Source organism: Dryocola clanedunensis subsp. sulfonylureivorans (assembly GCF_016756775.1).
GTDB classification, from domain to species: domain Bacteria; phylum Pseudomonadota; class Gammaproteobacteria; order Enterobacterales; family Enterobacteriaceae; genus Dryocola; species Dryocola clanedunensis.
The window spans coordinates 113792-194773 of the sequence record NZ_JAERMU010000010.1 but is presented as its reverse complement, the minus strand read 5'-3'; the positions used below and the strand labels follow the sequence as shown (position 1 = coordinate 194773).

At 54.2% G+C, this 80982-nt stretch carries 72 protein-coding genes, 6 tRNA genes and 1 other RNA gene (1 of these 79 running past the window's edge); 38 read left to right on the top strand and 41 right to left on the bottom strand.

Features of this window, described 5'->3' with window-relative positions; all coding sequences use genetic code 11:
- The first annotated feature begins 242 nt into the window (after positions 1-242).
- On the top strand, positions 243-1952 hold the full coding sequence (locus HYQ67_RS12780; protein WP_202304056.1) for a LytS/YhcK type 5TM receptor domain-containing protein: 1710 nt from the start codon (positions 243-245) through the stop codon (positions 1950-1952).
- On the top strand, positions 1949-2680 hold the full coding sequence (locus HYQ67_RS12775) for a LytTR family transcriptional regulator DNA-binding domain-containing protein (RefSeq protein ID WP_202304055.1): 732 nt from the start codon (positions 1949-1951) through the stop codon (positions 2678-2680). The genes HYQ67_RS12780 and HYQ67_RS12775 overlap by 4 nt, the downstream gene beginning before the upstream one ends.
- Before the next feature lie 123 nt (positions 2681-2803).
- On the opposite strand, the gene glk is transcribed toward HYQ67_RS12775, so the two are convergent.
- Entirely contained in the window at positions 2804-3769 is a 966-nt protein-coding gene (gene glk, locus HYQ67_RS12770; RefSeq protein WP_202304054.1) for a glucokinase, read from the bottom strand.
- Between the two features lie 222 nt (positions 3770-3991).
- On the opposite strand from glk, the gene HYQ67_RS12765 reads away from it, so the two are divergent.
- Complete coding sequence (locus tag HYQ67_RS12765; RefSeq protein ID WP_202304053.1) at positions 3992-5224, top strand: ion channel protein; 1233 nt, start codon at positions 3992-3994, stop codon at positions 5222-5224.
- On the opposite strand, the gene HYQ67_RS12760 is transcribed toward HYQ67_RS12765, so the two are convergent.
- Entirely contained in the window at positions 5221-6879 is a 1659-nt protein-coding gene (locus HYQ67_RS12760; RefSeq protein ID WP_202304052.1) for an alpha-keto acid decarboxylase family protein, read from the bottom strand. The genes HYQ67_RS12765 and HYQ67_RS12760 overlap by 4 nt on opposite strands.
- Before the next feature lie 181 nt (positions 6880-7060).
- On the opposite strand from HYQ67_RS12760, the gene mgrA reads away from it, so the two are divergent.
- Entirely contained in the window at positions 7061-8050 is a 990-nt protein-coding gene (mgrA, locus tag HYQ67_RS12755) for an L-glyceraldehyde 3-phosphate reductase (protein ID WP_202304051.1), read from the top strand.
- Between the two features lie 153 nt (positions 8051-8203).
- Positions 8204-8536 (top strand): DUF2502 domain-containing protein, encoded by a 333-nt coding sequence (locus HYQ67_RS12750; RefSeq protein ID WP_202304050.1) that lies wholly within the window; start codon positions 8204-8206, stop codon positions 8534-8536.
- A 36-nt stretch (positions 8537-8572) separates the two neighbouring features.
- Here the strand turns inward: HYQ67_RS12750 and HYQ67_RS12745 are convergent, their stop codons facing one another.
- On the bottom strand, positions 8573-9829 hold the full coding sequence (locus tag HYQ67_RS12745) for an Nramp family divalent metal transporter (protein WP_348519213.1): 1257 nt from the start codon (positions 9827-9829) through the stop codon (positions 8573-8575).
- 337 nt (positions 9830-10166) lie between these two features.
- Here HYQ67_RS12745 and HYQ67_RS12740 point away from each other — a divergent pair, with 337 nt between their 5' ends.
- Positions 10167-11354, top strand: coding sequence for a NupC/NupG family nucleoside CNT transporter (locus HYQ67_RS12740; protein ID WP_202304048.1), 1188 nt, complete (start codon positions 10167-10169; stop codon positions 11352-11354).
- A 127-nt stretch (positions 11355-11481) separates the two neighbouring features.
- Here the strand turns inward: HYQ67_RS12740 and HYQ67_RS12735 are convergent, their stop codons facing one another.
- From HYQ67_RS12735 to HYQ67_RS12720, 4 genes are all read right to left on the bottom strand, one after another.
- Positions 11482-13116, bottom strand: coding sequence for a diguanylate cyclase (locus tag HYQ67_RS12735; RefSeq protein WP_202304047.1), 1635 nt, complete (start codon positions 13114-13116; stop codon positions 11482-11484).
- A 41-nt stretch (positions 13117-13157) separates the two neighbouring features.
- A complete protein-coding gene (locus HYQ67_RS12730) occupies positions 13158-15359 on the bottom strand; it encodes a sensor domain-containing phosphodiesterase (protein WP_202304046.1) in 2202 nt (733 codons plus the stop codon).
- Between the two features lie 285 nt (positions 15360-15644).
- A tRNA-Ala gene (locus HYQ67_RS12725) sits at positions 15645-15720 on the bottom strand.
- A 43-nt stretch (positions 15721-15763) separates the two neighbouring features.
- A tRNA-Ala gene (locus tag HYQ67_RS12720) sits at positions 15764-15839 on the bottom strand.
- A 222-nt stretch (positions 15840-16061) separates the two neighbouring features.
- Between HYQ67_RS12720 and HYQ67_RS12715 the strand changes: the two genes are divergently transcribed.
- Positions 16062-16418, top strand: coding sequence for a YfeC-like transcriptional regulator (locus HYQ67_RS12715; protein ID WP_202304045.1), 357 nt, complete (start codon positions 16062-16064; stop codon positions 16416-16418).
- A gap of 205 nt (positions 16419-16623) precedes the next feature.
- Here the strand turns inward: HYQ67_RS12715 and gltX are convergent, their stop codons facing one another.
- Complete coding sequence (gene gltX, locus HYQ67_RS12710; RefSeq protein WP_202304044.1) at positions 16624-18039, bottom strand: glutamate--tRNA ligase; 1416 nt, start codon at positions 18037-18039, stop codon at positions 16624-16626.
- Positions 18040-18299: 260 nt separating this feature from the next.
- On the opposite strand from gltX, the gene HYQ67_RS12705 reads away from it, so the two are divergent.
- The 5 genes from HYQ67_RS12705 (at position 18300) to HYQ67_RS12685 (ending at position 18829) form a co-directional block, all read left to right on the top strand.
- Positions 18300-18375: transfer RNA gene (locus HYQ67_RS12705), tRNA-Val, on the top strand.
- A gap of 45 nt (positions 18376-18420) precedes the next feature.
- Positions 18421-18496 (top strand) — tRNA-Val (locus tag HYQ67_RS12700).
- A 33-nt stretch (positions 18497-18529) separates the two neighbouring features.
- Positions 18530-18605: transfer RNA gene (locus HYQ67_RS12695), tRNA-Val, on the top strand.
- A gap of 3 nt (positions 18606-18608) precedes the next feature.
- Positions 18609-18684 (top strand) — tRNA-Lys (locus HYQ67_RS12690).
- Between the two features lie 31 nt (positions 18685-18715).
- A non-coding RNA gene (locus tag HYQ67_RS12685) (RtT sRNA) lies at positions 18716-18829 on the top strand.
- Between the two features lie 121 nt (positions 18830-18950).
- On the opposite strand, the gene HYQ67_RS12680 is transcribed toward HYQ67_RS12685, so the two are convergent.
- Entirely contained in the window at positions 18951-19898 is a 948-nt protein-coding gene (locus HYQ67_RS12680; RefSeq protein ID WP_202304043.1) for a LysR family transcriptional regulator, read from the bottom strand.
- A 90-nt stretch (positions 19899-19988) separates the two neighbouring features.
- On the opposite strand from HYQ67_RS12680, the gene HYQ67_RS12675 reads away from it, so the two are divergent.
- Positions 19989-20984 carry a bile acid:sodium symporter family protein gene (locus HYQ67_RS12675; protein WP_202304042.1) on the top strand — a complete coding sequence of 332 codons (996 nt, stop codon included), beginning with the start codon at positions 19989-19991 and terminating at the stop codon, positions 20982-20984.
- Here the strand turns inward: HYQ67_RS12675 and HYQ67_RS12670 are convergent.
- The 3 genes from HYQ67_RS12670 to zipA form a co-directional block, all read right to left on the bottom strand.
- Positions 20981-21196 carry a DUF3820 family protein gene (locus HYQ67_RS12670; RefSeq protein WP_202304041.1) on the bottom strand — a complete coding sequence of 72 codons (216 nt, stop codon included), beginning with the start codon at positions 21194-21196 and terminating at the stop codon, positions 20981-20983. The two genes, HYQ67_RS12675 and HYQ67_RS12670, sit on opposite strands and share 4 nt — an antisense overlap.
- A 1-nt stretch (position 21197) precedes the next feature.
- The gene (gene ligA / locus HYQ67_RS12665; protein WP_202304040.1) at positions 21198-23216 is read right to left on the bottom strand and encodes an NAD-dependent DNA ligase LigA; all 2019 of its coding nucleotides are present in this window, start codon (positions 23214-23216) and stop codon (positions 21198-21200) included.
- A 67-nt stretch (positions 23217-23283) separates the two neighbouring features.
- A complete protein-coding gene (gene zipA, locus HYQ67_RS12660; RefSeq protein WP_202304039.1) occupies positions 23284-24258 on the bottom strand; it encodes a cell division protein ZipA in 975 nt (324 codons plus the stop codon).
- Between the two features lie 231 nt (positions 24259-24489).
- Here zipA and cysZ point away from each other — a divergent pair, with 231 nt between their 5' ends.
- The 5 genes from cysZ (at position 24490) to crr (ending at position 29344) form a co-directional block, all read left to right on the top strand.
- A complete protein-coding gene (gene cysZ / locus HYQ67_RS12655; protein ID WP_202304038.1) occupies positions 24490-25251 on the top strand; it encodes a sulfate transporter CysZ in 762 nt (253 codons plus the stop codon).
- A gap of 153 nt (positions 25252-25404) precedes the next feature.
- Positions 25405-26376, top strand: a complete 972-nt coding sequence (gene cysK / locus HYQ67_RS12650; RefSeq protein ID WP_202304037.1) for a cysteine synthase A — start codon at positions 25405-25407, stop codon at positions 26374-26376.
- Positions 26377-26764: 388 nt separating this feature from the next.
- On the top strand, positions 26765-27022 hold the full coding sequence (ptsH, locus tag HYQ67_RS12645; protein WP_034459025.1) for a phosphocarrier protein Hpr: 258 nt from the start codon (positions 26765-26767) through the stop codon (positions 27020-27022).
- Between the two features lie 44 nt (positions 27023-27066).
- Complete coding sequence (gene ptsI / locus HYQ67_RS12640) at positions 27067-28794, top strand: phosphoenolpyruvate-protein phosphotransferase PtsI (protein ID WP_202304036.1); 1728 nt, start codon at positions 27067-27069, stop codon at positions 28792-28794.
- A 40-nt stretch (positions 28795-28834) separates the two neighbouring features.
- Entirely contained in the window at positions 28835-29344 is a 510-nt protein-coding gene (gene crr, locus HYQ67_RS12635) for a PTS glucose transporter subunit IIA (protein WP_202304035.1), read from the top strand.
- A 207-nt stretch (positions 29345-29551) separates the two neighbouring features.
- On the opposite strand, the gene pdxK is transcribed toward crr, so the two are convergent.
- The 9 genes from pdxK to HYQ67_RS12590 form a co-directional block, all read right to left on the bottom strand.
- Complete coding sequence (gene pdxK, locus HYQ67_RS12630; protein WP_202304034.1) at positions 29552-30403, bottom strand: pyridoxine/pyridoxal/pyridoxamine kinase; 852 nt, start codon at positions 30401-30403, stop codon at positions 29552-29554.
- Positions 30404-30455: 52 nt separating this feature from the next.
- Positions 30456-31367 (bottom strand): cysteine synthase CysM, encoded by a 912-nt coding sequence (gene cysM, locus HYQ67_RS12625; RefSeq protein WP_202304033.1) that lies wholly within the window; start codon positions 31365-31367, stop codon positions 30456-30458.
- Between the two features lie 70 nt (positions 31368-31437).
- Positions 31438-32523: a sulfate/thiosulfate ABC transporter ATP-binding protein CysA gene (cysA, locus tag HYQ67_RS12620; protein ID WP_202304032.1), complete on the bottom strand. Its 1086-nt coding sequence runs from the start codon at positions 32521-32523 to the stop codon at positions 31438-31440.
- A complete protein-coding gene (gene cysW / locus HYQ67_RS12615) occupies positions 32513-33388 on the bottom strand; it encodes a sulfate/thiosulfate ABC transporter permease CysW (protein ID WP_202304031.1) in 876 nt (291 codons plus the stop codon). The genes cysA and cysW overlap by 11 nt, the downstream gene beginning before the upstream one ends.
- Positions 33388-34221 carry a sulfate/thiosulfate ABC transporter permease CysT gene (cysT, locus tag HYQ67_RS12610; RefSeq protein WP_202304030.1) on the bottom strand — a complete coding sequence of 278 codons (834 nt, stop codon included), beginning with the start codon at positions 34219-34221 and terminating at the stop codon, positions 33388-33390. Before cysT ends, cysW begins: the two co-directional genes overlap by 1 nt.
- Positions 34221-35237: a sulfate ABC transporter substrate-binding protein gene (locus HYQ67_RS12605; protein ID WP_202304029.1), complete on the bottom strand. Its 1017-nt coding sequence runs from the start codon at positions 35235-35237 to the stop codon at positions 34221-34223. The genes cysT and HYQ67_RS12605 overlap by 1 nt, the downstream gene beginning before the upstream one ends.
- 189 nt (positions 35238-35426) lie before the next feature.
- The gene (locus tag HYQ67_RS12600; RefSeq protein ID WP_202304028.1) at positions 35427-36326 is read right to left on the bottom strand and encodes a Dyp-type peroxidase; all 900 of its coding nucleotides are present in this window, start codon (positions 36324-36326) and stop codon (positions 35427-35429) included.
- Positions 36327-36429: 103 nt separating this feature from the next.
- Positions 36430-37005, bottom strand: coding sequence for an RpoE-regulated lipoprotein (locus HYQ67_RS12595; RefSeq protein WP_202304027.1), 576 nt, complete (start codon positions 37003-37005; stop codon positions 36430-36432).
- Positions 37006-37070: 65 nt separating this feature from the next.
- Entirely contained in the window at positions 37071-37508 is a 438-nt protein-coding gene (locus HYQ67_RS12590; RefSeq protein ID WP_202304026.1) for a DUF2919 domain-containing protein, read from the bottom strand.
- A gap of 484 nt (positions 37509-37992) precedes the next feature.
- Between HYQ67_RS12590 and HYQ67_RS12585 the strand changes: the two genes are divergently transcribed.
- Together HYQ67_RS12585 and HYQ67_RS12580 are read left to right on the top strand one after the other, a co-directional pair.
- A complete protein-coding gene (locus HYQ67_RS12585) occupies positions 37993-38259 on the top strand; it encodes a YdgH/BhsA/McbA family protein (protein ID WP_202304025.1) in 267 nt (88 codons plus the stop codon).
- Positions 38260-38485: 226 nt separating this feature from the next.
- Entirely contained in the window at positions 38486-38809 is a 324-nt protein-coding gene (locus tag HYQ67_RS12580) for a cupin domain-containing protein (protein WP_202304024.1), read from the top strand.
- Positions 38810-38857: 48 nt separating this feature from the next.
- Here HYQ67_RS12580 and HYQ67_RS12575 read toward each other — a convergent pair whose 3' ends face one another.
- Positions 38858-39283: a GNAT family acetyltransferase gene (locus HYQ67_RS12575; RefSeq protein ID WP_202304023.1), complete on the bottom strand. Its 426-nt coding sequence runs from the start codon at positions 39281-39283 to the stop codon at positions 38858-38860.
- Between the two features lie 215 nt (positions 39284-39498).
- On the opposite strand from HYQ67_RS12575, the gene amiA reads away from it, so the two are divergent.
- Together amiA and hemF are read left to right on the top strand one after the other, a co-directional pair.
- Positions 39499-40359 (top strand): N-acetylmuramoyl-L-alanine amidase AmiA, encoded by an 861-nt coding sequence (amiA, locus tag HYQ67_RS12570; protein WP_202304022.1) that lies wholly within the window; start codon positions 39499-39501, stop codon positions 40357-40359.
- 5 nt (positions 40360-40364) lie between these two features.
- Entirely contained in the window at positions 40365-41270 is a 906-nt protein-coding gene (gene hemF, locus HYQ67_RS12565; RefSeq protein WP_202304021.1) for an oxygen-dependent coproporphyrinogen oxidase, read from the top strand.
- An 89-nt stretch (positions 41271-41359) separates the two neighbouring features.
- Here hemF and maeB read toward each other — a convergent pair whose 3' ends face one another.
- The gene (gene maeB / locus HYQ67_RS12560) at positions 41360-43639 is read right to left on the bottom strand and encodes an NADP-dependent oxaloacetate-decarboxylating malate dehydrogenase (RefSeq protein ID WP_202304020.1); all 2280 of its coding nucleotides are present in this window, start codon (positions 43637-43639) and stop codon (positions 41360-41362) included.
- A 260-nt stretch (positions 43640-43899) separates the two neighbouring features.
- On the opposite strand from maeB, the gene tal reads away from it, so the two are divergent.
- Positions 43900-44850, top strand: a complete 951-nt coding sequence (gene tal, locus HYQ67_RS12555; protein ID WP_202304019.1) for a transaldolase — start codon at positions 43900-43902, stop codon at positions 44848-44850.
- Positions 44851-44869: 19 nt separating this feature from the next.
- Positions 44870-46867, top strand: coding sequence for a transketolase (tkt, locus tag HYQ67_RS12550; RefSeq protein WP_202304018.1), 1998 nt, complete (start codon positions 44870-44872; stop codon positions 46865-46867).
- A gap of 82 nt (positions 46868-46949) precedes the next feature.
- Here the strand turns inward: tkt and HYQ67_RS12545 are convergent, their stop codons facing one another.
- The 7 genes from HYQ67_RS12545 to napF form a co-directional block, all read right to left on the bottom strand.
- Complete coding sequence (locus HYQ67_RS12545) at positions 46950-47993, bottom strand: DUF1176 domain-containing protein (RefSeq protein ID WP_202304017.1); 1044 nt, start codon at positions 47991-47993, stop codon at positions 46950-46952.
- Positions 47994-48139: 146 nt separating this feature from the next.
- Positions 48140-48715, bottom strand: coding sequence for a GDP-mannose pyrophosphatase NudK (gene nudK / locus HYQ67_RS12540; protein ID WP_202304016.1), 576 nt, complete (start codon positions 48713-48715; stop codon positions 48140-48142).
- 115 nt (positions 48716-48830) lie between these two features.
- On the bottom strand, positions 48831-49433 hold the full coding sequence (gene napC, locus HYQ67_RS12535; RefSeq protein WP_202304015.1) for a cytochrome c-type protein NapC: 603 nt from the start codon (positions 49431-49433) through the stop codon (positions 48831-48833).
- An 8-nt stretch (positions 49434-49441) separates the two neighbouring features.
- The gene (gene napB / locus HYQ67_RS12530) at positions 49442-49879 is read right to left on the bottom strand and encodes a nitrate reductase cytochrome c-type subunit (protein ID WP_202304014.1); all 438 of its coding nucleotides are present in this window, start codon (positions 49877-49879) and stop codon (positions 49442-49444) included.
- Between the two features lie 9 nt (positions 49880-49888).
- Positions 49889-52375, bottom strand: a complete 2487-nt coding sequence (napA, locus tag HYQ67_RS12525; RefSeq protein WP_202304013.1) for a nitrate reductase catalytic subunit NapA — start codon at positions 52373-52375, stop codon at positions 49889-49891.
- Positions 52372-52635 (bottom strand): chaperone NapD, encoded by a 264-nt coding sequence (gene napD, locus HYQ67_RS12520; RefSeq protein ID WP_202304012.1) that lies wholly within the window; start codon positions 52633-52635, stop codon positions 52372-52374. Before napD ends, napA begins: the two co-directional genes overlap by 4 nt.
- Complete coding sequence (gene napF, locus HYQ67_RS12515; protein ID WP_202304011.1) at positions 52625-53116, bottom strand: ferredoxin-type protein NapF; 492 nt, start codon at positions 53114-53116, stop codon at positions 52625-52627. Before napF ends, napD begins: the two co-directional genes overlap by 11 nt.
- A 388-nt stretch (positions 53117-53504) precedes the next feature.
- On the opposite strand from napF, the gene narQ reads away from it, so the two are divergent.
- The 3 genes from narQ (at position 53505) to acrD (ending at position 59124) form a co-directional block, all read left to right on the top strand.
- On the top strand, positions 53505-55217 hold the full coding sequence (gene narQ / locus HYQ67_RS12510) for a nitrate/nitrite two-component system sensor histidine kinase NarQ (RefSeq protein ID WP_237391232.1): 1713 nt from the start codon (positions 53505-53507) through the stop codon (positions 55215-55217).
- Positions 55214-55858: a nitrate/nitrite response regulator protein NarP gene (narP, locus tag HYQ67_RS12505; RefSeq protein ID WP_202304009.1), complete on the top strand. Its 645-nt coding sequence runs from the start codon at positions 55214-55216 to the stop codon at positions 55856-55858. Before narQ ends, narP begins: the two co-directional genes overlap by 4 nt.
- 149 nt (positions 55859-56007) lie before the next feature.
- Positions 56008-59124 carry a multidrug efflux RND transporter permease AcrD gene (gene acrD / locus HYQ67_RS12500; protein WP_202304008.1) on the top strand — a complete coding sequence of 1039 codons (3117 nt, stop codon included), beginning with the start codon at positions 56008-56010 and terminating at the stop codon, positions 59122-59124.
- Positions 59125-59257: 133 nt separating this feature from the next.
- Here the strand turns inward: acrD and ypfM are convergent, their stop codons facing one another.
- Positions 59258-59317: a protein YpfM gene (gene ypfM / locus HYQ67_RS12495; RefSeq protein ID WP_087867655.1), complete on the bottom strand. Its 60-nt coding sequence runs from the start codon at positions 59315-59317 to the stop codon at positions 59258-59260.
- A 495-nt stretch (positions 59318-59812) separates the two neighbouring features.
- Between ypfM and HYQ67_RS12490 the strand changes: the two genes are divergently transcribed.
- The 3 genes from HYQ67_RS12490 to HYQ67_RS12480 are packed head-to-tail and all read left to right on the top strand — an operon-like array spanning position 59813 to position 61526.
- On the top strand, positions 59813-60169 hold the full coding sequence (locus HYQ67_RS12490) for an ArsC family reductase (protein ID WP_202304007.1): 357 nt from the start codon (positions 59813-59815) through the stop codon (positions 60167-60169).
- 4 nt (positions 60170-60173) lie between these two features.
- Complete coding sequence (dapE, locus tag HYQ67_RS12485) at positions 60174-61301, top strand: succinyl-diaminopimelate desuccinylase (protein WP_202304006.1); 1128 nt, start codon at positions 60174-60176, stop codon at positions 61299-61301.
- A gap of 33 nt (positions 61302-61334) precedes the next feature.
- On the top strand, positions 61335-61526 hold the full coding sequence (locus tag HYQ67_RS12480; RefSeq protein WP_034459091.1) for a YpfN family protein: 192 nt from the start codon (positions 61335-61337) through the stop codon (positions 61524-61526).
- 42 nt (positions 61527-61568) lie between these two features.
- Here the strand turns inward: HYQ67_RS12480 and HYQ67_RS12475 are convergent, their stop codons facing one another.
- From HYQ67_RS12475 to dapA, 5 genes are all read right to left on the bottom strand, one after another.
- A complete protein-coding gene (locus HYQ67_RS12475) occupies positions 61569-63563 on the bottom strand; it encodes a tRNA(Met) cytidine acetyltransferase TmcA (RefSeq protein ID WP_202304005.1) in 1995 nt (664 codons plus the stop codon).
- Between the two features lie 23 nt (positions 63564-63586).
- Positions 63587-64456, bottom strand: a complete 870-nt coding sequence (gene ypfJ, locus HYQ67_RS12470) for a KPN_02809 family neutral zinc metallopeptidase (RefSeq protein WP_202304004.1) — start codon at positions 64454-64456, stop codon at positions 63587-63589.
- Positions 64457-64588: 132 nt separating this feature from the next.
- Entirely contained in the window at positions 64589-65302 is a 714-nt protein-coding gene (gene purC, locus HYQ67_RS12465; protein WP_202304003.1) for a phosphoribosylaminoimidazolesuccinocarboxamide synthase, read from the bottom strand.
- A gap of 106 nt (positions 65303-65408) precedes the next feature.
- Positions 65409-66443, bottom strand: a complete 1035-nt coding sequence (gene bamC, locus HYQ67_RS12460) for an outer membrane protein assembly factor BamC (RefSeq protein ID WP_202304002.1) — start codon at positions 66441-66443, stop codon at positions 65409-65411.
- Between the two features lie 16 nt (positions 66444-66459).
- Positions 66460-67338, bottom strand: coding sequence for a 4-hydroxy-tetrahydrodipicolinate synthase (dapA, locus tag HYQ67_RS12455; RefSeq protein WP_202304001.1), 879 nt, complete (start codon positions 67336-67338; stop codon positions 66460-66462).
- Between the two features lie 145 nt (positions 67339-67483).
- Here dapA and HYQ67_RS12450 point away from each other — a divergent pair, with 145 nt between their 5' ends.
- Both HYQ67_RS12450 and bcp read left to right on the top strand, forming a co-directional pair.
- Complete coding sequence (locus HYQ67_RS12450) at positions 67484-68038, top strand: glycine cleavage system transcriptional repressor (protein WP_202304000.1); 555 nt, start codon at positions 67484-67486, stop codon at positions 68036-68038.
- Positions 68039-68053: 15 nt separating this feature from the next.
- Positions 68054-68524 (top strand): thioredoxin-dependent thiol peroxidase, encoded by a 471-nt coding sequence (bcp, locus tag HYQ67_RS12445; RefSeq protein ID WP_202303999.1) that lies wholly within the window; start codon positions 68054-68056, stop codon positions 68522-68524.
- A 194-nt stretch (positions 68525-68718) separates the two neighbouring features.
- Here bcp and HYQ67_RS12440 read toward each other — a convergent pair whose 3' ends face one another.
- On the bottom strand, positions 68719-69789 hold the full coding sequence (locus HYQ67_RS12440) for an AI-2E family transporter (protein ID WP_202303998.1): 1071 nt from the start codon (positions 69787-69789) through the stop codon (positions 68719-68721).
- A gap of 221 nt (positions 69790-70010) precedes the next feature.
- On the opposite strand from HYQ67_RS12440, the gene bepA reads away from it, so the two are divergent.
- Together bepA and arsC are read left to right on the top strand one after the other, a co-directional pair.
- The gene (gene bepA, locus HYQ67_RS12435; RefSeq protein WP_202303997.1) at positions 70011-71474 is read left to right on the top strand and encodes a beta-barrel assembly-enhancing protease; all 1464 of its coding nucleotides are present in this window, start codon (positions 70011-70013) and stop codon (positions 71472-71474) included.
- 11 nt (positions 71475-71485) lie between these two features.
- A complete protein-coding gene (arsC, locus tag HYQ67_RS12430) occupies positions 71486-71842 on the top strand; it encodes an arsenate reductase (glutaredoxin) (protein ID WP_202303996.1) in 357 nt (118 codons plus the stop codon).
- Between the two features lie 57 nt (positions 71843-71899).
- On the opposite strand, the gene HYQ67_RS12425 is transcribed toward arsC, so the two are convergent.
- The 3 genes from HYQ67_RS12425 to upp all read right to left on the bottom strand — a co-directional run bounded on the left by HYQ67_RS12425 (position 71900) and on the right by upp (position 74696).
- Positions 71900-72601, bottom strand: coding sequence for a DnaA inactivator Hda (locus tag HYQ67_RS12425; protein ID WP_237391231.1), 702 nt, complete (start codon positions 72599-72601; stop codon positions 71900-71902).
- A 100-nt stretch (positions 72602-72701) separates the two neighbouring features.
- On the bottom strand, positions 72702-73988 hold the full coding sequence (uraA, locus tag HYQ67_RS12420; protein ID WP_202303994.1) for a uracil permease: 1287 nt from the start codon (positions 73986-73988) through the stop codon (positions 72702-72704).
- A gap of 81 nt (positions 73989-74069) precedes the next feature.
- Complete coding sequence (gene upp / locus HYQ67_RS12415; protein WP_202303993.1) at positions 74070-74696, bottom strand: uracil phosphoribosyltransferase; 627 nt, start codon at positions 74694-74696, stop codon at positions 74070-74072.
- Between the two features lie 221 nt (positions 74697-74917).
- Between upp and purM the strand changes: the two genes are divergently transcribed.
- The 4 genes from purM (at position 74918) to ppx (ending at position 80358) form a co-directional block, all read left to right on the top strand.
- The gene (purM, locus tag HYQ67_RS12410) at positions 74918-75955 is read left to right on the top strand and encodes a phosphoribosylformylglycinamidine cyclo-ligase (protein WP_202303992.1); all 1038 of its coding nucleotides are present in this window, start codon (positions 74918-74920) and stop codon (positions 75953-75955) included.
- The gene (gene purN, locus HYQ67_RS12405) at positions 75955-76596 is read left to right on the top strand and encodes a phosphoribosylglycinamide formyltransferase (RefSeq protein ID WP_202303991.1); all 642 of its coding nucleotides are present in this window, start codon (positions 75955-75957) and stop codon (positions 76594-76596) included. The genes purM and purN overlap by 1 nt, the downstream gene beginning before the upstream one ends.
- A gap of 155 nt (positions 76597-76751) precedes the next feature.
- Positions 76752-78812, top strand: a complete 2061-nt coding sequence (gene ppk1 / locus HYQ67_RS12400) for a polyphosphate kinase 1 (RefSeq protein WP_202303990.1) — start codon at positions 76752-76754, stop codon at positions 78810-78812.
- Positions 78813-78816: 4 nt separating this feature from the next.
- On the top strand, positions 78817-80358 hold the full coding sequence (gene ppx / locus HYQ67_RS12395; RefSeq protein WP_202304064.1) for an exopolyphosphatase: 1542 nt from the start codon (positions 78817-78819) through the stop codon (positions 80356-80358).
- 50 nt (positions 80359-80408) lie between these two features.
- On the opposite strand, the gene HYQ67_RS12390 is transcribed toward ppx, so the two are convergent.
- Positions 80409-80982, bottom strand: the end of a protein-coding gene (locus HYQ67_RS12390) for a sensor domain-containing phosphodiesterase (RefSeq protein ID WP_202303989.1). 1664 nt of this gene lie beyond the right edge of the window; only the last 574 of its 2238 coding nucleotides appear in the window; its start codon lies beyond the right edge, outside the window; it ends in the stop codon at positions 80409-80411.

Below are 80982 nucleotides of genomic sequence, written 5' to 3'. Positions count from 1 at the left end.
GGCGGCGCTGGGTGCAGTAATGCGCAAGCTGGTGCACATGTGCTTCGGGGTGCTTAAAACACGCCTGCCATGGGATGAAAATTATGCAGCTACCGCTTGACGTTCAAGACGGTAGCTACGATCCGGGAATTGTAGGGTGGATAAACAAAGTGCCATCCACCACGTGTTCGGTATGGGGGTTCTGGCTTCCCCGTCAGAATTTCCTTATCATGGCCCCTTCCCCCAAGGCATGCGAGTAACCCGTGCACGAAATTTTTAATATGCTGCTGGCGGTGTTTGACCGGGCGGCGCTGATGCTTATTTGTCTCTTCTTCCTGATCCGCATTCGTCTGTTCCGCGAGCTGCTGCACAAAAGCGCCCACACGCCTAAAGAGCTGCTGGCCGTCACCGCTATTTTCTCGATGTTCGCCCTCTTCAGCACCTGGTCCGGCGTGCACGTTGAAGGCTCGCTGGTCAACGTGCGGATTATCGCCGTTATGGCGGGCGGCATTCTGTTTGGCCCATGGGTTGGCATTATTACCGGAGTGATTGCCGGGACTCACCGCTACCTGATTGATATCGGTGGCGTCACCGCCGTGCCGTGCTTTATTACCAGTATTACCGCGGGCTTTATCTCCGGGTGGATCAACCGCAAAGTGCCGAAAGAGCAGCACTGGCGCATCGGCATCATCGCCGGCATGCTGTGCGAAACGATGACCATGACGCTGGTCGTGCTCTGGGCACCTTCCATTGAGCTTGGCTGGGATATCGTGTCGAAAATTGGCGCGCCGATGATTCTGGGCTCGGTTTCCATCGGTTTTATCGTGCTGCTGGTGCAGAGCGTTGAAGGGGAAAAGGAGGCCAGCGCGGCTCGCCAGGCGAAGCTGGCGCTGGATATTGCCAACAAAACCCTGCCGCTGTTTCGCAACGTGAACAGCGAATCCCTGCGCAAGGTCTGCGATATTATTCGTCAGGACATCAGCGCCGACGCGGTTGCCATCACGGACAACGATAAGGTGCTGGCCTACGTTGGCGTCGGTGAGAAGAACTATAAGCAGAACGATCTGGGGATCAGTCCGCGCACCAGGCTGGCGCTGCGCGAAGGCAAAATCATTATCCGTAATGACGACGAAGCCTACCGCACGCCGGAGATTCACTCACTGATAATCATCCCGCTGTGGGAAAAAGGTGTAGTGACCGGCACGCTGAAGATCTATTACCGTCATGCGCACCAGATAACATCTACTTTGCAGGAAATGGCTGTCGGACTGTCGCAGATTATCTCGACCCAACTCGAAGTTTCCCGCGCGGAACAGCTGCGTGAGATGGCGAATAAGGCGGAGCTACGGGCGCTGCAAAGCAAGATCAATCCGCATTTCCTGTTTAACGCCCTGAACGCCATTTCCTCTTCAATTCGCATGAATCCGGACACCGCACGCCAACTGATTTTTAATCTGTCGCGCTATCTGCGCTACAACATAGAGCTGAAAGACGATGAGCAAATCGATATCAAACGGGAGCTCTATCAGATTAAAGATTACATCGCCATTGAGCAGGCCCGCTTCGGGGATAAGCTGACGGTGATTTATCATATTGATGAAGAAGTGACGTGCAAGATCCCGAGCCTGCTCATCCAGCCGCTGGTTGAAAACGCTATCGTGCATGGCATTCAACCGTGTAAGGGGAAAGGCGTAGTGACCATCAGCGTCGAGGAGAGTGGTAACCGGGTGCGAATTAGCGTCCGTGATACGGGCAACGGTATCGATCCAAAAGTCATTGAGCGCGTAGAAGCCAACGAGATGCCGGGGAATAAAATTGGCCTGCTGAACGTTCATCATCGCGTGAAGCTGCTTTATGGTGAAGGGCTGGTCATTCGCCGTCTGACGCCGGGCACGGAGATTGCGTTTTATGTCCCGAAAACCGTCGCCAGCCTGCCGCCGGGGCTACTGCCGCTGCAAGGAGAGAAAGTGTGAAGGTCATCATTGTAGAAGATGAAGTGCTGGCCCAGCAGGAGCTGAACTGGCTGATAAAAAACCATTCGCAGATGGATATCGTCGCCACTTTTGATGACGGCATGGACGTGCTGAAATACCTTCAGCATCATGAAGTGGACGCCATTTTCCTCGATATCAATATTCCGTCGCTGGACGGCGTGCTGCTGGCGCAAAACATCAGCAAGTTCGCCCATAAGCCCTTTATCGTGTTTATCACCGCCTGGAAAGAGCACGCGGTGGAGGCCTTTGAGCTGGAGGCCTTCGACTACATTCTGAAGCCCTATGAAGAGTCGCGGATTATTGGCATGCTGCAAAAGCTGGAGGCCGCGCACCACCAGCAGACCGCGCCGCAGGCTCACGCCAGCAGCAGCCGCGAAAATCTCACCATCAATCTGGTGAAGGACGAACGCATTATCGTCACGGATATCAACGATATCTATTACGCCGAAGCGCACGAAAAAATGACGTTTGTCTATACGCGCCGCGAGGCCTACGTGATGCCGATGAATATCACCGAGTTTTGCAGCCGCCTGCCGGAGAACCACTTCTTCCGCTGTCACCGCTCTTACTGCGTGAACTTAAGCAAGATCCGCGAGATAGAACCCTGGTTTAACAACACCTATATTTTGCGCTTAAGGGATTTAGATTTTCAGGTGCCGGTGAGCCGCAGCAAGGTTAAAGAGTTTCGCCAGCTGATGCGGCTTTAATGCGGGGAAGGCTGTGAAATTGTCGGATGGCGCTTGCGCTTATCCGACCTACAAGATTAAATAAATCATCTTGTTACGTAGGGTGGATAAGCGCAGGCGTCATCCACCACTATTTCGTGCAGATTAAAGGATTTGCCCCAGCGTCTGACGCAGATGCGCCCCCGCCCCCAGCAGCCCCGGCTGATCGTGGACGATCAGATAGACAGGGATATCTTTGACGTAATCTTTGAAGCGCCCTTTATCTTCAAACCCGCCGCGGAAGCCGGAGGCCTTGAAGAACTCAAGGAAGCGCGGCACGATGCCACCCGCGATATAAACCCCACCGAAGCAGCCCAGCGTTAGCGCAAGGTTACCCCCGAAGCGGCCCATCACTACGCAGAACAGGGAAAGTGCACGCTTACAGTCCGTGCAGCTGTCGTTCAGGGCGCGTTCGGTGATGTCTTTTGGTTCATAGCGCTCCGGTTCACGGCCGTCAGATTTAACAATCGCGCGATAGAAGTTCACCAGCCCCGGGCCCGAGAGCACGCGCTCCGCCGAAACGTGACCGATTTCAGCGCGCAGCTCCTCGAGGATAATGCCCTCTTCTTCACTGTTCGGCGCAAAATCAACGTGGCCGCCTTCGCCCGGCAGGCTTACCCAGCGTTTATCAACGTGGACAAGATGCGCCACGCCAAGCCCGGTGCCCGCGCCGTAGACCGCAACCGGCTTGCCTTCTACCGGTTCGCCGCCACCAAACTTGATGAGATGTTCGTCTTTGATCATCGGGATAGCCATTGAAACGGCAGTAAAATCGTTAATAATTTCCAGATGTTCGAAGCCGAGGTTCTTTTTCATTTCGGCGATGGAAAATTCCCAGGTGTGGTTGGTCATCGCCACCCAGTCGCCGGTTATCGGGCAGGCGATAGCGATGCAGCCATCCGTCACGCTTGCGTTGTGCTCTTTGAGATAATGCACCACCACCGCTTCCAGGCTTGGGAAATCCAGGCCGGAGTAGGTTTTTGACTGCGTGATATCACCATTTTCAACGTTACACAGTGCCAGACGCGCGTTGGTGCCGCCCACATCTCCCACCAATGCATATTTTGTCATTCTTCAACTGCTCCGCTAAAGTCAGAATAGGTCCTGGCCACACTGTAAAATTAGCCAGCCAAAACAACAACGCCCCGCTGAGTTATCTCCCGGGATTATAGATCTGCATCACAGATTAGCCTGAACGTTTCAGCCACTTTTGCGCAATCATGGGTGAGCGTTCTCTGGCAGACTATATAAAGTGACAACTTGCGCTAAAAATAGCAAAAATAAGGAAGGATTATGCTCCATCCGCGGGCCAGAACCATGCTGGTTCTTTCTGTTCCGGCTTTAATCATCGGCGTCTTTTCCAGTCTGATATTGATTGTGGTGATGAAAGTTGCCTCGCTGCTGCAGAATTATCTCTGGATTACGCTTCCTGCCCGCTTTGATATGGACATAAATTCGCCGGTCTGGATCCTGCTGATACTCACCTTGACAGGCGTTGCCGTAGGTATGGTGATCCGCTATGTGCCAGGCCATGCGGGGCCAGATCCGGCTACTGAGCCGTTAATTGGCGCACCTGTGCCGGTGATGGCGCTACCGGGTCTGATTCTGGCGCTGATCCTTGGTCTCTCCGGCGGGGTTAGCCTCGGTCCGGAACACCCCATCATGTCCGTCAATATTGCGCTGGCCGTGGCAATTGGCGCCCGTATCCTGCCTAAAGTGGGCGCGCTGGACTGGACGATTCTTGCGGCTGCGGGCACCATCGGCGCGTTATTCGGCACTCCCGTGGCGGCAGCGCTGATCTTCTCACAGATGCTCAATAGCAGTAACGATGTGCCAATGTGGGACAGATTGTTCGCCCCCCTGATGGCCGCAGCGGCTGGCGCGCTAACGACTGGTTTCTTTTTCAATCCGGACTTCTCTTTGCCGCTGGCGCAATATACCGACCTGCATCTGGTGGATATCTTCAGCGGTGCGGTTGTGGCTGCCATCGCCATCGCGCTGGGCATGGTTGCCGTCTGGTGCCTGCCGCGCGCCCATGACCTGATGCACAAGCTAAAGCATCCGGTGCTGGTGCTGGGTGCCGGTGGCTTTGTGCTTGGCTTACTGGGCCTGATTGGCGGCGAAGTGACGCTATTCAAAGGCCTTGATGAGATGCGCCAGCTCGGCACGGCGAACTACGCCGTTGGCACGCTGCTGATGTTCGCCGTGGTGAAACTCGCGGCGCTGGTCGTAGCCTCCGCCTGCGGGTTCCGCGGTGGGCGCATTTTCCCGGTGGTTTTCGTGGGCGTGGCGCTGGGAATGATGCTTCACCAGCACGTTGAGGCGGTACCGGCGGCCATCACCATCTCCTGCGCCATCCTTGGCCTGGTGCTCGTCGTCACCCGCGACGGCTGGCTGAGCCTGTTTATGGCGATGGCCGTGGTGCCGGATATCAAACTGCTGCCGCTGCTGTGTATCGTCATGCTGCCGGCCTGGCTGCTGTTGGCAGGCAAGCCGGTGATGATGGTCGATAAACACAAAGGCTAGTTTTCACAGGCGTTACGGCGGGCTAAAGACGCCGTAACGGCCTGCAGCAGTTCAGGCACATCCTGTTTTGGCAGCACAACTTCGATAAACGAAAGCCGCTGCGCTTTTGCCACCTGAGCCATGACCTCTTCCAGCCGTGCCGTTTCGGTTACCCGCCAGCACTGCGCTTCACACTCCAGATGCATCGCCTGCGGCAGCGCCGTCCAGTTCCATGGCGCGATGTCGTTGTAGCGCTGCTCCGCCCCGTGTATCGCCCGCTCGACCGTATAGCCGTCGTTGTTCAGCAGGAAAATAACCGGCGTCTGTTTATCCCGCTGCATTGACCCCAGCTCCTGAATGGTAAGCTGCGCCGAACCATCGCCCACCAGCAGGACGACGCGCCGGTTAGGGCAGGCCGTTTGCGCGCCAAACGCAGCGGGCAGCGTGTAGCCGATCGATCCCCACAGTGGCTGGGCAATAAACGTTGTGCCCGCCGGCAAAGTAAGCGTTGCCGCCCCAAACGCCGCGGTTCCCTGGTCGGCAAGAATGATATCGCCGGGCTGCAGGAATTTTTGTATCGACTGCCAGAAAGCATGCTGATCCAGCCTGCCGCTTTCGCACGCCGGCAGCGACGGCGGTTTCTGGTCTGGTACAGGCCAGTGGGCAACCTGACGCTTGCAGAGCTGGTGCAGAACCTCCACCGCCTGCGCCATCGGCAACCCGCTGAACCAGCGCTCGCCAATGCGCGTGGCGTTGGGCTGGATATCTATCGTTTGCTGCGGCGTCAGCTGCTGAGTGAAGCCTGCCGTGATGGTGTCGGTGAATTTTACCCCCACACAAACCACCAGCTCCGCCTCTTCGATAGCGGCCCGGATCCCCTTCTCGCTCGCCGCCCCGCTGTAGGTTCCAATAAACCCCTGCTGTCCCTCATCGAACAGGCCTTTGCCCATCAGCAGCGTGGCGTGCGGCAGCGGCGTGTCATCCATCCATTGCTGCATCTCTTTTTGCAGCCCGTAACGCAGCGCCAGGAAATCCGCCAGCAGAGCAACGCTGCGGCTTTCAGACAGCCTGGCCTGGGCTGCACGTCGGAACTCATCAAGAACGGCAGATTCGGCGCAGGAAGGAAAAATATCAAGAGGATGGTCAGGCGGGGTGGCAGGAACGGTAGCCACATCACTCGGCAGCAGTAAATATCCCGGGCGGCGGTGGCTTAGCGCCTCTTTCAACACCCGATCGATTTCGTAGCAGGCATTTTCCGGGGTCAGAGCAGCCTGCGAAACGGTGACTTCACGGGCCATGCGGGCGAAATGGTTAAAATCCCCGTCCCCCAGAGTGTGGTGCATCAGCTCGCCTCGCTGCTGGGCAGCCAGACGCGGTGATCCAACAACGTGAATGACGGGCAAATATTCAGCGTAGCTGCCCGCAATACCATTGATGGCGCTAAGCTCGCCCACGCCGAAGGTTGTCAGCAGCGCCGCAGCACCGCTACAGCGGGCATAGCCATCCGCGGCGTAAGCAGCGTTTAGCTCATTGGCGCAGCCAACCCAGGCAACGGAGTCATGGGCAATGACGTTATCGAGAAACTGCAGGTTGTAGTCACCGGGGACGCCGAACAAATGGGCAATTCCGCATTCCGTAAACCGGTCGAGAAGATAGTCCGCAACACAGTAGCGCATGGCATATTCCTTCCAGCAGGGGTCTGCTGTGAGTATTGGACATCAGCGATCGCTGTCGAGGATATAGCTCATTTAGAGAGTGGAAAGAAGGGTTTACAGTTAAACGAGGGGTTGTCTGCTGGTCGCGAGTTTTGTGTAACCGTATACACTAGGTTGAGCATTCACTGACAAGGGTAACAACATGGTCTACCAGGCAAATCCTTCCCGTTATGAATCAATGCAATATCGCCGCTGTGGCCGCAGCGGCCTGAAGCTTCCGGCTATTTCGCTGGGGCTGTGGCACAATTTCGGTGATACCACCCTGCTCAATACCAGCCGCCAGCTGCTGCGCCGAGCCTTTGATGTTGGCATCACGCATCTGGACCTGGCCAATAACTACGGGCCGCCGCCGGGCTCTGCGGAAGAGAACTTTGGCCGTATTCTGCGGGAAGATTTTCTGCCGTACCGCGACGAGCTGATTATCTCTTCGAAAGCGGGTTATACCATGTGGGACGGCCCATACGGCGACTGGGGTTCCCGCAAGTACCTGATTTCCAGCCTCGATCAGAGCCTCAGGCGCATGGGCCTTGAGTACGTTGATATCTTCTATCACCACCGCCCGGACCCGGAAACGCCGCTGGAAGAGACTATGCGCGCGCTGGATCATGTCGTGCGCCAGGGCAAGGCGCTGTACGTTGGCATCTCTAACTATCCGGCAGACCTTGCGCGCCAGGCGATTGATATCCTGAACGATCTGGGTACGCCGTGCCTTATCCACCAGCCCAAATATTCTATGTTCGAGCGTTGGGTGGAGGGTGGTTTGCTGGAGGTACTTCAGGAGAAGGGCGTGGGCAGCATTGCATTCTCGCCTCTGGCTGGCGGACAGCTGACTGACCGCTACCTGAACGGCATCCCGGCTGATTCTCGCGCCGCCAGCGGCAGCATCTTCCTGAAGGCGGACCAGCTGACCGAGGAGAAGCTGGCTAAGGTACGCAAGCTGAATGCCATAGCCGAACGCCGCGGACAGAAACTGTCGCAGATGGCGCTGGCGTGGGTGCTGCGCGGGGATAAAGTGACTTCGGTGCTGATCGGTGCCAGCAAAATCAGCCAGATTGATGACGCGGTGGGCATGCTCAACAACCGCCATTTCAGCGCGGCTGAAGAAGCAGAGATCGAAGCTATCCTGGTGTAAACGCTTACCCGAGCCGATGAAACATTCGGCTCTTTTAGCAAAAAATGCTGTAAAAAGTGATTTAAGAGTTGTGGCGATGAAACACTCGTTTACCTCCTATTAATATTGCGTTAACAGGCCGCCCCGGCGGCTACCGTGAGTGAAGGAGAGAGTATGTTCAGGTCACTGATTCTTGCAGTTGCATTGCTGGCGTCCGCACCGCTGGTCGCGAATGCGGGCGAAATCACCCTGTTACCGTCGGTGAAGTTAAACATCGGCGATCAGGATTATCGCGGTAATTACTGGGATGGTCGTGACTGGCGTGACCGTGATTACTGGCACCGTAACTATGAATGGCGCGATCGTGGCTGGCACCACCACCGCGGTTGGGATCGCGGCCGTAACAGTTATGAGAAAGGGTATCGCGCGGGCTGGAACGACCGTGACGACCACCGCGGACGCGGAAGGGGCCATGGGCGCGGACACGGCCACGGACATCATCATTAAAAGTTTATAAACCTCTCCCCCTCGGGGAGAGGTTTTTTACAGCCCCAGCAAAGTCCCGACGATAAGCCACAGATTCAGCGCCACAACAACCACCACGATTGCCCATCCCGCCTGCTTCACGATTCTGGTATTCACCAGTTCGCCCATCAGCTGTTTATTGCTGGTAAAGATCAGCAGCGGCACCAGCGCCAGCGCAATCCCGAAGCTCAGCAGCACCTGGCTCATCACCAGAATGCGGGTCGGGTCCAGCCCCATCAGGATGACGATAAATGATGGTGCCATGGTAATTGCCCGGCGTACCCACAGTGGAATGTAAAACCGCACGAATCCCTGCATCACCACCTGCCCCGCCAGCGTTCCCACAACCGTAGACGACAGGCCCGCCGCGACCAGGCTCAGACCGAAGATAGTGGCTGCCGCATGGCTGAGCAGCGGTTCCAGCGTCAGATAGGCCTGGTCAAGATCCGCAACGCCGGTATGGCCCGAGAAGTGAAACGCCGCCGCAGCCGTTGCCATCATCGCCAGATTCACAAAGCCTGCGATGGTCATGGCAATGGCGACGTCCCATTTGGTTGCTGAATACTTTTCAGCCCGGTTTCCCTCATGAAGGTGCTGGGTCAGCGAGGAGTGCAGATAGATAACGTGCGGCATGATCGTTGCCCCCAGCACCCCGGCGGCCAGAAATACAGCCTCGCTGGTTGGCAGGCTTGGGATCAGCATGCCTTTGCCCAGCTCGATAAATTTCGGCTGCGAGAAGATAAGCTCAACGATGTAGGCGGCGGCCACAAACAGCAATAGCCCGCCGATAACCTTCTCGAGCGGCTTCTGGCCCCGCTGCTGGAGCATGAGGATCAGGAAGGTAGCAATGCCGGTCAGCACCGCCCCCTGCAGCAGGGAGACGCCCAGAATGAGCTTGAAACCGATGGCCGCACCGATGAACTCTGCCAGATCCGTCGCCATCGCGATAATTTCTGCCTGGATCCAGTACAGCCAGACAACGGGGCGCGGGTAGTGGTCACGAATATGTTCGGCGAGATTTTTACCGGTGGCGATGCCGAGCTTAGCGGAGAGTACCTGGATCAGCATCGCCATCAGGTTTGCCCATACCACAACCCACAGCAGCTTATAGCCGAAACTGGCCCCTGCCTGAATGTTGGTGGCGAAGTTGCCCGGATCGATGTAGCCAATGGCGGCAATGAACGCCGGCCCCATCAGCGCCAGTCGCAGCCTGCGGGCAGTTTTTCCACTGCTGGTATCAATACGACTGTTGGTCATCTTCTGCCTCTGAGATATAGCCTTTGCTATGTTTCATGCTATCAAAATGAGAATGATTATCAAGTTCATCGGTAAAGTTTGTCTGGATTGCTCTGATAGCTGAAAACAATGGCGGGAAGTTTTGGGTTCTGCATAGCTGTTAACGAAAATCGCGGCGGCACCCTGATATGTTAGCGTAATGTGCGCTGACGCAACTTTTAGCTTCTTTACTTAACATAGCAGAAATGTATGGTTGATCACTAATTTTGCTATCCGTCACATGTCATCACTATAGTGTGCGATTAGTCTCGTTTTCTTATTGCTTGTTTCATAGAATGTGCAACGAAATTAAACCTGCCTCATATTTGGAGCAAATATGTCCCGCGTTCTGCACTTTGTTTTAGCGCTTGCAGTGGTTGCGCTGCTTGCTTTGCTGGTTAGCCCTAACCGCAAGCAAATTCGTATTCGCTTTGTTATTCAATTATTAGTGATTGAAATGATTCTGGCGTGGTTCTTCCTTAACTCCTCAATCGGCCTTGGCTTCGTGCAAGGGTTCTCTGAGATGTTTGAGAAGCTGCTGGCCTTCGCTAATGAAGGGACAAACTTTGTATTCGGTAAGATGAATGACGAAGGACTCGCCTTCTTCTTCCTGAAAGTACTCTGCCCTATCGTCTTTATCTCCGCGCTGATCGGGATTTTGCAGCATATCCGTATTCTGCCGATCGTCATCCGCTTCATCGGTACCCTGCTGTCGAAAGTCAACGGCATGGGCAAGCTGGAATCCTTTAACGCCGTAAGCTCGCTGATTCTGGGACAGTCAGAGAACTTCATCGCTTATAAGGATATTCTTGGCAAGATGTCCCGCAACCGCATGTACACCATGTCGGCAACCGCGATGTCTACCGTCTCCATGTCCATCGTCGGCGCGTACATGACCATGCTTGACCCTAAGTATGTCGTTGCGGCGCTGGTACTGAACATGTTCAGCACCTTTATCGTCCTGTCGCTTATCAACCCTTACCGCGTTGATGAGAGCGAAGAAAACCTGCAGATGTCTAACCTGCACGAAGGGCAAAGCTTCTTCGAAATGCTGGGTGAATACATTCTGGCAGGCTTCAAAGTGGCGATTATCGTTGCGGCAATGCTGATTGGCTTCATCGCGCTGATTTCCGCACTGAACGCGCTGTTTGCGGCCGTTCTGGGTATCTCCTTCCAGGGGATTCTGGGCTACATCTTCTACCCGATTGCCTGGGTAATGGGCGTGCCGGCTCACGAAGCGCTGCAGGTTGGCTCTATTATGGCAACCAAGCTGGTGTCTAACGAATTCGTGGCGATGATGGATCTGCAGAAGCTTGCCAGCACCATGTCTCCACGTGCGGAAGGTATCCTGTCCGTGTTCCTGGTCTCCTTCGCGAACTTCTCTTCCATCGGCATCATCGCCGGTGCGATTAAAGGTCTGAACGAAGAGCAGGGTAACGTGGTTTCCCGCTTTGGTCTGAAGCTGGTTTATGGCTCTACGCTGGTGAGCATCCTGTCTGCATCGATTGCGGCGCTGTTCCTGTAAGAGCCGTAAATTTGTAGGGTGGAGAAGCGTAAGCGTTATCCACCTGTGACGGTAGCTATGCCGGATGACGCTACGCTTATCCGGCCTACGAAAAGAGTTGTAACCGGAGTTTTATGCTCCGGTTTTTTTATGCCTGCGATTCGTCTTCGCCATCCGCACAGACCTGATTTCGCCCTCTCTGCTTGGCACGATAAAGCCGCGCATCGGCAAGCGACTGGATTTGCTCCAGAGTGTAGTCGTCGTGTTCTCCGTGGGCAGCCACGCCCAGAGATGCGGTGAGGGTAATTTGCATTCCGTTGCTTAACGTCAACGGTGAGAATTCGAGATGTTTTTTGATGCGCAGCGCCACCGCTTCACCAGCGTCAAGCTGAGTATCCGGCAGGAAGACACAGAACTCCTCTCCGCCAAGCCGCCCCAACACGTCTTTGCCGCGAATAGCTCGTTGTATGCACTGTGTCGCGTGCTGTAGCACATTATCACCAGCCTGATGCCCATAGCGATCGTTCACTCTCTTGAAGTAATCAAGATCGATTTGCACCAGCGCATAGTTTTTGTATTGAGGATTTTGCTGGGCCGTCTTCTCAAAGAACCCACGGCGATTCAGCGCGCCGGTAAGTTCATCATGGTAGGCATGCCAGTGCATCTCTCGCTGCAACCCACCCATATTGCGCACCAGCCGGCAAATAACGCGGTGTGAGGCCCAGAGCAGCAGTACAAAGGTGACCCACATCACCAGCAGGAGCAGGCTGAATCGCCCAAAATCTTCATGCAGCCCCTGCCGTAAGGTCTGGGTGCTTATCAATACGCTTTGCGTGGCACCAACAACCCCAAAGGTGGCATAGACTTGTCCAAAGCGTATTGTCCCCCGCCGGGAGTGCTCCAGCTGCTTACCAATTAATCGCAGCTGTTCGGGTGTCAGGTGAACCTTGTTCAGTGCGCCTGCCGATGCGGTCAACGTATTAAGACGATCGTCAAAAAGCTGATAATCGCTTTGCGTATTTTCCGGCAGCGAATCGTTAAGCAGCTTTTTGATACTTTCATCCGATATCGCTACGCCCAAAAGCCCAACCCATTCACCACGAAAATCTACCGGTACCGCGCCGTTAACCAGCGTATCGTGTGTCCCGGCAATGTTCTGCCGTGTCCAGAACGCCTTGCGCTGCGGATTTAACATCGGTGACGCCATGATAAACGTCCCCTCTTTCCTGCGCGGGTTGTAGCTGCGAATGAGCTGCATGTTGATCTCGTCGGAAAGAGAGGCGATAAACTCCCCTTTACGGGAGATGTAATAGATGTCCTCCCGCATTTCTCCGGCATCGCTGGCAAGCGGGAAAAGATCCTGAATTTTACGCAGCGCGTAAAGCTCATGTTTGATTTGCATCGCATTCTCATCACCCTGCTCACCGGTCATGGTGTGGCTCTCGGGCAGCGGCAAATTACTGATCAGCAGCGAAGCATTCCCTTTCTCGCCGGTTATTTCTGTCGGGATCCGAACCCTACCGGGGAAGAGAGGATCGTCCATCGCCTCGATAAAGATCCGTTGCAGGTAGCGCAAATTGTCGATTTTGTATTTTGCACGACTTTCCAGGCGCGCAATGACGCTTTCGAGATGGCTCAGCTGGCTCGTACGGTAACCATGGTTAAAAAGCTCGCCCTGCTGCCAGAAGAGAAAGGTGGTGAGCAGAAAAACGAAAATGAAACACAAGTGAATGACACGAAGCGTTTTTACCAGAGGTAAACGGAGACGATTCGCTGCTGGCATGCTGACTACCTACCCTTTAATAATCCTGCGCCGCCCGGTGGCTATGTGCGGGAATGAAGGCCAACAAGAGGCTCTGGTTTGCCCAGCAAATACCCTTGCAGGTACTGAACCCCAAGATCCAACAATATTGTCCGCTGCTCGCTGGTTTCAACAAATTCGGCCACTACGCTTAACCCTTTAGCATGGGCCAGATCGCTGATTGATTTCACAATCATGATATCCAGCGAGTCCGAGGCGATATCCTTGATGAAACAACCGTCAATTTTAATGATATCGGCCTGCAGCTTTTTGAGCCGCTCGTAGTTAGCATAGCCTGTGCCGAAATCATCGATGGCAATTTTGAAGCCATTTTCGCGCAGCAGGGTAATGTTCTGAATGGATGTTTCGGAGTTGGAAAACGCCTGTTCTTCCGTGGCTTCAATGATCACTGCGCTGGTTGGCACCCCATTGGTGGCAAACAAGCTAACGATTTGCTGAGCGATGTCTTTTTGCATTAGCGTAAAGGGCATCAGATTCACCGAGAACTGAGCCTGCGTAGTCCCGCCGACCTGCTCACGCAGATGGGTGATAAGTTTACTCATCACTAACATGTCAAAGCGAACGCTAAGGTTAAACTCCGCAATGATGGGGATAAATTTATCTGGCGTGATCATCTCATCTTTAAAGAACATGCGGGTCAGAATTTCTTTATAACCATGACCGTGCTGGTCAACAATAGGCTGCGCGTAGAGCTGAAGCGACTGTTCATCGTCTGCATTAAGTGCATGTTTGACTTTATGCAGCAGCAGCACGCGCTCCGTTGTCTCATCCGAAACGGCCTCAACCTGGGTATTAAGACTCAATACCTTATTCTCAGAACAGGCCTGCTCCGCCAGATAGCTTAACTGTCCAAGGGTACGGTGCAGCTCGTTAAAATCACCATCGGACAGGCAATAAGAGGCACCATATTCGATTTCCAGCATGCTGTTGTGCCAGTGGATTTTTTTATTATTTAGCAAATCGACCATGTGATTTAGCCGCGCCTGCGACTCGGCCCCCTGCAGGAATATCAGCAGCTCACAGCCTGGGAGCTGAAAAATTTGCTCCCCCTCATTCAGCCACGGTTTAAGCAGCTGAGTGATCTCGCGCTTACAGTGTATACGCATCATTAAACCGTAATGACGGCTCAGGAACTCAAGGTTCGACATTCTCAGGCAGCACAGCACGCCGGTCGGGAAACATTTGAAATGCTCTTCAAGCGCACGCAGGTTGGGCAGCTGGGTTAACGGGTCAGTCATCGCCTGAAGATGGTAAACCCGTTTCATCCATTCATTCTTGTGGAAAATCATCGTCATGTAGAGGATACAGACGGTGAATGAAATAATCACGGAAAGGGTAAATGCCAGCGAAAACTCAGTATTTACGCCCTGCAAAAAGCCTTTGTTGTAGGTCAACAGGAGCCAGGCCGAAATCCCCCACAATAAAGCAATGAGCCGTGGCCCCATATGCCGGATGCCAAGCGTAAACAGAACAAAAATCAACGGTACGAGATAACCGGCGATAAGCGTCGACTTGTATGAACTGCATAACAGCACCAGAAAGGCCGCCCAGGTACCGCCCCAGCAAACAGAAGAGACCCGACGCGCAGGCGTGAGATATCGCATGATACACCGACGCCAGAAGGCGAGCGCATAGTGCGGGTTTAGCGCCATGCGCAACGGATAGTAGATCAGCATGGTAAAAATCAGCGAAGCGGCAATAAGGTTTTGCAGGTCGATGACGCTGTATATTTTACTGCTTTCGCCAAAGAAGGGTGAAAGCGCGGGAGGATAATTGATAAAACGCCCAACCACATACATCGTTAATTTAATTACGAACGGGCAGAAAAATCCCAACCAGAATATTCTTACCCCCATCCCTTTATTTGTTATAGAAAAACGCCAACGCGAACCAAGATAATAACGGGCGATGCCACAAGATAAAAACAAGGGAAGGAGTAAACAACAGACAAACACAATCAGCTGAACGGGGTTGAGATCAAGGATGTACGAGAACGTCATCGTTGAGCCAATCAACAATGGCAGGATTGCCGCGCGACCAAAAATAAAAAGCAGCGAAATCATCACGCTAAAAGGCAGATAAGCAAGATAAATCTTACTTCCACCCAGAATGGTCTCAGGCGAGATATAGCGGGCAAATGGCGTAAGCAGTAAACATAACACCAATGAAATAACAGATTTTCTAACCACTTTGTGAAAACTCATAGGTAGGGATGTTAGTGTTATGTGTTTTTTTTCATTATATAGAGGAGAAGAATACGTCTATATATTACACAAATCAAGTGTCATCCCTCCACCTTAAGAATTAACTGACGCCTTCCTCCTATAATTAAACAAAATAGACATACTTCCCTTTATTAATCTTTAAACGAATATCATTCGCCAAAAAAGCAAATTTAAGAATCTTTAATAGTTTAATCCGCTGAATGGACTCATTTTTGGGGTATCAGAAAGCAAAAACCCCCGCCATAAGGCGAGGGTTTTAAATTTTGGTGGAGCTAAGCGGGATCGAACCGCTGACCTCTTGCATGCCATGCAAGCGCTCTCCCAGCTGAGCTATAGCCCCACGAAGGGTTGTTTAAACGGTGCAAATCTTGCTGGTAAAGATTTGGTGGAGCTAAGCGGGATCGAACCGCTGACCTCTTGCATGCCATGCAAGCGCTCTCCCAGCTGAGCTATAGCCCCGAACCGTAAAAACGTGTCGTGTTGACGGGCGGCATCATATGAAACCCATCAAACAGTGTCAACGGCAAATTCTTCATCTGCGATCAATCGCCGAAAAAGCAAACAACTCAGTGAGATCCAGATTGCATCTCAGCCCTGCGTAGTTAATCCTGTCACAGTTTCCTGTAAAAGGATCGCATAATATGAACCACTAATAACCACTCTTCACCTAAGGATAGCATTGTGCTCAAGGGACGAATGACACCTGAAGAATTGGCCATACTGACCGGCTACAGCCGCCAGACCATCAACAAATGGGTGCGCAAAGAGAACTGGACGACGAGCAAAAAACCGGGCGTTCAGGGCGGAAAAGCGCGCCTCATCCACATCGATGAACGAGTCCAGGATTTTATCAACAGCGCGAAGCGGGCTTACGACCGTCAGGGGACTTATACCGTTAATGATTCCTCGCTCGAGGGGTTGCTAGTAAATTCGGTGAAGCAGATGTCGGATGCCGAACAGCAGAAACTCTCAGCGCTGATCGTGCGTGAAGGAATTGCCGGCGTGCTGATGCGGTTGAATATCCGCGATAACGAATAAAAAAACCGGCACCCAAGGGTGCCGGTAGATTGCTGACAAAGAAGGAAAAAACGTGGTTTTTCCTTCTTTGTGGTTAGCAGCCGAAAATCAATGACTTGATTTTCCTGGTTATTTATTTGGTGAGATCTTTTCGAATTTCATTCGGTATGAGTTTGTCATCAGTCTGACGGCACCCAAGGGTGCCGGTTTTTTAGCTAACGGTGGCTTACTGCTGTGCTTCGCGCTCGGCAATAAAGCCCAGCGCCTGATTGATGCGCGCAACGGAGCGCTGTTTACCAATCGCATGCACGGTGACATCCAGTGCAGGAGACTGGCCAGCACCGGTGACCGCCACTCGTAGCGGCATGCCAACTTTCCCCATGCCAACTTCCAGTTCGTCTGCTGTCGCCTGGATAGCGTTATGGACATTTTCCGCCGTCCAGACCGTCAGCGCGTCCAGTTTGTCACGAACAACTTCCAGCGGCTGGCGGGCAACCGGGCGCAGGTGCTTCTTCGCGGCATCAGCATCAAATTCGCTAAAGTCTTCGTAGAAGTAGCGGCAGGTTTCGGCCATCTCTTTAAGCGTCTTGCAGCGTTCACCAAGCAGTTTCACCAGATCAGCCAGCTCCGGGCCGTTGCGGGTATCAATGTTCTGCTGCTCAATATGCCATTGCAGCTGGGTTGCTACGTATTCAGGCGCAAGATGGTTAATGTAGTGATGGTTCAGCCACTGCAGCTTCTCAGTGTTGAATGCGCTGGCGGATTTACTGACGGTTTTCAAATCGAACAGCTCGATCATCTCTTCACGGGTGAAGATCTCCTGATCGCCATGCGCCCATCCCAGACGCACCAGGTAGTTCAGCAGCGCTTCCGGCAGGTAGCCGTCGTCGCGGTACTGCATGACGCTGACCGCACCGTGACGTTTAGACAGTTTTTTACCGTCGTCACCGTTGATCATCGACACGTGACCGTACAAAGGAACCGGCGCATTCAGCGCTTTAAGAATGTTGATCTGGCGTGGAGTGTTGTTGATATGGTCTTCACCACGAATGACGTGGGTGATTTCCATATCCCAGTCGTCCACCACGACGCAGAAGTTGTAGGTGGGTGAACCGTCGGTGCGACGGATAATCAGGTCGTCCAGCTCCTGGTTGCTGAATTCGATTGGGCCACGAATCTGGTCATCAAAAATAACCGAACCTTCCTGCGGGTTAGCAAAACGCACCACGCATGGCTCACCAGCTTCATGCTGTTCATGACCGTGACGGCAGCGGCCGTCGTAGCGCGGCTTCTCGCCCTTTTCCATTTGCTCTTCACGCAGCGCATCAAGACGTTCTTTAGAGCAGTAGCACTTATAGGCTGTCCCTGCTTCCAGCATTTCATCAATGACGCTGTTATAGCGGTCAAAGCGCCTGGTCTGGAAGTACGGGCCTTCATCCCACTCCAGGCTCAACCAATTCATACCATCCATAATTGCTTCGATGGCTTCCGGGGTGGAGCGTTCGAGATCGGTATCTTCAATACGCAGCACAAACTCGCCGCCGTGGTTACGAGCAAAAAGCCAGGAATAAAGAGCAGTACGGGCGCCGCCGACGTGCAGATAGCCCGTTGGGCTTGGCGCAAAGCGAGTTTTGATTTTCATTGAACGGCCTTAATTACGCAAAATTGCCGGAAAACCGGCTGATGCCAGGGAAAATTGGAGTCGCAACATTCTACCACTGTGGGCTGATTCCTCAATGTTGATGCTTTTACTTCCCTGTAAAGGACACATTCTGATGAGAAATCAAACGCCAATGGGTAAATCGCGATCGCTTTGCCTAATTTTAAGACGAACAAACAAAATCTTTAGAAAAGGCGTTGACTCATTTTCAACTCTCCCTATAATGCGACTCCACACAGCGGGGGTGATTAGCTCAGTTGGTAGAGCACCTCCTTTACACGGAGGGGGTCGGCGGTTCGAGCCCGTCATCACCCACCATTCATTAGTGAGTGAGCCCGCAGTGTGGTAAGAGAATTTAGCGTTGGGTGATTAGCTCAGTTGGTAGAGCACCTCCTTTACACGGAGGGGGTCGGCGGTTCGAGCCCGTCATCACCCACCATCTCTCTTAACGAATAAAGCAGTACCGAAGTTTGGGTGATTAGCTCAGTTGGTAGAGCACCTCCTTTACACGGAGGGGGTCGGCGGTTCGAGCCCGTCATCACCCACCATTCGGGGCGTTAGCTCAGTTGGTAGAGCAGTTGACTTTTAATCAATTGGTCGCAGGTTCGAATCCTGCACGCCCCACCAATGTAAAAAGGCGCCCTAAAGGCGCCTTTTTGCTATGCGCGATTCGTGTAGGATTTGAACCTGCCGCAGGTTCGAGTGGAGCGCAGCGACACAGCGTTGCTTCAGCAACGACCCGAAGGGCGAAGTCATCCTGCACGCCCCACCAATGTAGAAAGGCGCCCTAAAGGCGCCTTTTTGCTATGCGCGATTCGTGTAGTCGTAGGGTGGATAAGCGCTAGCGTCATCCACCATTTACCTGAATGACGTTTATCGCTATCTCCCCTGCATCAATCCTTGCTCTCCTCTTCCGGGTCGCTAAACAAAGTATCGCCTTTGCGGGCTTCCGTTAGCCGCTGCGCCTGCTGCTGAATCACCTGCCAGATTGCCTCCGCCGCGCTTGAAAGCGAGCGGTTTTTCCGTCGTACCAGCATCAGCTGGCGATCAACAACTGGCGTTAGCCGCCTGACCGTTAACAAACTCCCTTCGGGTAAAGGCAACGCCAGCGCTGGCAATACGCTTAACCCGATGCCCGCCTCCACCATCGGAAACAGCGTTGTCGGATGCCCAATCTGCTGAACGATGTTTGCCTCGATCCCCTGCCTTTTCAGCGCATCGTCAATTAATGGCCGACTCCCCGAAGCATAATCCTGCAGTACAAGGTTTTCCCCTTGCAGCGCTTGCCAGGGGACGCAGCTTTCCGCAGCCAGAGGATGGTCGGTACGGCACAAAAGCAAAAATGGTTCCGAAAGCACGGCTTCGCAGTCCAGATCGCCTGGCTGGATGGGATCAATAACAATGCCAAAATCCACCTCCCCCTGGCGAATGCTTTGCAATACCCACTGCTGCGGCCGGTCGTGCAGGATAAAACGAATCGAAGGATAAATTTCGCTAGCCGCAGCGATACATTGAGGTATCAGATGGGCAGAAATTGTCTGACTGGCAGCTACACGAACCGTCCCGCTGAGCAGATGCCCAACGCTGCGCGCATCCAGCAGCGTTGACGTCAGCTCTTCAAGCAATCGCTCAAGACGTCCTGCCAGCTGTTGCCCGGCATCGGTAAGAATCACTTCCCGCGTCGTCCTGTCCAGCAGCTTCACACCTACTTCATTTTCCAGCTCTTTGACGCTGTGGCTCACCGCAGACTGGCTAAGACCAATGCGTTCCCCGGCGCGGCTAAAACTTCCCGCCTGCGCTACTGCTACAAAAATTTTTAACTGACGCAGCGAATAATTCATATATTTTATTCATCAATGCATTTAATAAATCAATTTTATTTCTTAAAGCGCTAAAAGCACAATAGCGGGACTCCAGTTTGAGGAATAACAATGAAACTCTTTCGCGTACTCGACCCGTTTACATTGATACTGATTGGCACCGTTCTGCTGGCCTCTTTCTTTCCCGCCCGGGGAAGTTTTGTCGGCTTCTTCGAAGGGCTGACCACGGCCGCTATCGCCCTGCTGTTCTTTATGCATGGCGCAAAATTGTCCCGTGAAGCTATCGTTGCCGGCAGCAGCCACTGGCGGCTGCATCTGTGGGTGATGTGCAGCACCTTCGTGGTATTCCCGGTTCTTGGCGTCCTGTTTGCCTGGTGGGCCCCCGTTAACGTCAGCCCTGAGATATATACCGGCTTTCTCTATCTGTGCATTCTTCCCGCCACTGTCCAGTCAGCGATTGCTTTTACCTCAATTGCGGGTGGAAACGTCGCTGCGGCCGTCTGTTCAGCCTCTGCATCCAGCCTGCTTGGCATCTTCCTTTCCCCGCTGCTGGTTGGCCTGGTGATGAATGTGCATGGTGCCAGCGGTAGCCTGCAACAGGTTGGCACGATTATGCTGCAGTTGCTGGTGCCGTTTATCCTGGGCCACCTTTCCCGTCCCTGGATTGGTGCCTGGGTTGCGCGAAATAAGAAGTGGATTGGTAAGACCGATCAGACATCGATTTTACTGGTGGTCTACTCCGCCTTTAGCGAAGCGGTGACCCACGGTATCTGGCATAAAGTCGGTGCGGGGTCTTTGCTGTTTATCGTGGTGGTGAGTATGGTGCTGCTGGGGATTGTTATCGCGATCAATACGATTGTGGCAAGGCGTCTTGGCTTTAATAAGGCCGATGAGATTACCATTGTCTTCTGCGGTTCCAAAAAGAGCCTCGCCAACGGTATTCCAATGGCCAACATTCTCTTCCCGGTTGCTACCGTGGGGATGATGGTGCTGCCGCTGATGATCTTCCATCAGATCCAGCTGATGGTCTGTGCCTTCATGGCGCGTCGTTACCAGAGCCAGACGGCGAAAGCGGCAGCCGAAAAGGCGGCCACCGCCCACGGTTAAACTCTTTTGAGGGGCTTCACCAGCCCCTCCAGTCCTTCCGTTTTGATAAGCAACGTCAGCTTCATCAGTTCCCCAAGATGCCCCTGCGGAAATTCATCTTTACGGGCAAACCACAGAAAATACTCCTCAGGCACATCTATCAGTACCCGGCCTTTGTATTTGCCGAAGGGCATTTCCGTGTTGGCTATCTCGATAAGCTGTTCTTTATCCATTTCACTCACCCAGTAAGCGAATCATTTCCGCTTCATCGATGACAGTAATACCCAGCTCCTGGGCTTTTAGCAGCTTAGAGCCTGCCGCTTCACCGGCAATCACCAGGTCCGTTTTTTTCGACACGCTGCCCGCCACCTTCGCGCCCAGCGCAACAAGACGTGCTTTGGCATCGTCACGAGCCATGATGCTCAGAGAGCCGGTCAGAACAACGGTTTTGCCTGCAAACGGACTGTCGATCTCTTCAGCTTTGATAACGACTGGCGCAGGCCAGTGAACGCCTGCCTCTTCTGTCAGCTGGCGGATAACCTCCCGGTTGCTCTCTTCGGCAAAGAAGTTAAAGACGTGGGTGGCGACGACAATACCCACGTCCGGCACTTTTTGCAGCTCTTCGATAGAGGCTGCTGCCAGCGCGTCTAAAGAACCGAAATACGCGGCCAGACCGGCGGCCGTTGCTTCACCTACTTCGCGAATGCCCAGGGCATAGAGGAAGCGGGCAAAGGTGGTTTGTTTTGCTTTCGCCAATGCATCAACGACGTTTTGCGCCGACTTTGGCCCCATGCGATCCAGACCGGTGAGCTTGCCTGCCGTCAGACGGAACAAATCCGCCGGCGTGTGGACATACTCTTTCTCTACCAGCTGATCGATGATTTTGTCGCCCATACCGTCAACGTCCAGCGCGCGGCGGGAAACGAAGTGCTTAAGGGATTCTTTGCGCTGCGCGCCGCAAATCAGACCGCCTGTACAGCGCGCTACGGCCTCACCTTCCACACGCTCCACGTCAGAGCCACAGACAGGGCAATGCGTCGGGAAAACGATCTCCGTGGTGTTTTCCGGGCGTTCTGACTCCACCACGCCAACCACCTGCGGGATAACATCCCCCGCACGACGGATCACAACGCGATCGCCAATGCGCAGGCCCAGACGGTCAATTTCATCGGCGTTATGCAAGGTCGCGTTGCTGACCAACACACCAGCAACCTGCACAGGTTCAAGACGTGCGACTGGAGTAATAGCGCCTGTACGCCCGACCTGGAACTCCACGTCGCGCACGAAAGTCATCTGTTCCTGCGCGGGGAATTTGAAAGCCACCGCCCAGCGAGGTGCCCGCGCCACGAAACCAAGCGTCTCCTGCAAGGCAAGAGAATCCAATTTAATCACCACGCCATCGATGTCGAAACCAAGCGTCGGCCGGTCTGCTTCTACCTGACGGTAAAACGCCAGCACTTCTTCCGGCGTGCTGCACAGGCGAATACGGTCGCTCACCGGCAGTCCCCAGGCCTTAAACTGTTGCAGACGTGCCATATGGCTGGCAGGCAGCTCACCGCCTTCCAGCAGTCCAACGCCGTAGCAGAAGAAGGTCAAAGGACGTTTAGCGGTGATACGCGGATCGAGCTGACGTAACGATCCCGCAGCAGCGTTGCGCGGATTAGCAAAGATCTTCCCACCTGTACGGCGAGCATCTTCGTTGATCTTTTCAAAGCCCGCCTGTGGGAGAAATACCTCACCGCGAACTTCGACGCGGCGCGGTATATGTTCACCGTGCAGTTTTAGAGGAATGGCACGGATGGTGCGCACGTTTGCGGTAATATTTTCACCCGTCGTTCCGTCACCGCGCGTGGCGGCGCGAACAAGCACGCCGTCTTCATAGAGCAGGCTGACCGCCAGGCCATCAAGTTTTAGCTCGCAGCAGAACGTCAGGGCATCGGTGCTTTTCAGCCTGTCCTGCACACGCTTGTTGAAGGCCAGATAGCTCGCTTCATCAAAGACGTTATCAAGGGATAGCATCGGTACTTCGTGGCGCACCTGAGTAAACACGCTAAGCGGCGCAGCACCCACACGCTGGGTTGGTGAGTCCGGGGTAATTAACTCTGGATGCGCCGCTTCCAGCGCCCGCAGCTCGCCCATCAGGCGGTCATATTCGGCATCCGCAATTTCGGGGCTATCCTGCACATGATAAAGATATTCATGATGGCGAAGCGTGGTTCGCAGTTCAGTGAGTTGTTGTTCGAGAGAGTCCATATCGCACCATCAATATAAAAAACCCCCGACAGGCGGGGGTTTAGGGGGAAACTTTCCGGCGAAGCAATCAGGCGTTAGCTTCCACGACCTCGCGGATTCTGTCCTGATACTCGCGCATTTTTTGCGGTGTCATCATACGGCGCTGGTCGTCAAGCACCACGCCACCGACTTCATCTGCAATGTGCTGCGCGGATTGCAGCATCAGCTTGAAGTTTTGATGCGGGTCGCCATAGGAAGGCACCTGCATAAAGATTGTCACGCCGGGCGTTGCGAAGCTGGCCATGTTCTCTGGATCGAATGAACCCGGCTTCACCATATTTGCAAGGCTAAAGAGCACTCGGCCGCTACCGTCCGGGCTGAGATGGCGATGGAAAATATTCATCTCGCCAAAGATAAACCCGGCCTGCTGGATGCTGTTAAGCAGCACATCGCCATTGATGGTGCTACCCGCATGCGCGGAGACGTTCATCACGATCACCGTCTCTTTCGGTGCCTGTCTTACCGGCGCAGCTACGGGCTCTGGCGCAGGTTCCTGCATTGCCGGAGCTGGCTCTGGTTGCTGAACCGGCTGCACGTGTACAGGCTGCGGCTCTGGCTGATGAATCGGCTCAGGTTGACGCACGGGTTCAACAGGTTGTGTCGGCGCAGGCTGCACAACTGGCTGCTGGCGCGGCATCTCAGACACAGGCTGTTGCTGTGGCTGCTGAACTGGCGCAGCACGGCGTGGTTCAGCCGAAGCATAAGGCGGTTCATACTGATGTTGAGGCGCTTGCGGCTGGCGAGGCGTTTCCGGCTCACGAGTCACAGGTTCCGGCACAGGGGCGACCCTACGCACGCGCACTTCGCCCACTCCTTCATCTTCTTCATCGTCGGCTTCGTCTTCTGCATCGTAATCGTCACGCTTCGACTTCATACGTTTCAACGGGCGATCGCGAAAAACGGAAGAACGCTCCTTACGGCTGGTCCAAAGGCCATGAACCAGTAAGGCGATTATGGCGATCGCGCCAACAATGATTAATATCAGACGCAAATCCTGCATCATTATATTCTCTGTTGTTCTAACACCTTGCCAACGCGGCAAACATTTACTCACTAAGAGTATTTGCCCATCCGCATAAGTGCAAGTACGCACACAGTTTTCTCAGCATAAAGATGGGCCTAAAATGATTTTTTGCTGATTTTTCGACCATTTCTTAATAAGTTTTTCCAGGCGAGCTCGGTTATGATGGCCGCGCATGTCACTGCACTGACGTAAAAGGAGTCTGCTAAGTCTATGGTTTCAACTTCGGCAACCGCCCCAAAAAGCGGTGTTTACTATTTTTCCCAGGGCTGGAAGCTGGTGCGTGAACCCGGCATCAAGCGCTATGTTGTCTTACCCTTGTTGGTCAATATTGTATTGATGGGAGGCGCATTCTGGTGGCTCTTCACCCGTCTTGACGAGTGGATCCCGGCAATGCTTTCCTATGTTCCCGACTGGCTCCAGTGGCTAAGCTATCTGATTTGGCCTTTGGCCGTGGTCTCGGTGCTGCTGGTGTTCGGCTACTTCTTCTCAACCCTTGCAAACTGGATAGCGGCCCCCTTCAACGGATTACTGGCTGAGCAGCTGGAAGCGCGTTTAACTGGCGTGATTCCGCCCGATACCGGCATGTTTGGTGTGATGAAAGATGTCCCCCGCATCATGAAGCGAGAATGGCAAAAGCTGGCCTGGTACCTGCCTCGCGCTATCATGCTGCTCATTCTCTATTTTATTCCGGGTATCGGGCAGACCGTTGCTCCGGTGCTTTGGTTCTTGTTCAGCGCCTGGATGCTGGCCATTCAGTACTGCGATTATCCTTTCGATAACCACAAAGTGCCGTTTCGCGACATGCGTGTCGCCCTGCGCGCAAAGAAAGTGACCAACATGCAGTTTGGCTCACTGGTTAGCTTATTTACCCTCATCCCCTTCCTGAACCTGGTCATCATGCCGGTGGCGGTCTGCGGAGCAACGGCAATGTGGGTAGATTGTTACCGTCCAAAACACGCCATGTGGAAGTAACGCATTAAGGAGCGGCATATGTCGCTCCTTATTCCTTCTTGCAATCCCTTATTTCCCTTCTACATATAGATATACGATTTCTTTACTTCCCCATAACGCCGGAGAAGGTATGCTGGTGCCGTTTCCCAAATTTCATACAGTTAAGGACGGGCTATGAGTAAGATCTACGAAGACAACTCTCTGACAATCGGTCATACGCCGCTGGTTCGACTGAACCGCATCGGTAATGGACGCATCCTGGCAAAGGTCGAGTCCCGCAACCCAAGCTTCAGCGTCAAATGCCGTATCGGTGCCAATATGATTTGGGATGCCGAAAAACGTGGTGTGCTCAAACCAGGTATTGAGCTGGTTGAGCCGACAAGCGGAAACACCGGCATTGCGCTGGCTTACGTTGCTGCCGCGCGCGGCTACAAACTGACGCTCACCATGCCTGAAACCATGAGCGTAGAGCGCCGTAAGCTGCTCAAAGCACTGGGCGCAAATCTGGTGCTGACCGAAGGCGCTAAAGGTATGAAAGGCGCAATCCAGAAAGCCGAAGAGATTGTAGCAAGCGACCCTAACAAGTTCCTGCTGCTGCAGCAGTTCAGTAACCCGGCAAACCCGGAAATTCACGAGAAAACCACCGGCCCGGAAATCTGGGAAGACACGGATGGTGAAGTTGACGTCTTCATCGCGGGTGTGGGTACCGGCGGTACCCTGACCGGCGTAAGCCGCTACATTAAAAACACGAAGGGTAAAACCGGCCTCATCAGCGTTGCCGTTGAACCCACCGACTCTCCGGTCATCGCCCAGGCGCTGGCGGGGGAAGAGATCAAACCGGGTCCTCATAAAATTCAGGGTATCGGCGCAGGTTTCATCCCAGGTAACCTGGATCTGAAGCTGATTGATAAGGTAATTGCCATCACCAACGAAGAAGCGATTTCTACCGCGCGTCGTTTGATGGAAGAAGAAGGCATTCTGGCCGGAATCTCTTCCGGTGCGGCCGTTGCCGCTGCCTTAAAACTTCAGGAAGATGAAGCCTTTACCAATAAGAATATTGTGGTTATCCTACCTTCTTCCGGGGAACGGTATCTCAGTACGGCGTTGTTTGCGGATCTTTTCACTGAAAAAGAACTGCAACAGTGATGCCAGCTTGTTAAAACTGACGAAAAAAGCACCCATTTGGGTGCTTTTTTGTGGCATTCGTCAAAGTTTTACCCACCTCAGGATTGCTTCGCCCCGGCAGAACTGATATTTAACCTGCAAATTATTTCGATGCGCGAAATTAATCACATTGTGAGATCCCTTTGCTGAATCGATTTTACGATTTGGTTTAACCCCGGATTTCACTGCATAATGGTTAAGGACGAGCGAGACGCGAACCGCCTGGTATTTATCCAGAGCACTTTTCGTGATTCTTAATGCATCCTGTGTCGCATAGAGTTAACGCCGACGCTAACTATACAGGCTAAAGTTAAGCCACCAGGCTAGACTTTAGTTCCACAACACTAAACCTATAAGTTGGGGAAATACAATGTTCCAGCAAGAAGTTACCATTACCGCTCCGAACGGTCTGCACACCCGCCCTGCTGCTCAGTTTGTTAAAGAAGCTAAAGGCTTCACTTCTGAGATCACTGTGACCTCCAACGGCAAAAGCGCAAGTGCGAAGAGCCTGTTTAAACTGCAAACGCTGGGCCTGACTCAGGGTACTGTTGTGACCATCTCTGCTGAAGGCGAAGATGATCAGAAAGCGGTTGAGCATTTAGTAAAACTGATGGCTGAGCTCGAGTAAGTTCTGGGTTCTTCGTAAAAATCAGTCACAAGTAAGGTAGGGTTATGATTTCAGGCATTTTAGCATCCCCGGGTATCGCTTTCGGCAAGGCACTTTTGCTGAAGGAAGATGAAATAGTCATCGACCGGAAGAAAATTTCTGCCGACAAAGTCGAGCAGGAAGTTGAACGTTTTCTGAGCGGGCGAGCGAAAGCCTCTGCACAGTTAGAAGCGATCAAAATTAAAGCTGGCGAGACCTTCGGTGAAGAAAAGGAAGCCATCTTCGAAGGCCACATTATGTTGCTGGAGGATGAAGAGCTTGAGCAGGAAATCATAGCCCTGATCAAAGATAAGTTAGTCACTGCCGACGCAGCGGCTCACGAAATCATTGAAGGTCAGGCCACCGCTCTGGAAGAGCTGGATGATGAATACCTGAAAGAGCGTGCGGCAGACGTACGTGATATCGGTAAGCGTCTCCTGCAGAACATCCTCGGTCTGGCTATCGTCGACCTGAGCGCTATTCAGGACGAAGTTATCCTGGTCGCAAAAGATCTGACGCCATCTGAAACCGCACAGCTGAACCTGCAGAAGGTTCTGGGCTTCATCACCGACATCGGTGGCCGCACCTCCCACACTTCTATCATGGCTCGTTCTCTGGAACTGCCTGCGATTGTGGGCACCGGTAGCGTCACTAATGAAGTGAAAAACAACGACTATCTGATTCTCGATGCGGTTAACAACAAAGTTTACGTTAACCCAACTAACGAAGAGATCGAGTCCCTGCGCGCTGTACAGCAGCAGGTTGCTTCCGAGAAAGCTGAACTGGCAAAACTGAAAGACCTGCCGGCTATCACACTCGACGGCCATCAGGTAGAAGTTTGCGCCAACATCGGTACCGTTCGTGACATCGACGGTGCAGAGCGCAACGGCGCTGAAGGTGTTGGTCTGTACCGTACCGAATTCCTGTTCATGGACCGCGACTCTCTGCCGACTGAAGAAGAGCAGTTCGCCGCGTACAAAGCTGTTGCTGAAGCCTGTGGCTCGCAAGCGGTTATCGTACGTACCATGGACATCGGCGGCGACAAAGAGCTGCCGTACATGAACTTCCCGAAAGAAGAGAACCCGTTCCTGGGCTGGCGTGCAGTACGTATCGCCATGGATCGTAAAGAGATCCTGCACGCTCAGGTTCGCGCTATCCTGCGTGCTTCCGCTTTCGGTAAATTGCGTATCATGTTCCCAATGATCATCTCCGTTGAAGAAGTGCGTGCACTGAAAGCAGAGATCGAAATCATGAAGGCGCAGCTGCGTGAAGAAGGCAAAGCGTTTGACGAGACTATCGAAATCGGCGTGATGGTTGAGACCCCGGCTGCAGCGACTATCGCTCGCCATCTGGCCAAAGAAGTCGACTTCTTTAGTATCGGTACCAATGATTTAACGCAGTACACCCTGGCCGTTGACCGTGGTAATGATATGATCTCGCATCTGTATCAGCCAATGTCGCCGTCCGTACTGACTCTGATTAAGCAAGTTATTGATGCTTCTCATGCTGAAGGTAAATGGACCGGAATGTGTGGTGAGCTTGCAGGCGACGAACGTGCTACACTTCTGTTGCTGGGGATGGGTCTGGACGAATTCAGTATGAGCGCCATCTCAATCCCGCGCATTAAGAAGATTATCCGTAACACGAACTTCGAAGATGCGAAGGTGTTAGCAGAGCAGGCTCTTGCTCAACCGACAACGGACGAGTTAATGACGCTGGTTAACAAGTTCATTGAAGAAAAAACAATCTGCTAATCCACCGGATGCGGCCCAATTTACTGCTTAGGAGAAGATCATGGGTTTGTTTGATAAACTGAAATCTCTGGTTTCTGATGATAAAAAAGACACCGGAACCATTGAGATTGTTGCCCCGCTGTCTGGCGAAATCGTCAATATTGAAGATGTGCCAGATGTGGTGTTTGCAGAGAAGATCGTAGGCGATGGCATCGCGATTAAACCGACCGGCAACAAAATGGTTGCTCCGGTTGATGGCACCATCGGCAAAATCTTTGAAACCAACCATGCCTTCTCTATCGAATCCGATAGCGGCATCGAGCTGTTCGTTCATTTCGGTATTGATACCGTTGAACTGAAAGGCGAAGGTTTCAAGCGCATCGCCGAAGAAGGCCAGCGTGTTAAGAAAGGCGACGTGGTTATCGAATTTGATCTGCCACTGCTGGAAGAGAAGGCCAAGTCTACCCTGACGCCGGTTGTTATCTCCAACATGGACGAAATCAAAGAGCTGATCAAACTGACTGGTAGCGTGACCGTGGGTGAAACCCCGGTGATCCGCATCAAGAAGTAAGTTGACTGCTTAAATAAAAAAGGCACCCGATGGGTGCCTTTAAATTGCTGACAAAGAAGGAAAAAGCGTGGTTTTTCCTTCTTTGTGATAAGCAGGCGAAAATCAATGAATTGATTTTCCTTGTTATTTATTCGGTGAGATCTTTGCGAAGTACATGCGCTTTAGGTTTGTCATCAGTCTGAAGGCACCCGGTGGGTGCCTTTTTTGTTACTGAGGAAGAACCAGTTCGTCGTAATGATGTTCCTGAGTCCAGGACATCACCTCCAATACGCGCCTCGCGGCATCCCCGGCAGCATTAGCCACCGCCTGCCCTTCCAGAATGCGGCTCACCAACTCTGCACAGAACAAATCACCAGTACCTTTTAAATCGGTTACTACGCGTGCATGGTCGGTAATCTCCACTGATTCAGCACTAACCGTCACCACCGAAATAGCCTGTGGATCTTCGCCAGGCGCACTGGTAATCACTACCCAGTTAAGCGTATCAGATAGCAAACTTTTGGCCGCCTGCACCGCTTCATCCAGCGTTCCGCACGGCATCCCCGTGAGCGTCCTCAGTTCGAACAAATTCGGCGTAATAACATTCGCCAGCGGCAGAAGCTCAGCGCGATAGGCTTCGGGAATGCCAGCCTTCACATAGACGCCGCTGTCGATATCACCAATGACAGGATCGACGAGAATACAGACCTCTGGATGCGTCACCCGGATTTCACGCAGCCACTGCGCAAGAAGCGCTATCTGGCCCGGCGTGCCCATATAACCGGTAGTCACCGCTTTGAGTTCTCGTAACGCGCTGCGCTCTTCCAGCGCCCGCAGATAACCGCTGAACCACTCTTCCGGAATCGTGCCGCCATACCAGGTATCATAATGTGGGGTGTTGCTGAACAAAACCGTAGGAACCGCCATCACTCGCCAGCCGTGCTGTTTGATAGCCGGCACGGCAATGCTGTTTCCTACGCTGCCGTACACTACCTGTGATTGTACGGCGACGATATCAGCCTGCTGCGCCCTTTTTCGATCATGAAAAAGAACCGACTGAATATCATTTTCCTGACCCATTTACTGCCTCCAGTCTTGCCTGAACGAAGGCGCTGCGCACAGCGCCGCAGGCTCAAATACCCGCGCCCTGGGAATAGCTTTCTTCACCAAACACGCCGGTTGATAAATAGCGGTCGCCACGGTCACAAATAATTGCAACGACCACGCTCCCCGGGTTTGCCTGCGCCATCCGAAGCGCCCCTGCAACCGCACCGCCTGAGCTGACGCCACAGAAAATCCCCTCACTAATGGCCAGCCGACGCATCGTCTGCTCGGCCTCGGTCTGGGACATATCGATAACCTCGTCCACCAGTTGAGGGTTGAAGATCTTCGGCAGCCACTCCTCGGGCCAGCGGCGAATGCCGGGAATACTACTCCCCTCTTCCGGCTGCAGGCCAACAATTGTGACTTTCTTTTCCAGCTCGCGCATAAAACGGCTAACCCCGGTGATGGTGCCGGTGGTGCCCATACTGGAAACAAAATGGGTAATGCGCCCCTGGGTCTGCTGCCAGATTTCAGGGCCGGTCGTCAAATAATGTGCGTAAGGGTTATCAGGGTTGTTGAACTGATCGAGCACTTTGCCCTCTCCGCGTTCGCCCATCAGACGCGCCAGCTCGCGGGCGCCTTCCATACCTTGCTCTTTGGTCACCAGAAGCAGTTCCGCCCCGTACGCCTGCATGGCAGCCTTACGTTCCATGCTCATGTTGTCGGGCATCAGCAGCTTCATGCGGTAACCCTTAAGGGCCGCAATCATCGCGAGGGCAATACCGGTGTTACCGCTGGTTGCTTCGATTAGCGTGCCGCCTGGCGTTATCTCTCCGCGCTTTTCAGCTTCGACGATCATCGACAGCGCGGCCCGGTCTTTCACCGATCCCGCCGGGTTATTGCCTTCGAGCTTTACCCAAATTTCGCTGCCGTTTGTAAGCCCGGTACGCTGGAGTTTCACCAGCGGCGTATTGCCGATTGTGCTTTCTAAGGTTGTCACAAGCTATCCAGAAGATAAAAAAAGCGGCCACATGGGCCGCTATAGCGATTCGTGTAGTGCCGTAAACTTATCAGGCGGACTGCGCGAGGTCTACACCCTGAATACGGTTGTTGCCGTCGTAGAGACGTGCGTGCTGCAGGCCCACGAACAGACGCTCGCCGCGTACCGGTACATGGTTCTCTCGCAGCACAACGGTCAGCGGTTCGTCATACCAACCCAGCGGCTGGACAACCAGCTGCATATAGTGACCGCGAGGGCTGATTTCCAGCACCTGGACGGGCAGCGGGGAATCCAGATTCGTGCGGCGGCTGACGTCCACTTCCCACGGACGCAGGAACAGATCGACTGGCCCCTGGTAAGCAGGCGTGAAGCCCAGCGGCCAGCGGTGTGCACCAACGTGGAACTGGCTGCCGCGAATAGTGCCTTTCATACGGTTAACTTCGCCGAGGAATTCCAGCACGAAGCGGGTAGCTGGTTCGCGCCACACGGCTTCCGGGGTATCCACCTGCTCGATATTCCCCTGGCTCATCACCACCACCCGGTCGGCAACTTCCATCGCTTCTTCCTGGTCGTGGGTGACGAAGACGCTGGTGAACTTTAGCTCTTCATGCAGCTGACGCAGCCAGCGGCGCAGCTCTTTACGAACCTGGGCATCCAGCGCGCCGAACGGCTCATCCAGCAGCAGGATTTGTGGCTCCACGGCCAGCGCACGGGCCAGCGCCACGCGCTGCTTCTGCCCGCCGGAAAGCTGTGCCGGATAGCGGTCCGCCAGATGGGACAGCTGTACCATCTCCAGCAGACGGGTCACTTTTTGTTTAATTTCCGCAGACGACGGACGTTCGCGTCGCGGCAGCACGGTCAGGCCAAAGGCGATATTGTCGAACACGCTCATATGGCGGAACAGCGCGTAGTGCTGGAACACAAAACCAACCTTACGGTCACGGGCGTGGATACGGCTCACGTCCGTGCCGTGGAAGCTGATGCGCCCGCTGTTCTGATGCTCAAGCCCGGCGATAATTCGCAGCAGCGTGGTTTTCCCGGAGCCGGACGGCCCCAGCAGCGCAACCATCTGACCAGAAGGGATATCAAGAGAGATATCGTTCAGCACCTGGGTGCGACCAAAAGATTTCTTAATATTGGTAATATCAATGCTCATGATTTGCCTCCTGCTGCAGACGTTTTTCCTGATTATTCAGACGCCACTGCAGCGCACTCTTTAAGAACAGGGTCACTATAGCCATCAGGGTCAACAGCGCGGCGGCGGTAAACGAGCCGACGGTGTTGTAATCCTGCTGGAGTAATTCGATCTGTAACGGCAGCGAGAAGGTCTCACCGCGGATAGAACCAGATACCACCGACACGGCACCAAACTCGCCAATCGCGCGGGCGTTGGTCAGCACCACGCCGTACAGCAAAGCCCAGCGAATGTTTGGCAGCGTCACGCGCTTAAACATCTGCCAGCCCGATGCGCCCAGCAAAATAGCCGCTTCATCTTCCTGGCTGCCCTGGCTTAGCATCACCGGCACCAGTTCACGCACTACGAATGGACAGGTAACAAAGATCGTCACCAGCACCATGCCCGGCCAGGCGAACATTACCTGAATATTATGTTCATCCATAAAGCCTGCCAGCGGGCCGTTAGAGCCGTAAAACAGCAGATAGACCAGACCGGCAACCACCGGCGACACGGCAAACGGGATATCCAGCAGCGTCAGCAGCAGCTGGCGGCCAGGGAAGTTAAAGCGCGTCACCAGCCAGGCCAGCAGGATCCCGAACACCAGGTTAACCGGCACGGTAATCAGGGCAATCATCACCGTCAGCCAGATGGCGTGCAGCATGTCCGGGTCAGCAATGTTTTGCAGCGCGGGCATCAGCCCTTTCGAGAAGGCCTGAGCGAAAATCGACGCCACCGGCACCACCAGCAGCAGAAACGAAATCAGCATGCCGATGCTAATCAGCGCCCATTTGCCCCAGTTAAACCCGGAGCGGCGATAGCTTTTCAATTCAGTTACGTCCGTCATCAGTGACCTACCACGCGCCGACCAAAGCGACTTTGCAGCGTATTAATGGTAAACAGCAGCAGCAGCGACGCGGCCAGAATCACCGAGGCGATGGCGCTTGCCGCCGGGTAGTCGAACTCCTGGAGGCGCACGAAAATCATCAGCGAGGTCACTTCCGTTTTCCAGGCGATGTTCCCGGCGATAAAAATAACCGCGCCAAACTCGCCGAGGCTGCGGGTAAAAGAGAGTGCTACACCAGCCATTAAGGCCGGGGACAGCTCCGGTAAAATCACACGGCGGAAGCTCTGCCAACGAGTAGCACCCAGCGTCTCCGCCGCCTCTTCATACTCTGGCCCAAGCTCTTCCAGCACGGGCTGGATAGTACGCACCACAAAGGGGATGCTGGTAAACGCCATCGCCACCGCGATGCCGAGCCAGGTGTAAGTGACTTTAATGCCAAACTGCGCCAGCCACTCGCCGTACCAGCCGTTTACCGAGAACAGGCCGGCCAGGGTCAGACCCGCCACCGCAGTAGGCAGTGCGAACGGCAAATCCATCAGCGCGTCCAGCAGGCTACGGCCGGGGAACTGATAGCGCGTTAAAATCCATGCCATCAGCATGCCGAACACGCCGTTGAAGATGGAAGCAACGCCCGCCGACAGCAGCGTAACTTTGTAAGCCGCCACCACCTGCGGGTTGGAGATAACTTCCCAATACTGCGCCAGCGTCATTTCAGATAACTGCATGACCAGCGCACTGAGCGGCAGAAGCAAAATCAGGCAAACAAACAGCAAACTGGTGCCGAGGCTTAAGGTAAAGCCAGGCAGCACTCGTTTAGTAGAAACAGCAAACATTACTTATGCCCCGCCGCAACCAGCTTGTCGAACTCCCCGCCGGAGGCAAAATGCGTTTTCATCGCTTCAGGCCAGCCGCCGAACTCATCTTCCACGCGGAACAGCTCGGTCTGCGGGAATTTGTCTTTCAGCTTGTCCATCACTTCCGGGCTGTTCACACGGTAGTAATAGTCGGTGATGATGGTCTGCGCCTGCGGGCTGTACAGGAAGTTCAGGTAATCTTTGGCCGCTTTTTCCGTACCGTTGGCCTTCACGTTTTTATCCACCCAGGCTACCGGGAACTCCGCCAGAATGTTCACTTTAGGCACAACAACTTCGTAGCCGTCTTTTTCGTACTGCTTACGAATGTTGTTCACTTCAGATTCGAAGGTGATCAGCACATCCCCAAGGTTACGCTCTACAAACGTTGTGGTTGCCCCACGGCCACCGGTGTCGAACACCTCGACGTTTTTCAGGAACTGGGTCATCAACTTTTCAGTTTTGGCTTTGTCGCCGCCGTCGGCTTTGTTAAACGCCCCCCACGCGGCCAGGTAGGTGTAACGAGCGTTACCGGAAGTTTTCGGATTCGGGAAAATCAGTTTTACATCCGGGCGCACCAGATCGTTCCAGTCGTGGATATTTTTTGGGTTGCCCTTACGCACCAGGAAAGCCATGGTGGAATAAAACGGCGAGCTGTTGTTTGGCAAACGGCTCTGCCAGTCCGCCGGGATCAGGTTGCCTTTGTCGTGCAGGATCTGCACGTCCGTCACCTGGTTATAAGTTACAACGTCAGCTTTTAAGCCCTGTAATATCGCCAGCGCCTGTTTTGATGACCCGGCATGAGATTGTTTTATCGTCAGCTTGTCGCCGTTGTTCTCCTGCGCCCACTTCTGCTGGAAAGCGGGATTGAGAGCGGCAAAAAGCTCGCGAGACACATCATAAGAGCTGTTGAGCAGCTCTGTGGCGTGGGCAGATCCCGCCAGCAGCGCCGAAACTACCAGCGCACTCCAAACCTTTTTAACTGAGCCGATCGCCATTGTGCACCCTTATAAATGTGTCATTTTCAGGCAACCAGTGTATTTATAACGGACGGCAAAGCTGTAACGGTTTTATATACCGTTTGGTGATTTACAATAAGAAAGGGATATAAGACAAAAGAACGGCGCAGCGGGCGCTACGCCGTGTTTGTAGGGTGGATAAGCGCCAGCGCCATCCACCATTCAGTTCTACAGGCTTAACAGTTTGTCCAGTGACGGCGCAAAGTAATAACCGCCGGTCACCGGCTTTGTGAAGCGCAGCATGCCGTCGCGTTTACCGTCGGTCTCGCCAAACATGCTCAGCAGCTGCTGCTCGATGTTATGCAGACGGGCGCAATAGGCGATGAAGTACAGGCCGTGCGTGCCGCTGGCGGTGCCATACGGTAGGCTCTGGCGGACAATCTTCAGCCCTTTGCCGTCTTCTTTCAGATCGACACGTGAAAGATGGGAGGTATCCGGGCGTTCGTCGCCGTCGATTTCTTCGTTGGCATCTTTGGTGCGGCCGATGATCATCTCCTGATCGCCCACGCTCATGCGGTTAAGCTGCTTGAGATTATGCTCCCAGCGCTGCACGAATACGTAGCTGCCACCTGCATCCACGCCTTCGTTGATCACCGCCACTTCACGGCGCGTATCTTCGCCCTGCGGGTTTTCAGTGCCGTCGATAAAGCCGCTCAGATCGCGCTCTTCCACCCAGCGGAAACCGTGAACTTCCTCTTCAATCTTCAGTGCATCACCAAAGGCTGCAAGTGCCGCCTGAGCGATGGAAAAGTTCACATCATGACGAAGGGAAAGGATATGGATCAGGACGTCATGCTGGGTAGCTGGTGCCAGCCCTTTGCCCAATGGCGCAAAGCTCTTCAGCTCTTCGGCACCCACGCCGCCGCTCAGATCGCGCCACAGATCGTGACCAAATGCCACGACGGCCCCCAGATTAGCATCCGGGAATTTAGCCTGAAATGTGGAGAGCGATTGATTAAAGGTTTTGCAGCCCTGGCGAATAGCGTCAAAATCGCCTTGAATAGTCGCTTCCAGCCAGACGGCGGCACGACAATGTTCTGGCAAAATGCCAGTTTGTACCCGAGACATGTATCCTCCTGAAAAAACAGACGCCACTTTGCGTGGCGTTTATCGTCCTATGATACCCCATTCTCGCTGCGCCTTCTTGAGAAGGCGCAAACCTACTGCCGAATTATTGACGCCAGATAATTTTGCTGACGGTCCATTTTTTTAGCACATCGTCGGCAGGCATTAACCCTTCCGGCCCGTGCCATTCGCCGCTGAACAGATAGCTGACGTGTTGGCTGTCAGGGGCTTTACACTCCACGCTTTCGGCGTCATCGCCGGTGGCTTTCGCACAGGCACCAAACGCCTTGCTGTAGAGATCGCTAAACGGGGTGCCAATCTCAACGCCGCTGTCGGTTTTCACTTCTTTATCCATCACATCGACGCGGCTGACCGTTCCCTTCTCGCCGTTGACTACCACCATTAAGGTTTTATCATCCAGCGCTTCAAAATAACGTACTACCGTGCCGTTGTCGGTTTTCATACCGCTACGCAGACGGTAGTTATTGTTAAGCCCTTCGCTGACGGCTTCTTCATTTAAAGGCGTACTGGCGTTAAGCCCACCGACGCCCTGCTCGCTAACCTCAAGTGAGGAACCAAACCAGCTCATCGGGGAGAGGCTTGACCAGTGCATATTAGAGAGCGTGGAACAGCCGCTCAGCAGAAGCGGAACTCCTAACAGCATCAGGCGCAATGTTTTCATCAATTCATCCTTTGTTTTGGCGTGATTACGGGCATTGGAGTACAAACTTACTCAAAAGTGCCCGGCTATTCACTTTGTAGCGCAAAGTAATCTTTTAGACGGCGGCTGGTCAATAGCCACCACAGGGCGTAAACGTCGCCCACCAGCAAAGCGAGGCTTACCCCGGTCAGATCTTCTCCCTGGCCCAGCAGCATGAGCTGCCAGGCGAGTACCGCGATTTGTGCGACAATCAGCACCCAGCGCCAGGCCTGCCACAAGCGTGGCCAGAGATGCCGCCGCCCGCTAATCACAAAGGCCAGCGCGGCGGGAATGCCGGGCAGCAGCCCCAGCCAGAAATTATCCCGGTCGGGATAGAACAGGCCAAGCAGTGCATCACCCTGCTGCCGGGAAGCCGCCGCCAGCACCAACAGAAACCAGGTCCGCGCCTGGAAAAGCAGAATCAACCAGAAAATAACCGGCGCTCTGAGGTGGCCCCGGTTATCAAACTCATTATGCAAATACATTGTGCCAATCAAACCACGCTGAACGAAGTGTGAATATTATGGCATCCACCCCATTACATGACAAAACTTTACTTTCAGGAGAAGTATGCTGCCTCTGTCACATTTATAAGAAAAAGACATCCAGACGCTTTCATTTTAATTATAGCGATGCATTTTCTTCACTATTTCATTTACAGAATCATGATTTCACGGAAAATAACCAGCCGCCTCGTAACACATTCTAAAATACAATAATATTAAAAAATGATTTAAACAAATTAGCACCACCCGTATACGAGGGGTGTTTTAGTTAATAAAACCATTATAGCCACACCAGACGCACCCCAGCAGAACAAATAACCACAAACACACCCTCCTGTAGAGCTAACAATTAATTAACAACACCTTTCTACTATATTGCACATTGTAGAAGGTTAACGTAAGTTCAGTTTACCCTTCGGCATGAAGGTCATTAATAAACAATGAAACTAAAAGGATCGTTAATATGAATAAGATCATCCCTACTGTATTACTGATGATGCTCAGCACCAGCGTGTTTGCTGCCAAAGAAATTCGTACTTCTGAAATGACCAGCATGAAGGATAAAGTCGGTGAGATCAGTGTAAGCCTCAGGAACAGTACGCTGGATGAGGCGACTGCTGCCCTGTCCAAAAAAGCCGACGAGAAAGGCGCTGGTTTTTATCATATTACCTCTATTGAAATGCCGGGCATGGGTTCAGATGTAAGAGCAACGGCTGAAATTTATAAATAACAGTTGAAATGACAAGCACTCACTTAATAAGGCAGCTAATGATACAGCGGCTGTCTTATTAAGCACAATCACCACGTCAATTTTTTCCCAGCAAATATAGCTGCTGAATAAAAATGAAGATGTGTCGTTATGCAATGTCTCTGGTGAGAATCAAAACGTCCCTCCTACACAATCAGAAAAGTTTCTCTTACCAGCCATGCTATAAAACTATTCAAAGAGGTAAGCAATGGAATATCAAAAAGTTAAGCTGAACGATGCCGTCACCATGCAGGTTATTTCATACAGCGAACAATTGATGACGGCAAAATTTTGGTTTAGCGGCCCTGGCTTTGCCGGTACGCATCATCACGATCATGAAGAGGTGAATATCGTGGTGAGCGGCGAATTTGAAGCAACCAATGGCGAACAGAAGTACCGAGTCAAAGCTGGTGAAACCGCCACTATCAGCTCTGGTGTAGAACACGATATGAAGTGTGTCAGTGGAGAAGCTGTGATGATCAGCGTCTGGACACCTGCGCGGAAAGATTTACTGAAGCTGGCCGGTCTTTAAACTGATGCTGAATCGCGGAGAGTACCGAAACCCTCTCCGCGGAATGACTTAATACTCCTGATCTTCTATCAGGCGCTTGCCTAACATAACCACGTCCTGCTGCTCATACTCCAGCTTCTCGTACATGCCAATCACCAGGTCGTTTTCTTCGCGCACCATAATGTGGATTTTCGGGCAACCTCGAGCAATAAGCTTCTTCTCCAGGCGGCTGAGTAGCGCGTTAGCGATACCACGCCCCCGGAATTCCGGATGCACGCCCAGATAATAGGCAGACCCGCGATGACCATCATAGCCGCCCATCAGGGAAGCAACGATTTCGCCGCCGACCTCTGCCACCAGGAACAGATCTGCATCGTGCTGGAGCTTACGTTCAATATCCATTTCAGGATCGTTCCACGGGCGCAGGAGATCGCAGCGCTCCCAAAGGGTGATGACCTCTTCGAAATCTTCCTGACGAAAAACGCGTATTTCCATGGTATTAGCCGTTGTTAGCTTCAAAAACCTGATTATGGCGTTTCCTGTGGATTAAGCCAATATCTGCCGCAAAAGCAACGAAAAAATGGCATACTTGCGGCATATTCATGGATTGAAATGAAATGATAAACATTTCGCTCAAACGCCTGTCGTTAACACTTTGGCAATAAGCTATAAATGCCAGTCGAACATTCATAAGATAAATAACTAGCCGCATGAGTAAAATTAAATCGCTAACGCAACTCGCTACACGCCGCCAGGTGCTGCTCACTGGTCTGGCGGCGCTGACCTTAACTGGCGCAACTAAGGCGCTGGCCAGCCAGACGCTCAAAACCACCACCAATCATAGTAAACCTGCAAAGAAATCAAGCAGTCGCCGCGTGGTAATGTTAGATCCTGGTCATGGCGGTATTGATACCGGAGCAATTGGTCACAACGGTTCTAAAGAGAAACACGTTGTGCTGGCCATTGCCAAAAACGTGCGCAGTATCCTAAGACGCAACGGTATCGAAGCAAAGCTTACCCGCAGCAGCGACGAGTTTATCCCTTTGTACGATCGCGTTGAAATCGCCCACCAGCACGGTGCCGATCTGTTTATGTCCATCCACGCAGATGGCTTTACCAGCCCGTCAGCAGCAGGTGCGTCGGTCTTTGCCCTTTCCAATCGCGGCGCAAGTAGCGCCATGGCAAAGTACCTTTCCGATAAAGAAAACGCCGCCGATGACGTCGCGGGCAGCCGGGTGAAAAACAAAGATCATTATCTTCAGCAGGTGCTGTTCGATCTGGTGCAAACGGATACCATCAAAAACAGCCTGACGCTGGGTTCACATATCCTCAAGCAAATAAAGCCGGTGCATAAGCTGCACAGTCGCCACACGGAGCAGGCTGCATTTGTAGTATTGAAATCACCGTCAATTCCCTCTGTACTGGTAGAGACGTCGTTTATTACTAACCCGGGGGAAGAGAAGCTGCTGGGTACGACGGCGTTCCGACAGAAAATCGCCCACGCCATTGCTTCCGGGATAATCAGTTACTTCAACTGGTTCGATAATCAGAAAGCTCACACTAAGCGCTAACCACTATGAATAAGCCCGATAGCCACGCCGTTAAACAATTCCTGATGCAGCTACAGGACACTATCTGCCAGCAGCTCGCCGCCATTGACGGCGCCGCGTTTGAAGAAGAGAGCTGGCAAAGGGAAGGCGGAGGTGGCGGACGTAGCCGGGTGCTACGGGGTGGCAATATCTTCGAACAGGCGGGCGTTAACTTCTCCCACGTGTATGGCGATGCGATGCCGGCGTCGGCCACTGCGCATCGTCCTGAGCTTGCCGGGCGCAGCTTTGAGGCGATGGGCGTTTCCCTCGTCGTGCATCCGCTAAACCCTTATGTGCCAACCAGCCACGCCAACGTGCGCTTTTTCATTGCCGAAAAAGAAGGCTGTGAACCCGTCTGGTGGTTCGGCGGTGGTTTTGACCTGACGCCGTTCTACGGCTTCGAGGAAGATGCCGTTCACTGGCACAAAACCGCCCGGGATATCTGCCTGCCGTTTGGTGAGGAGGTCTTCCCGCGTTACAAAAAGTGGTGCGACGACTATTTCTTCATCAGGCACCGCAGCGAGCAGCGCGGCATAGGCGGCCTGTTCTTTGACGATCTGAACACCCCGGATTTTGACCACTGCTTTAGCTTTATGCAGGCGGTAGGCAATGGGTATCTGGATGCGTATCTGCCCATCGTTGAGCGTCGTAAAGCTTTGCCGTGGGGCGAGCGTGAAAGAGATTTCCAACTCTACCGCCGCGGGCGCTATGTGGAATTTAATCTGGTGTGGGACAGAGGAACGCTGTTCGGTTTGCAAACCGGAGGACGTACGGAGTCGATTTTAATGTCGATGCCGCCGCTGGTACGTTGGGAGTATAACTACCAGCCGGAAGAAGGCAGCCCGGAGGCTGCCTTATATCGTGATTTCTTACCTGTCAGAGAGTGGGTATAGCTTTGTTGGTCGGATGACGTGTCGCTTATCCGACCTGCGAAACCTTGTCCGGTAGGGTGGATAAGCGCAAGCGCCATCCACCACAATCCTTAAAGCGGAACGGTCTGCGCCTCAACAACCGCCAGCGCCACCATGTTAACGATACGGCGCACGGAAGCGATCGGCGTTAAGACATGCACCGGTTTCGCCACGCCCATCAGTACCGGCCCAACGGTCACCCCTTCAGAACTGGAAACGCGCAGCAGGTTGTAGCTGATGCGCGCGGCTTCCACGTTCGGCATGATCAGGATGTTCGCGGAGCCTTTAAGCGGGCTGTCCGGCATACGTTCGTTGCGGATGCTTTCTACCAGCGCGGCGTCACCGTGCATCTCACCGTCAATTTCTAGCTCCGGCGCGCGGGCGCGGACCATCTCAAGCGTTGCGCGCATTTTGCAAGCCGCTTTCGAGTTGGAAGAGCCGTAGTTAGAGTGCGACAGCAGCGCAACTTTCGGTTCGATACCAAAGCGGCGCACCGTTTCCGCCGCCAGCAGCGTGATTTCCGTCAGCTCTTCCGGCGTCGGGTCGTCGTTGACGTAGGTGTCAGCAATAAAGGTGTTGCCGCTTGGCAGCAGCAGCGCGTTCATTGCGCCAGCCGCCTTCACGCCTTCGCGGTAGCCAAACAGTTTTTCCAGCACTTCGAAATGCTCGTGGTATTCACCGATGGTGCCGCAGATCATCGCGTCCGCTTCGCCGCGATGTACCATGATCGCCCCGATAACGGTAGTGTTGCTGATCACCGCACGCTGCGCCTGCTCCTGGGTAATGCCGCGGCGCTTCATGATGTTGTAGTACTCGTTCCAGTACTCTTTGAAGCGCGGATCGGATTCGTTATTCACGATCTCAAAATCTTTGCCGGCACGCATCTGCAGGCCAAGCTTCTTCAGACGCATTTCGATAACTGAAGGACGGCCAATCAGAATTGGCTTCGCCAGGCCCAGGGTAATCAGCTCCTGAGTCGCATGCAGCACGCGGGCCTCTTCACCCTCTGCCAGAACCACGCGTTTTGGATCTTTACGCGCCTGGGAGAAGATCGGCTTCATAAACAGATTAGTTTTGTAGACGAACTCGGTGAGCTTCTCTTTATAAGCTTCGAAATCCTGAATCGGGCGGGTTGCCACGCCGGTATCCATCGCCGCTTTCGCAACAGCAGGCGCGATCTGTACGATCAGTCGCGGGTCGAACGGTTTCGGGATCAGGTATTCCGGGCCAAAGGTCAGCTCTTCTTCGCCGTAGGCGGAAGCAACCACGTCGCTCTGCTCTGCATGAGCAAGCTCGGCGATGGCATGTACCGCAGCCAGCTTCATCTCTTCGTTAATGGCCGTAGCGCCTACGTCCAGCGCACCGCGGAAGATGAACGGGAAGCACAGCACGTTGTTCACCTGGTTCGGGAAGTCAGAACGGCCGGTGCAGATGATGGCGTCCGGGCGCACTTCTTTAGCCAGCGGCGGCAGGATTTCAGGTTCCGGGTTTGCCAGCGCCAGAATCAGCGGCGCGCGGGCCATTTTCTTAACCATCTCCTGGCTCATCGCTTTCGGGCCGGAGCAGCCGAGGAAGATATCAGCCCCTTCAATGACTTCGTCCAGCGTCCGCTTGCCGTTATCTTCCACCGCGTAAGCCGCTTTGGTTTCAGCCATGTTCTCTTCACGGCCTTTGTAGATGACGCCTTTGGAGTCACAGACCACGATATTGTGTTTCTGCACGCCCAGCTGCACCAGCAGGTTCATACAGGCGATGGCCGATGCGCCCGCACCGGAAACGACCAGGCGCACATCAGAAATATTCTTCTCAACGACGCGCAGGCCGTTCAGTACGGCTGCGGTACAGATGATGGCAGTACCGTGCTGATCGTCATGGAACACAGGAATGTTCATGCGTTCACGCAGCTTTTTCTCGATGTAGAAACATTCCGGCGCTTTGATATCTTCTAAGTTGATGCCGCCAAAAGTAGGCTCGAGCGCCGCAATAACGTCGATCAGTTTATCCGGGTCCATCTCATCCACTTCGATATCGAACACATCGATACCGGCAAATTTCTTGAACAGCACGCCCTTGCCTTCCATGACCGGCTTGCCCGCCAGCGCGCCAATGTTTCCCAGCCCCAGCACGGCGGTCCCGTTGGAAACCACGCCAACCAGGTTGCCGCGCGCGGTGTATTTGTAAGCTGCAAGAGGGTCTTTTTCAATCTCAAGACAAGGTGCCGCGACGCCCGGCGAATAGGCCAGTGCTAAATCACGCTGGGTCGCCAGCGGTTTAGTCGGTGAGACCTGAATTTTGCCAGGGATAGGGAATTCGTGAAAATCGAGGGCACTTTGCTTTAACTGTTCGTCCATTAGGTCGTTCCTTTTCTGCTCATTCTCAAGGGTCGTTAAGGTCACGTAGTATCACGCCTGCGCGCTCACTAAACTTTGAACATGACCATACTATCAACATCCGGGGTCAAAAATGTTAGGGAATTATAGTGACTATGTTACTGGCAATCGGCGGCAACACCATGCCCGTCTGCTATGCTTTTTAGTTATGTATTGAATAAATTCCCGTCTGGGGTGATACGGAGCACCCCAATAAGACATTGCATTTCAAGGAGATATGTATGAACCAGCTAGAGGCCATTAAACAATTCACCACCGTGGTTGCCGACAGCGGAGACATTGAGTCAATCCGCCACTACCAGCCCATTGATGCCACTACCAACCCCTCGTTATTACTGAAAGCCGCAGGCCTTGAGCATTATCAGTCACTTATAGACGATGCGCTAGCCTATGGCAAAAAGCGCGGCGGCACCAGGGAAGCTCAGGTTATGGAGGCCAGCGACAAACTGGCGGTGAATTTTGGTGCAGAAATTCTGAAAAGTATTCCTGGCCGCGTCTCCACAGAAGTCGATGCCCGCCTCTCCTACGATAAAGAGAAGAGCATCGCCAAAGCCCGCCGTCTGGTCGAACTCTATGCCGATCAGGGCATAGATAAATCACGTATTCTCATCAAACTTGCCGCCACGTGGGAAGGCATCAAAGCCGCCGAAGAGCTGCAAAAAGAAGGGATTGACTGCAACCTGACGCTGCTGTTCTCGCAGGCGCAGGCCCGCGCCTGCGCCGAAGCAGGCGTGTTCCTGATCTCGCCTTTCGTGGGCCGTATCTACGACTGGTATCAGGAGCGCAAACCGATGGACCCGTACGTGGTGGAAGAAGACCCCGGCGTCAAATCAGTGCGCAATATCTACGATTACTTCAAGCAGCATAACTACACCACCGTGGTGATGGGCGCGAGCTTCCGCCGTACCGAGCAGATCCTGGCGCTGGCGGGTTGCGACCGTCTGACCATTGCGCCGAATCTGTTGCAGCAGCTCCAGGAAAGTGAAGAGCCAGTAATCCGCAAACTGGTCCCGTCCTCGCAGGGCTTCCGCCGTCCAGAGCCGTTAACCGAAGCCGACTTCCGCTGGGAACATAATCAGGACGCCATGGCCATCGACAAACTGTCCGAAGGGATCCGTCTGTTCGCTATCGATCAACGCAAACTGGAAGATTTACTCGCCGCCAGACTTTAACAACACATGGGAGTGAAACATGTCATCTCGTAAAGAGCTTGCCAACGCCATTCGTGCCCTGAGTATGGACGCGGTACAAAAAGCAAATTCGGGCCACCCCGGCGCGCCAATGGGCATGGCGGATATCGCTGAAGTGCTATGGAACGACTTTCTGAAACACAACCCGACCGACCCCGCCTGGGCCGATCGGGATCGCTTTATTTTGTCGAACGGACACGCGTCGATGCTGCTTTACAGCCTGCTGCATCTGAGCGGCTACGATCTGCCGATGGAGGAGTTAAAAAACTTCCGTCAGCTTCACTCCAAAACCCCCGGCCACCCGGAAAAAGGGTACACGCCGGGTGTTGAAACCACCACCGGCCCGCTGGGCCAGGGGCTGGCAAATGCGGTGGGCCTGGCGATTGCCGAGCGCACCCTGGGCGCACAGTTCAACCGGCCTGACCATGAGATTGTCGATCACCACACCTATGTCTTTATGGGGGACGGCTGCCTGATGGAAGGCATCTCCCATGAGGTCTGCTCGCTGGCGGGAACGCTGGGGCTGGGCAAACTTATCGGCTTCTACGACCATAACGGCATCTCCATCGACGGAGAAACGGAAGGCTGGTTCACCGACGACACGGCCAAACGCTTCGAGGCCTATCACTGGCACGTGGTGCATGAAATCGACGGTCACGATCCTGAAGCCGTAAAAAAAGCGATTCAGGAAGCGCAGAGCGTGAAGGACAAACCTTCGCTGATTATCTGCCGCACGGTGATTGGCTTCGGCTCGCCAAATAAAGCAGGTAAGGAAGAGGCGCACGGCGCCGCGCTGGGTGAAGAAGAAGTGGCGCTGGCCCGTCAACAGCTGGGCTGGAAATACCCTGCCTTTGAGATCCCTAAAGAAATTTATCACGCGTGGGATGCAAAAGAAGAAGGCGAGAAAGCCGAAGCGGCCTGGAAGGATAAGTTCGCCGCTTACGCCAAAGCCCATCCGGAGCTGGCAGCCGAATTTAAACGCCGCATGGATGGCGAGCTGCCGGACAGCTGGCAGGAAACCACCTACAAACTCATTGAAGACCTGCAGGCCAAACCGGCGAAAATCGCCACCCGTAAGGCCTCACAAAATACGCTTAACGTGATTGGTCCGATTCTGCCGGAACTCCTCGGCGGCTCTGCGGACCTTGCGCCAAGTAACCTGACCATCTGGTCAGACTCCAAATCCATCAAAGAGGATATCGCGGGCAACTACATTCACTACGGCGTACGCGAATTTGGTATGACGGCGATTGCCAACGGGATTGCCCATCACGGCGGCTTTGTTCCCTATACCGCAACCTTCCTGATGTTTGTGGAGTACGCACGAAACGCAGCCCGTATGGCGGCGCTGATGAAGGCCCGCCAGATAATGGTCTACACCCATGACTCCATTGGTCTGGGAGAAGATGGCCCAACGCACCAGGCGGTAGAACAGCTTGCCAGCCTGCGCCTGACGCCAAACTTCAGCACCTGGCGACCTTGTGACCAGGTAGAAGCGGCGGTGGCATGGAAAGCGGCGGTTGAAAGACACAATGGCCCGACGGCGCTGATTCTTTCTCGTCAGAACCTGGCGCAGATGGAGCGCAACCCGGAGCAGTTGAAAGCCGTGGCTCGCGGCGGCTACATCCTTAAGGACAGCGGCGGACAACCAGATATCATCCTGATAGCTACCGGCTCCGAAGTGGAAATCACAATGCTGGCGGCGGACAAGCTCACCGCTGAGGGTCACAAAGTCCGCGTGGTATCGCTACCTTCTACGGACGTGTTCGATGCGCAGGATGAAAGCTACCGGGAATCCGTACTGCCGTCCGATGTCAGCGCACGCGTAGCGGTAGAAGCGGGTATTGCGGATTACTGGTACAAGTACGTGGGCCTGAAAGGCCAGATTGTCGGCATGACCAGCTACGGCGAGTCAGCCCCGGCCGACAAGCTCTTCCCGTTCTTTGGCTTCACCGTTGAGAACGTGGTAAGCAAGGCTAAGAAGGCGCTGGGGAAATAGTACGGCCCGGCGGATGACGCTGGCGCTTATCCGACATCAGAGCAAACCGTAGGTCAGATAAGCGCAGCGTCATCCGACAATATTACTTGGTCACCCAAAGCGTCGGCCATGCTCCGCTGCCGTGCCAGCCGTCGCAAGCAGGCTCCTGCGCATAGCGCACCAGTCGGAAACGTTGCCCGTCAAAACGCCAGCGGCTGGTCATTCCGCAGTCGCCAAGTCCCCGGCCTTTTGAAAGCGTTATCAGCTCTTTATTGAGATCGTCGTAACCCGCATTCATTAACTCCAGATCGTTGCTACCGCTTTCAGGCATGAAGGGAAGCCGCAGATGAATCTGGCGGGCGACGAAAGGTTTCTGGCGGGAGACGATCCAGGCCAGATCCACGACATTGTAGGCCCCCGCCTCACAGCCGATCAGCATCAGAGCTTTATCATCGCTAAGCGCAAAAACACGAACTTCACGACGAGCGGGATCGAGCGAGCAGTCGCTGTTGTTCATGCGCCAGGTGCCGTAGTCCAGTAAATCGTTGAGTTCAGCCTGAGCAAAGGGCGTTGGGGTGGGATTGGTAATGGTCACTTCTTTAAGGGCGGGAGCAGGCGGCACGCTGAGCGGGGGATCGTCACCCTTTTTGATCCAGGCGGTTTCGCTTCCTACACGCTTTTGCTGGCTGTCGATAAACAGCAGTGCAGCTTTCAGCCCTGCCAGCGAAATCGTCCCCTGTCCTCCCGTAAGCGTAATGGCATTAGCGTTGCCGATTGTCTCAAGCAGATTATTGATGGTTTCGGCATCGTCCGTCACCAGGTGGTGCGGCGTTTCCTGCCATTTTTCTTTTTCCAGAATCAGCGGTTCACCGTCGACCAGCAGGCGGGGAGCGATAGCCGGCGCATGGCTGTCGGAGCGCGCCAGGCTGCCCAAATCAATACGTAAATTCACATCCGTATGCGCCCCGGCGCTGCGGGTCAGCGTCATCACCAGCCCCTGGTGAAGGCCCGTATTTCTCGCGCTACAGAAGTTCTGGTTGTTGCAGGTAACCTGCCAGTCAGAGAAGGATTTTTGTGCCGGAGCCGCGACCGCAGAGGCCGCCAGAAAAAGGGTGATGAGGAGAAGCGATTGTATCCGGTAACACATGAGCGACACATATCCTGAAAAGACGAAGATAAAAAACGTACAGATTTTGGCGATATCTTCGGCTTCTCAGTGCGCACGCTCAATCGGATTTGTCGGATAGATTCATGTAAAAAATGATTATCCTAACCGTTTGAATAAGAATAGTTTTATTCCATTATTCCCCGCAATTGCAGCTGCTGGAGTAATATAACCGTTTTACCGTCACGAATTTCACCGCTTTTCACCATTGCCAGCGCCTGTGAAAACGGCAGCTCCAGCACGTCGATGTCCTCATCTTCCACGCCACCGCCGGCGAATTCACGCTGAGCGTCACTGTATTGCGCCATATAGAAATGGATAAGCTCGGTCACCCCGCCAGGGGACATATACAGTTCGAAGAGCTTCTCGACCTCCCCGACCATATAACCCGTCTCTTCCATCGCCTCTTTACGAGCGCAGACTTCCGGCTCGTCAGCGTCCAGCAGGCCGGCACAGGTTTCAATCAGCATCCCGTCCGGGTTGCCGTTCACCCACGTCGCCACGCGGAACTGGCGGGTCAGCACCACCGTTTTCTTTTCACGGTTGTAGAGCATCATGGTCGCGCCGTTGCCGCGGTCATAGACTTCGCGCTTATGGCGGATGGCTTCGCTGTTATTGCGGGACAGGTCGTAGGTGATATTGCGCAGGATGAAGTAGTTATCTGAGAGGATTTTATCTTTGATGACTTCGATTTGAATCGACATACGGTCTCCGCAGCGGATTAAGGGAGCCGATAATCATAAGCCGGAATGTGAGGTTTGTCTCTCTTTGGAATACGTTTACTGACCCTCTCCCTGGAAGGAAGAGGGTCAGGGGAAATTAAAAACCGTTCTTCACTTCGCTCATATCCGGCAGCTTGTGTGCGATGCCCTTATGGCAATCCACGCAGGTCTGACCGTCTTTGATCGCTTTAGTATGCATCTTCGCCGCCACGGTTTTCTGCGCGGTTAAATCCATATAATCGAAGTTATGACAGTTGCGGCACTCCTGGGAATTGTTGTTCTTCATCCTTCGCCACTCGTTTTGCGCCATCGCAAGGCGATGGTCGTTAAACTTCTGCGGCGTATCTATCAGGCCGAACGCTTTTGCATACAGCTCTTTGCTGGCCTGGAGTTTACGAATAATCTTCGGCCCCCACTCGTGCGGGACGTGGCAGTCCGGGCAGGTCGCCCGTACGCCGCTGCGGTTGTTATAATGCACCGTCTCCATGTACTCCTCGTAGACGTTAGCGCGCATCTCGTGGCAGCCAATGCAGAACTCTTCGCGGTTGGTCATCTCCATGCCGGTGTTAAACCCACCCCAGAAAATAATCCCGGCGGCGAAGCCAATCAGCAGCAGCGTGCCCAGCGCCAGACGGCTTGGGCGACGCCACCACTGCCAGATACGGCGGAGCAGGCCCGGCTTACGGTTTGCTTTATCCATATTGGCCTCTAGTTCCCAAAGCCTTTAGAAGGCGTGAAGGTGTTTTCCACAATCGGCGCGGCGTCGGTCTGCGGCACGTGACACTGCAGACAGAAGTAGCGGCGCGGGGCCACGTCGGCGAGCACTTTGCCATCGCTGTCCATAAAGTGCGTTGGGCTAACGCGAGGCGCGCCGGTAGTGCGATAACTCTGCACGCCGTGGCACGCCAGGCAGCGGTTGGTGTTTTTGCTGACCTGGTAGCCGTCCACGCTGTGCGGGATCATCGGCGGCTGGTTCACATAGTTCAGCGCCATGCGGCCCTGCTGTTTAGGCATATGTACCGTGCCGAGCTTAGTGCCGGAAACCTCCGGCGACTGGCTGAGATCCACGCCGTTGGTTGCCCACAGCGCCCCGCTAACCAGCAGGGTAAGCGCCGCCATCCACTGGAATAACATTTTGTTTTTCATGATGTCCCCTTAGACCTTCGCCAGCTTCACGGCACACTTTTTGAAATCCGTCTCTTTGGAGAGCGGGTCGGTGGCGTCGAGCGTCAGATTGTTGACCAGCTGCGCCGCATCGAAGAACGGCATGTAGACCAGCCCCTGCGGCGGACGGTTGCGCCCGCGCGTTTCAACGATGGAGATAATCTCACCGCGGCGGGACATCACCTTCACTTTGTCGCCGCGGCGCAGATCGCGGGATTTCGCATCCAGCGGGTGGATGAACAGCACGGCTTCAGGGAAGGCGCGATGCAGCTCAGGCACGCGACGCGTCATGGTGCCGGTATGCCAGTGCTCCAGCACGCGGCCGGTTGACAGCCACAGGTCATACTCCTGGTCCGGCGATTCCGCCGCTGGCTCAAACGGCAGCGCAAAGATCACCGCCTTGCCGTCCGGCTTGCCGTAGAACTTAAAGCCCTCGCCCGCCTTCACGTAAGGATCGTGGCCTTCGCTGTAGCGCCACAGCGTCTCTTTGCCGTTCACCACCGGCCAGCGCAGGCCGCGCGCTTTGTGGTAATCGTCGAACGGAGCCAGGTCGTGCCCGTGGCCGCGGCCAAAAGAGGCGTACTCTTCGAACAGCCCTTTTTGCAGATAGAAGCCCAGCTCGCGGGATTCATCGTTAAGCTGATCTTCAGCCAGCTCGCTGACCGGGAATTTGCTGACGTTTTCGCTGGCAAACAGCACGTCGAACAGCGTCTTACCGCGGTATTCCGGCTTCTGATCAACCAGCTCCGCAGGCCACACCTCTTCCACTTTGAAACGCTTCGCAAACTCAACCAGCTGCCAGAGATCCGATTTCGCATCGCCCGGCGCCTTAACCTGCTGTCGCCAGAACTGGGTGCGACGTTCGGCGTTGCCGTAAGCGCCCTCTTTTTCCACCCACATTGCCGTTGGCAGAATGAGATCCGCCGACAGCGCGCTGATGGTGGGATAAGGATCGGAGACGATGATGAAGTTACGCGGATTGCGCCAGCCCGGCATGCGCTCTTCGTTAATGTTCGGCCCGGCCTGCATGTTGTTGTTGCACATTACCCAGTAGACGTTGAGCTTGCCGTCTTTCAGCGCTCTGTCCTGGGCGACGGCGTGGAGGCCGACTTTGGCAGGAATGGTGCCCGCAGGCAGCTGCCAGGTGTTTTCCGCGATTGCACGGTGTTTGTCGTTGGTCACCACCATATCCGCAGGCAGACGGTGTGAGAAAGTCCCGACTTCGCGAGCGGTGCCGCAGGCGGAAGGCTGGCCGGTTAACGAGAACGGACCGCAGCCGGGCTTTGAAATCTTGCCGGTTAACAGGTGCAGGTTATAAACGAGATTGTTCGCCCACACGCCACGGGTGTGCTGGTTGAAGCCCATCGTCCAGTAGGAGATGACTTTCTTATTGGGGTCGGCATAGAGTTTCGCCAGCGCTTCCAGCTGGTCGGTGGGTACACCGCTCATCTCGGCGGTTTTCTCCAGCGTGTACTCCGCAACAAATGCTTTGTACTCGTCGAAGGTCATCGGGTCGGATTTATCAGAACCTGGATTCTTCGCCGCTTTTTCCAGCGGGTGCGTTGGACGCAGGCCATAGCCGATATCCGTCACGCCTTTGCGCAGGTTAACGTGTTGCTTAAAGAACGCCTCGTTTACCGCATTATTCTGAATAATGTAATTGGCGATATAGTTAAGAATGACCAGATCGCTCTGCGGCGTGAACACCATGCCGTTATCCGCCAACTCAAAGCTGCGGTGCTGGAAAGTCGAGAGGACGGCAACATCAACGTTATCGTTGGATAACCGACGGTTAGTGATGCGCGACCAGAGTACCGGGTGCATCTCCGCCATATTGGAGCCCCACAGCACGAAGGCATCCGCCTGTTCGATATCGTCATAGCAGCCCATCGGCTCATCCATGCCGAAGGTGCGCATAAAACCAACTACCGCTGAGGCCATGCAGTGGCGCGCATTGGGGTCGATATTGTTGGTGCGGAAACCTGCTTTGAACAGCTTCGCCGCCGCGTAGCCTTCCCAGACGGTCCACTGGCCGGAACCAAACATCCCGACGGATTCTGGCCCTTTAGCTTTCAGGCTGGTTTTGAACTTCTCTTCCATAATGTCGAAGGCCTGCTCCCAGCTTACAGGTGCGAACTCGCCTTCTTTATCAAATTTGCCGTCTTTCATGCGCAGCAGCGGCTGGGTCAGACGATCTTTGCCGTACATGATTTTCGGCAGGAAGTAGCCTTTAACGCAGTTCAGGCCACGGTTAACCGGCGCTTCAGGGTCACCCTGGCTTGCCACGATACGGCCATTCTGCGTGCCAACCAGCACGCCGCAGCCGGTGCCGCAGAAACGGCACGGGGCCTTATCCCATTTAATGGTTTCTTCTTTGCCGACCACCGTACGGGCCACGGCTGGCACGCTCAGGCCTGCCGCCGCTGCGGCGGCCGCGACGGCGTTCGCCTTCATAAAACTACGACGACTGAGTTTCATGCTGTTTCCTCACCTTGCTCATCCTGCTGGTGATAAACCAGCGACACCGCCAGCACGTTTGCAATATTGCGTGCCGACTCAATTTGACGAAGCAGCGCATCACTTTGTGCGGCTTCCATTACAACGACCAGCTTGCCGTGTTCGGCATCGCTGGCGGCAACTTCACTGCCTTCCAGCTCGCTTAACGCGGCGCTGACGGTAGCGATATGTTGGGGGTGAGCCTGGACGACCAGGCCGCAGACGTGCCAGCTAGTTTGCATCAGCGTGCCTCATGGTTAGCGCAGATACCGGACAGGCGGAAATGCAACCACCGCATGCGTTACAGGTAGTGCGATTAAGCTGGGGTAGCGAAATCCCCTGCGAGGAGGGAATAAAAGTGATGGCTTGCGGCTCGCAGGCATCCTGGCAACTGCGGCACTCAACCTGGCTGTAGGCCATGCAGGTATCGCCGATAAACAGCGTGTGCTCCCAGGGGGACGTCCCTCGCGGGCTGAAAATCTGTTGCGTGCACGCTTCGGCACAGGCATAGCAGAATGTGCATTCTCCCAGCGAAAAATCCACTTCGGGGTAGCCGCCCTGCCCGCGCCGTAAAACACGAGTTTCACAAACCGGCAGGCAACTGTTGCAGCGCTGGCACTCAAGCAAGAAATGGTGTTCATCGCCGCTCCAGGGAGGGCGAAAAGCCGTCGCATTCCCGCGCCAGCTACCGGTTAATAAACCACGTCGTGTTAGATTAGCCATTGGTTCATCCTTGCGTGACAAACGTCGGTCATTGAGCTGCAGCCGACAAATAAACCACTCTTATTTCCGTCATTTTTTACGGGTTTTTATATAGGGGGTACGTTATGTGAGAAAGGGGGAGTAGCGGCATCCCCCTAAAGGGGTAAATACCGTTGTAGGATCAAAGAGGAATACGGTTTGCCGGGAAGGAGAACAACTTACCATGACACCCTGCTAATAAAGCGTCAGATGCTGTTGTAAAACTAATGCAAAAGTTCCGATCGTGAGCCGTTAACGGCAAACTTCAGTTTTGGAAGCTGTGCCGAAATAACGTCAACAAACGTTTGAGCCTGTACGGCTTTCTGGTACGTTTCGCCCACCACTAATTTTTGGAGACTGTCGCCTTGTGATGGTGCAACGCTCGGTCCGGGCAAGCCTCGCCCGCGCCTTTTTCTATATCGTTCTGCTTTCCCTGCTCTCCACAGGCGTGGCAATGGTGACGCTTGCCAGCAGCCTGAGAGATGCCGAGGCGGTGAATATCGCAGGTTCGCTGCGCATGCAGAGTTACCGCCTGGGTTACGATTTGCAGGGCAACAGCAGCCGAATTGAAGAACACCTGGCGATTTATAACAGGACGTTAGGCTCTCAGGCGCTGATCAATCCGGGCCGCCTGTGGATACCCGCAGAGGTACTCGAAAAGTATAATGCCCTTAACGAAACATGGGCCCATATGGAACGACATATACGCCAGGGAGACAAAGCGTGGTACGACGCTAATATTGCGGATTATGTGACGCAAATTGATGAGTATGTGCTCGCTCTACAGCATTACGCCGAACGTAAAATGATGCAGGTTGTCGCCACCTCGGTGATTGGCTTTGTCGCCATCTTCCTGCTGGTGTTTTTTACCCTGCGTCGTTTCCGCCATCAGGTTGTGACTCCCCTGAATAAGCTGATGTTTGCCAGTGAGTCCATCGAGCGAGGTGAGTTCAAATTTCCCCCGCTCGATACCACCCTACCGAATGAGATCGGTTTGCTGGCGCATAGCTTCACGCGTATGGCGGATGAGCTACAACGGCTTTATCGTTCGCTGGAAGAGAAAGTCGAGCAAAAAACCGTGAGCCTACAGGAGGCCAATCGCACCCTGGAAGTGCTCTATTCCTGCTCACAGGCTCTCAATGTCAGCACCATTGATCGTCACTGCTTCATGCAAATTTTGCAGCTGGTGCGTCAAAATGAAAATGTGGGCTACCTGGAGCTACAGGTTGGTGAAAACTGGCTCTTGCAGGAGGGCTATCAGCAGCAGGATGTGCCCTGGCAGTCGGTGCCCGTCATGCAGCAGGACGACGAAATGGGCCAGCTACGCTGGCAAGCCAGTGCCGGCACGCCGCCGCTGGGGCTGATGCAAAGCGTGGCGAATATGCTGGGGCGAGGGCTTTACTTCAACCAGGCCCAGAAGCACTATCAGCAGCTGCTGCTGATGCAAGAACGCGCGACAATCGCCCGCGAACTGCACGACTCTCTCGCTCAGGTACTGTCGTTTTTACGTATCCAGCTGGCGCTGCTTAAGCGCTCGGTGCCGGAAGAGAACCAGGCAGCCCGGCAGATCATCGGCGATTTCTCCCAGGCGCTAAACGATGCTTACCAACAGCTTCGCGAACTGTTGACCACGTTCCGCCTGACGCTGCAACAGGCAGACCTGCCCGCCGCACTCCGGGAGATGATTGCCCCGCTCCGCCAACAAACGGAGGCAACCATTCACCTCAGCTGCACCATGCCAACCCAGGCGCTGGACGCTCAGCAGCAGGTGCATCTGCTGCAAATCGTTCGCGAGGCCGTGCTTAACGCCATTAAACACGCCGCTGCGCAGGACATTACCGTAACCTGCGCCAGCTCTCATGAGGGTGAACATTCGGCAACTATTCTTGATAATGGCAGCGGTATTGCCAGCCTGAACGAGCCGGAAGGTCATTACGGTTTAAACATCATGCATGAACGTGCGGCCCAGTTGGGCGGCACGCTAACCATTTCCCGCCCCGTTCAGGGTGGGACGCTGATTTCGATAACGTTTCGTTCATCGAACGCAGACAATAACAATAACAAAACGCAGGAGCAGCAATGAAAGAGCAAAATATTTATGAAGTCCTGATCGTCGACGACCATCCGCTGATGCGACGAGGCATTCGCCAGCTGCTGGAAATTGACGCCAGCTTTCTGGTTGCAGGCGAGGCCAGCAGCGGCGCAGAGGCCATCAGCCTCGCAAATCGACTTAACCCGGATTTGATCCTGCTTGACCTGAATATGAAAGGGCTGAGCGGGCTGGATACCTTGCAAGCCCTGCGCCGGGAAGGCATCAGCGCACGCATCATTGTGCTGACCGTTTCCGACTCGAAAAGCGATATCTTCACGCTGATTGATGCGGGTGCCGACGGCTATCTACTCAAAGACAGCGATCCTGAAGTGTTACTGGATGATATCCGCCGCGGTGCTAAAGGTGGTGAAGCGTTCAGCGCCCAAGTTGCAGAGTATCTGCACAACCGTGGCGCGGAAAAGCCCGACATTGATCCGTTTGCCTCATTGACGGAGCGAGAGCTGGATGTGCTGCAGGAAGTGGCTCGTGGCCTGTCTAACAAGCAGATAGCGGCAGACCTGCATATTTCGGAAGAGACGGTTAAAGTGCATATCCGCAATCTGTTACGTAAGTTACAGGTTCGCTCACGCGTGGCGGCAACTGTCCTCTATTTCGAAAGCCGGGGGATTTAACCTCTTGAATCACAGGCGCAGAAGGAAACGGCAGGCTAAAATCATTTACACTATCTCCTCAATTTCTCCACGTTTGGGCTTACGGTTAGGGCTACAGTGTCAACTGCCCCCATTATGACAGTCTGAAGTGCTTACGAGGTCCCGACCAGATGGCGAATTTCTTTATTAATCGCCCCATTTTTGCATGGGTGCTGGCCATTATTTTGTGCCTCACCGGTACGCTTGCTATATTTTCGCTCCCTGTTGAGCAATACCCGGATCTCGCGCCGCCAAACGTGCGCATTACGGCCAACTATCCTGGCGCCTCTGCCCAGACGCTGGAAAACACCGTCACGCAGGTCATCGAACAGAACATGACCGGTCTGGACAACATGATGTATATGTCGTCCCAGAGCAGCAGCACCGGTCAGGCCACCATTACGCTGAGCTTCAAGGCGGGAACCGACCCGGATGAAGCCGTGCAGCAGGTGCAGAACCAGCTGCAATCCGCGCTGCGTAAACTGCCGCAGGATGTGCAGACGCAGGGCGTGACGGTGCGTAAAACCGGCGACAGTAACATCCTGATGATTGCCTTCGTCTCCACCGACGGCAGCATGGATAAGCAGGATATCGCTGACTACGTGGCGAGTAATATCCAGGATCCTATCAGCCGTATTAACGGTGTGGGTGACGTGGACGCCTACGGCTCGCAATATTCCATGCGTATCTGGCTCGATCCGACCAAACTGACCAGCTATCAGATGACCACCCAGGACGTGGTGGACGCCATCAGCTCCCAGAACGCGCAGATTGCCGTTGGTCAGCTTGGTGGCACCCCTTCAGTAGATATGCAGGCCTTAAACGCTACCGTTAACTCCCAGTCTTTACTGCAAACGCCACAGCAATTTAAAGATATTACCCTGCGCGTGAATCAGGACGGTTCGCTGGTGACCCTGGGCGACGTGGCAACGGTTGAGCTGGGCGCAGAAAAATATGACTATCTGAGCCGCTATAACGGCCAGGCGGCTTCCGGGCTGGGGATTAAACTCGCCTCCGGCGCCAATGAGATGGAAACCGACAAACTCGCCCGCGCTAAAATCGAGGAGCTGTCGCAATATTTCCCGCATGGCCTGGAAGCGAAAATCGCCTATGAAACCACGCCGTTTGTAAAAGCCTCCATCAAAGACGTAGTGAAAACCCTGCTCGAAGCTATCCTGCTGGTATTCCTCGTCATGTACCTGTTTTTGCAGAACTTCAGAGCGACGCTAATCCCAACTATCGCCGTCCCGGTGGTGCTGCTGGGCACCTACGCCGTGCTCTACTCGTTCGGCTACAGCATCAACACCCTGACGATGTTCGCCATGGTGCTGGCCATCGGCCTGCTGGTCGATGACGCCATCGTGGTGGTGGAGAACGTCGAGCGCATCATGAGCGAAGAGGGATTGTCGCCCAGAGAGGCAACCCGCAAATCGATGGGCCAGATACAGGGCGCGCTGGTCGGCATCGCGATGGTACTTTCCGCCGTGTTCGTGCCAATGGCGTTTTTTGGCGGCACCACCGGTGCTATCTACCGCCAGTTCTCGATTACGATTGTTTCGGCGATGGTTCTGTCGGTGCTGGTGGCGTTAATCCTTACGCCAGCGCTCTGTGCCACGCTTCTTAAGCCGTTGCACAAAGGTGAACATCACGGCCAGAAAGGCTTCTTCGGCTGGTTTAACAGGATGTTCAACCGCAACGCCCTTCGCTACGAAAACGGCGTGGGCAAAATTCTGACTCACAGCGCCCGCTGGATGCTGATTTACGTGGTGCTGCTGGGCGGCATGGTGTTCCTGTTCCTGCGCCTGCCTACGTCGTTCCTGCCTCTGGAAGACCGGGGAGTGTTTACCACCTCAGTGCAGTTACCAAGCGGCTCCACGCAGCAGCAGACGGCGAAAGTCGTAGAGAAAATCGAAAAGTACTATCTGACGAAAGAAAAAGATAACGTGCTGTCCGTATTTTCAACCATCGGCGCAGGCCCCGGCGGGAACGGGCAGAACGTGGCGCGTATGTTTGTGCGTCTGAAAGACTGGGACGACCGCGACCCGGATAACAGCAGCTCCTTCGCCATTATCGAGCGGGCCACCAAAGCCTTCAGTAAAATCAAAGAAGCGCGCGTGATAGCCAGTAGCCCTCCGGCAATCAGCGGCCTGGGCAACGCGGCAGGTTTTGATATGGAGCTGCAGGACCACGGCGGTGCCGGGCACGACGCGCTGATGGCCGCTCGCGACCAGCTGCTGAACATGGCCGACGGCGAAAAACTGCTGACCCGTGTGCGTCACAACGGTCTGGACGACAGCCCGCAGATGCAGATCGATATCGATCAGCGTAAGGCTCAGGCGCTGGGCGTCTCCATTGATGACATCAACAACACGTTACAAACCGCGTGGGGTTCGAGCTATGTGAACGACTTTATGGACCGTGGCCGCGTGAAAAAGGTTTATGTGCAGGCGGCCGCTAAATTCCGCATGCTCCCGGACGACATTAATCAGTGGTACGTGCGCAATAAAGACGGCGGCATGGTGCCCTTCTCTGCCTTTGCCAGCTCACACTGGGAATCTGGCTCGCCTCGTCTGGAACGCTATAACGGCTATTCGGCCCTTGAGATCGTAGGCGAGGCTGCGCCGGGCGTCAGTACCGGTACCGCCATGGATATCATGGAACAGCTGGTGAAAAAATTGCCGAACGGCTTTGGGCTGGAGTGGACGGGGATGTCTTATCAGGAGCGTCTCTCCGGTGCACAGGCTCCGGCGCTTTACGCCATTTCACTGCTGGTCGTTTTCCTCTGCCTTGCGGCACTGTATGAAAGCTGGTCGGTGCCGTTCTCGGTCATGCTGGTGGTGCCGCTGGGTGTGATCGGGGCGCTGCTTGCCACCTGGATGCGGGGGCTGGAAAACGACGTTTACTTCCAGGTTGGCCTGCTGACGGTCATCGGCCTTTCGGCCAAGAACGCCATCTTAATCGTCGAGTTTGCTAACGATCTTAATGCCCAGGGACGCGAACTGGTGTCGGCAACGATGGATGCCTGCCGCCAGCGTTTACGCCCTATCCTGATGACCTCGCTGGCCTTTATCTTTGGCGTCCTGCCGATGGCGACCAGCAGCGGCGCAGGCTCCGGCAGCCAGCACGCCGTCGGGACAGGGGTGATGGGCGGTATGATCTCCGCAACCGTACTGGCTATCTTCTTTGTGCCGCTGTTCTTTGTGCTGGTGCGCCGCCGATTCCCGCTCAAAGAGCCACACAGCGACTAATTCGCCAAAAGCGGACAACAAAAAAGGCGGCCTTTTCGGTCGCCTTTTTGCTGGTACATCGATGAAACTTGCTGGTGCGTCTTACAGAAGTATTTCAATAAGAACATCCTGCTCTTACTCGTGTCCGGTCAGATCATTTACGAAGCATATCTTCAATGAAATCTTTCCAGTTCCCTAATTCATGCTCAATCATAACTGCCTCTCTTATAATTGCTTTAATTATACGCAATTCACCTTACGGTGGGAAGGCATCCTCGATAGCGGCCATTAGGCCCACCATCGCATATTACCTGTTGCGTATATCTCTTATCTTAACCCGAGATGATATGAATAATGTGACCAGTCACCTGAAACAAAATATTTCTGTGAATTTCAGAATTTTTGTATGTTTTTTTAGGATAGCGATTCATGGCGTGAGTAAGCGGAACGGAGCCATGAGAGAGGTATTTAATCATGCAATTTAGGTTAAGGTGAAAATTCACCAACACGCTGTTTTTCAATTACTGAAGGGCCACGACGCATGCAGAATTGATGAAATATTATTCGAACCATGGCGCAATGGTTATATTATCTGACGGTAAGCGTAGTTATCAGATTATATTTTTCCGTGGTACTTTATGACCAATTTTTTATTCATGCGAATTATCTGACTAAACATTCAGAATCTCGACAAAAGGATTGAACCTCCATGATCACCCTCTACGGCATCAAAAATTGTGACACCATCAAAAAAGCTCGCCGCTGGCTGGAATCGAACGGCGTGGAATATCAGTTTCATGATTACCGCGCAGATGGCCTCAACGCTGAACTCCTGAACAGTTTTATCGCGGAGCTTGGCTGGCAAGCGCTGCTAAACACGCGGGGGACGACCTGGCGCAAGCTGGATGAAGCTCGCCGTGAATCAATTACAGACGCCGCAAGTGCTGCCGCACTGATGTCGGAAATGCCTGCAATCATTAAACGACCATTGCTCTGCGCGCCCGGGCAGCCTATGCTGCTGGGTTTCAACGAAACGAACTATCAGCAGTTTATCAACGAGGTATAGTGCTATGTCCTGCCCGGTTATCGAGCTGACGCAACAGCTTATCCGCCGCCCCTCCCTCAGCCCAGACGATGCCGGTTGCCAGGCGCTGCTGATTGAGCGGCTGCGCGCAATTGGTTTTACCGTCGAACATATGGATTTTGGCGATACGCAAAACTTCTGGGCATGGCGAGGAAAAGGCGAAACGCTGGCGTTTGCTGGCCATACCGATGTCGTGCCATCAGGCGATGCGGATCGCTGGATTAACCCACCGTTCGAACCCACTATTCGCGACGGTATGCTGTTTGGCCGAGGAGCGGCAGACATGAAAGGGTCGCTTGCGGCAATGGTTGTTGCCGCCGAACGTTTCGTCGCCCAGCATCCTGACCACCGTGGTCGCCTGGCGTTCCTGATCACCTCAGACGAAGAAGCCAGCGCTAAAAACGGCACGGTCAAAGTGGTTGAAACGCTGATGGAGCGCCGTGAACGTCTGGACTACTGTCTGGTGGGTGAGCCTTCCAGCACGGAAGTTGTGGGGGACGTGGTTAAAAATGGTCGGCGCGGTTCACTGACCTGTAATCTGACTATTCATGGCGTTCAGGGACATGTCGCTTATCCCCACCTCGCCGACAACCCGGTCCATCGCGCCGCACCAATGCTTAACGAACTGGTCGGTATCGAGTGGGATAAAGGCAATGAGTTCTTCCCGGCAACCAGCATGCAGATTGCTAACGTTCAGGCTGGTACTGGCAGCAACAACGTTATTCCCGGCGACATGTTCGTCCAGTTCAACTTCCGCTTCAGCACCGAGCTGACCGATGCCGACATCAAACAGCGTGTCGTCGCCCTGCTTGAGAAATACCAGCTGCGCTACACCCTCGACTGGTGGCTGTCTGGCCAGCCGTTCCTGACCTCACGCGGAAAGCTGGTCGATGCGGTAGTCAATGCCGTTGAGCACTATAATGAGATCAGACCGCAGCTGTTAACGACCGGCGGGACTTCGGATGGACGCTTTATCGCTCGAATGGGCGCGCAGGTTGTGGAGCTGGGGCCAGTGAACGCGACCATTCATAAGATTAACGAGTGTGTTAACGCCGCCGACCTGCAGCTTCTGGCCCGCATGTATCAGCGTATTATGGAACAGCTCGTCGCCTGACGGGCTGTATAACTAAAGTCTGGAGGTACCGGCATGGAATGGCTCTCGCATTACTGGTGGATTATCGTTCTGGTGCTGCTGTTAGGCATTTTCCTTAACGTGATTAAGGACCTGAAACGTATCGACCCGAAGAAGTACATGGCAAACAAACCCGAGTTACCCCCGCATCGTGACTTTAACGACAAGTGGGATGACGAAGACGATTTCCCTAAGAAGAAGCCTTAATACTTTCCCTAATCCTCTCCCCCGGGAGAGGATTACGCCCCTTCAGTCATATTTCGTCACGGTCGCTTTAAGCGCTTCGCTTTGCGGTTTATCGAGTGAATCCAGCGCCTGCCCCACTTCCTGACGCATTGCCGTCAGCAGTGCTTTTCGCCCGGAAAGGCGCAGACGCTCGCAAACCTGTTCCGTCGTCAGCCTCTTCTGCACTCTGCTCCGCAGGGCGTTGAGCGGCAACTCACTCACCTGAAGCAGGCGATTAAGGGAGCCGAGACAGGCCTCGACGGGGCGATGTGCAAAGGCAAATCCGGCCAGTTCATACCAGTCATCATGACTTAGCGCAGCCTCTGGGGCTGGGATCACCGGCAGCGGCTCATCAATCCACGGCTGCAGCCAGGTGATATCGCGCGCCAGACGCTGCTCTTCGTAACGGGTAAGCGCCTCCCCTTCTTCACTCAGTGGCAGCAAAGCCATGGCGGTATAACAGCCGCTGCTCGCTTCTTTATGGCTGCCCACTCTGACCAGCACAAACCCGCAGCTTTCCCAGAACGTCCAAAGCTCATCGGTATAGCCAAAACTGACAGAGAGATAGTCAAAGCTTCGCCGGGCGAGGACTGTTGCCATAGCGATCATCTGCTGGCCAATTTGCTGGCGCTGCCGCAACGGATGTACCGCAATACGAGTCACACGCAGACCCCGTAGAGTAGCCGCAAGCGGGCTCCCACCGTGGGCAGCTAAAGATTGCGCGACCAGGTTCCCCCGCGGACGCCGAAAACCGGCCCATACCGCGCGGCTTAGATCATCAACTAATCCACCTTCCTCCACCAGCCAGGCTGCCCCGACGGTGTCGTCATCCGCGCTTGCCGCGATGAAGTGTTGCCCGGGAGCATCAAGCATTCTTCGCCAGTCCAGCGGTGACGTTCGGTAATGCGCCCCGGACAACAAGCGGTACATCTGCTGGAGCTGTTCGCTATCACGCTGTTCCACGGCGTTAAGCTCGATGGCGCTAACGGTCACGGTAGTGATATCTGCCTCATCGAACAGCAAAATATTATCGATTAAGTTTTCGAGCGGATCGTTTGCTGCCCAGCGGACCGGTGTTGAGAGGGTGTAGCGCACCAGGCAATCAATGCCTGCGCAGAACTTCAATAAAAAACCGCGCCCGGTGCCTTCATAACCCTGAACCGTTGTGGTCAGTAAGGTTCGGGGGAAGAGAGCAATCAATTTACGCAACTGCGGGGCCGGAAGAGCGGCAGCTTCGTCGATAATCAGCCAGTCTGCAGCCGCGATCTCAGGCTGGATCAACAGCGCGTCCGGAGCCACAAAATTGAATTTCTCCCCTGCGTGGAGGGCCAGCACATCCGTTGCAGCCCGAGTGGGTGCCGTAACGATGGCCTCTCCCTCAAGGCTGCGGATGAGCATCCCCGCCAGCGCAGATTTCCCCCGGCCGCGCGGTGCGGTCACAACGGCGACGCCAGAAGAGTGCGTATGCAAAGCGGCGAGAATGTCCGCCTGTTCCTGCTCCGGTGCTCCATTCGCGGGGTGCCATTCAGGCCGGGCGCTGAATTCCGGTAAACGTAGTGGATGGTGCTGCTGCCAGAGAAATGACTCGCTGTCTGCCAGCACACACTGTTGAAGATAGGTGATAAAGTTCGGCGTGGCGATAGCCTGAGGACGATCGCTCCAGCGAGAAGAGTCTGCATCGGGAAGCGTCGGCCAGCGCTCCCAGTCCGGGGCGAGCAGAACCAGCCAGCTACCCGCTTTTAAGGTGCCCGCAACGGCCGCCAGCGCTTCGGCATCCAGGCCACTGCGAGCATCGAACACAGCATGTAAAAACTCACGTCCCAGTAGCGTCCGCACGGCGGATGGCGAACAGTTCAGAGGAAGCTCAGGCGCAACGCCCACCCATAGCCAGTCGCCCGGGATCTGGCCGACCAGCAGGTCCACCTGCTGGCTGCTCCAGGTTGCATCGCCCGCGATAACCAGCATGTGGCGAACACCGCTGCTGGCCATACCAGAAGTGACCTGCCTAAGCTGTTCCATGCTCGCGTTCCTTCTCGCTATCGCTAGCGGATGCTGTTGCCAAATGTATTACACTGCGCCGGATCGCCGCTGTCGAATCCACGTTTAAACCAGGTATAGCGCTGCTCGGAGGTGCCGTGAGTGAAGCTATCAGGAACAATACGGCCCTGCCCTTGCTGTTGCAAACGGTCATCGCCAATGGCTTCCGCAGCGTTAAGCGCCTCTTTCAGATCGCCCGCGTCCAGCACTTCCTGTTTCTGCATACTTTGCCCCCAGACGCCAGCAAAGCAGTCCGCCTGAAGCTCCATTTTCACCGACAGACGGTTACCTTCAACCTGGGTAGCATGCTGCTGCAATTGACGCACTTTCGGCTCAATACCCAGCAGTTTCTGCACGTGGTGGCCCACTTCATGGGCAATAACATACCCCTGAGCAAAGTCGCCGTCGGCACCCAGTTTGGTTTTCATTTCATCATAAAAGGAGAGATCGATATAAACGGTGCTGTCCGCCGGGCAGTAGAACGGCCCCATAACTGACTGACCCGTACCACAGCCGGTGCGTGTGGCACCGCGGTACATCACCAGCTTCGGCTGCTGGTAGGTGCGCCCCATCTGCTGAAAAATTTGTCCCCAGGTGTCTTCCGTTGTCGCAAGGATGACCGAGGTAAATTTGGCCGCATCGTCATCGTTTGGGCTGATTGAGCGTTGGGTGGTTTGCTGGGTGAGTGGCTGACCACCACCAAGCAGCGCGGAAAGGTCCACGCCGTAATAGCCTGCAACAACCACAACGACCAGCAGAATTATCCCGCCTTTACCGCGTGGAATACGCATCCTGCCGCCGCCCATACTTGGGCCAGCAGAATGACTTCGTCTGTCTTCAACATTGTCGCTTTCGCGACGACCTTGCCAACGCATAACCTACCCCATTATTCACAACTTGTAATAGGTAGATCGTAGGTGGTTAATGGCCGGATTACCATAGGAAGCGAGCAGTGAAAAGGCCGAAAGTGCAAAACACAATCGGCCTTTAAGATTCTGCCGGGGAAATCAGTCTATCTGTACGCCAAGACGGCGGGCAACTTCTTCATAGGCTTCAATAAGGCCACCCAGACTCTGACGGAAACGGTCTTTGTCCATTTTATCGAGCGTCTTCTTGTCCCACAGGCGGCAGCCGTCCGGTGAAAACTCATCGCCCAGGACCACTTCGCCATTAAACAGACCGAACTCCAGCTTGAAGTCCACCAGGATAAGGCCCGCTTCATCAAACAGCTTGCTCAGCACGTCATTAGCTTTGTAGCTCAGCTCACGCATGCGAGCGAGGTTCTCTTTATTCACCCAGCCGAAGGTTTCACAATAAGATTCGTTAACCATCGGGTCGTGCATCTCATCGTTCTTCAGGAAAAGATCAAAGAGCGGTGGATTCAGCTCAATTCCCTCTTCTATGCCCAGACGCTTAACCAGCGAGCCGGCGGCACGGTTACGGATAACACACTCAACCGGCACCATATCCAGCTTTTTGACCAGCACTTCGTTATCGGAGAGCAACGCTTCCATTTGGGTAGGAATACCTGCCTCTTCCAGTTTGGCCATAATGAAATGGTTAAACTTATTGTTCACCATGCCTTTACGGTCGAACTGTTCGATGCGGGCACCGTCTCCTGCTGACGTATCATTGCGAAACTCAAGTACCAACAGATCCGGGTTTTCGGTGCTGTAGACGGTCTTCGCTTTGCCACGATACAACTCAGCTTGCTTTTGCATCTTTCTTACTCCAGGTGAGATTTAACTAATAATTCCGCTAATTGTGGCTACGCACACGTTTGCGTAGGCTATCAGAAAAAAGGCCAGATTGCTCTGGCCCTTAAAGTTACTTGCTGAACGCTGCCTGGAATGCGGCAACCAGCGCATCATTCTGCGACTGGGTCAGCGTATGGCCTTTCGGATCGATGAACTGCAGGCTGCTGCGGTTATCGAGGTCGCCCACTTGCAGTTTGTAGTCACCGCTGACCAGGCCCGGGTCTTTCGCCCCTAAGTCCTGCCAGTCGCTGTCAGACAACGGCTTATAGGTGACGGCCATGCTGCCGGTTGAACGCGTGGAGTCAGTCACTTTCATACCGACTTTTTCAAGCGTTGCTGGCAGGCGGCTCCAGACGACGTTGTACGGACCACGAACCACCAGCATAGGTAAACCGGTATCATCTGCGGCGCTCTGTACGTCGAGCTGGTTTGAAGTACGGCTGTCTTTCGCATTCTGGCTGTCAGTCTGAACCTTATCCAGACCAGCACTGATGACGTTGAGCATTTGCGCGCTGTAACGCTGCATGGAGGCTGCGTCAGAGACTGGCTTACCCGCCTGCTCCAGGCTCAGCAGCTTAACGACCACCGCCTGCTGATAGCCTTGCGGCTTGACGCTGATCTGATAGCGGCCACGATACTGTTCATCTTCGTCTGCACGGTTCCACTGTACCCAGTCGGTATTCAGCGACTGGCTGGCGTCATCACGCTTGTCGATGGTGAAGTTATTAGACTGAACAACGCTGACGACCTGCGGCCACAGCGTGGCGCTACGAGCGCTCTCGACCATCAGTGAAGCCGTATCACCGGTGAATTGAGTACGCGCACCGCTAACCAGTGCCAGCGGTTGAGCCGGTGGACGAATGTCCAGCTGTTTGCCTACTGCGCCACTGCCGTTGGTAACCGGAACATTATATTGCCCGTTCTCCACCGGCAAAATCATGCCGGCCGGAGCGTGCATTTCTGCAAGCGGAGGGGCATCCAGATAAGCTTCATCGCCGCTAACCTGGCGCTTATAACGCTGGTCGCTGCTGCATGCGGACAGCAGCATGGCAAGTGACACCACGGCAACTGTTGCTACCATCGACTTCTGTACTGAGTAAGCCATCAAATCTCCCTAAACTTTACAGCAAACCCGCATGCTTAAGCGCGCTGATAATCACCGGACGACTTGCGTCAGTCAGCGGTGTCATTGGCAGGCGTAAGGTATCGGTCGCCACAAGCCCCAACTCTCTACAAGCCCATTTCACCGGGATAGGATTGGGTTCTACAAATAGTTTGTTATGCAACGGCATCAGGCGCTGATTAATCTCACGCGCTTGTGCAAATTGCCCATTGGCCGCCAGTTTACACATTTCCGCCATTTCTCGCGCGGCTACGTTTGCCGTAACAGAAATAACGCCGTGGCCGCCAAGCTGCATGAAGTCCAGCGCACTGGCATCGTCACCGCTAACCAGGACGAAGTCACCTTCAACCAGCTCTTTGATCTGGTTGACCCGCATTAAGTTCCCGGTGGCCTCTTTGATACCGATAATATTTTTGACTTCAGACAGACGGGCAACCGTTTCTGGCAACATGTCGCATCCGGTACGGGACGGCACATTGTACAGCATCTGCGGCAGGTCGGTGCTTTGTGCGATAGCCTTGAAGTGCTGGTACAGCCCTTCCTGCGTCGGCCGGTTATAATACGGCGTGACGGTCAGACAGCCAATAATGCCGCTGTTATCAAAGCGTTTTGTTAATGAGATGGCTTCGGAAGTGGCATTTGCCCCCGTCCCGGCAATCACCGGAATGCGCCCGTCCGCCAGCTCCAGCGTTAACATCACCACATCGCCGTGTTCGTCGTGACTCAACGTAGCAGACTCTCCGGTAGTGCCTACCGAAACAATCGCCGAGGTTCCGCAGGCGACATGGTAATCAATCAGTTTTTTCAGGCTTGACCGGCAGATATTACCTTTCTCATCCATCGGTGTTACAAGCGCGACAATACTTCCCGTGAACATTGGCCATCCTCTGTGCAAACATGTGCCTCAATGGTACGTTTGGTACAGGATCAAAAGCAAGCCGCCAGGAGGCTCTACACGGTTGTATGCAGGATTTTTTTATGCTTTCCTTAGGATATCCCACCGATTCACAGGAAGAATACGTTTGACGCCCTCACCACACCACTATCTGGTCATTACGGCTCTGGGTGCTGACCGCCCAGGAATTGTGAATACCATCACCCGCCATGTGAGCAGCTGTGGCTGTAATATTGAAGACAGCCGCCTGGCGATGCTTGGTGAAGAGTTCACGTTCATTATGCTGCTTTCCGGTAGCTGGAACGCGATTACCCTGATTGAATCGACGCTGCCGCTCAAGGGCGCCGAGCTGGACCTGTTGATTGTCATGAAGCGTACGGCCGCACAAGACAGGCCAGCAATGCCTGCCACGGTCTGGGTGCAGGTTGAGGTGACGGATTCACCCCATTTAATCGAGCGCTTCACGGATTTGTTTCATACACACCAGATGAACATCGCGGAGCTGGTTTCCCGCACGCAGCCCGCGCAAGAAAACACGCCGCCACAGCTCTACATTCAAATGACGGCCCACAGCCCGGCATCGGAAGATGCAGCAATTATCGAACAGGCCTTCAAAGCCCTATGTACAGAGCTTAAAGCACAAGGCACTATTAGCGTGGTGAATCCACAGCAAGATGATTAAAGACGGAGAGTAGTGATGAGCCCACTGAAAGCCGGTGACAGTGCACCGAAATTTAGCCTGCCCGATCAAGACGGCGAGCAAATAAATTTGACCGACTTCCAGGGACAGCGCGTTCTGGTTTATTTCTATCCCAAAGCGATGACGCCTGGCTGCACCGTTCAAGCGTGCGGACTGCGCGACAACATGGATGAGTTGAAAAAAGCCAATGTCGAAGTGCTGGGTATCAGCACCGACAAACCCGAAAAACTTTCGCGTTTCGCCGAGAAAGAGTTATTGAACTTCACCCTGCTCTCTGACGAAGACCATCAGGTCTGCGAACAGTTTGGCGTGTGGGGCGAGAAATCCTTTATGGGCAAAACCTACGACGGCATTCACCGCATCAGCTTCCTGCTGGACGGCGAGGGGAAAGTTGAAAAGGTGTTCGATGATTTCAAAACCAGCAACCATCACGATATTGTGGTGAACTGGCTGAAAGAGAACGCTTAGTGCTGCAAAAATCAAAAAAGCCGACTTCAAGTCGGCTTTTTATTGCTGACAAACCTGTGCCGTAGGTCGGATAAGCGCAACGTCAACCGACACAGCAATCACCACTGGTGGATGACGCTTACGCTTATCCCCCCTACTAAATCTCGTGTCCGTAGGTCGGATAAGCGCAGCGTCATCCGACACAACAATCATGACTAAGGATGCTCGTCGTCCATAACCAGCCCATCCGGCCAGGCGTGAACCACCGCTTTAATCAGCGTGGCAAGCGGAATGGCGAAGAACACGCCCCAGAATCCCCACAGACCGCCGAAAATCACTACCGACAGAATGATGACCAGCGGATGCAGGTTAACAGCTTCGGAGAACAGCACCGGCACCAGCAGGTTGCCATCCAGCGCCTGAATGATGAGATAGACGGCAAACAGCGTCCAGAACTCCGGCCCCATGCCAAACTGGAACAGCGCGACGCAAACCACCGGAATCGTCACCACAAACGCCCCGATATACGGGATCAGCACCGAGAAGCCCACCAGCACCGCCAGCAGCAGCGAATAATTCAGGCCAAAAACAATAAAGCCGATGTAGGTCACAATGCCCACAACGATCATTTCCAGCACTTTGCCGCGAATATAGTTGGTAATTTGCTGGTTCATCTCCAGCCAAACCTGCCCTGCCAGACCCCGGTTACGAGGCAGCACGCGTCTGACGGCATTGAGCATTTGCTCTTTGTCTTTAACGAGGAAGAAGACCATCAGCGGCACCAGCACCAGATAAATAGCCAGCGTCATCAGGCCAACCAGTGAGGCGAGAGAAAATTTTACGACCTGATCGCCCATGCCCGACATGCGGGTACGCGCATTTTCTGCCATAGCATCGATGATGCCGGCATCCACCAGCGCCGGATAACGCTTCGGCAAAGCAGCAGCAAAGTCAGAAAGTTTGTTAAGCATGCCGGGCATATCCCGAATCAGATAAATGCCTTGCTGCCAGGCAACCGGCGCGACGACCAGCACAAGTATCATCAGGATGCCAACAAACAGGACAAGCACGATGCTGGTCGCCCAGCTTCGTGAACAGCCGACCCGCTCCAGCCGCGCCGTAGGCCACTCCAGTAGGTAAGCCAGCACAATAGCCACCAGCAGCGGTGCTAATAATCCGTGGAAGAAAAAGAGAATGACAAACCCGGCGAGCAGGATGACCAGCAATGCGATGGCCTCCGGGTCGCTAAACCGCCGCCGATACCACTGCATTAACAACTCGAGCATACATCCCTTCCATGACAGCATTGTGCGAACCGCGATTGTATCTAAATGTCACAGGAAAGACTTTGCTTTTTATAGCCAATTCGTACCATGTAGAATAACGTTAGTCGTTTCAGTGTTAAGATTTTCTTCATTCGTGATGCCACAAATTGTTCGTACCGAATAACGAACAAAACCGCGCATAGCGTGTCGAATTTAGACTTTGATCAAACAGGATAGTGGTTATGCTCAAGCAGTTGAAAAAAACGCTGGTTGCAACCCTGATGACAACATTACTCGCCGGGGCCGCCGTACCAGCCTCCGCGGATGTGGCCGATCAACTGCCTGATATGGGGACATCAGCAGGAAGCACGCTGTCGATTGGCCAGGAGATGCAGATGGGCGATTTCTACGTTCGCCAGCTGCGTGGCAGTGCCCCTTTGATCAATGACCCTCTACTGGTGCAATACATCAACAATCTTGGCATGCGCCTGGTCAGCCATGCGAATTCGGTAAAAACACCTTTCCACTTCTTCCTTATTAATAACGACGAGATAAACGCCTTTGCCTTCTTCGGCGGCAACGTGGTGCTGCATTCAGCGCTGTTCCGCTATGCCGATGATGAAAGCCAGCTTGCGTCGGTTATGGCGCACGAAATCTCTCACGTGACCCAGCGTCACCTTGCACGAGCGATGGAAGATCAAAAGAAAAATGCCCCGCTCACCTGGGTTGGCGCGTTAGGCTCCATCCTGTTAGCAATGGCCAGCCCTGAAGCCGGTATGGCGGCACTGACCGGCACCCTGGCCGGGACGCAGCAGGGCATGATCAGCTTTACACAGCAGAACGAGCAGGAGGCGGATCGTATCGGTATTCAGGTACTCCAGCGCTCCGGCTTTAATCCGCAGGCGATGCCTACCTTCCTTGAGAAGCTGCTGGATCAGGCGCGCTACTCCACTCGTCCGCCAGAAATCTTGTTGACTCACCCCCTACCGGAAAGCCGTCTGGCAGATGCCCGTAACCGCGCCAACCAGATGCGTCCGGTGGTCGTGCAATCGTCGGAAGATTTCTATATGGCAAAGGTGCGTACCCTGGGGATGTACAACTCGGGCCGCAACCAGCTCACCACGGATATGCTGGATACCTGGTCAAAAGGTAACATTCGTGAACAGCACGCCGCCATCTATGGCCGCGCCCTACTGGCAATGGAGGCAAACAACTGGGCCGAAGCCCGTAAACACCTGCAGCCACTGCTGGCCGCGCAACCTGCTAACCCCTGGTATCTCGACTTATCCACCGATATCGATTTAGGTCAGCATAAAACGGCCGATGCCATTAACCGTCTGAAAAACGCACCGGGTCTGAACCTGAACCCCGTGCTGCAGCTAAACCTGGCCAACGCCTATGTGCAGGCCGGACAGAACACGCAGGCGGCGTCCATTCTGAACCGCTATACCTTCGCCCATCCGGACGACGGTAACGCCTGGGATCTGTTAGCCCAGGCAGAAGCCGCAATGGGGAATCGCGATCAGGAACTGGCGGCCCGTGCAGAAGTGATGGCGCTGAATGGTCGCCTGGATCAGGCTATCTCACTGCTGAGCAGCGCCAGCTCTCAGGCGAAGCTCGGCAGCCTGCAGCAGGCCCGCTACGATGCGCGTATCGACCAGTTTCGTGAACTGCAAAAACGTTTCGAACAATATCAGAAGATGTAACAGGAGTTTATATGTCTGCAGGAGTCGCTATCTACCACAATCCGCGCTGCTCAAAGAGCCGCGAAACGTTAAGCCTGCTCAAGGCGAACGGCGTGGAACCTGAAATTGTGCTGTATCTGGACACGCCGCCGGATGCGCAAACCATTCATTCGCTGCTGAGCAAACTCGGATTTTCCAGCGCGCGCGATCTGATGCGTAAGAAAGAAGAGTTGTACAAGGAGCTGAATCTGCAGGAGGAAAGCTTATCCGAAGATCAGCTGATTCAGGCGATGATCGCCAATCCAAAACTGATTGAACGCCCGATTGTGCTGGCGAATGGCCAGGCAAGAATTGGCCGCCCGCCGGAGTCGGTGCTGGAAATTTTGTAGCGGCTTAATCTGAGCGGGCCTAAAGGGTGGATAAACGAAGTGCCATCCACCGAAGAGTCAGAGGCTCAGGATCTCTTTTACAAAAGGAATGGTCAGCTTGCGCTGCGCGGTAATGGAGGCGCGGTCAAGCTGATCCAGCGTCATAAACAGCGTACGCATCTCCCGATCGAGCCTTTTTAGCAGGAAGCGGCCCACGTCTTCAGGCAGTTCAAATCCGCGCTGCTTTGCCCGCAGCTGAAGCGCCTGCAGCTTGTCATCATCCGACAGCGGCTGGAGCTTGTAAATCTGCCCCCAGTCCAGACGCGAAGCCAGGTCGGGAAGCTGCAAATTTAGCTGGCGCGGCGGACGATCGCCGGTGATCAGCAGACGGGTATTGCCCGACTCCAGAATACGGTTATAAAGATTAAAGATCGCCATTTCCCACAGCTCATCCCCCGCCACACATTCGATATTATCGATGCAGACCAGAGAGAGTTGTTCCATGCCGTCTAACACTTCGGGCACAAACCAGGTGCGCTTATCGAGCGGCACATAGCCGACCGCTTCTCCGCGCTGTGACAGTTCGGCACAGGCCGCGTGCAGCAGATGGCTGCGCCCGCCTCCTTCCCGCGACCAGAAATAGATATACCCGCTGTGATCCTGACGGAGCACGGATTGCAGGGCGGCGAGTAAAGAAGGGTTATCACCCGGCCAGAAGCTGGCAAACGTCTCATCGTCAGGCAAAAAGAGTGGCAGTGAAAGCTGTGCCGGCGTATTCAGAAGTACCTCAACCATAACAGGCAGAAAAACGCTTAAGAGTTTATCACAGAATTACAGTGCTGTAGAACCGGGCGGGAATGCCGCCCGGCAGCACGTCGACTCATGGAATGACGTCGGTTTCTTTCGCATCCAGCACCACTTCTTCCGGACGAATAATACTGATCAGCTTGAAGATTAAGCTAAGGCCCACGCCCACGATCGTCGCCAGCGCCATGCCTTTCAGCTCAGCCGCACCGATATGCACTTTCGCACCGCTGACGCCGATGATCAGGATAACGGAGGTGAGGATCAGGTTCTGCGCCTTGCTGTAATCCACTTTGGATTCAATCAGCACGCGGATACCGGAAGCGCCGATCACTCCGTACAGCAGCAGGGAAACGCCGCCCATGACCGGAACCGGGATAATTTGAATCGCCGCCGCCAGCTTGCCGACGCAGGAGAGCAGAATCGCCAGAATCGCCGCCCCGCCGATAACCCAGGTCGAGTAAACACGAGTTATCGCCATTACGCCGATATTCTCGCCGTAGGTGGTATTCGGCGTGGAACCAAAGAAGCCGGAGAAAATAGTCGAGATGCCGTTAGCAAACATCGAACGATGCAGACCCGGATCGCGAATCAGGTCTTTCTTGACGATATTCGCGGTGACGACCAGGTGGCCTACGTGCTCAGCAATAACCACCAGCGCGGCAGGCAGAATGGTGAAGATGGCGAACCACTCAAAGCGCGGCGTGTAGAAAGTTGGCAACGCAAACCAATGGGCTTCCACGATAGGTGTGACGTCCACAACGCCCATCGCGAAGGAGAGCGCATAGCCCGCCAGCACGCCAATCAGAATCGGGATAATCGCCAGGAAGCCACGGAACAGAACGGAGCCGAAAATCGTGACCGCCAGCGTCACCAGAGAAATGATGATGGTTGTGGAATCCGGGGAGGTGCCGTCCGCAGGCAGCAACCCGGCCATATTCGCCGCCACGCCCGCCAGCTCAAGACCGATGACCGCAACAATCGCCCCCATTGCCGCCGGGGGGAACATCACGTCCAGCCAGCCGGTGCCTGCTTTTTTGACAATCAGCGCCACGATGCAAAACAGCACGCCGCACATAATAAACCCGCCGAGCGCCACTTCGTAGCCTAGTGGTAACAGCAGTAAAACTGGCGAGATAAAAGCGAAGCTTGAGCCGAGATAAGCCGGGATTTTGCCCTTACAGATGAAGAGGTAAAGCAGCGTACCTATGCCGTTAAACAGCAGCACCGTGGCCGGATTAATATGGAATAAGATGGGCACCAGCACGGTGGCACCGAACATAGCGAACAGATGCTGCAAACTTAACGGAATCGTTTGCAGCAAAGGTGGTCTTTCACTTACCCCAATAGCACGGCGGGTCATGTTGTTTTCCTCTGAGTGTTATTTAACGAACGTCGTGTTTTAAAACCAAAAAAAAGCCGACTTTCGAAGTCGGCTGCTTTTTTATTTTGTACCAAATATTTTGTCGCCGGCATCGCCGAGGCCCGGAATAATGTATCCGTGCTCGTTGAGTCCCTGATCGATGGACGCCGTGTACAGCTCCACATCCGGGTGCGCTTTTTCCAGCGCGGCGATACCTTCAGGCGCGGCCACCAGCACCAGAACTTTAATGCTCGTACAACCGGCGTTCTTCAGCAGGTCGATGGTGGCGATCATAGAGCCGCCGGTTGCCAGCATTGGGTCAACCACCAGCGCCATGCGCTCTTCAATATTAGAAACCAGCTTCTGGAAGTAAGGCACCGGCTCGAGGGTTTCTTCGTTACGGTAAACGCCTACTACGCTGATACGCGCGCTTGGCACGTTTTCCAGCACGCCTTCCATCATGCCCAGACCGGCACGCAGAATTGGGACAACGGTAATTTTCTTACCTTTGATCTGGTCGATCTCCACCGGGCCGTTCCAGCCTTCGATGGTGACAAGTTCGGTTTCCAGATCCGCAGTGGCTTCGTAAGTCAGCAGGCTGCCAACTTCTGAGGCGAGTTCACGAAAGCGCTTGGTACTGATGTCCTGCTCACGCATCAGGCCCAGCTTGTGTTTGACGAGTGGGTGTTTCACTTCCACGATCTTCATACTCTTTCTCCCCGAGATGTTGGCGTCCACAAAAAAATCGCCGGATTATACCGCTTTTTAACCGCTTCGCCACCGGAATTGGGGTTGATCGAGATCAACGGGACACGAAAGAGTATAGAGCAACAATATTCCATCCCGCCGCACAAGAGGCTCGCAAACGTTTGCCTCCACTGTTAGAATTGCGGCGTTTTTTATTCCAGACCAACCGATGGAACCTGAAGATGACCGACAAAACCTCCCTTAGCTACAAAGATGCCGGTGTTGATATTGATGCTGGTAACGCTCTGGTCGACAAAATTAAAGGCGTAGTGAAAAAGACCCGCCGCCCGGAAGTGATGGGTGGTCTGGGCGGTTTCGGTGCGCTCTGCGCGTTGCCACAGAAGTATCGTGAACCCGTGCTGGTCTCCGGCACCGACGGCGTGGGCACCAAACTGCGTCTGGCTATGGATTTAAAACGTCACGACACCATCGGTATCGATCTGGTCGCTATGTGCGTGAACGATCTGGTCGTGCAGGGTGCGGAACCCCTCTTCTTCCTGGACTACTACGCCACCGGCAAACTTGATGTGGAAACGGCGTCCAGCGTGATTACCGGCATCGCGGAAGGGTGTCTCCAGTCCGGCTGTGCGCTGGTCGGCGGCGAAACCGCTGAAATGCCGGGTATGTACCATGGCGACGATTATGACGTGGCTGGATTCTGTGTTGGCGTGGTCGAAAAGTCTGAAATCATCGACGGATCCAAAGTAGCCGACGGCGACGTGCTGATTGCGCTGGCTTCCAGCGGCCCGCACTCCAATGGCTACTCTCTGGTCCGCAAGGTGCTGGAAGTGAGCGGCACCGATCCGCTGACCACCGAGCTGGAAGGCAAACCGTTGGCGGATCATCTTCTGGAACCCACCCGTATCTATGTCAAAAACCTGCTTGAGCTGATTGGCGAAGTGGACGTGCATGCCATTGCCCACCTCACCGGCGGCGGCTTCTGGGAAAATATCCCGCGTGTGCTGCCGGACAACACTCAGGCGGTGATCAGCGAAGCTTCATGGCAGTGGCCAGCCGTCTTCAGCTGGCTGCAAAAAGCAGGCAACATCAGCAGCCACGAAATGTATCGCACCTTTAACTGCGGCGTCGGCATGCTGATCGCCCTGCCAGCAAGCGAAGCCAACAAAGCCGTTGAGCTGCTGAAAGCGAAAGGTGAAAACGCCTGGAAAATCGGTATTATCAAAGCATCCGATAGCGAAGAGCGCGTGGTTATTGAGTAATGAAAAACATAGTGGTGCTGATTTCCGGTAACGGAAGCAATCTTCAGGCGATTATTGACGCCTGCAAACACAAAAAGATTAACGGCACCCTTGCGGCGGTGTTCAGCAACAAGGCCGATGCTTACGGCCTTGAGCGCGCAGGCGAAGCCGGGATCCCGGCCCACGCCCTCACCGCCAGCCACTTTGCAGACCGCGCAGCTTTCGATCGTGAATTAATGCAGGAGATTGACGCCTACGCGCCGGACCTGGTGGTGCTCGCAGGTTACATGCGCATCCTCAGCCCGGCTTTTGTGGCGCATTACAGCGGTCGCTTAATCAATATCCACCCTTCTCTGCTCCCTAAATACCCGGGCCTGAATACCCATCGTCAGGTGCTGGAAAACGGCGACGAAGAGCACGGCACTTCGGTTCACTTTGTGACCGACGAGCTGGACGGCGGCCCAGTTATCCTACAGGCCAAAATTCCCGTCTTCGAAGGCGATGACGAAGACGAAATCACCGCCCGAGTGCAGCATCAGGAGCACGCCATCTACCCGCTGGTCGTCAGCTGGTTTATCGAGGGACGCCTGGAGATGCGCGATAACGTTGCCTGGCTGGACGGCCAGCCGTTACCCCCGGAAGGGCATGCGGCGGAAGAGTAAACAAAGGGGCTTCGGCCCCTTTTTTAATACCTGCGCGCAGGCGGACAGAAACAAACATCCTGGTTTACTCTGCGACGTTGGACATTCGCTGCCAAAGCTCGCCATAATGATGATGCGACGGCATTTTTCGTCCACGAAAACGGAAGTGAGGGCTAATGGGTCAGGATAAGCTGTATATAGAAAAAGAACTGAGCTGGTTGTCTTTTAACGAACGTGTACTCCAGGAAGCGGCGGACAAAATCAATCCGTTGATTGAGAGAATGCGTTTTCTCGGCATCTATTCCAACAACCTTGATGAGTTTTACAAGGTTCGTTTTGCTGAGCTAAAACGCAGGATCCTTATCAGCGAAGAACAAGGCACCGCGCCGAATTCACGTCATTTGCTCAATAAAATCCAGGCTCGCGTACTGAAGGCCGATCAGGAATTTGATGGTCTGTATAACGATTTATTACTGGAGATGGCGCGTAACCAGATCTTCCTGATTAACGAACGTCAGCTTTCAGAGAACCAACAAAACTGGCTGCGCCACTACTTTAAGCACTATTTACGCCAGCACATCACGCCGATCCTTATCAACCATGAGACAGATCTGGTGCAGTTCCTGAAGGATGACTACACCTACCTGGCAGTGGAGATTATTCGCGGCGACGATACCCGCTACGCCCTGCTTGAGATCCCGTCCGATAAAGTGCCGCGCTTTGTGAATCTGCCGCCGGAGGCACCGCGCCGCCGCAAGCCAATGATCCTGCTGGACAACATTCTGCGCTACTGCCTGGATGACATTTTCAAAGGCTTCTTCGACTATGACGCGCTGAATGCCTATTCGATGAAGATGACCCGCGACGCGGAATATGACCTGGTGACCGAAATGGAATCCAGCCTGCTCGAGCTGATGTCATCAAGCCTCAAGCAGCGCCTGACCGCCGAGCCGGTCCGTTTCGTTTACCAGCGAGATATGCCGGACGCGATGGTAGAAATGCTGCGTAACAAGCTGACCATCACCAACTACGACTCGATTATTCCCGGCGGGCGCTACCACAACTTCAAAGACTTTATTAACTTCCCCAACGTTGGCAAAGCCAACCTGGTGAATAAGCCGCTGCCGCGATTGCGGCACATCTGGTTCGACAAATTCCGCAACGGCTTCGACGCTATCCGCAACCGCGACGTGCTGCTCTACTATCCTTACCATACCTTCGAGCACGTGCTGGAGCTGCTGCGCCAGGCCTCATTTGACCCTAGCGTGCTGGCCATAAAAATCAATATCTACCGCGTGGCAAAAGACTCGCGCATTATTGAGTCGATGATCCATGCGGCCCACAACGGCAAGAAAGTCACCGTGGTCGTCGAGCTTCAGGCGCGCTTTGACGAAGAGGCCAATATCCACTGGGCCAAACGTCTGACGGAAGCTGGCGTACACGTTATCTTCTCCGCCCCTGGCCTGAAAATCCACGCCAAGCTGTTCCTGATCTCCCGTAAAGAAGGTGACGAAGTGGTGCGCTACGCCCACATTGGCACCGGTAACTTCAACGAGAAAACAGCCCGACTCTACACCGACTATTCGTTACTGACCGCCGATGCGCGCATCACCAACGAAGTGCGCAGGGTCTTCAACTTTATTGAAAACCCCTATCGACCGGTGACCTTTGAACATCTGATGGTTTCGCCGCAAAACTCGCGCCGTCTGCTCTACGATCTGGTCGATCGCGAAATCGCCAACGCGCAGAACGGCCAGCCTTCCGGTATTACGCTAAAGCTGAATAACCTGGTCGATAAGGGCCTTGTCGATCGCCTGTATGCGGCCTCCAGCTCCGGCGTGAAAGTTAAGCTGCTGGTGCGCGGTATGTGCTCACTGATCCCGAATCTGGAGGGGATCAGCGACAATATTCGCGTGATCAGTATCGTTGACCGATATCTTGAGCACGATCGCGTTTATGTCTTTGAAAACGGCGGCGATAAAAAAGTTTATCTCTCTTCCGCAGACTGGATGACGCGCAACATTGATTACCGCATTGAGGTGGCCGTTGCCATACTGGACCCGCGTCTGAAACAGCGGGTGCTGGACATCGTCGAAATCCTGTTTAGCGATACCGTAAAAGCACGCTATCTCGATAAAGAACTCAGTAATCGCTACGTCCCGCGAGGCAACCGCCGTAAGGTGCGCTCGCAGCTGGCGATTTATGATTACATTAAATCTCTGGAACAACCTGACTAACGCCATGCCGATAAAAAAACACGCTCCACGTCCGCAAGAGTTCGCTGCGGTTGATCTCGGCTCTAACAGTTTCCACATGGTGATTGCCCGTGTGGTTGACGGCGCGATGCAGATCATCGGACGCCTGAAACAACGAGTCCATCTGGCTGATGGGCTGAACGCTGAAAACGAGTTAAGTGAAGAAGCGATGGAACGCGGCCTCTCTTGTCTGACGCTCTTTGCCGAGCGCCTTCAGGGCTTTTCGCCGGAAAATGTCTGTATTGTTGGCACGCACAGCCTGCGTGAGGCAGTCAACGCCGAGGAATTTCTCAAACGCGCCGAGCAGGTTATCCCCTACCCGATTGAGATCATTTCCGGTAATGAAGAAGCACGCCTGATTTTTATGGGTGTGGAACACACGCAGCCGGAAAAAGGGCGCAAGCTGGTTATTGATATCGGCGGTGGGTCTACCGAGCTGGTGATTGGCGAGGACTTCGAACCGATGCTGGTTGAAAGCCGCCGCATGGGCTGCGTCAGCTTCGGACAAAACTTTTTCCCGCAGGGTGCCATCACGGCTGAAAACTTTAAGCGGGCGCGTCTCGCGGCGGTTCAGAAGCTGGAGAATCTTTCCTGGCAGTACCGTCTGCAGGGCTGGAACGTAGCGATGGGCGCTTCCGGCACCATCAAAGCCGCTCACGAAGTGCTGATCAATATGGGCGAGAAGAACGGCGTTATCACCCCCGAACGGCTGGAGATGCTGCGTGATGAGGTTCTGAAGTATAAAAACTTTTCGTCAATGAGCCTGCCGGGCCTTTCTGAAGAGCGCAAAGCCGTCTTTGTACCTGGGCTTGCGATTCTCTGTGGGGTATTCGACTCGCTGGCCATCCGGGAGCTTCGCCTGTCCGACGGTGCGCTTCGTGAGGGGGTACTTTACGAAATGGAAGGCAGATTCAGGCATCAGGATATTCGTATCCGCACCGCGCAGAGCCTTGCAGACCAGTATCACATAGACAGCGACCAGGCTAAACGGGTGCTGGATACTACCGACAAAATTTACCAGCAGTGGGAGACGCAAAACCCGAAGCAGGCTAACCCACAGATGGCAGCCCTGTTGAAATGGTCGGCAATGCTGCACGAGGTGGGGCTGAACATCAACCACAGCGGGCTGCATCGCCATTCGGCCTATATTCTGCAGCATAGCAACCTCCCCGGCTTTAATCAGGAGCAGCAGACGCTGATCGCCTCACTGGTTCGCTATCATCGAAAAGGGATAAAAATAGACGATCTTCCGCGCTTCACGCTGTTTAAGAAAAAGCAGTTCCTGCCGCTCATTCAGATACTGCGTCTGGGCGTGCTGCTCAATAACCAACGTCAGGCGACCACAACGCCGCCAACGCTGGTTCTGGAAACGGATGATAACCACTGGACGCTGCGCTTTCCCCATGGCTGGTTCAGTCAGAATACCCTGGTACTCCTCGACCTTGAGCGGGAACAGCTGTACTGGGATAACACCCCTGGCTGGAAGCTAAATATTGAAGAAGAGGCAAGCCCAATTATTGCGGCATGAGTTCGAGTGATAAGTCCCGGCCTGCAGGCGAGCAAGCCGGGTGCATGACATTACTCAGGAAGATGTCCCGCATCCACGACCAGTGAAGAGAGCGGTAGAGGATAACCAATCATATGGCCCTGCATGTAATCAATGCCAAGCCGTAAAACAGCTTCTTTTATCTCTTCGCTTTCCACATATTCCGCGACGACCTGCATCTTCTTCATTCTTGCCAGCTGACAGATTGACTCAACGATCTGATAGTCGAGGCTGCTGGTCAGGATGTTGCGGATAAAACTACCGTCAATTTTCAGCATATCCGCGTGGATATCTTTCATTCGCGAATAGCTGGCGTAACCCGTCCCGAAATCATCAATAGCGACCTTACAGCCCATGCGCTGAAGCGCGAAAAAGGTCTGATTGACCTGCTCAAGATTGGTCAGGGAATCGCTTTCCGTCACTTCAAAGAGAAGTTGCCATGGCTCAATTTTATACTGCTCAAGCAGTCCCTTTACCTCAGCAGGGAACTGCATTCGTCCGGCGGAAGCGGGTGTAAGATTGATGGCAAAACGACAGCCAGGCAGACGTTCACGATAGTTGTCCATAAACTGCAGCGTAGTTTCAAGCACCCAGCGATCTATCTTT

What these genes read in the sequence shown, in the direction of transcription:
- zipA (WP_202304039.1), bottom strand. Translation starts at nt 24,258, where the DNA reads ATGATGCAGGATTTGCGTCTGATATTAATCATTGTTGGCGCGATCGCC.
- cysZ (WP_202304038.1), top strand. Translation starts at nt 24,490, where the DNA reads ATGGTTTCAACTTCGGCAACCGCCCCAAAAAGCGGTGTTTACTATTTT.
- crr (WP_202304035.1), top strand. Translation starts at nt 28,835, where the DNA reads ATGGGTTTGTTTGATAAACTGAAATCTCTGGTTTCTGATGATAAAAAA.
- HYQ67_RS12575 (WP_202304023.1), bottom strand. Translation starts at nt 39,283, where the DNA reads ATGGAAATACGCGTTTTTCGTCAGGAAGATTTCGAAGAGGTCATCACC.
- HYQ67_RS12590 (WP_202304026.1), bottom strand. Translation starts at nt 37,508, where the DNA reads ATGTATTTGCATAATGAGTTTGATAACCGGGGCCACCTCAGAGCGCCG.
- HYQ67_RS12580 (WP_202304024.1), top strand. Translation starts at nt 38,486, where the DNA reads ATGGAATATCAAAAAGTTAAGCTGAACGATGCCGTCACCATGCAGGTT.
- HYQ67_RS12675 (WP_202304042.1), top strand. Translation starts at nt 19,989, where the DNA reads ATGAAACTCTTTCGCGTACTCGACCCGTTTACATTGATACTGATTGGC.
- HYQ67_RS12740 (WP_202304048.1), top strand. Translation starts at nt 10,167, where the DNA reads ATGTCCCGCGTTCTGCACTTTGTTTTAGCGCTTGCAGTGGTTGCGCTG.
- ypfJ (WP_202304004.1), bottom strand. Translation starts at nt 64,456, where the DNA reads ATGCGTTGGCAAGGTCGTCGCGAAAGCGACAATGTTGAAGACAGACGA.
- nudK (WP_202304016.1), bottom strand. Translation starts at nt 48,715, where the DNA reads ATGTCGATTCAAATCGAAGTCATCAAAGATAAAATCCTCTCAGATAAC.
- uraA (WP_202303994.1), bottom strand. Translation starts at nt 73,988, where the DNA reads ATGACCCGCCGTGCTATTGGGGTAAGTGAAAGACCACCTTTGCTGCAA.
- mgrA (WP_202304051.1), top strand. Translation starts at nt 7,061, where the DNA reads ATGGTCTACCAGGCAAATCCTTCCCGTTATGAATCAATGCAATATCGC.
- cysW (WP_202304031.1), bottom strand. Translation starts at nt 33,388, where the DNA reads ATGACGGACGTAACTGAATTGAAAAGCTATCGCCGCTCCGGGTTTAAC.
- narP (WP_202304009.1), top strand. Translation starts at nt 55,214, where the DNA reads ATGAAAGAGCAAAATATTTATGAAGTCCTGATCGTCGACGACCATCCG.
- bamC (WP_202304002.1), bottom strand. Translation starts at nt 66,443, where the DNA reads ATGGCTTACTCAGTACAGAAGTCGATGGTAGCAACAGTTGCCGTGGTG.
- HYQ67_RS12760 (WP_202304052.1), bottom strand. Translation starts at nt 6,879, where the DNA reads ATGCGCTACTGTGTTGCGGACTATCTTCTCGACCGGTTTACGGAATGC.
- cysT (WP_202304030.1), bottom strand. Translation starts at nt 34,221, where the DNA reads ATGTTTGCTGTTTCTACTAAACGAGTGCTGCCTGGCTTTACCTTAAGC.
- HYQ67_RS12680 (WP_202304043.1), bottom strand. Translation starts at nt 19,898, where the DNA reads ATGAATTATTCGCTGCGTCAGTTAAAAATTTTTGTAGCAGTAGCGCAG.
- ppk1 (WP_202303990.1), top strand. Translation starts at nt 76,752, where the DNA reads ATGGGTCAGGATAAGCTGTATATAGAAAAAGAACTGAGCTGGTTGTCT.
- HYQ67_RS12730 (WP_202304046.1), bottom strand. Translation starts at nt 15,359, where the DNA reads ATGAGTTTTCACAAAGTGGTTAGAAAATCTGTTATTTCATTGGTGTTA.
- dapA (WP_202304001.1), bottom strand. Translation starts at nt 67,338, where the DNA reads ATGTTCACGGGAAGTATTGTCGCGCTTGTAACACCGATGGATGAGAAA.
- HYQ67_RS12585 (WP_202304025.1), top strand. Translation starts at nt 37,993, where the DNA reads ATGAATAAGATCATCCCTACTGTATTACTGATGATGCTCAGCACCAGC.
- HYQ67_RS12545 (WP_202304017.1), bottom strand. Translation starts at nt 47,993, where the DNA reads ATGTGTTACCGGATACAATCGCTTCTCCTCATCACCCTTTTTCTGGCG.
- gltX (WP_202304044.1), bottom strand. Translation starts at nt 18,039, where the DNA reads ATGAAAATCAAAACTCGCTTTGCGCCAAGCCCAACGGGCTATCTGCAC.
- HYQ67_RS12440 (WP_202303998.1), bottom strand. Translation starts at nt 69,789, where the DNA reads ATGCTCGAGTTGTTAATGCAGTGGTATCGGCGGCGGTTTAGCGACCCG.
- ptsI (WP_202304036.1), top strand. Translation starts at nt 27,067, where the DNA reads ATGATTTCAGGCATTTTAGCATCCCCGGGTATCGCTTTCGGCAAGGCA.
- HYQ67_RS12750 (WP_202304050.1), top strand. Translation starts at nt 8,204, where the DNA reads ATGTTCAGGTCACTGATTCTTGCAGTTGCATTGCTGGCGTCCGCACCG.
- HYQ67_RS12670 (WP_202304041.1), bottom strand. Translation starts at nt 21,196, where the DNA reads ATGGATAAAGAACAGCTTATCGAGATAGCCAACACGGAAATGCCCTTC.
- arsC (WP_202303996.1), top strand. Translation starts at nt 71,486, where the DNA reads ATGTCTGCAGGAGTCGCTATCTACCACAATCCGCGCTGCTCAAAGAGC.
- HYQ67_RS12490 (WP_202304007.1), top strand. Translation starts at nt 59,813, where the DNA reads ATGATCACCCTCTACGGCATCAAAAATTGTGACACCATCAAAAAAGCT.
- glk (WP_202304054.1), bottom strand. Translation starts at nt 3,769, where the DNA reads ATGACAAAATATGCATTGGTGGGAGATGTGGGCGGCACCAACGCGCGT.
- bepA (WP_202303997.1), top strand. Translation starts at nt 70,011, where the DNA reads ATGCTCAAGCAGTTGAAAAAAACGCTGGTTGCAACCCTGATGACAACA.
- napB (WP_202304014.1), bottom strand. Translation starts at nt 49,879, where the DNA reads ATGAAAAACAAAATGTTATTCCAGTGGATGGCGGCGCTTACCCTGCTG.
- ptsH (WP_034459025.1), top strand. Translation starts at nt 26,765, where the DNA reads ATGTTCCAGCAAGAAGTTACCATTACCGCTCCGAACGGTCTGCACACC.
- tkt (WP_202304018.1), top strand. Translation starts at nt 44,870, where the DNA reads ATGTCATCTCGTAAAGAGCTTGCCAACGCCATTCGTGCCCTGAGTATG.
- amiA (WP_202304022.1), top strand. Translation starts at nt 39,499, where the DNA reads ATGAGTAAAATTAAATCGCTAACGCAACTCGCTACACGCCGCCAGGTG.
- acrD (WP_202304008.1), top strand. Translation starts at nt 56,008, where the DNA reads ATGGCGAATTTCTTTATTAATCGCCCCATTTTTGCATGGGTGCTGGCC.
- pdxK (WP_202304034.1), bottom strand. Translation starts at nt 30,403, where the DNA reads ATGGGTCAGGAAAATGATATTCAGTCGGTTCTTTTTCATGATCGAAAA.
- dapE (WP_202304006.1), top strand. Translation starts at nt 60,174, where the DNA reads ATGTCCTGCCCGGTTATCGAGCTGACGCAACAGCTTATCCGCCGCCCC.
- HYQ67_RS12605 (WP_202304029.1), bottom strand. Translation starts at nt 35,237, where the DNA reads ATGGCGATCGGCTCAGTTAAAAAGGTTTGGAGTGCGCTGGTAGTTTCG.
- ppx (WP_202304064.1), top strand. Translation starts at nt 78,817, where the DNA reads ATGCCGATAAAAAAACACGCTCCACGTCCGCAAGAGTTCGCTGCGGTT.
- cysK (WP_202304037.1), top strand. Translation starts at nt 25,405, where the DNA reads ATGAGTAAGATCTACGAAGACAACTCTCTGACAATCGGTCATACGCCG.
- ligA (WP_202304040.1), bottom strand. Translation starts at nt 23,216, where the DNA reads ATGGACTCTCTCGAACAACAACTCACTGAACTGCGAACCACGCTTCGC.
- bcp (WP_202303999.1), top strand. Translation starts at nt 68,054, where the DNA reads ATGAGCCCACTGAAAGCCGGTGACAGTGCACCGAAATTTAGCCTGCCC.
- purC (WP_202304003.1), bottom strand. Translation starts at nt 65,302, where the DNA reads ATGCAAAAGCAAGCTGAGTTGTATCGTGGCAAAGCGAAGACCGTCTAC.
- HYQ67_RS12595 (WP_202304027.1), bottom strand. Translation starts at nt 37,005, where the DNA reads ATGAAAACATTGCGCCTGATGCTGTTAGGAGTTCCGCTTCTGCTGAGC.
- HYQ67_RS12480 (WP_034459091.1), top strand. Translation starts at nt 61,335, where the DNA reads ATGGAATGGCTCTCGCATTACTGGTGGATTATCGTTCTGGTGCTGCTG.
- narQ (WP_237391232.1), top strand. Translation starts at nt 53,505, where the DNA reads ATGGTGCAACGCTCGGTCCGGGCAAGCCTCGCCCGCGCCTTTTTCTAT.
- HYQ67_RS12475 (WP_202304005.1), bottom strand. Translation starts at nt 63,563, where the DNA reads ATGGAACAGCTTAGGCAGGTCACTTCTGGTATGGCCAGCAGCGGTGTT.
- maeB (WP_202304020.1), bottom strand. Translation starts at nt 43,639, where the DNA reads ATGGACGAACAGTTAAAGCAAAGTGCCCTCGATTTTCACGAATTCCCT.
- tal (WP_202304019.1), top strand. Translation starts at nt 43,900, where the DNA reads ATGAACCAGCTAGAGGCCATTAAACAATTCACCACCGTGGTTGCCGAC.
- napC (WP_202304015.1), bottom strand. Translation starts at nt 49,433, where the DNA reads ATGGATAAAGCAAACCGTAAGCCGGGCCTGCTCCGCCGTATCTGGCAG.
- napA (WP_202304013.1), bottom strand. Translation starts at nt 52,375, where the DNA reads ATGAAACTCAGTCGTCGTAGTTTTATGAAGGCGAACGCCGTCGCGGCC.
- napF (WP_202304011.1), bottom strand. Translation starts at nt 53,116, where the DNA reads ATGGCTAATCTAACACGACGTGGTTTATTAACCGGTAGCTGGCGCGGG.
- cysA (WP_202304032.1), bottom strand. Translation starts at nt 32,523, where the DNA reads ATGAGCATTGATATTACCAATATTAAGAAATCTTTTGGTCGCACCCAG.
- purN (WP_202303991.1), top strand. Translation starts at nt 75,955, where the DNA reads ATGAAAAACATAGTGGTGCTGATTTCCGGTAACGGAAGCAATCTTCAG.
- HYQ67_RS12600 (WP_202304028.1), bottom strand. Translation starts at nt 36,326, where the DNA reads ATGTCTCGGGTACAAACTGGCATTTTGCCAGAACATTGTCGTGCCGCC.
- HYQ67_RS12765 (WP_202304053.1), top strand. Translation starts at nt 3,992, where the DNA reads ATGCTCCATCCGCGGGCCAGAACCATGCTGGTTCTTTCTGTTCCGGCT.
- hemF (WP_202304021.1), top strand. Translation starts at nt 40,365, where the DNA reads ATGAATAAGCCCGATAGCCACGCCGTTAAACAATTCCTGATGCAGCTA.
- HYQ67_RS12735 (WP_202304047.1), bottom strand. Translation starts at nt 13,116, where the DNA reads ATGCCAGCAGCGAATCGTCTCCGTTTACCTCTGGTAAAAACGCTTCGT.
- upp (WP_202303993.1), bottom strand. Translation starts at nt 74,696, where the DNA reads ATGAAGATCGTGGAAGTGAAACACCCACTCGTCAAACACAAGCTGGGC.
- purM (WP_202303992.1), top strand. Translation starts at nt 74,918, where the DNA reads ATGACCGACAAAACCTCCCTTAGCTACAAAGATGCCGGTGTTGATATT.
- napD (WP_202304012.1), bottom strand. Translation starts at nt 52,635, where the DNA reads ATGCAAACTAGCTGGCACGTCTGCGGCCTGGTCGTCCAGGCTCACCCC.